Source organism: Pseudonocardia sp. GCM10023141 (genome assembly GCF_042653605.1).
Genome location: NZ_JBHSIR010000008.1, coordinates 1 through 112678, shown reverse-complemented (window position 1 = coordinate 112678; position 112678 = coordinate 1). Strand labels below are relative to the sequence as shown.

Genomic DNA, 112678 nt, shown 5'->3' with positions numbered 1-112678 from the left:
CTGGCTCGACCCGGCGGTCGCCCGCGACATCCTCCACGAGACGTCCGACCCCGTCGGCGCCTCGTCCTTCGCGCCCGCGTGACGGCTACTGCCCGACGGCACGGGCGGTCACCGGATGTCGGGACAGTGGGGGTTCTGCAGCGGATCTGGTCACGCCGACCTGTTCGTCAACGGCGCCTTCATCATGGACGGCGACGCCCCGCACATGATCCCCGGACGCGGGCCCGGACTGGCGCTTCGCCGTCCTGCCCGCGCCCGCGCTGACGGTCCTCGACAACTGGGACGCCGCCGCGTTGCGCGGCACCGGGAGCCACGACGTCGTCGCCTCGGCCGTCGCCGGGCCCGCCGAACACGTCATGTCGCCGCTGTTCGAGCCGGCCCGCCACGACGGCCCCCTGTGGCGCTTCCCCTTCTTCACACTCGTCGGAACCACGCTCGCCGGGTTCCCGCTCGGCGTCGCCCGCCGGGCACTCGACGAGCTCGCGCAGTTCGCTCGACGAGGATCCGGCCGTCGAGCCCCACCGCGATCGCCCACGACGGCGACCTGCAGGTCGCGCTCGCCCGCTCCGAGGGCGGCCTGCAGTCCGCGCGGTCCTTCGTGATCGACACACTCGGCGCGCTGTGGGACACCGCCCGGGCCGGCGACGTGCCCGGCGACGCGCAGCGGGTCCGCTTCCTGCTGGCCACCCAGCAGGCCATGCCGGCCGCGATCGAGGCCGTCGACACGGCGTACGGCTTCGGCGGCGCCGCTGCGCTGCACGCCGACCACCCGTTGCAGCGGTGCTTCCGCGACATCCACGCCGCGGCGCAACACATCTACTTCTCCCCGGCATCGGCCAAGCGCTACGCGATGTCTCGGCTGCGGATCGACCAGCCGGGCCACTGGTTCTGACCACCGGCAACACGAATGGAGCATCCGTGGCCGGGTGCGGCGCTACCGCACCGCGGCGCAGGAGCGGACCCCGAAGGCGAGCACGGCGATCTCGACGTCGACGAAACCCGTGGCCGCCAACCGTTCGCCCGGCGTCAGTGGGTCGACGGGCACCAGGATGTCGCCCGCGTGCAGGCGCCGCAGGCCAGGGCTGTCGAGGCTGTCGGTGCCCCGCAGCCGACCACCGGGTCGCAGCACGCGCGCGAACTCCGCGAACGCCCTGTCCTGCGCTGCCGCGTCGGGCAGGTGGTGCAGCACCATCATCGCCGGCACCGCGCTGAGCGCGTCGTCGCCATAGGGCAGCGCCGTCGGGTCGACGTCGGCTGCGTCGAGACGTCGAGCGCGATGTAGGCGCTGCGACGCACCGCCGGGATCCGCGGAGAGATCGGCGATGGAGCAGGTGGTGTAGATGGATCCATCGGCGACAACGGGGCCGGACGTGAACGTCCTGCCAGCGAGTGCGGGGTGGGCAGCGCGGGCGCTATCGACGCGTCCTTGGGGACCGCCACGGGCAGCGTCCCGCGGCCGAGCACGGTGGCAGCGTCCGGGCCGAAGCCCAGTGCGAGCACGCGTACCGGCGGGGCCGGGACGTCGGTCGGGCCGAACTTCCCCGTCACCTGCACCGGGAACCCGGCAGCCGCGCCGATCCCGTCCCCGTCCATCGAGTCAGGTGAGCCTAACTTGATGTCGTCGGCCTGCCGACGGCGTAGCGCTCCACCAACTCGCGCCCCAGGCGGGCCAGCTCGGCACGCACGGCCGCCGACCACGGGTCTCCCTCGTCCTCGACCTCCAGGAGCGCACCCCACCCGGCGAGGGGTTGCGCGATCATCAACGGGGTCGGTGCCGAGAGCCGCAGCCGCGCCCTCCCGTCAGCCTCCACGCCGTCGGGTACGCAGTGGCGGCCGTACTGACCCTGCAGGATCGGGGCCAGCCGCGCCTCGATCAGGACCGGCACCGTCACGCGCAGCTGACGCTGCTCGACCTCGTCGACCACCCGGTCCCACGCTGTCGGCAGCGCGAAGCCGGCCGGTCTCTCGGCGACGAGATCGGTGGTCTCGACCGTGACGATCCGGTCGACCCGGAACGTCCGCTGCCCGTTTCGCGTGCCCGCGAGCAGGTACCAGATCTCGTCCTTGTCGACGAGTCCGAGCGGGTCGACGAGCCGCTCGGACTGCTCGCGCCCTCGCCCGCCGTAGACCATCCGGACCTTGCGGCGCCGGACGACGGCCTCCTGCAGCGTCTCGATCAGCGCCGACCGTTCCCGACCCCGCCCACCCCAGCGCGTGGGATCGATCACGACGGCCGCCGCGGCCGCCTCGGCGTCGGCCCGGAACGTGTCGGGCAGCGCCCGCACGAGCTTGCGCAGCGCGGCCTTCGCCTCCGGGGCGACGGCTGCGGCGGGCCCGACCAGCAGGAACAGCGCCTGCGCCTCGGCCGCGGTGAGACCGCTGAGATCGGTGCGCGCACCCCCGAGCAGCGACCAGCCACCCCCGCGGCCCGGCTGCGGATACACGGGGATGCCGGCGGTCGAGAGCGCCTCGAGATCGCGCCGGGCCGTGGCCACCGACACCTCGAGCTCCTCGGCGAGCTCGGCCGCCGTGACGCGCCCCCCGCGCCTGCATCACGAGGAGGGTGGCCACCAGCCGGTCTGCACGCACGTCCCCATCCTCGACCCTGAAGTGCTCATGGTGTGAGCACTTCAGTGCACGGACCGCCACCTTCCTGCCATTCCGAGTCACCCCCGCGGCTCGGAGTTACTAGCGCTTGACGACGTAGCGGACGTGGGTGACCCGATCGTTGCCGCGGACAGAGACCGGCGTCAGATCGACGTGGTCGACGCCCTCGAACAGCCGCTCGCCACGCCCCAGCAGCACCGGGGTGATGTGCAGGCGGATCTCGTCGAGCAGGCCGGCCGCCACGAACTGGTTGACGGTGGCGGCGCCGCCCGCGATCGAGATGTCGGCGCCGCCGGCAGCGGCCCGCGCCTGCTCCAGCGCCTCCTCGATGCCACCGGTCACGAAGTGGAACGTGGTGCCACCCTCCATCACGACCGGCTTGCGCTCGTGGTGGGTCAGCACGAACACCGGGCCGTGGTAGGGCGGCTCGGGGCCCCACCAGCCGGTCCAGTCCAGGTCCCAGTCGCCTCGACCGGGACTGAACATGTTGCGCCCCATGATGAACGCGCCCGCGGCCACGATCTCCGCGATCTCGGCGGCGTTCTCCTCGGGCTCCTGGAACATCCACGCGTGCAGGCTGTCGCCGACGCCGTCGCCGAACGGGGCGTCGGCTCGCTGGTTGAGGCCGGCCGTGTAGCCGTCCACCGAGACCGCCATGTCGGTGAAGACCTTGCCCATCGTCGTCTCCTCTGGTCGTGGGGAGCGAACCGCTCCGCCTCGACCATGGGTCGGAGCGGGCGGGTTGCTCTCGACATCGGGGCCGAAGAACTCTTCGGCGCGCTGTTCACGCCGCGGTGGCGACCGCGGTCCGGGATGGGAACCCGTGCGCACGGGCCCCGACCACCACCGCGAGCGCCGGCACCAGCAGCCCCAGCACCGCCCACGGGAACGAGCCCGGTCCGAGCCCGTCCAGCAGCATCCCGCCGGTCACACCGCCGGCCGCCATGGCGGCGTTCCACAGCGTCACGAGCATCGCCTGGCCGGTGTCCCCGCCCACCGCGCCGACAGCCGTCTGCAGCAGCGTGGGGATCCCGCCGAAGCCGAGCCCCCACACCGCCACCGCGGCGACGACCAGCAACCTGTTGCCGTCGAGCGCGGCGAGCGCGGTGGCGGCCGCGGCGAACAGGACCGCACCGCCGATCATGAGCGGGCGCAGCAGGAGATCGATCCGGGCGCCCACGATGCCGATGCCCGCGACCGAGGCGATCCCGAGTACCAGCAGCACGAGATCGGTGGACGCACCCATCCCGAGCCGCTCGAGGAACGTGGCGATGTAGGTGTAGAGGATCGTGTTGGCGAGAACCACCGCGAACGTGACGACGAGCACCGGTGCGACACCGGGCCGCGCCGCGGTGCGCAGGACCGGGATCCGGCTCCCGCGCAGCGCGCCCGGCAGATCCGGGACGGCGGTGGCGATCCAGGCGAGCAGCACGATCGCGAGCACGCTGATCGCGGCGAACGTCACCTGCCAGCCGAGCACGGCACCGACGAACGTCCCCGCCGGAACGCCCAGCGCCAGCGCGAGCGGGATGCCCGCCATCACGATCGCGATCGCCCGCCCCCGCACCGGCCCGGGCGCCAGGCGCCGCGCGTAGCCCGCCAGCAGCGCCCACACCAGTCCCGCGGCCGTCCCGGCGACGAACCGGGCCACCAGCGTCGCGGGGAAGGAGACGGACACGGCCGTGACGGTGTTGGCGACGGCGAACCCCGCGACCCCGACCAGCAGCAACCTCCTGCGCCGCCACGTCGCCATGGCCGCCGAGAGCGGGATGGCCGCCACCGCGGTGCCGACGGCGTAGATCGTGACCAGCTGACCCGTTGCGGACTCGGTGATCTCGAGGTCGGCGCTCATGGCGGGGAGCACGCCCGCGGGCAGCGCCTCGGTCAACACGGTGATGAAGGCTGCGGTCGCCAGCGGGAGCAGCGCGCGCAGCGGTAGCCGGTTCGTCATGCCCGTATGCTCGAACCATCACATTGATGTGAAGGTCAAATCGTTGCGGGCGTGAGGTGGGGAACATGCGCATCGGCGAGCTCTCCGAACGTACCGGCACACCCCGGCGGCTGCTGCGCTACTACGAGGAGCAGAGCCTGATCGTCGCGAGCCGCAGCGCCAACGGCTACCGCGACTACGACGAGCGCTTCGTCGACCGCGTCCTGCAGTCCGCGGGCTGCTCGACGCCGGGCTGCCCACGCGGATCATCAAGCAGATCCTGCCGTGCCTCGACAAGCCCCGCACCATCCACTTCCGCGACGCGACCCCGGAGATGCTGGCCACGCTCGAACTCGAACGCGACCGCATGTCGGCCCGGGTGGAGTGCCTGACGCGCAACCGGGATGCGATCGCCGAGTACCTCGACGCGGTACGGGCCACCCGCGCGCCGTCGCCGTCCTGACCGGTCCGTGCGCTCGGAACCGTCGGTGCGCAGCCGTAGCTTCGGGGGCATGGACAGCAAGACGACGGAACTGCGGGAAGCGCACGACGTACTGGCCGAGTTCTACGCAGAACGCCTCGCCGGTGCGCTCGACGAGATGCCGGTCGATCGGGCGGTGCTGGGGCTGTTCCGGGAGTGGGTACTGGAAGCGGGCGGCCCGGGTGCCGCTGTCGGTGACATCGGGTGCGGCAGCGGCCGACTGGCGCCGTACCTCGCCGCCGCCGGGCTCGCACCGCACGGCGTCGATCTCTCCCCGGAGATGGTCCGCGTCGCGCGCCGCGACCATCCCGGCATCCCGTTCGACGTCGCCGACCTGCGCGAGCTGCCGTTCGACGATGCCAGCCTCAGCGGGGCGCTGTGCTGGTACTCGCTCATGTACCTCGCGCCGGCCGATCGTCGCAGCGCGTTCGGCGAGCTGGCCCGCGTCGTCGCGCCGGGCGGCTACCTCGCCACGGCCTTCAAGGCGGGCGACGACACGCTCCGACGGGGCGGGCGCACGCTCGATCTGGGCATCGAGTTCGACATCTACTGGTACTCGCCGGAGGAGATGGAGCGTCGATTCACCGAGGCCGGCTTCCGGGCCGTCTACTGGGCGGGGCGCCCGGCCGACCCCACCGAGCCGCAACCGCAGGCCTACCTCGTCGGGCGGCGGCTCTGATCCGATCCGGCCTGTCCGGAACGTGGCGCCCCGTACCCTTCCGGACATGCACTCGGTAGCGCTCGCGGTCACGCACGGCACGCCGCTGTTCGAGCTGGCCTCCGCGTGCGAGGTCTTCGGCTCCGACCGCGAGCTCGCCCAGCCGTGGTACAGCCTCACGATCTGCGGCAACGACTCCGCCGACGTCGGCGGCTGGCTGCGGGCCGACGTGCGCGGCGGCCTCGACGACATCGCCGCCGCCGACACCGTCATCGTCCCGGCCTGCCGCGACGTCGACGAACCGCTGCCGGCCGGGCTCGTCGACGCCGTGCGCGCGGCTCATGACGCCGGCGCCCGGGTGGCGTCGCTGTGCACCGGGGCGTTCGTCCTCGCGGCCGCCGGCCTGCTCGACGGCAGGCGTGCCACCACCCACTGGGCGCACGCCGACGTGCTGGCCGCGCGGTATCCGCTCGTGCAGGTGCAGCCGGACGTCCTCTACGTCGACGAGGGTCGTGTCCTCACCTCGGCAGGCAAGGCCGCTGCGATGGACCTGTGCCTGCACATCGTCCGGATCGATCACGGCGCGTCGGTGGCCAACGCCTTGGCCCGCAACCTGATCGTGCCGCCACATCGTCCCGGCGGGCAGGCCCAGTTCATCCCCGCGGCGGTCTCCCACGGCCGCGACCACGTGCTCGTCGGACTGATGTCCTGGGTGTCGGCGCGGCTGGACCAGAACCTGACCGTGCAGGACCTCGCCCGCCACGCGAACATGAGCTCCCGCAACCTGGCACGCCACTTCAACGCCGTCGCGGGCACCAGCCCGTTGCAGTGGCTGCTGACCCAGCGCGTCGGCCGGGCCCAGGAGCTCCTCGAGAACACCGACGTCAGCGTCGAGCAGATCGCCTCCCGCACCGGCATGGGCACCGCCACCACGTTGCGGCGCCACTTCCACCGGCTGCTCGACACGTCCCCCGACGCCTACCGCCGCACCTTCCGCGACAGCCGCCCAGCTGTCCAGCCGCCAGTCGCCCAGCCGTCCGCGAGGGTGGCGATCTGACCGCGGTAAGGTCATTGGGGTGATAGCTGGAGCGGTGGTGTGGCGCGCGTCGTCCGACTGACGGCCAAGCGTTCCCTCGCACCCTGAGCCGTCTTCGGACGGCTGCGCCCGCTTCGACTCACCCTTTCACGGCACACCCGGCCGGAGAGTGCACGAAGACTCCCAGCACGACACGTTGCTGACCTGGCGCGAACACGGCACCACCGGACATGCCCGCTGGCTCACCGCCGACGGACATCGGCCGCCCCAGCGCGTCGAGATCGCCGGTGACGATCTCTCCGCGGACGCGGCACTCCGATCGGCCGCCGCGGTCACCGGGCTGCTCTGGCGCGGCGACTTCCACCACGCACGCCAGCTCCTGGACGCCATGCACCGCCGCCTGCGGCCCGCAGCCGGGCGTCGGCACCTGTCTGCGGCGGGAGAGTTCCGCCGCATCCGGCAGGACCGGGCCCGCACGTCGCGGCTGCTGGGATCGCTCCTGGTCGAGGTCGGCGCCGGCTACGAGCTCGCGCGTCTCGGGTACGCCGACCGGGCGACGGTGCTGCAGCGCGACCTGTTCCCGCCGGGGCGCGGACCTGATCGTCTGCAACCCGCCGTGGATCCCGGCGAGCCTCAGGTCAGCGCTGGAAGCCGGGGTGTTCGACCGCGGGAGCGCCATGCTGACCCGGTTCGTCCGGGAGCTGCCCGACCACCTCACCGGCAACGGTGCGGCGTGGCTCGTGCTCTCCGATCTCCCGGAACGCCTCGGGCTGCGGGACACGGACATGGTGCCGCGACTCATCGCGGCCGCCGGCCTCACGGTGCGCAGCCACACCGCAGGCCCGGCCGCGACCGCGCGCAGGGGGCGCGCCCCGGATCCGCTCGCGCCCTACCGCAGCCAGGAGCGCATCCACCTCTGGACGCTCGGCCGCGGAGCGGGGAGCGCGGGTCAGCCGGTGGCGCCGGGCTGGACCGGGCCGACGTAGGTGCCGGGGTGCGTCGCCGCATCCTGACGGAGGACGGCGCCGCCGGGCCACGGGAGAACGGCCGAGTGCGTCTCGTCCGGTGGGGTGGCGAGGATCTGGGTCGGCGTCCAGCCCGGCCCGTCCGACGGGGGCAGCCAGCTGATCGTCGAGTGGGCCTTGTCGCCCGGGTTCAGCCGGACCGCCGCCACCGCGACGGAGCTGCGCGGCAGGGAGTAGGTGGGGCCTGCCGGGTCGTCCGGGCCCTTGAGGTCGATCCCGCTGAAGCCGGTCATGGTGCAGGGTGTCGACGCCGTGTTGGTCCAGACGATCAGGGTCTGGCGCTGGCCGGCAGCACCGGTCGTCTCCCCGACCGCCGGCCCGAGGTCGCTCAGCAGGCACTTGCGCGCCGCGTCCGACCGACCCGATCCCTCCGCGCCGGCCGGAGCGGCAGCCGAGGTGCTCGGCGGCGGGACGGGAGCGACGGGTGGGCTGCTCGGCGCCGGTCCGGAGCAGCTGCTGAGGACGAGGGCGGCCGCAAGGAGGCCGAGACCGGCGATGGGCTTGGCCGTGAAGATCACCATCCCAGGATGTCGGGCCCGGGCCCGCCGCGCACGCTCAGACCGGGTACGACAGCCTTTCGAGTGGCGCTATCGCCCGTCGCCGATCAGGTCGACGAGCCTCCTCGCTGCCACCGCCGCACCGTCGGTGCGGATGGTGGTGCTCACGTCGGCGGCCCGCGTCCGGGTGCCGTCGCGGAGCGCCGGTTCGAGCGCCGTGGACAGGGATGCGACGGTCGGGATCGGACCGTCGTGGTGGGCACCGATGCCCAGTTCGGCCACCCGCTGCGCCCAGTACGGCTGATCCACGATCTGCGGCACGATCACCTGCGGTGCCCCCGCCAGCGCGGCCGTCGTCGTCGTCCCAGCGCCGCCGTGGTGCACGACCGCCGCCACGCGTCGGAACAGCGCGCTGTGGTTCGCCTCGCCGACCGCGAAGCAGTCGTCCTCCTCGTCGATCAGCGACAGCCGCGCCCACCCCCCGGAGACCAGCACGCGGTGGCCCTGCGCGCGCACCGCCTCGACGGCCACCGCGGCCGTGTCGGGCGCGCCTGCCATCTGCATGCTGCCGAAGCCCACGTACACCGGGGGTTCGCCCGCGTCCAGGAACTCCACGAGGTCGGCGGGCAGGGCCCGATCGTCGGGCATGATCCACGCGCCGGTCTGCACGGGTTCCAGGCCCAGCAGATCCTCGGGCGGCCAGAGCACCGGGTCCACCGCAAGCCAGGGATGCGCGGTCAGGACGTGGTCGCGGACGTTGCCCACCGGCGGCATGCCCAGCGCGGCGCGGTGCGTGTTCAGCGGCTCGCGGTAGATCGCGTCGACCCGCTCACCGTCGATCCGCCACAGCACGCGGAAGTCGGTCTCGTCCGCGGGGAAGGGCCCACCCGGCCGCGGCCCCGGCCTGCGATGCAGTGACGGCATCCCCATCATGTGGAAGCCGGCGAGCACGTAGGGGATGTCGAGGTGCTCGGCCACCGAACGCATGCCCGCGGGCATCAGGCCCGTCGCCACCAGCGCGTCACAGTCCTGGGCAGCCTTCCCGACCACGTCGAAGTGCTGGCCGACCAGCGCGGCGGCCACATCCGCGGGCGACGGCTTCGAGGCCACCAGCTCACGCACCGCGAAACCCATGGGCACGAACGCCACGCCGGCCTCGGCCACCCGCTCCGCGAAGTCCGGTGGGGCGCACATCCGGACGTCGACTCCCTGCGCGCGCAACTCGAGCGCCAGCGCCAGCAGCGGCTCGACGTCCCCCCGAGACCCCCACGTCGACAACAGAACTCGCACTGCACCACTCCCCGGATCCCGGTTCCCGCATTCGGCCGCGAATTGTGCGGTACGAATGGGGGCTTGCGGCAAGTCCAGGAGTGGGTTATACGTTGAAGCGGGGGACGAGTGGCTCTCCCCCATTCCCGCCGCCTCCGAGACGGTCAGTCCGGGTACGAGCGGCCGTTCTCCAGGACCCGAGTGGTATTTCTATACCGAACGACGCTAGTGTTCCGGTATAGAAATACCGGAACCCCTGTACGTGAGGTACTCGTGATCGAACTCAAGACTCCTGCCGAGATCCAACGCATGCTCGTGACGGGGCGTTTCGTCGCAGAGGTGCTCACCGAGGTCGGCCGGGTCGCCGACGTCGGCGTCAACCTCCTGGACCTGGAGCACCATGCGCGCGGCATGATCAAGAGTCGTGGCGCGGAGTCGTGCTACTGGGACTACGCGCCGTCCTTCGGCAGGGGACCGTTCCGCAACGTCATCTGCCTCTCGGTCAATGACGCCGTGCTGCACGGCCTGCCCCACGACTACACGCTGCGCGACGGCGACGTGCTCAGCGCCGACCTCGCCGTCAGCATCGACGGCTGGGTGGCCGACTCGGCGCGCACGGTCGTCGTCGGCACGGCGGCCGAGGAGGACCTGCGGATCATCCGCGCCACCGAGGAAGCGCTGGCCGCAGCGATCGAGGTGGCACGCCCCGGCAACCGTCTGGGTGACATCTCCGCGGCGATCTGGTCGGTGGCCCGCGACCACGGCTATCCGGTCAACAACGAGTTCGGTGGCCACGGCATCGGCCGCACCATGCACGGCGAACCCCACGTCCCGAACAAGGGCCGGGCGGGGCGCGGGCTCGTGCTCCGGCCGGGGCTGACCCTCGCGCTCGAACCCTGGTTCGCCCGCACCACCGATGAGATCGTCTACGACCCCGACGGCTGGACCATCCGGTCGGCGGACGGCTCCCGAACGGCCCACTCCGAACACACGGTGGCCATCACCGAGGACGCGGCCCTGATCCTGACCCAGCGGGAACCGGCGGATCGGGCCGCGGCAACCCCCGAGCCGTAGGCGCTGACCCCTCCGGCCGCTCCGTTTCAGCCATCGGCGGTTGCCGTCAGCCATTCGCTGTAGAACAGGCCCAGCCCCAACATGGCGCACATCGCGGTGAGCAGCCAGAACCGGATGAGCACGGTCGTCTCGGCCCACCCGCCCATCTCGAAGTGGTGATGGAACGGCGCGATGCGGAACACCCGGCGGCGCGTGCTCCGGAACACCAGGATCTGGATCAGCGACGACAGCAGCACCGCCGCGAACAAGCCACCGATGACCAGCAACAACAGCTCGGTACGGGTGACGATGGACAGCCCCGCGACGAGCCCGCCCAGCGCGAGCGAGCCGGTGTCGCCCATGAAGATCCGGGCCGGGGGCGCGTTCCACCACAGGAACCCGATGCACGCACCCATCGCGACGGCGGCGACCAGCGCCACATCCAACGGGTCCCGCACCTGGTAGCAACCTGGCGAGTTGGCGAGCTCGCAGCCGTTGCGGAACTGCCAGAACCCGATGATCGTGTACGTGGCCAGCACCATCGCCGAACAGCCGACAGCCTGACCGTCGAGCCCGTCGGTGAGGTTCACCGCGTTCGACCAGCCGGCGATGATGATGTTGGCCAGCACCACGAAGCCGACCGCTCCCAGCGACACCACCGTGATGTCCCGAACGAACGACAGGTTCGCCGACGCCGGCGTGAGCAGGTCGCCTGCCGACACCTTGACCGCGACGACGCCGAAGGTGGAGGCCGCGACGGTCTGCCCGACCAGCTTGGAGGTCTTGTTCAGGCCGAGGTTGCGGGTGTTGCGCAGCTTGATGAAGTCGTCGAGGAACCCGACCAGCCCCAGCGCCGTGGTCAGGAACAGCACCAGCATCGCCGACAACGTCATCGCATCGCCGGTGATCAGGTGCGACAGCAGGTATCCGGCCCAGATCGCGATCAGGATCGCGATACCACCCATGACGGGCGTGCCGCGCTTCTTCTGATGGCCTGACGACAGCTCCTCGCGGATCTCCTGCCCGAGCCCCTGGCGGACGAAGAACCGGATCAGGTGCGGGGTGAGCAGGAGCGCCACCACCAGCGCGATGCCGACACCGATGAAGATGCCTCTCATCAGCCGACCACCCACAGTCCCCTGACCAGCACCAAGTCCCCCGACCTCAGCCCATCGGATGCTGCACCGGCTGACCCCGCCGATACCGAATCCGAAGCCGGAGCCTCCCACACGGGAACCCGGCGAGACCCCTCCCCCTCCCGACCTGCCGCATCCGGCCACGCCGTCGAGGGGCGAGCCGGTGGCGACGTCACAGATCCCTATCCTGCGGCGGTGGACTTCCAGCCGGTGCGGGACGCGTACTCCACCCCCGGGCCACGTCGCAGAGGTTCGACCGACGTCGCACGCGTTCCAGCGCGTGCGACGACTACCCAAGGTGTGCGTAGTCGCCTCCCACACGCGAAAGCGGCCCCTGTCCAGGTTCTCGCTGGTCAGGGGCCGCTCTCACGGGGTGTGGCAGGTAGAGGATTCGAACCTCTGTAGCTTTCGCGACGGATTTACAGTCCGCTCCCATTGGCCGCTCGGGCAACCTGCCGGGGTGCGCCGAAGCGCATGGACGAGGATACGACAGGGATGAACCGGGTCTCACAGGGGCCCGGTCGATCAGGAGGTACGCATGGCCGACCCGTCGTTCGACGTGGTGAGCAAGGTCGACCGGCAGGAGGTCGACAACGCCCTCAACCAGGCGGCGAAGGAGCTCTCGCAGCGCTTCGACTTCCGCGGGACGAACACCTCGATCGCCTGGGCCGGCGACGAGGCGATCACGATCGAGTCCGAGACCGAGGAGCGCGCGAAGGCGGCCGTCGACGTCTTCAAGGAGAAGCTGATCAAGCGCGACATCTCCATGAAGGCGTTCGAGGCCGGCGATCCGGCGATCTCGGGCAAGATCTACAAGATCAGCGGCAAGATCCTGCAGGGCATCGAGCAGGACAAGGCCAAGGAGATCAGCAAGGCCATCCGCGACGAGAAGTTCAAGGGTGTCCAGGCCCAGATCCAGGGTGACCAGCTGCGGGTCACCGGCAAGAAGAAGGACGACCTGCAGTCCGTGATCGCCCTGCTCAAGGGCCGGGACTTCGGGATCGCCTTGCAGTTCACCAACTACCGGTAGCGCACCCGGCGGTCGGGCACCACCCGGGCACGGCGGACGCACATGGCGCGTTCGCCGTGCGCCGGTCACGGGTTGCGCAGTGCTGCGGCGATGAAGCGGCGCAGGTGTTCGCGTTTGCCTGCGGTCGTGGTGGGCCCGGCGATGTTGTCGATCCTGGCGTCGAAGCTGCTCTGGGTGAGGGCGCCGACGGCGAAGAGGTAGGCCCAGGCGTGGAAGCCCTCCCGGCGGTCGGGGAGGATCTCCTGGAGCTTCGCCACGAACGTCCTCGCCATCGGGTCGAACAGCCCGGAGATGATCGAGCGCTCCTGGCTCGACGGGTCGGCCGCCTCCCGGAGCACCAGCCGAGCGAACCAGATGTCCTCGGGGTCGTCGTGGAGATCGAGGACGGGGTCGATGAAGGCGGACACCCATCGGTCCAGCGCATCGGACGCCCGCGGGTCGGTCACCTCACCAAGCCGCAGCAGCCGCGCCTCGTTGACGTACTGACGGGCTTCGAAGATTGACCGGTAGAGCCCCTCCTTGGTCGTGAAGTGGTACACGACCAGCGAGAGGCCCACGCCTGCTGCCTCGGCCACCTCACGCATGGTGGCACCGTCGAATCCCTTGCGCGCGAAGACGACCTCCGCCGCGGCCCGGACCTGGTCGGCCTTCCCGCCGGCAGGCCGCGTCCTACCCGATGTGGCCACCGGAACCGGTGTCGGCGGTGCGGGGTCCATGATCGGTCCCTCCCCGACGGACGCGGCCAGGTGAGCGTCTCGCCGGAAGCGTAACCGCTCAGCGGCCGGTGAGGCCGAGCCGGGCCGCGGTCTCCTCGACGCCCGCGATCCCGAGGTCCAGCGCACCGGCGAGGCCGACGGTGCGCTCCACGAGCGGCAGGCTTCCGGGGCTGAGCTCGCCCTTGCGCACGTACAGGGTGTCCTCGAGCCCGGCACGGGCGTTGCCGCCGAGCGCGAGCCCGATGGCGGTGAGCTCGAGGTTGCGGCGGCCGATGGCGATCACCTGCCACACGGCGTTCTCCGGCAGCCGCCGCACCATCGCCAGCAGGTTCTCCGGCGTGGCGGCCATCCCGCCTGCCACTCCCAGCACCAGGGAGAACTGCAGCGGCTCGGCGTCCAGCAGGCCCTCGTCGCGCAGGCGCAGGCAGGCGTCGAGATGGCCGGTGTCGTAGATCTCCAGTTCGGGCTTGACCCCGAGTTCGGCCATCCGTGCCGCCAGCCGGCGGACGTCGGCGGGCGGGTTGCGGAACTCGCCGGAGCCGAAGCTCATGCTGCACGGGTTGAGCGTCGCCATCCGCGGGCGGAGCTCGATGAGGGCCGCCCGCTCGGCGAAGGGGACGTCGAGCCCGACGCCGGTCGAGAGCTGGACGAGGATCGGGCAGCGCTCGGCGATGAGGTCCATCGTGCGGCGGCCGATGGCGAGGTCGGCGGTCGGTCGGTGCTGGTGGTCGCGCAGGTGGATGTGGGCCACCGCCGCCCCTGCCGCGTGGGCCTCGGCGACCGCGTCGGCGATCTCGACGGGCTGCGTGGGCAGGTGCGGGTTGTCGGCCTTCGACGCGATCGGGCCGGTCGGTGCGACCGTGATGACGACGCTCATGACTCCGGCACGATCGGCAGGAGGAGCAGGGCAGGCTGCTCGGGTGTGGACTCCAGTGTGGTCCGCCCGCCGAACGTCGCGACGGGCCGGTCGACCGCGTCGGTGTGCCACCAGCACCCGGAACCCGTCATCGGCCGCTGGTAGATCATCGGGTGCGGCTCGCCGAGCCCGTTGTCGTAGTCGCGGCCCAGTATCGTCAGCCCGAGCCGGTAGCCCGCGGGCGCGACGACACACGTCGGCCAGATCTCCACGTCGACGCGGTAGGGCGCGCCGGGCTCCAGCGGCTGCCGCACGTCGTGGGTGTGCCAGGGCTGGTAGGGGCTGCTGCGGGCCGGATCGAGCTTGCGGTGCGACGCGCGCAGCCAACCCTGCGACAGCGGCGCGCGCGGTTCCACAGCGGCAGTGAACAGCACCTCCGTGCCCGCCGGATCGAACAGCCTCAGCACGACGAACAGGTCGGCGTCGGTGGTCGACGACCGCAGTGTGAGGGTGGTGGCGGACGGTCCGGTGATCTCCGTCGGCTCGGAGAACGGCTCGGCCAGCAGGGTGACGCCCGCGCCGAGAGCGTCGAACTCGACCGCTGACGCCTCCGACGGCGGCTCGGTGACGAGTGCACGGCGCGCGAAGTCGAGGTGGAAGGCCGTCCAGCTCGTCCTGGCCAGCGGCCATTCCCGTTCGGCGCGCGTGCTGAACCCGCCCGAGACGTCGCGGACCTGCAACTGCACCGGCGGTTGCCGGTCCCAGCCGTTGTCGGCTCCGAGCAGGAAGTGGTCGAAGAACCGCTTCTGCAGGTCACGGCCGTATGCGGTGTAGAACTCGGTCCAGTGCTCCAGGCCGTGGACCTCGAGCCATTTCTGCGTCGAGCCGGCGTCGGTGAAACCGGTGAAGTTGCCGCGCGAGTGCAGGCCCTGGCCGCCCCAGTTGGCCGCCGACAGCACCGGCACCTCGATCGCGCCGAGGTCGGCGCGGCGCTGCGCGTAGAACTCGTCATCGAGCGGATGGGCCGCGATCGCGGCGCGCAGGTCGATCCGGTTCGCGGCGCGGGTCTCCTCGTCGAGCGTCTCGGCGCCTGCGATCGACTCGCCCGTGTTCGGGTTGGTCCGGCCCTTGTCGCCGAGCCCGTACTGGACGTTCATGACCTGGAACGGGTACCAGGTGGCCCAGAACTCGGAGACGATCCCGCCGTGATGGGTGGCGTCGCGGTACAGGTCCGCGGCGCCCTCGAACGGGCAGATGGCGGCGAGGTGCGGTGGCCGTCTCGCGGCCACCATCCACTGGTTCATGGCGTAGTAGGACACGCCGTTCAGGCCGATCCGGCCGTTGCTCCACGGCTGCGCGGCGGCCCACTCGATGGCTTCGTAGTAGTCGCGGGTCTCCCGCGGGGAGAACGGGTCGATCTGGCCGGGTGTCCAGCCCGAGCCCCGGGAGTCGATCCGGATGCACACGTAACCATGGGGGACCCAGCGCTCGGGGTCGACGACCTCCCACGCCTGGTACTTGTTCGTCGATCCGTCCACGACGTCGGCGTGCTCGGCGAGCTTCTGCCACTGCGCCGGGAACCCCTCGCCGAAGTGCAGCCCCTTGCCGTACGGGCCGTAGGTCATCAGTACCGGGTGCGGAGCGGAGTCGTCGGGACGGAAGATGTCGGCGCGCAGGACCGTGCCGTCGTCGACGGGGATCGGTGCGTTCCACTCGATCCGCATCCCGTCCGCGAGCTCGGTGCGGTGGTGTTCGTCAGGCATGGGGATCCTCGTCCGTGTCGATGATGGCGACGGCCCGGGTCCAGCCCGCGGACGCCGCATGGATCTTCACCGGGAAGCAGGAGATCGAGAACCCGGTGTCGGGCAGTGCGTCGAGGTTGGCGAGCTTCTCGAGGTGGCAGTAGCCGATGTCGCGGCCGACCCGGTGGCCTTCCCAGATGATCGACGGGTCGCGCTCCACGGCGTACCTGGCGGCGGTGTGGACGAAGGGCGCGTCCCAGCTCCAGGCATCGGTACCGCTCAGGCGCACGCCCTGTTCGAGCAGGTACAGCGTCGCGTCGCGGCCCATCCCGCATCCCGCCGAGACGTAGTCGGGTTCGCCGTAGCGAGCGCCGGCCGCGGTGTTGACCACGACGATCTCCAGCGGTGAGAGCTCGTGCCCGATCCGTGCCAGCTCGGCCCGCACATCGGCGCGCGTCGCCACGTAGCCGTCGGGGAGGTGCCGGAAGTCGAGCTTCACCGCCGGCTGCAGGCACCACTCCAGCGGGACCTCGTCGATGGTGATCGCGCGGGCGCCGCCGTCCATCGTCGAGGCGAAGTGGTAGGGGGCGTCGAGATGCGTGCCGTTGTGCGTCGTGACGGCGACGCGTTCGATCGCCCAGCCCTCGCCGTCGGGCAGGTCCGCCCGGACGGCGCCGGGGAAGAACGCCAGCACGTCCGCGACGGTCTGCTCGTGGGTGTAGTAGTCGATCCGCGGCAGGTGTCCGGGCGGGTCGGAGGCGATGCCCGCGCGCAGGGTCACCGAGATGTCCACGAGCCTTCTCATGAGTCACGACCTTTCGCCCGGGACGGGTCCGAGCGATTCGACTGTACGTACGTACAGGTTGAACTGCAACCCCGGATCCGCCACCACACCTTGTTCTGCACGAACACGTTCGTTACGATCGCGTTCATGCGAAGCCGTGCTGTCCCGCCCGTCAGCCGCCGCGACCGGCCTGCCAAACCGCCGCTGACGCGGGCCGGGATCGTGGCCGTCGCCGTTCGCGTGATGCACGAGGAAGGTCTCGAGCGGGCGACCATGCGGCGCATCGCCCAGGAGCTCGACACCGGTCCGGCCTCGCTCTACGTGTACGTCCAGAACGTGGCGGAGCTGCACGGGGCCGTGCTCGACGATCAGCTGGCAACGATCGACCTGCAGCCCGACATGGCACCGGCAGGGGCGCCCGATCGGCTCGTCGATCTGCTCACCGCCTTCACGATGGTGCTGCTGGCCCATCCGAGCCTGGCCCGGTCGTTGCTCACGCTGCGCCCGTCCGGGCCCAACTACCTGCGGCTGATCGACGCGCTGCTCGGGCTCCTGCTGGCGGGCGGCACACCGGTCCGGGAGGCGGCGTGGGGCGTCGACATCCTGCTCCAGCACGCGACCGCGGTCGCCGCCGAGCAGGGCACCCGCGCTCAGTCAGCCACGGCGGGGGCCGAGACCGACGAGCTCGCACGCGCGCTGGGCGAGGTGCCGGCCGACGAGCTCCCGCACATCGCGCGAACCGCGGACGAGCTGCTCTCCGGAACCGGGGCGGAACGCCTGCGATGGTCGTTCCGGGCGCTGATCTCGGGAATCGCGAGCACCCCGGCGCACCGCGCAGCCACCGACCGCTGAGGATCGATGTTCCCCGCGCGGAGCAGGCCGCGGCGCAGTCGGCCGCTCAGAGGAGCGGCGCCAGCAGCGCCCGCACCGCGGCAGGGCTCTCGACGTGGGCATTGTGCCCCAGCCCGGGCAGCTCCACGGGATCCGGGACGTGCGCGGCGAGCTGCTCGCGGGTGACCATCGGATCGTGCTCGCCGCGCGCCAACACCACCGCGACGTCCGCGGTCGCCACCAGTGCCGCGACCTGCGGTTCGCCGACGCCGAAGGCGCGCGGGTCGAGCGCGAGGCGCCAGCCGTCGCCGTCGCCGGTCACGCCCAGGTCGACGGTCTCCGGCTCGACCAGCCCAGCCAGCCCGGACACCCGCAGGTACCGCGCCACCGCCTCGTCGCGGGTGGCGAAGCGCGCCGGCGGGCGGGCGGCGAGACCGGCCGCGCGGGACAGCTCGTCGACGCTCCACCCGACCTTGATCCCGATGCCCACGACGGCCCGCACGCCCGGCACCGCGGCCAGGTGCAACCCGACGACGCCGCCGAACGAGTGGCCGACCACGACGGTGCCCGCGGGGTCCACCAGGTCGGCGACGGCCGCGGCCACCGCGGCGAACGTGTACGCGTCCAGCGCGGCCGACCCGCCGTGGCCCGGCAGGTCCGGGGCGACCCAGCGCCCGGGCAGCAACGCGGCCGCCCCCTGCCAGACGTCCGCGGTGGCGCCCAGCCCGTGCAGGAACAGCACCAGCGGCCCCTCACCCGCACCACCACCCGCACCACCACGCAGCACTCGCACTGCGTCAGTGTCCTGCACCGGAAATTGGGGGCGTGAGTCGGCGGATCCAGGTGGCTCCTCGCATCACCGATCCGCTCGACAACGGGGTGGCCGCGCCCCTGCGCAGCATCAACTACACCGTGAGCGGCACCACGATCAACATCGGCGTGCTGGGCGACCACAGCTTCACCGGTCTCGCGAAGTCCGGCAGCAACTGCTCCACCGCACGCCGCGACGGTCGCACCGCGGTGAAGTTCTGCCGCATGTGACGCGCGGAGTTCACGCGCTGACGGGCGCGTCCTTGCGGCGGCACGCTTGCGCGTACGCGACCGGGGTCATCCCGATGGCCCGGGTGAAGTCGCGGATGAAGTGGGACTGGTCGAAGTAGCCCAGCTCCGAAGCCACCTCCGCCCACGGCCGGTGCTGCTCCTCGGCGAGCACGGCGGCGGCCTCGTGCAGCCGGTAGCGGCGCAGCACCCACTTCGGGCTGACCCCGACGTAGCGGGCGAACAGCCGCTGCAACGTGCGGGGCGTGATGTCGAACCGGCGGGTGACGTCCTCGACCCGGCTGATGTCGCGGTCGTGCAGCAGCGCCGCCACGACCTGGCCGACGAGCTCGACCTGGGCGTCGTGCGGTGGCCACCGGGCCCGCAGGAACTCCTCGACGAGGCCGATGAGCTGCTCGACGTGCGGCGCGGCCGTCATCCGCACGGCCAGCGGGCCTGCCGGCGGCCCCCACAGCTGCTCGGCCGGCAGCACGGACCCGGTGATCGCGCTGAGCGGGGAGCCGAGGAACGGCAGGAAGCCGCCCGGGCGGAACTTGACGCCGAACACGCGCCCGGCGCCGCGGTAGACGTAGGTGAACCGGCCCTCGCCGACGCCGGAGATCGCGAGCCGGCCACCGTCGAGCACGAGGTTGACGCACGGGTGGGGCAGCAGCGTGACCGACGCCTCCCGGCCCGGTGGCTGATCCCACGACACCAGCCAGTGCCGCTCCACGAGCGCGGCGAGATCGGGCGCCGGTGGGTACCGGTCGAGGGTGAAGTCGATGTCGCGCACCCCGAGCAGGCCGTACTCGCTGGTGGTGGACACGGGGTGATCCGTCACGTCGCCAGTTTGCCCGGTGCCACCGACAGTGCGGACAGCCGATCGACCGACACCCCATGGCCACCCGCGCGGGCCGCCTCCAGCGCCGCCCCGGCGAGCTCCGCGCAGGACGGGGCCTCCCGGGCCGCAGCCAGCTCCACCGCCGCGAGCCGGGCCTCGTAGTGCCCCAGCGGTGGCCCCAGCGCCAGCGCGCGCTCGACCAGCGCGTCGACGCCCGCGAGGCGGCCGCCGGCGATCGCGACGAGCGCCGACCGCCCGGCCGCCCAGGACGCGAACAGCGAGAGCGACTCCCCCGAGACGTCCGCCGACGCCGCGAACGCCGCCGCGGCGCCGTCGAGGTCACCGGCGGTCTGCAGGGCGATACCCAGTGCGCGGTGTGCCGTGGCCGTCCAGCCGCGATGATCGACACCCCGCGCGATCGCGAGCGCCTCCCGGGCATCGGCGGCCGCCTCGTCGGTGCGACCCAGCCCCGACAGCGCCTCGGAGCGGTGCCACAGCGCGTAGGCCTGCCCCTCCGGTGCGTCGAGGTCCCTGGCCAGCCGCAGCGCCGCGGTCGTCTCGACGAGCCCGTCGGCCGGGCGACCCATGAACACCAGCCCGTGCCCGCGAGTGGAGCGGGGCGTCACCACGCGCAGCAGCTCACCCGAGTCGGTGAACAGCTCCGCAACGCTCCCGAAGACGGCGGCGCCCTCGGCGATCCGCCCGTCGAGGAACGTGGCCATCGCACGGGCGTCGAGAATCCGCGCGACACCCCGCGCGTCCCCCCGCTGCCGGTAGAGCTCCAGCGCGCGCTCGGCGCGCTCCTGCGCGCGCTCGGGCCGCTCGAGGTTCATGTCGAGGATCGCAGCGGTCTCGAGCGCGGCCGCCAGCGCCGCACCGTCGGTGCCCGCCTCGACGACGGCCAGCTCGGCCAGCTCCGCGGCCCGGCGCAGGTTGCGGGCCCCGGACGTGAGCATGGCCAGCCGGGAGAGCCGTCGCGAGCGTGTCGGGCCGGACGCCGTGGCGGCGAGCGCGGCGCGCAGGTCGGTGAGCGCGGCCGTCAGATCCCCGTGCACGGCGCCCGCCTCGGCACGCGCCGCGAGCAGGTCGGCCCGGACCGGCGGTCCGGGATCGAGCGCGAGCCCGGCCGTCGCCAGTGCCGCCACCTCGCGGGTGGCGTGATCGGCCAGCGCCCGCTCGGCGGCGCGCGCGTAGGCCAGCGCGGCTGCGGCGCCGTCGCCCGCCCCGCGATGGTGCCGGGCCACCTCGGCCGGATCGGCGTCGACGGCGGCCAGCGCGGCGGCGAGCAGCGCGTGCAGGCGCCCCCGTTCCGCGGCGCCGAGCCCTGCGGTGACGGTCTCGGCGACGAGGTCGTGCGCGGTCGCCCAGCCCTGTTCGCCCAGGCGCAGCAACCCGGCGGCGGCGAGCCCGGACAGCGCATCGAGCGTGGCGCGCCCGTCCAGCCCCGCAGCACCGGCCACCGTGCTCGCCGGCACCTCCCTGGCCAGCAGCGCGACGAGCGCGAGCACCTCGGCGCGCGCCCCGCTCTGGCGCTGCGCCCGGCGTTGCACGCCGCGGCGCTGTCCGGCACGACCGAGCTCGGCGGCGAGTGCGGCCGCGTCGGGTGTGCGCCGGGTCCATCCGCCCGCGGGGCCCGGGGCGACCGCCTCCCGGGCGGCGAGCTCACGCAGCAGCTCGGCGACGGCGAACGGCGTGCGGTCCGTGGCCCCCTGCACCACGACCACCAGCTCGGGGTCGCCGACGAGGCACCCGATCGCCCGGTCGTCGAGCGGCCCCAGCTCGATCTCCGCGGCAGGCGTACCCGCCCGGGCGTCCCGCAGCCCGGAGAGGGTGTCGGCAGGCAGCTCGTCCGGGCGGAACGCGAGCACGGCCGCCAGCCCCGGCAGCCGCGCCAGCGCCGAGCCCAGCAGCGCCACGCTGCTGGGGTCGGCCCACTGCAGGTCGTCGACCACGAGCAGCGCGCCCTCGCCCGCCGCCGACCGGAGCACCCGCAGCGCACCGGCGAGCAGCAGCGCGCGCCGGCTCTCCCCGTCGGCGGCGGCCGAGCCGTCCCCCAGCTCGGGCAGCAGGCCGGCGAGCACGTCGCGGATCCGGGCCGGCAGGTCGTCGGCGGCTGCGGCGTCGACGGCGAGGGCCTCCCGCAGCACCGACCGGGCCAGACCCCATGCCTCCGCCCGTTCCGGCAGGAAGGCCCGCGCGGCGATCACCGGCCGGCCCGCGACGCGGCCCAGCTCCGTGAGCAGCCGCGACTTCCCGGAACCGGCGGGCCCGGCGAGTGCCACCACCCCGCCTGCCTGCACCACGGCCCGCATCCGGGCCAGCTCGACGTCGCGGCCGACAAACGCCAGCTCACCGAAAGCAGGTGCGCGGGTCGGGACCGGCGCGGGCGCCGCGACCGTGGCGACGGCCGGGAGCGTCCCGGTCAGCAGCGCGTGCTGCAGGCGCCCGACGGCGGGTGACGGCTCGACGCCCAGCTCGCTGACCAGCGCGGTGCGCAGGTCGGCGATCCGGGCCAGCGCCGCGGCCGGATCGCCTGCCGCCGCCAGCGCGCTCGCGAGCACGTGGACCGCCGACTCGCGCAACGGTTCCGCGGCAACGGCCTCGGCTGCCCACGCGGTGGCCCGGCGCGCATCCCCGAGAGCCAACGCGGCGCGGGCACCGCGCTCGCAGGCCTCCACCCGGGCCCGGTGCAGGCGCTGCCGCTCGGCGCGGGCCCACTCCGCGTAGGTGTCCTCCGGCAGCGGCTCGCCCCACAGCGCGAGCGCCGCCGCGCAGGCGGTGACGACGGCGCCGTGGTCCTCCCCCGCCGCGCGGGCCGCCGCCAGCGCCGCACCGAACTCCGCGATGTCGACGGAGCACCGGCCCAGCGCGTAGCCGCCGGTACCGGTGACGATCAGCTCGGGATCCGCCAGCGCCCGGCGGGCGCGATTGACCAGCACCCCGAGGTTGCCGGCCGGGTCGGCCGGGAGCCGGTCGGGCCACAGCGCGTCGGCGAGCACCTCGTGGGGGACCAGTGCGGGGCTGTGCACGACGAGCAGCCGCAGCAGGGTGCGCACCTTGCGCCCGCCGAACGCCGCGGGCGGGACCTCCTCGCCGTCACGGCGGACCTGGAACCGCCCGAGCAGCTGCAGCTGGGTGCCCGGCACCCGCACATCGTGGCGCGCCGCCGCCGCACCGCAAGGCCCCTTGCCCCGATCGGCCCACGAACGCCGGATTTCCGCCATCGAACTGCAAGGTGGCGCTCCTACCGTCGCGCCCATCGCAATCCGACACCCCAGGAGGACGGCATGGGCATCTCCTACGAGCAGCAGGACTTCGCGGCACCGACCGAGACCCGCGAGTTCCCACACGGTCGCGTCGACCTGCTGCGCATCGGCGGCGCCGAGATCGGCAGGTTGACCCTCGAACCCGGCTGGCGCTGGTCGAACGACGTGCGTCCGATCGCGGGAACCGAGTGGTGCGAGGCACCGCACTTCCAGTACCACGCGGCCGGGACGCTGCGGGTACGCACGAGCGACGGACAGGAGTTCGACGCCACGCCGGGCCAGGTCACAGCCCTTCCCGCCGGGCACGACGCGTGGGTCGTCGGCGACGAGCCGGTGGTCATCGTCGACTGGTGGGGCGCCTCGAACTACGCGCGCGGATGAGCGGGGAAACCGGTATGCAGGTGACCGTGGACGTCCGAGAGATCTATGCCAGGAGTTCCGCCGGGTTCGCTGCCGCCGTGCACGCCGTCGGCGACCGCTGGACCGCACCCACCGTGCTGCCGGGCTGGGACGTGCGGGAGCTGGTGAACCACCTCGTCAACGAGCAGCGGTGGGCACCCGAGCTGTTCGCGGGTGCGACGGTCGAGGAGGTGGGTACCCGCTTCGACGGTGACCTGCTCGGCAGCGACCCGCTGGCGACCTTCGACGCGGCCGAGGCCACCGCGCTGGCCGCCGTCCGTGCGCCCGGAGCGGTGGAGGGCGTCGTGCACCTGTCGTTCGGTGATCGGCCGGGCTTCGAGTACACGATGCAGCTCTCCGCCGACCACCTCGTCCACACCTGGGACCTCGCCCGCGCGATCGGCGCCGACGAGACCCTCGACGCCGAGGTCGTGGCCGCGGTGCTCGACTGGTTCGGCGACACCGAGTCGCTCTACCGCGACATCGGGGTGATCGGGCCGCGCGTCGAGGTCCCGGCCGGGGCGAGCCGGCAGGACCAGCTGCTGGGGCGGTTCGGGAGGACGCCGTGAGCGCCGTCGAGGCCGTCGCCCGCTTCCAGAAGGCCTTCGACGCCCAGGACGTCGACGCGGTCATGGCGGCGATGACACCGGATTGCGTGTTCGACGACACCGCCCCGCCCGACGGGCGTCGCCACATCGGCGCCGCCGCGGTACGGAGGGCCTGGGAGGCGCTGTTCGCCGGCGCCCCCGACGGCGTGTTCAGCACCGAGGAGCTCTTCGCCGCCGGGGACCGCGTCGTGGCGCGCTGGCGCTACGACTGGGGCGCAGGACACGTGCGCGGGGTGGATCTCTTCACCGTGCGCGACGGGCTGGTCGCCGAGAAACAGGCCTACGTCAAGGGGTGACACCGGTCACAGTCGGGAGTTCACTCGGACGCATGACCGAGCAGCGCCCCTGGCTCGCCCTCTACGACGAGGGCACCCCGCCGTCGATCACACCGGAGCACCGCAGCGGGCTCGCCCTGTTCCGGGCGGCGGCCGCGGACCACCCCGACCGGCCCCTGATCCACTACTTCCACGCGACGCGGACGGTGGCCGACGTCGACGCCGACAGCGATGCGCTGGCCGCGGCGCTCGCCGGGCTCGGTGTCGGCACCGGCGACCGGGTGGCGCTGTACCTGCAGAACGTGCCGCAGTGGGTCGTCGGGCTGGTGGGGGTGTGGAAGGCCGGCGCGATCGTGGTGCCGGTCAACCCGATGCTGCGCGAGCGCGAGCTGCAGGTGATCCTGGCCGACTCCGGCGCGACCGTGCTGATCGCGCTGGAGTCGCTCGCGCCGGTCGCGCTCGCCGTGCAGGGGCAGACGGCGGTGCGCACGATCGTCACGACCTCGGAGCTGGAGTACCTCGGCGACGAGGTGCCGCCCCTGCTGGCCGCGTCGGTGCGCAAGCCCGGCCCCGTCGACCTGATCGCGCTCATCGACGCCCACCGCCGGTCGGGGCCGCCGTCGATCCCGGAACCCCAACCCGCCGACGTCGCGCTGCTGACCTACACGTCCGGCACCACCGGGCCGCCGAAGGGCGCCACCAACACGCACGGCAACATCGCGTTCAACGCGCAGACGATCCGCGACTGGGCCCGGCTCACACCCGCCGACGTCTGCCTCGGGGTGGCGCCGCTGTTCCACATCACCGGGCTCATCGCGCACATGGGCGTGGCGCTGCTGACCCCGCTGCCGCTGGTGCTGGGGTTCCGGTTCGACACCGGCACGGTCCTGGAACTCATCGAGCGCTGGCGCGCGACGTTCACCGTCGGGGCCACGCCGGTGTTCATCGCGCTGATGAACGACCCCGGCGCGGCCGACCGCGACCTGTCCAGCTTCACCACCCTCTACAGCGGCGGTGCGCCGGTCGCGCCCGCGGTCGTCGAGGCGTTCGAGAAGCAGTTCGGCGGCTACATCCACAACGCCTACGGGCTGACCGAGACCACCTCGCCGTCGCACCTCGGGCCGCTGGACAGGCGGGCGCCGGTCGATCCGGCGTCCGGGGCGCTGTCGGTGGGCGTGCCCGTGTTCGACACCGACGCGTGGATCGTCGGCGAGTCCGGCGAGCGGCTGCCGGCCCGTGAGATCGGCGAGATCGTCATCAGCGGCCCGCAGGTCGTACCGCGCTACTGGAACAAGCCGGAGGAGAGCGCGCACGCGCTGCCGGGCGGGGAGCTGCACACCGGCGACGTCGGGTTCATGGACGCCGAGGGCTGGTTCTACATCGTCGACCGGAAGAAGGACCAGATCAACGCGGGCGGCTACAAGATCTGGCCACGGGAGGTGGAGGACGTGCTCTACGAGCACGACGCCGTCCGCGAAGCCGCGGTGATCGGGGTGCCCGACGCCTACCGCGGGGAGACCGTGAAGGCGTTCGTGTCGCTGAAGCCGGGCCGGACCGTGGCGCCCGACGAGCTGATCGCCCACTGCCGGGAGCGGATGGCCGCCTACAAGTACCCCCGCATCGTCGAGGTGATCGACGAGCTGCCCAAGACCGTGAGCGGCAAGATCCTGCGCCGGGAACTGCGGGACCGCTGACGAGTCTTGACAACTTTTCTTGTCGGTGACACGGTCGCCGGGTGCACGAGCTCAGCGTCATCGACGATCCGGCCGCGGCCGGGGTCTCGCTCGACCCGGTGCGCGCCCGGATGCTCGCCGAGCTCGCCGTACCGGGATCGGCCACGACGCTCGCGGCGAAGATCGGGCTGCCCCGGCAGAAGGTGAACTACCACCTGCGGACGCTCGAGCAGCACGGTCTCGTCGAGCTGGTGGAGGAGCGGCGCAGGGGCAACATGACCGAGCGGGTCATGCAGGCCACCGCGGCCAGCTACGTGATCTCGCCTGCCGCGCTCGGCGCCGTCGCCCCCGACCCCGGACGCGCCCCGGACCGGCTCTCGGCCCGCTGGCTGATCGCCGTCGCCGCCCGGACCGTCCGCGACGTCGGCGAGCTCCTCGCCGGCGCGACCAAGGCCGGCAAGCAGCTGGCCACCTTCGCGATCGACGGCGAGGTCACCTTCGCCTCCGCTGCCGACCGGGCCGCCTTCGCCACCGAGCTCGCCGACGCGGTGACGGCGCTGGTCGGGAAGTACCACGCCGAGAGCGCATCGGGGGGACGTCCGCACCGGGTCGTCGTCGCGGTGCACCAGAGCATCCCCAGGGAGACGGCATGACCGACCGGCGGCTGGAGAAACGCGTCGAGCTCGACGCGACGCCCGAGCAGGTGTGGGAGGCGATCGCCACCGGGCCCGGGATCTCGGCATGGTTCGTGCCGCACGAGATCGCGGATGACGGCACCGTCACGCAGCGCTTCGGCGCCGGGTTCGACGCCACCGCGACGGTGACGGCGCGCGAGGAGGGCAGCCGGTTCGCCCTCGCGGCGGACAACCCGGACGGCATGCCCAGCCAGGCCTTCGAGTTCCTCGTCGAGGGCCGCGACGGCGGGGGTGCGGTGCTGCGGTTCGTGCAGAGCGGGTTCCTCGACGAGCCCGGCTGGGAAACCGAGTACAACAGCTTCGACACCGGCTGGGACCTGTTCTTCCACAACCTGCGGGCCTACCTCGAGCACTTCGCCGGGCAGCCGGTGCACAACGTCGTGACGGTGGCCTACACCCCCGCAGACCGGGCCACGGCGTGGCCCGTGCTGCACCGGGCGCTGGGGATCGACGGCCACCCCGCCGTCGGCACGGAGATCACGCTGACCCCCGACGGCATCGCGCCGATCACGGGAGTGGTCGACGCGGCCGGCGCCGAGTTCCTCGGGATCCGCTCGGAGCACGGGTTGCACCGCATCGGCGCGGAGGGCGACGCCGGGTGCGGGGTGAGCGCCTACCACTACTTCTACGGCGAGCCGGTGGACGTCGATGCACTCACGGCGGCGTGGCAGGGCTGGCTGGAGCGGCTGTTCCCGGTGGCGGTCTGACCCCGGTACGCGTTGCAGGAAAGCCACTTTCCTGCAACCTCGTTGCGGGAAAGTGGCTTTCCTGCAACGGGGCCGAGCGTCCGCCGACGCCTCAGCGCCGCGCCATCTCCTCCAACCGCCGGATGCGGTCCTCCATCGGCGGGTGGGTGGAGAACAGGCGCGCCATGTGCTCCCCGACCCGGAACGGGCTGGCGATCATCAGGTGGCTCTGGGAGACGAGCTGCGGGTCGGGGGGCAGCGGCGCGAGCTGCGTGCCCGACTGCAGCTTGCGCAGCGCCGAGGCGAGCGCGAGCGGGTCGTGCGTGAGCTCCGCACCGCTGGCATCGGCCTGGTACTCCCGCGACCTGCTCACCGCCATCTGCACGACGCCGGCGGCGATGGGCCCGAGCAGCGCGATGAGCAGCATGGCGATCGGGTTGGGCCGGTCGTCGCTGTCACCACCACCACCGAACAGGCCCGCGAACATCGCCATGTTGGCCAGGAACCCGATCATCGACGCCATCGCGCCCGCGACCGAGGAGATCAGGATGTCGCGGTTGTAGACGTGGGACAGCTCGTGGCCGATGACGGCCCGCAGCTCACGCTCGTCGAGCATCCCCAGCAGCCCGGTGGTGACGCACACCGCCGCGTGGCGCGGGCTGCGGCCGGTGGCGAACGCGTTGGGGGCGGAGGTGGGGCTGATGAACAGGCGCGGCATCGGCTGGCGGGCGGACTGCGAGAGCTCGCGGACGATCCGGTAGAGCCCCGGGTGCTCCGGCTCGGTGATGGGGCGGGCGTGCATGGCGCGCAGCGCGATCGTGTCGGAGCGGAAGTACGCGTAGCCGTTGAAGGCGAGCGCGATCACCAGCGCGATCACGAGCCCGTTCCGGCCGAACAGGGACCCGACGAGCAGTGCCAGCGCGCTCATCCCGCCCAGCAGCAGCGCCGTCCTCAGCCCGTTCACCTGCTTGTGCACCGCACATCCGTCCTTCCGGGGCCTCATCGCGACCCCGAGATGTGAACGAGCCACAACCGGGTGGTGTTCCGGCCGCCCGCGGATTCGACTTGCACGCCACACCAGGATGTCGGCATGACCACCGCATCGGACGACGTGCGCAGCGCGCTGGACGCCGACGGCTTCGTCGTGCTCGATGCGCTGCTCGACCCCGCCACGCTGGCGGGAGTCCGCGCGGCGGTCGACGCGGCACTCGCCCGGGACGGGGTCCGCGGTCCCAGCGGCACGCTGCACGTCGACGACCTGGCGGGCCCGGCCGTGGAGGCGCTGTGGAGCGCTCCGCGGCTGGTCGCCGCCGTGCGGCACGTCCTCGGTCCCGACGCCGAACGCCGGGCGATGGGGCTGCGGGCACCCAACCCGGGTTTCGGCGCCCAGGCGCTGCACGCCGACTTCGCCGGTCCGCCGCCGCCCGACGGGGCGCACGTGGCCGTCGCGATCGTCGCGCTCGTGGACATCACCGCCGACGGCGGCGCGACGCGGGTCGTGCCCGGCACCCACACCTGGAACCGCGTGGCCCCCGGCGACACCGTCGACCGGCCCTACCCCGGGGAGCGCCACGTCGCGCTCGCCGCGGGCTCCGCGGCGCTGCTCAACGGCCACCTGTGGCACTCGGGCACCCGCAACGGCAGCAGCCACCGCCGCGACGCCCTGCAGGTGACGTTCGGCCGCCCCGGCACGGCACAGGGACCGATGTGACGTGTGCGGGCTGCGGCACCGGCGACGGGCCGCTCGTCCCGTCGCCCGCGTGCGCCCAGCACGCGCTGACGGTGGCCGAGCGGGAGTTCTCCGACCAGGCGTACTTCGCGGTGCACCGGATCACCGTTGCCGCCTACGTGCTGCAGCATCCCGACGCGTCCAGCGACCACGCGGTGGCGGTGCACCTCGCCGCGCTGCCGGCCGAGGCCGACGGGCTCGGGCCGGATGCCGGCCGCAGGCGGCTGCGTTGGGCGGCGGAGCACCTGCGCGCGCACCCGCCGGGCCGGCTCGCCCGACCCGCGCGGCGCGGCACCCGCACGATCGCCGACGTGGTGGCGGCCCGCACCGCCGAGGAGCACTGCGCGACGGTCACGCGCTGGGCGGGCCAGGTCTGGACGGCCTGGCACGCCATCGCGCAGGACACGCTGCCGGCCGGCTGATCACCAGCCGCGCAGGTCCACCGGCCAGGTCTCGAGCACCTCGTCGCCGCGCACCACGTGCATGCGCTCGTGCATCGCGACGGTCGGGTCGATGTGCGCGGGCAGGATCCGGATCCGGTCGCCGACCGCCACCGGCTCCTCGGGCGCGAACACCGTGTGCTCGTCGGCGCAGTACCAGACCTGTGCACCGGGCACCGTCGGGTTGCCGTGGTCCATGCCCAGCCCCTTGAGCCCGACGTCGGCGACGGCCCAGCCGGGCTTGTCCCCTGCCGCAGCGGTCACCGAGATCACCGTGCTCAGCAGCGTCAGCGCCTGCCGGAACGGCACGCCCGCCGAGGTGTAGGCGGTGTCCATGAGCGCGTACGAACCGGCCTGCACCTCGTTGACCCACGTGTTGATCGCGTAGGTGCCGGTGCCGCCGCCGGACACGAGCTCGCCGCCGACGTCGCCGTGCGCCGCGAGCAGCAGCGCCATGCACTCCTCGGTGAGCTTGGCCCGCTCGGCGAGGTCCGGGACCAGCATGAGGTGGCCCTCGTAGCCCATCACGCCGCGGATCTGCATACCGGCGGCGCGGGCGCGGTCGGCGAGACGGCCGGCCTGGTCCGGTGCGACGCCGCACCGCGGCAGCCCGACGTTGACGTCGATCACGACCTCGCGCACGCCACCCGCGACGGCGGCCGCGAGCGTCGCCTCGGAGTCGACGGCCACCGTGATCCGCGACCCGGACTCGACCAGCGGGCCGAGGCGGCTCGCGTCGAGCACCTCGTTGGCCAGCAGCAGGTCGTCGAGCCCGGCGGCGGCCATGCCGACCACCTCGCGCACCGTGGCGCAGGTGAAACCGGTGTGCCCCGCGGCGGCCTGCCGCTTCGCGAGCTCCGTGGTCTTGTGCGCCTTGACGTGGGGCCGCATCCGTGGGCCGGGAAGCGCCGCTGCCATGTCGGCGATGTTGGCGTCGAGCGCGTCGGCGTCGACGAGCAGCGCCGGGGTGGTGAGGTCGTTGACGGTCATGGCCCGAGTACCCGCTCCAGGTAGGCGTTCGTGAACCGGCGTTCGGGGTCGAGCTTGTCCCGCAGCGCGACGAAGTTGTCGAACTCCGGGTAGCGCTCGCGCAGCGACGCCGCGGTCTGCGTGTGCAGCTTGCCCCAGTGCGGGCGACCACCCAGCCCCGACATGATCGCCTCGACGGCGCCGAAGTAGGCGTCGTGGGGCTGGCCGCGGTGCACATGGACGGCGATGTAGGCGCTGTCGCGGCCCGACGCCGTGGACAGCGGGATGTCGTCGGCTGCGGCGAACCGCACCTCCACCGGGAACATGACGCCCTGGGCGTGCCGGTCGACCGCCGCCCGCAACGCCGCGAGCGCCTCGTGGATCGCCGCCCGCGGGATCGCGTACTCCATCTCGACGAACCGCACCCGACGTGGGCTCACGAACACCCGGTACGAGCGGTCGACGTACTCCGACGCGGCGAACTGGGAGGCGACCAGCCGGTTCATCCGCGGCACGAGCGCGGGAACGACGTCACCGATCCGGCAGGCCAGCCCGAACACCCCGTTGGTGATGAGCTCCTCACCGACGAACTCGGCCATCCGCGTCCGCACGGGACCGGTCGCCTCGGTGCGGTTGTTGCTCTTGGCGGCGGCGATGTCGGTGTGCGGGAACCAGAAGAACTCGAAGTGCTCGTTCTCCGCCACATGCCGATCCAGGTCGGCGAGCACGCCGTCGAACGGCAGGCCCTCCTCCCTGGCGTGCAAACGGAACGCGGGTTCGGTCTGCAGCGTGACGCCGACCAGCACGCCGAGCGCGCCCAGTCCGACCCTGGCGGCCGCGAAGACGTCGGCGTTCTCGGTGGGAGAGCAGGTCAGGACCCGCCCGTCGGCCAGCACCATCTCGAGCCCGCGGACCTGGCCCGCGATGCCGGTCAGCCCGGCGCCGGTGCCGTGGGTGCCGGTGGAGATCGCCCCGGCGATGGTCTGGGCGTCGATGTCACCGAGGTTGGGCATCGACAGCCCACGCGCCCACAGCAGCGCGTTCAGCTCGCGCAGGCGCAACCCGGCCGGCACGGTGACGAGGTTGGTGGCCGGGTCGACGCGCAGGTGGGCCGGGTCACCCGGCACCACAACCGCAACGTCCTCCGGCACGCCGATCGCCGTGAACGAGTGCCCGGATCCCAGCGCCTTGACCTTCGACCCGTCGCGCTGGGCCGCGCTGACGGCAGCGACCACATCCTCGACGGTGCGCGCCACGACCGTGCGCTTCGGATCCGTCCGCTGGTTCCCGGCCCAGTTGTGCCAGGTCATCCTGATGCCTCCACAGATGTCTCGACGCCCGTGCCCGAGGTGCCGAGCCCGGCCGTCCCGTCCTTGAGCCGGCGCCGCAGCGCGACCACGTACCAGATTCCCGCCAGTGCCAGCCCGCCGAGCACGACGTAGTCGGCCGAGCGGAAGTTCTCCGGGATCGCCAGCGACGCCACCACCGCCAGGATCCACAGCAGCGCGAGCACCGCGATCGGGATGCCCGCCGCACCCAGCCGGAACCCGCCATCGCCCAGCGCCACGATCCGGGGGCGCCGGATCAGGTAGGCGACGACGGTCAGCAGGTAGACGAGGTAGGGCACGAGCGCCGTCGCCCCCACGAGCACGCCGAACGCGTCCCCGTCGGCGGCGCCGTAGCCCAGCAGCACCAGGCAGATCACGAGTGCGGTCACCAGCGCGGCGACCGGGGTGCCGGTGCCCCCGTTGACGCGCCGTAGCAGGCCGGAGAACGGGAGCATGCCGTCGCGGGCCATCGCGAAGATCAGCCGCGAACCGGCGGCCGCCCCGACCACGCAGAGCGCGAACATCGAGAACACCACGACCGCGAGGAACACCTTGGTGACCACCGGGCCGAGCCAGAACTCGGCGATGAACGCCAGCGGGACGGGCGAGGCCTGCGCGCCGGGCAGATCGGGGATCGCCAGTGTGAAACCGACCAGCGCGACCATCCCAAGCACCCCGGAGATCACGACCGACAGCAGCATCGCGCGCGGCACCGTGCGCCGCGCGTCGATCGCCTCCTCGCCGAGGTCGGCGGCCGCCTCGAACCCGACGAGCGTGAAGATGCCGATCAGCGCACCGCCGACGACCGCCTCCATCGGGCCCGCCTCGGTGGCCGTGGTGAACAGGAAGCCGTAGCCGTGGCCGCCACCGGGGACGTCGGCACCACCGCGCACCCACGCGAGGTAGACGACGACGCTGAGCACCACGGTGCCGATGATCTCGGCGAACACCGCGATGTTGTTGACCCGCGCGGCGAGCTGCACCCGCACGATGTTGATCAGGTACGCCAGCACGAGCGCCAGCGCCGCGATGAACACGAGCAGCCGGCCGTCGCCCGCGTCGAGACCGAGGACGGTGGCGGTGAGCGGAGCCAGGCCCAGCAGCATGATCCCGGGCTGCCCGACTGCGCCGTAGAGGATGCCGATGGCCCCGACGACGTAGCCGAACCGGGGCCCGATCAGGCGGGCGGCCCACTGGTAGGCGGCACCGGCGAGCGGGATGTGGCCGGCCAGTTCGGCCAGCACGAGCGCGACCAGGAACTGGCCCACCACCGCGACGGGCCAGAGCCACACCGCGGCCGGGCCCAGCTCGGTCAGGCCGTAGGCATAGTTGAGGAAGATCCCCGTGGTGATGGAGATGATCGAGAAGGCGACCGCGAACAGTGCGAACTTGCGCAGAACGCGTGGCAACTGGGATGCATAGCCGAACTCGGTGCCGGAATCGCTCATGCTCACTCCCGGGGGTCTCGGACCTCGCATGAGAGTGCGATCTGCGGCACACTATGTCAAGCGTCCTGGACGTGCGTCCCAGAAGGAGGAGGCGGAATGGCTCGCATTTCCGCTCTGGTCCGTCGCAAGCAGCTGGTCGACGCCGCGTTCCGCGTGATCCGCAACGAGGGGTTCCAGGCCGCCACCACCCGGCGTGTGTGCGCCGAGGCGGGCGCGTCGCTCGCGGCGTTCCACTACTGCTTCTCCTCCAAGGAGGAGATGCTCGTCGAGCTGACCGAGCAGACGGTGGCCGAGCTCGTCGGCGCGCAGGTCGACGCCGTGGAGATCCGCGGCACGGCGGCCGAGTCGCTGCAGGCGTCACTGCGGTTCTACTGGTCGACGGTCGAGGCCGAGCCGGGCCGCGAGGCCGTGCTGATGGCCCTCACCCAGCAGTCCCTCAACGATCCCGCACTCGCGGGCATCGCCGAGAAGCAGTACGAGGCCTACCGGCGGGTCGCGATGGAGACGCTCGTCCAGATCGCCGACGGCTGCAACGTCACCTGGACGCTGCCGATGGACCAGCTGGCCCGGATGATCATCGTCGTCACCGACGGGGTCACGCTCGGCTGGCTGGTGGACAAGGACGGTGAGGCCGCGGTGGCCGCACTCGACGCCTTCGCGCTCGGGCTGGCCGGGTACGCGGTGGCTAGGGATTGACCTCCCGCCTGCCGCGCAGCTCGCTCTTCGCCGCCTCGACCTCCGCGGTCCGACCGTGCCGGGCGAAGTGGTCGAGCGGGACCGTCAGGAACAGCGCCGTGGCCTGTGCGGCGATCGGTCCGTCCGGATCGTCGAGATGGGCGTCGCCGCTGACCCACAGCTTGCGACCGTCCCGGCCGTCGAGACGGCACATCAGGTGCAGCGTGGTGCCCACCGGGACCGGGCGCCGGAACTCGGTCTGCAGGCTCGCCGTGACGGCAGGCTCGCGGGTGAACACCTGCAGCGCACCCAGCGCTTCGTCGAAGGCAGCGGCGATCAGACCGCCGTGCGCGAGTCCGGGCGCGCCCTGGTGCCTCGGATCCACCTGGAACACGCCGTGGACCGAGACTCCCTCGCCGGTGGTGAAGCGCAGTCGCAGCCCACAAGCCAGCTCGCCACAGGCGAAGCAGCCCGAGTAGTGCATCGGCAGCGCGGTGCCCGGCGGCGGCGACTGCGGGTGCGGTGCGGGTGGCAACAGGTGGGACGGGGCGGCGAGACTCACCTTCGGACCGTAACCCGCGGTACGCACACCCGCCGCGCGGCGTGACCGGCGCTACGTCGCGGACACCTCCGGAATGCCAGGAGGGCGTCCCTCCAGACGTTCAGCGTCAGCAGGGCGTCCCTCCTGACGTTCGGCGTGACGTTAGGAAGGCCACCATGCTGTGCTGCGGACCCGGGCGGCCGGGCAAGATGCCGGCATGGCCGACACAGCTGTCCGCACCGAGATCACCGACCGCGTCGCCGTCCTCACGGTGTCCAATCCCGAGCGGCGCAACGCGATGAACATCGAGCTGTCCGCCAAGCTCGTCGATGCCGTGCGCGCCGCGGAGGGCGATCCCGGCGTCGGCGCGATCGTGATCACCGGCGAGGAGCCCGCGTTCTGCGCGGGTGGCGACCTCGCCGAGCTAGCCACGGCCGATCCCGCGACGCTGCGCACCGTCTACTCCGGCTTCCTGGCGGTCGCCGAGTCCCCGCTGCCCACGATCGCCGCCGTCAACGGGGCGGCCGTCGGGGCGGGCCTCAACCTGGCGCTGGCCTGCGACCTGCGCCTCGCCGGCCCGCGCGCGAAGTTCGACGCCCGGTTCCTGCAGCTCGGCCTGCACCCCGGCGGCGGCTACACCTGGATGGCGCAGCGCGTGCTCGGCGCCCAGGGCGCGGCGGCGATCACCCTGTTCGGCGAGGCCGTCGACGCCGCGGAGGCGCTCCGGATCGGCCTCGTCCACCGCGTCGCCGACGACGTCGTGGCCGCGGCCGTCGAGATGGCCGGGCGCGCCGCCGCCGCCCCGCGCGACCTCGTGATCACCACCAAGGCCACGCTGCGCCTGACCGCCGGCATGACGTCGCAGGCCGACGCGGTGGACGTCGAGGTGCGCGCGCAGGCCGAATCGGTGCGCTCCCCGGAGTTCCGGGAACGGCTCGCCGCGCTGCAGGCGCGCATCAGCCGTTCGGCGTAACGACGGCCCGCGCGGCCCCGACCGTACGGGTGGATTTCCGCGCAACCGAACGGCCCGTGTGACATCTACGGGGCGCGGGGGTAATTGTCCGGACCAAGAGCTAATCTCCATAGGCGACCCTCACCACCCCTCGACCCGAGGACCGACCCCGAATGACTTCTGACACCGCCGTCGACCACCCCACTGACCCGTCCTCGAACGGGCACGGCGGCGGCGGACGTGAAGTGCAAAAGCGTGATCGCGTGGTCATCCGGTTCGCGGGTGACTCGGGCGACGGCATGCAGCTCACCGGCGATCGATTCACCTCCGAGACCGCGGCGTTCGGCAACGACCTCTCGACGCTGCCCAACTTCCCCGCCGAGATCCGGGCGCCTGCCGGCACCCTGCCCGGCGTGTCGTCGTTCCAGCTGCACTTCGCCAACTACGACATCGTGACGCCGGGCGATCGCCCCGACGTGCTGGTGGCGATGAACCCGGCCGCGCTCAAGGCCAACATCGCCGATCTCCCGCGCGGCGGCATCCTCATCGTCAACACCGACGAGTTCAGCAAGCGCAACCTCACCAAGGTCGGCTACGACGCCAACCCGCTCGAGGACGGCACCCTCGAGGAGCAGTACCAGGTGCACCCGATCGCGATGGCCACGCTCACGCGCGGCGCGCTCGAGGAGACCGGGCTGTCGAAGAAGGATGCCGAACGCGCGAAGAACATGTTCGCGCTCGGGCTCCTGTCGTGGATGTACCACCGGCCCAGCGAAGGCACCGAGCGCTTCCTGCGGGAGAAGTTCGCACGCCGCCCCGATCTCGCCGAGGCCAACATCCTGGCGTTCCGCGCCGGCCACGCCTTCGGTGAGACCACGGAGTCGTTCGCGGTCACCTACGAGGTCGAGCCGGCCCCGCTGCCCACGGGCACCTACCGCCAGATCACCGGCAACACCGCACTCGCCTACGGTCTCGTGGCGGCCGGCCAGATCAGCGGCCTGCCGGTGTTCCTCGGCTCGTACCCGATCACCCCGGCGTCCGACATCCTCCACGAGCTGTCCAAGCACAAGGCCTTCAACGTCACCACGTTCCAGGCCGAGGACGAGATCTCCGGGGTCGGCGCGGCGCTGGGCGCATCGTTCGGCGGGGCGCTGGGTGTCACCACCACGTCCGGCCCCGGCGTCTCACTCAAGTCCGAGACGATCGGGCTCGCGGTGGCTCTGGAGCTCCCGCTGCTGGTCGTCGACGTGCAGCGCGGTGGCCCGTCCACCGGCCTGCCCACCAAGACCGAGCAGGCCGATCTGCTGCAGGCCATGTTCGGCCGCAACGGTGAGGCGCCGCTGCCGATCATCGCGCCGCGCAGCCCCGGCGACTGCTTCGCTGCGGCGGTCGAGGCCGCAGCGATCGCGGTCAAGTACCGCACGCCGGTGATGATCCTCTCCGACGGGTCACTGGCCAACGGTTCCGAGCCGTGGAAGGTGCCGGCCGTCGACACGCTCGGCACGATCGACCCCGATTTCGCCACCGAGGTGAACGCCCCCGACGGCTCCGGCGAGTACTGGCCGTACCTGCGCGACCACGACACGCTGGCCCGCCCGTGGGCGATCCCGGGCACCAAGGGGCTGGAGCACCGGATCGGCGGCCTGGAGAAGGCCGACGGTCGCGGCAGCATCTCCTACGACCCCGACAACCACGACCGCATGGTCCGGCTGCGAGCCGCCAAGATCGACGGCATCACGGTGCCCGACATCGAGGTCGACGACCCCGACGGCGATGCCGAGCTGCTCGTGCTCGGGTGGGGCTCCACCTACGGCCCGATCGTCGCCGGCGCCCGTCGCATCAGGGCGATGGGCCGCAGCGTCGCGCTCACGCACCTGCGCAACCTGCACCCGTTGCCGGCCAACCTCGGTGAGGTGCTCGCCCGGTACAAGACGGTGCTGGTGCCCGAGATGAACCTGGGCCAGCTGTCGCTGCTGCTGCGGGCCCGCTACCTCGTCGACGTCAAGAGCTACACGAAGGTCTCCGGCCTTCCGTTCAAGGCCGAAGAGCTGCAGGACCTGTTCCTGGACTACCTCAACGGGGTGCATGCACGATGACCGCACTTGACCTGGGACTGCCGACGATCGGTGGCGGCCTCGCCGGGGTCCCCACCACCGAGGACAAGCAGACCGCCAAGGACTTCACCTCCGACCAGGAGGTGCGCTGGTGCCCGGGCTGCGGCGACTACGCCGTGCTCGCCGCCGTGCGCCAGTTCCTGCCCACGCTCGGCATCAAGCGCGAGAACACCGTCTTCGTCTCGGGCATCGGCTGCTCGTCGCGGTTCCCGTACTACCTCAACACCTACGGCATGCACTCGATCCACGGGCGCGCGCCGACCATCGCCACCGGCCTCGCGGTGTCGCGACCTGACCTTTCAGTGTGGGTCGTCACGGGTGACGGCGACGCGCTCTCGATCGGTGGCAACCACCTGATCCACGCGCTGCGCCGCAACGTCAACCTCAAGATCCTGCTGTTCAACAACCGGATCTACGGGCTGACCAAGGGTCAGTACTCGCCCACATCGGAGGAGGGGAAGGTCACCAAGTCCACCCCCTTCGGCTCGGTCGACCACCCGTTCAACCCGATCTCGCTGGCGCTGGGCGCCGAGGCCACCTTCATCGGCCGCGCGCTCGACTCCGACCGCAAGGGCCTCACCGAGGTGCTCGGTGCCGCTGCCGCCCACCGCGGCAGCGCGCTCGTGGAGATCTTCCAGGACTGCCCGATCTTCAACGACGGTTCGTTCGACGTGCTCCGCAAGGGTGACGACGCCGCCACGCGCGTCATCCCGGTGCGCCATGGCGAGCCGATGCGCTTCGGACCCGATGGCTCCCACGCCGTGGTGCGCGACGGGTTCGGGCTGCGCGTCGCCAAGACCGACGAGATCGACGAGTCCGACATCGTCGTGCACGACGAGGCCGACCACAACCTCGCCTTCGCCCTGTCCCGGCTGTCGGACCAGGACCTCACCCACACCGTCACGGGCATCTTCCGCAACGTCGAACGCACCACCTACGACGACGCGGTCCGCGCCCAGGTCAACCACGAGCGGGAGACGCGCTCCCCCGACCTGCAGGCGCTGCTCAACGGCCGCGACACCTGGACCGTCGCCGGCTGATCCACCGCGTACACCCTCGAGCCTCCGGGCACATGTTCCGACATGTGCGCGGAGGCTCTTCGGTGTGCGCAGTCAGGTGTGAGCAGCCAGGTGTGCGCGGTCAGGCGCGGAAGCCGGCCGCCTCCGCGTCGTCGACCGAGCGGAACCAGAGGTCGGCCCGGGTGCGCGCGTAGTACGGGGACTCCGGCGTGAAGTAGCGCTTGGAGCCGAGGTGCGCCTTGACCTGGTGCGCCGCCGAGGGTGACGCGCCGTCGGCGCCCGGCATGACCGACGGCCCCGCAGCATCGGCGGCTGCCGCACCCGACGACCCGTTCAGCGTCGCGGCCACCACCGCGGCCGCCGCGGCGCCCACCCCGGCCGGCGGGAGCGTCGAATCGAGCGCCGCCAGTGCCGAGTCGGCAGGCTCCCGGCGAGCGTCGGCTGACGGCGCAGGGGGCTCGGGCGCAGGAGATTCGGGCGCAGGAGATTCGGGCGCAGGGGACTCCGGGGCTACCTGTTCCGGCAACGCGACGGTGGGACCGTCGACGGGTACCGGTTCGGATGCAGGGTCCGCCGGGACGGTCGCCACACCAGCGGTCGGCTGGGAGTCGGCGGGTTGGTCGGGCTTCGGCTCCACAGGGATCAGCTCGGCAGCGGATGGCTCGGCAGCGGATGGCTCGGTGGCGGGAGGCTCGGTGGCGGGCGGCTCGGTCCCGTCGCGGTCGACCGGCTCCGGCCCATCGGGCTCCGGCCCATCGGGCTCGACAGCCTCGGGCTCCACAGCGGCCGGCTCCACAGCGGCCGGCTCGGCCACCGCCGATGCCACCGGTTCGACCGTAACGGGACCGCTGTCCGCCGCTGCGGGCGGCTCGACGGCCGCGGGCCCATCGCCGTCACCCGGATCCGTCTCACTCGCAGCAGGCTCCACGGCGGCCGGCTCTTCGGCGGCCAGCTCCTCGGCGGCCGGCTCCTCGGCGGCCGGCTCCTCGGCGGCCGGCTCCTCGGGCGCCCTGCCGGCTGCCGCGGCCAGCAACGGGAGGTCGGAGTCCTCCGTCGTCTCGTCATCGGCCGGCGCCGGGCCGGTGGCGGCGATCGGGACGCTCCCAGCGTCCGGCTCGGGCGCCTCGGTCGCGGTGGGCTCCGGTCCCTTCCCCCGGCGCGCCACGACGATCAGCGCCCCGGCCACGACGACGAGAACAGCCAGCACCACCAGCACCCACACCGCACCCGACACGACCAGCCCCCTCGTCCCACCCCAACGCGTCAGCGGATGAAACCACGAATCAGGTCCGCGACGGCCGTTCGTCATCCCCCATGTCCACGGGACCACCCTGCGCGGGGATGTCGGGTCGCGTGACCCGCGCGACCCCGAGCAGGTCCAGCGCCCCCGTTGCCGTGACCCCGGGGCCCGCCTTCGGGGGCCCGCCGCCGCGCCCGTCGAGCGCGGCGAGCGCAGGGTCCACCGCCGGTGGCGGGTCCGACGGTTCCGGCCGATCGTTGCCGAGCGCCATCGCTGCCAGGTGCGCCGATTCCCAGTCGGACCCGGCCACCGGGTCCGGCGCCCACCGTGTCCCCGCGACGGTGCTGCGTGCCGCGCCGCGCTGCGGCATCACGAAGGCCAGCCAGGTCACGGTCGCACCGGCGAGGAAGGCGATCACACACAGGACCCACACCTGACCGAGCAGCCAGCCCATGAGCGTTCCTCCTACGTGACGGTGATCTCGACCCGGCGGCTGGCCGCCGGAGTGGCGAGCGGGCGGGTGTCGCCGTGGCCCGTTGCCGTGATGCGGGCGCGCTCCACGCCGGCGGCCTCGAGCGCGTCCGCGACCACCGTGGCGCGCTGCTCCGAGAGGCGTTGCGCCGTCTCCGCCGGTCCGGGAGTGTCGGCGACGAACCCGTCGACAGCAACGGGAGCCGCAGGCTCCGCCGCCAGAAGCCTGCCGACCGCGGCCGCGGCCGTCGCCGCGGAACCGGAGAGTTCCGCGCTGTCGGCCCCGAAGGTGATCGGATTCGCCGCCAGCACCGCCGCAACCCGGTCGACGAGCTGCTGTCGCGCCGCCGGGCTCAGCGCCGCCGGACCTCCGGGTGTGGTGGGCAGCGCCCCGGTGGGGGCCGTACCCATCGGGGCGGGTTCGGGCTGCTGCGCAGCCTCACCGATCCGGACGGCACGGACGCCGGGGAGGTCAGCGACGGCAGCAGCGGCCTCCTGCTCCATCCCGCGGGGCACCGCGTCGAGTCGCACGTCGCGGCCGGTCACCGCCACGGTGATCGACCCGAGACCGGCGCCTTCGAGCGCCGACGTGGCCCGCTCGCCGATGTCGGCCGACAGCTGCGGTCCCGGCCACAGCAGCGTCACCGCGGCCAGTGCCGCCGGGACGAGGATGAGCGCGGCGAACCACCACACCGTGGCACGGCGCTGGCCGGAGCCGGGCTCGACCACATGACCTCCACCCGTGTTCGTGTGGCTGCAGAGTGTGAAACTCTTCCATCCGCATCACAGATAGATAACGTAGCGGTAACGGATCGTGCAGACCTGCGCAAATATGCCAGTGACGCGGCTCACTACGGCCGGATCCGGTGCCGGGTGTTCTGATGGGCGGGTGCCACCGACGCCCCCGATCGACCGACGCGGCGTCGCGCTGGGCTTCGCTGCCCACTTCGCGTGGGGGTTGTTCCCGGCGTTCTGGCCGCTGCTCGACCCGGCTGCGCCGGTCGAGGTGCTCGCCCACCGGATCCTGTGGACGCTCGTGCTGATGGCGGCCGTCCTGACCGTCCGTCGCGGCTGGGGCGAGCTGCGGGCGCTGTCGCTGCGGGGCTGGGTCATCGTCGCCGCTGCGGCCGTGTGCATCGCCGTCAACTGGGGTGTGTTCATCTACGGCGTCTCGATCGACCACGTCGTCGAGGTGGCGCTCGGCTACTACATGAGCCCGCTGGTCAGCGTCCTGCTCGGCGTGGTGGTGCTGCGCGAACGCCCCCGGCCGGCGCAGTGGGTCGCACTCGTGATCGCCACCGCGGCCGTCGTCGTGATCGCCGTCGAGACCGGCGGCCCGCCATGGCTGGGCCTGGTGCTCGCCATGAGCTTCGGCATCTACGGACTGCTGAAGAAGACCGTGCCGCTGACGTCGGCCACCAGCCTCACCGCGGAGGGGATCGTCCTCGGGATCCCCGCGCTGGCGCTCGTCGTCGTGATGCAGGCGGTGGGTACCGGCACCCTGACCGGGCACGGCGCGTGGCACGTGGTGCTGCTGATGGCCGCGGGCCCGGTCACCGCGGTGCCCCTGCTGCTCTACGGGGCCGGGGCCCGCCGGATCCCGCTCGCGACGCTCGGCACGCTGGCGTACCTGACCCCCACCCTGCAGTTCCTGTGGGGCTGGCTCGTGGTCGGGGAGGCGATGCCCGCGGGCCGCTGGGTCGGGTTCGGACTGGTCTGGGTGGCACTGGCCGTGTTCACCGTCGACCTGGTCCGCTCCACCCGCGCCACACCCGTACCCGCCGTAGCGCCGCGGGTGGGCACCGGCTGACCCGACTCGCGGTGCACTTGAGCCCGACTCGCGGTGCAAGCCGTCCCGACTCGCGGTGCTGTTGAGCCCCACTCGCGGTGCGTTTCATCGCAACTCGCGGTGCGTTTCATCGCAACTCGCGGTGCGTTTCATCGCAACTCGCGGGCCCATCCATCGCAACTCGCGCGCAGGGCTGGCCCACACCACCGCGAGTTGCGACAGAACGGCCCGCGAGTTGCGACAGAACGGTCCGCGAGTTGCGACAGAACGGCCCGCGAGTTGGGGTGGAATGCTCGCGGATCGGTCAGCCGGTGCGGTCGATGACGAACGTTGTGAGCGAGGCCATCGCGTCCGACGCCGCGCAGGACGGGAGCTTGCCCAGCTCGGCGCGCGCGGCGGCGGCCTGGTCGGCCAGGACGTCGCGCGCCCTGGCCAGCCCGCTGCCGGCCCGCAGGAGGGTGAGGGCCTCGTCGATCTCGGCGTCGTCGGTGATCGGGCGGGCGAGCAGCGCGCGGAGGCGGTCGGCGTCGGGGCCGGTCTCCTGCAGCGCGTAGAGCATCGGCAGCGTCTGGACGCCCTCGCGCAGGTCGGTGCCGGGGGTCTTGCCCGAGCTGTCGGACGCCGAGGCGATGTCGATGACGTCGTCGGAGATCTGGAACGCCGTGCCGATGATGGCGCCGAACCGCTGCAGCGAGTCGACGTGCTCCTGCGGGCAACCGGCGAACATCCCGCCGTAGCGCCCGGAGGTGGCGATGAGCGACCCGGTCTTCTCCGCGACGACCGTGAGGTAGTGCTCGACGGGGTCCTCGCCGGCAGCGGGCCCCTTGGTCTCGCGCATCTGGCCCGTGACGAGCTCGGCGAACGTCTCGGCGATGATCCGCACCGCGTCCGGGCCCAGGTCGGCAACCAGGCGCGAGGCGTGGGCGAAGAGGAAGTCGCCGGTGAGGATCGCGACGGTGTTGTCCCAGCGCGCGTTGGCGCTCTCCGCACCCCGGCGCATGGTGGCCGAGTCCATGACGTCGTCGTGGTAGAGCGTGGCCAGGTGGATCAGCTCGACGACGGCCGCGGCGGTGATCACCTCGTCGGAGTCGGGCCGCGGTCCCATCTGCGCCCCGATCAGGGTGAACAGCGGGCGGAACCGCTTGCCACCCGCATCGATCAGGTGCAGCGACGTCTCCGTGACGAAGCGGTAGTCGCTGTGCACCTCGCGGTGCAGCAGCTCCTCGACGCGCACGAGGCCGGCCTCGGTGACCGCCGCCAGCGTCGCATCACCGAGATCGACGCCAGCGATCACGTTGCTGTTCACGCGTCCTCCTCGGTGCCGTTCGCCGGCGGCGGCACTGCCGCTTCCGTGTCTGCGCTCAGGTTCGCTGGCCGAATCACACCCACCAGACTACGAATCAGCTGACGAAGGTGCCTCCGGCGGCCCACCCCAATGCGAGTGTCGGCACGATCCCGAGCAGCAGGGTGATGAGGACGCCGAGCGTGATGGCCGCCGTGGTGAACGCTCCCGGCACCGTGACGGTGGGCCCGTCCGGGGCCGGCTCGCTGAAGTACATGAGCACGATCACGCGGATGTAGAAGAACGCGGCGACCGCGCTGGCGATCAACGCGATGACCACCAGCCCACCCATCCCGGCGCTCAGGCCAGCCGCGAAGACGGCGAACTTGGCGGTGAAACCGCTGGTCAGCGGGATGCCAGCGAGTGCGAGCAGCAGGAACGTCATGACCGCGGCCACCACCGGCGACCGCTTGGCCAGGCCGGCCCACTGCGAGAGGTGGGTGGCCTCCCCGTCGGCGTTGCGCACCAGGCTGATCACACCGAAGATCGCGAGCGTGGTGAAGCCGTAGGCCAGCAGGTAGAACAGCGTGCCCGAGACGCCCTGTGTGGTGACGGACATCGCACCGATGAGCAGGAAGCCCGCGTGGGCGACCGACGAGTACGCCACCATGCGCTTGACGTCGGTCTGGGTGAGACCGATCACAGCGCCGATCACCATCGAGACGATGGCGACGGCCCAGAGCACGCCCTGCCACTCCCACTGCGTGTCGCCGAAGGCCACGTAGAGGACCCTCAGGATCCCGCCGAAGGCCGCGACCTTGGTGCAGGCCGCCATGAATGCGGTGACCGGCGTGGGGGCGCCCTGGTAGACGTCAGGGGTCCAGGTGTGGAACGGGCCGACGGAGCCCTTGAACAGCAGCCCCACCACGAGCATCGCCAGCCCGCCCAGCCGCAACGCGTCCGACGACGAGGAGACGGTGGCGACCGCGGAGATGTCGGACAGGCGCACCGAACCCGCGGCGCCGTACAGCAGCGCGACGCCGTAGAGGAAGAACGCCGACGCGAACGCGCCGAGCAGGAAGTACTTGACCGCCGCCTCCTGCGAGAGCAGCCGGCGGCGCCGCGCCAGCCCGCACATCAGGTACAGCGGCAGGCTCAGCACCTCGAGCGCGATGAACATCGTCAGCAGGTCGTTGGCCGCGACGAACGTCATCATCCCGGCCAGTGCGAACAGCGTGAACGGGAAGACCTCGGTCTGCATGGTGGGCGCCTGGCCGACCATGCCGTAGGAGCGGTCCTCGGGGTCGTCCCCGATCGCGACCCCGCCGCCGGTGCCGCCACCGGCAACGGCGGCGCGCGCCGCCGACGAGGCGACGAAGGCGCCGCCCGGCTCGACGGACCGGTCGGCGATCAGCAGGATGCTGCCGAGCCCCAGCGCCAGCAGGGTGCCCCACAGGAACAGCGTGGGGCGGTCCACGGCCAGCGCGTCGGCCAGCGTGGTGATGCCGCTGGGGCTGCCACCGGCGTAGAGACCGAGCGCGAGCCCGGCCCCGGCGAGGGTGAGGATCGCGAGCGCCACCTGTGCCGGCCAGCGCTGGTGGCGCGGCAGGAACGCCTCCACCAGCACGGCGAGGCACGCACCGGTGAGCACGACGAGCAGCGGGGCGATGGCGCCGTAGTCGATCGGCGGCGCCTGCAGGGGCGCGGGCGCCTGCGCCAGGATGATCGTGATCACCGGGAAAGTCCTCCCACGGGCAGGTCCATGAGACCCACTTCTTTCAGGGTGGCACCCACCGACGGGGTGATGACGTCGAGCACCGGGCCGGGGAAGAACCCGATCACCAGGATCAGCACGATCAGCGGTGTGAGCACGGCGATCTCACGCTTGGAGAGATCCGGGAACCCGGAGCCGCCGCCCTTGTTCAGCGAGACGGACGGATCCAGCATCGTGCCGGGTCCACCGGCCCCGTCCAGCGCGGCGAGCACGGCCGAGCCACGCAGCGGCCCCTGCATCGTGCGCTGGTACACCCAGAGCACGTACAGCGCGGCGAAGATGATGCCGACCGTGGCGAGGATCGTGTAGACGGGCTCGCGCGGGTAGGAACCGACGAGCACCAGGAACTCGCTGATGAACGAGTTGGTGCCCGGCAGCGCCAGCGACGAGAGGCCCGCGACCAGGAACGTGCCGGCCAGCAGCGGCGCCACCTTGTGCACGCCGCCGTAGTCGCCCACCAGCCGCGAGCCGCCGCGGACGATCAGCAGGCCCACCACGATGAACAGCATCCCCGTGGAGATGCCGTGGTTGACCATGTAGAGCGTGGCGCCTGCGAAGGCCTGCGACGAGAAGGAGAAGATGCCCAGCGCGATGAAGCCGAAGTGGGCGATCGAGGTGTAGGCCACGAACCGCTTCATGTCGGTCTGCCCGACGGCCAGCAGCGCGCCGTAGAGGATGCCGATCACCGCGAGCGTCAGCACCAGCGGCGCGAGGCGCTGGCTGGCGAGGGGGAACAGCGGCAGGCAGTAGCGCAGGAAGCCGAACGTGCCGACCTTGTCGAGCACGCCGACCAGCAGCACGCCGGCCCCGACGGGGGCCTCGGCGGCCGAGTCGGGCAGCCAGGTGTGGAACGGCACGAGCGGCGCCTTGATCGCGAACGCGGCGAAGAAGCCGAGGAACAGCCAGATCTGCGTGGACTCCGGGACGCTCGCGGCCATCCGCTGCAGGTCGACCCAGGTGAACGTGCCCGCACCGAGCTTCTCGCCGCTGACGGCGAACAGCCCGATCACCGAGGCCAGCATGATCAACCCGCCGAGCAGCGAGTACAGGAAGAACTTCATCGCCGCGTACTGCCGGCGCGGGCCGCCGAAGCGCCCGATCATGAAGTACATCGGGATGAGCATGGCCTCGAAGAACACGTAGAACAGGAAGACGTCGGTGGCCGCGAAGACGCCGACGAGCAGGCCCTGCGCGGCCAGCAGGAGCGAGAAGAACCCGGAGACCGTGCGGCCCTCGGGGAGCTTCTCCTCCCACGAGAACGCCAGGACGATCGGCACCAGCACCGCGATCAGGGCGAGCATCACCAGCGCGATGCCGTCGATGCCCAGCGCGAAGTGCGTGCCGAACGCGGGGATCCACTCCACCGACAGCTCGAGCTGGAACCGCGCGCCACCGGCCGCGGCGGGCACCGAGTAGGAGAACCAGACGACCGCGGTGAGCACGAGCTCGACCAGCGCGAACCCGAGCGCGACGAACTTGGCCGTGCGCGGGTCACCCTTCAGCGGCGCCACCACCAGCGAGCCGACGAGCGGCAGCATCAGCAGGATCAGCAGGAGCACGCTTCCTCCGGTGTTCATGCGAACCGCACAGCGAGCAGCGCCGCGACGACGAGCACCGAGCCGCCGAGCATCGAGAGCGCGTAGGACCGGACGAACCCGGTCTGCAACCTTCTCAGCCGCCCGGAACTGCCGCCCAGCAGCGCCGCGGCGCCGTTGACGATGCCGTCGACGCCCCGGTTGTCGAGGAAGACGAGCGCGCGGGCGAGCCAGGTGCCGGGGCGGGCGATGAGCGCCTCGTTGACGGCGTTGGCGTACAGGTCGCGGCGGGCGGCCTGCACCGGGAACGACACGCGGGCCGGCCGCTCCACCGGGGTGGGCCTGCGCCCGACCACGAGGTAGGCGATCAGGACGCCCAGCGCGGAGCACGCGAGCACGATCCACGACGCCGCGTGACCGACCGCGCCGCCCTCGCGCTCCTGCAGCTCCCCCAGCGACGGGGTGAGCCAGCCGGCGAGGGCGTGCCCGTTGGTCAGCAGGAAGCCGGCGAAGAGCGAACCGAAGGCCAGCAGGATCATCGGCGCCGTCATCGACCACGGCGACTCGTGCGGGTGGTAGTCCTTGGCGGGCTCCCCGTTCAGCTCCGGGCTCTGGAGCTTCTCCCAGCGCCGCTCACCGAAGAACGTCATGATCATCAGGCGCGTCATGTAGAAGGCGGTGAGCCCGGCCGCGACCGTGGCCGCGATCCCGAACACCCAGCCCTGCCAGCCCGGGGCGGTGAAGGCCGCCTCGATGATGGCGTCCTTGGTGAAGAAGCCCGACAGACCCGGGAAGCCGATCAGTGCGAGGTAGCCCAGCCCGAAGGTGACGAACGTGATGGGCATCTTCCGCCACAGGCCGCCGTAGTGGCGCATGTCGACGTTGTCGTTCATCGCGTGCATGACCGAACCGGCCCCGAGGAACAGCCCGGCCTTGAAGAAGCCGTGTGCCAGCAGGTGGGCGATGCCCAGCGCGTAGCCCACCGGGCCGAGCCCGACGGCCAGGATCATGTAGCCGATCTGGCTGACCGTGGAGTACGCCAGCACCTTCTTGATGTCGTCGTAGGCGCAACCGATGATCGCGCCGATCAGCAGCGTGACGCCACCGACCAGCATGACGATCAGCCGGCCCGACTCGGACAGGTTGTAGATCGGGTTGCAGCGGGCGATGAGGTACACGCCCGCGGTGACCATCGTTGCCGCGTGGATCAGGGCCGAGACCGGGGTCGGGCCCTCCATCGCGTCGGGCAGCCAGGCCTGCAGCGGGAACTGGCCGGACTTGCCACAGGCACCGAGCAGCAGGAGCACGGTGATGGCCACCAGCGCTGCGGGCGGCACCTGACCGATGCGCTCGAAGACCTCGGTGTACTGCAGCGTGCCGAGCTGGGTCCAGAGGATGAAGATGGCCAGCGCGAGCCCCACGTCACCGACGCGGTTCATCAGGAACGCCTTCTTGGCGGCCGTGGCCGCGGACGGGCGGTCCTGGTAGAAGCCGATCAGCAGGTAGGACGCCAGACCGACGCCCTCCCAGCCGAGGTAGAGCATCACGAAGTTGTTGCCCAGCACCAGTATGAGCATCGCGGCGACGAACAGGTTGAGCTGCGCGAAGAACCGGCGACGGCTTGGGTCCCCAGGATTGTCACTGCTCATGTAGCCGACCGAGTAGATGTGGATCAGCGACCCGACACCGGTGATGAGCAGCACGAACGTCAGCGACAGCGGATCGAGCCGCAGTCCGAAGTCGACGTGCAGGTTGCCGACCGCGATCCAGTCGAACAACCTCAGCTCGACGGTACGACCGGCCGCGGCCTGCCCGATCGTCTGGAAGAAGATGACGAGTCCGAGCACGAAGGACGCGACGACGGTGAGCACGCCGAGCCAGTGGCCCCACCTGTTCGACCGCCGACCGGCGACGAACAACACCAGTGCGCCGAGCGCGGGCAGCACGAACAGCAGCCAGGCCAGGGAGGCGGCACCGGTGGCGTGACCGACCTCGGGGAGTTCGGTCACGAGGTCACCTCACGTGAGCTTGGGCTGAGCACGGGGAGCACTCCTTGATCCGTGTACGGGCGAGCCGTGTCCTGCATCGGACTCAGTACTTGAGCAGGTTCGCGTCGTCGACCGACGCGGTCCGGCGGGTGCGGAAGATCGACATGATGATGGCGAGGCCGACCACGACCTCGGCGGCGGCCACGACCATCACGAAGAAGGCCATCACCTGACCGTCGAGCGTGCCGTGCATGCGGGAGAACGTGACCAGCGTCAGGTTCACGGCGTTGAGCATCAGCTCGACGCACATGAACACGACGATGGCGTTGCGCCGCACCAGCACGCCGACCGCACCGATGGCGAACAGCAGCGCGGACAGCAGCAGGTAGTAGGTGGGGCTCATGAGGTGGTGTCCTCGGACTCGGGGCGACCGCCGGTGAGGGCGTGCGCATCCGGATGCGGCGCGTCGAACGGCTCCACCGGCGTGGCATCGATGATCGCCGAGATGGACTCCGGCGCGATCGACCCGTCGGGCAGCAGCGCGGGCACGGCCACCGAGTTGCCGGTGGCGAAGACACCCGGACCGGGCAGCGGCGAGATGCGGTCGTGCTCACCGCGCAGCCGGGCCTCGACCGTGGCGCGCTGGCCGCGCTTGGCGTGGCCCCGCGACTGCGCGAACGCCAGCACCATGGCCCCCAGCGCCGCCGTGATCAGCAGCGCCGAGGTGAGCTCGAACGCGAACAGGTACTTGGTGAAGATCAGCGCGCCGAGCCCCGGGACGTTGCCGCCGGAGCCCGCGTTGCCGGCGGCCAGCCCGGTGGACGGGGCCGAGGTCAGCGAGCTGCCGAGCGCGCCGACCAGCAGCACGGCGAACCCGATGCCGAGCAGCAGCCCGGTGAGCCGCTGGCCGCGCAGCACCTCGACCACGGAATCGGAGCTGTCGCGACCGACGAGCATCAGCACGAACAGGAACAGCATCATCACGGCGCCCGTGTAGACGATGATCTGCACGAAGCCGAGGAACGGCGCCTGCTGCACGATGTAGAGCACGGCGAGCGAGAGCATCGTGGCGGCGAGCAGCAGCGCGGAGTGCACCGCGTTGCGGGCCAGCACCATGCCCAGCGCGCCGGCCAGCGCGACCGGTCCGAGGATCCAGAAGACGATCGCCTCGCCGGTGCTGACCGTGTCGGTCGCTCCGGCGGGCGCCTGGGCCAGGACCATCAGCCCGGCCTGCGCGAGCCCGTTCACTTGACCTGCTCCCCCACCGGATCACCAGCGGCGCCCTGACGCGCGAGCGTGGGCCCCTGCACGTAGTAGTCCTGCTCGTTCTCGCCCAGCCGCATCGGGTGCGGCGGCTGCTCCATGCCCGCGAGCAGCGGCGCGAGCAGCTGCTCCTTCGTGTAGATCAGGTCCTGCCGGTTGTCGTCGGCCATCTCGTAGAAGTTGGTCATCGTCAACGAGCGGGTGGGGCAGGCCTCGATGCACAGGCCGCAGCCGATGCAGCGCAGGTAGTTGATCTGGTAGACCGCGCCGTAGCGCTCCCCGGGTGAGTAGCGCGCTTCCTCGGTGTTGTCGCCGCCCTCGACGAAGATCGCGTCGGCCGGGCAGGCCCAGGCGCACAGCTCGCAGCCGACGCACTTCTCCAGCCCGTCCGGGTGCCGGTTGAGCTGGTGGCGACCGTGGTAGCGAGGTGCGGCCGGCGGGAAGTTCTCCGGGTACTCCTCGGTGACGACCTTCTTGAACATCGTCGAGAAGGTGACACCGAAGCCCTTGAAGAACTCAAACATCGTGGTTCTCCCCTGCATTGCCGGATGGCGAGGTGGAGGCCCCGCTGAGTGCAGCCTCTGGCGGCGCGGAGGCGTCGACGGACCGGGTGCGCAGCTTGTGGCGGGCCGGAGCGGGCACCCGCAGGTCCAGCGGTGGCACCGGGTAGTCCGATGCCACCTCCACCGTCTGCTCGACCGGACCTCGCCGGTCGGGCACCAGGAAGGCGATCACCAGCAGCACGGCCAGGACGATGCCCACCAGGATCAGCACCGCGTTGAGGCTGTAGCCCGAGGTGCGCAGCGCGCGGATCGCGAAGACCGTGAGGATCCAGAGCAGGCTGATCGGGACCAGGAACTTCCAGCCCAGCCGCATGAACTGGTCGTAGCGCAGCCGGGGCAGCGTGCCGCGCAGCCAGATGAACAGGAACAGGAAGATCGACATCTTGATGATGAAGGCCAGGAACTGGAACCAGCCCGAGTTGAACCCGTCCCACAGGCTCGGCAGCCACGGGATCTGGCCGCCGCCGAGGAACAGCGTGGTGGCCATCGCCGAGACCGTGACCATGTTGACGTACTCGGCCAGGAAGAACAGCGCGAACTTCAGCGACGAGTACTCGGTGTGGAAGCCGCCGACGAGCTCCGACTCCGCCTCCGGCAGGTCGAACGGCGCGCGGTTGGTCTCACCGACCATGGAGATCACGAACACCACGAAGCTGGGCGCCAGCAGCATGAAGTACCAGCCGCTGGACTGCGAGCCGACGATGTCGGCGGTGGACAGCGAGCCCGCGTAGAGCACCACTCCGACGATCGAGAGGCCGAGCGCGATCTCGTAGGAGATCACCTGCGCGGCACTGCGGAGCGCGGCGAGCAGCGGGTAGGGCGAACCGGACGCCCAGCCGCCGAGCACGATCCCGTACACCCCGACCGAGGAGCAGGCCAGCACCACCAGTACGCCGACCGGGAGGTCGACGAGCTGCAGCACCGTGGGCTCCCCGAAGATCGTGACCTCGCCCCCGAAGGGGATCACCGAGAACGCCACGAAGGCCGGGATCGTGGAGATGACCGGGGCGATGAAGTACACCCGCTTGTCGGCCATCACCGGCATGATGTCTTCCTTGAACGCCAGCTTCAGGCCGTCGGCGAGGCTCTGCAGCCAGCCGCCGGGCCCGACCCGGTTGGGGCCGGGACGCTGCTGCATCCGGCCCACCACCTTGCGCTCGGCGTTGATCATGACGAGCGTCAGGACCACACCGATGGCGAAGAGCACCACGACCTTGAGCAGGATCATCCACAGCGGGTCGTCGGCCAGCAGCTGCTGCGTACGGGTCATCCCGTGCGGAGCCGGTGCGGGCACCGGAACCGGTGCCTGTGCCAGAAATCCCTGGGCGATGTTCACGCCGTCACCCCCACGAGGTCGCCGTGACCGGCGCCGAGCACGCTGCGGACGCGGGATTCACCGGAGTTGCCCGGTAGCCACACCACGCCGTCCGGCAGGTCTGCGAAGGCCACCGGCAGCGTGATCGCGCCACGCTCGGTGCGCACCGTGGCCGGTGCCCCCTCGGTGAGGCCGAGCCGCTCGGCGGTCTCGCGGTTGAGCCGCGCCACCGCGGGCCGGGCCGTGCCCGCGAGTGCGGGCTCGTCCACGGCGAGCGAGGCGTGGTCGATGAGCTGGCGCCAGGTGGCGAGCACGGCCTGGCCGAAGCCGGGCCGCAGCGGCTCGGACGCGGTGCCCGTCGGCGCGGCGGGCGCCGCACCGGTGCGGGCGCCGAGCCGGTTCAGCTCGCCCGCGGCCGCGGCCGGGGTCTGCGTGAACAGGTCGACGTCCATCTCGACGGCCAGCGTGTCGAGCACCCGGCAGTCGGGCAGGACACCGCTGGCGTCGAGTGCGGGCCCGAACGCGCGGCGGCGGCCCTCCCAGTTGAGGTAGCTGCCGGAGCGCTGGGCGTCCGGGGCGACGGGGAGGACGACGTCGGCGAGCTCGGTGACCGCCGAGGTGTGCATCTCGAGGCTCACGAGGAAGCCGACCTCGCGCAGCCCGGCCAGAGCGGCGGCCGGATCGGCCAGGTCGCCGGGGTCGAGCCCGCCGACGACGAGCGCGGCGAGATCGCCGATGGCGGCCGCCGCGAGGATCTCGTCGGTGTCGCGGCCGGGTGTGGCGGGCAGCGTGCCGGCCGCCAGGCCCCAGGCCGACTCGACCTCGGCGCGAGCCGCGGCGTCGGTGACCGGGCGGCCACCGGGCAGCAGGGTGGGCACGGCGCCCGCATCGAGAGCACCGCGGTCACCGGCCCGGCGGGGGACCCAGCCGATGGTGGCACCGGTGCGGGCACCGAGTGCCGAGACCGCGGAGTACAGGCCGGGGACCTCGGCGGCGCGCTCGCCGACGAGGATCACCCCACCACCGGTGAGGGCCTCGATCACGTGCGCGGGCAGGTCGGCCAGCACGGCCGCCTCCGCACCCGGGACCGCCGGGATCAGGTTGTTCTTCGCCGCGGGCGAGGCGGCACCGGTGGCGGGCGAGGTGCGTGCGACGGCCGGGGTCGTCCACTGGCCGAGGTGGAACACCTTCTGGCCGTGCTTGCGGGCGGCCTTGCGCAGGCGCAGGAAGACGACGGGCGCCTCCTCCTCCGGCTCCAGCGCGACGCAGAGCACGGCGGGCGCGGCTTCGAGCCGCGTGTAGGACAGCGTCTCCGGACCCTGGCCGACCACGTTCGCGGCGAGGAAGTCGAGCTCCTCGTTCGAGTGCGGCCGCGCCCGGAAGTCGACGTCGTTGGTGCCGGCGGCGACGCGGGCGAACTTGCCGTACGCGTAGGCGTCCTCGACGGTGAGCCGGCCACCGGCGAGCACCCCGATGCCGCCCGCGCGGGCCGCGTTGAGCCCTTCCGCGGCAACGGTCAGTGCTTCGGTCCACGACGTCTCGGTGAGCACGCCGTCGGCGCCGCGGACCAGCGGGCGCGTGATGCGACCCGTCGACGTGAGGTACCGGAACGCGAACCGGCTCTTGTCGTCGATCCACTCCTCGTTGACCTCGGGGTCGTTGCCCGAGAGCCGGCGCAGCACCGTGCCGCGGCGGGTGTCGATGCGCAGTGCTGCACCGCTGGAGGAGTGCTCGTCGACGCCCATGGTGGAGACGAGGTCGAACGGGCGGGAGCGGAAGCGGTAGGCCGCGCTGGTGAGGGCGCCGACCGGGCAGATCTGGATCGTGTTGCCCGAGAAGTAGCTCTGGAACGGCTTGTCGTCGGCCACCCCGATCTGCTGGTCGACCCCGCGCTCGAGCAGCTCGATGAACGGGTCGCCCGCGATCTCCTCGGAGAACCGGGTGCAGCGCTGGCACAGCACGCAGCGCTCGCGGTCCAGCAGCACCTGCGTGGAGATCGGCAGCGGCTTCGGGAAGGTGCGCTTGGTCTCGATGAACCGGCTGTCGGTGCGCCCGCTCGTCATCGCCTGGTTCTGCAGGGGGCACTCGCCGCCCTTGTCGCAGATCGGGCAGTCCAGCGGGTGGTTGATGAGCAGCAGCTCCATCACGCCGGCCTGCGCCTTCTCGGCGACGGCTGACGAGTGCTGCGTCTTGACGACCATGCCGTCGGCCACCGTCATGGTGCAACTGGCCTGCGGCTTGGGCATCGGCCTGCCGCCCATCTCGACCTCGACGAGACACTGGCGACAGGCACCGGCGGGATCGAGCAGCGGGTGGTCGCAGAACCGCGGCACGATGATCCCGAGCCGCTCGCAGGTGCGGATCAGCAGCTCGCCCTTGGGGGCGTCGACCTCGATGCCGTCGATGGTGAGGCGGACGTTGCCCTCGGGTACGGGCCGCGTCTCGCTCTTCTCCGGGGAGAGGGTCATGCGGTGGCTCCGGTCAGCTCGGCCAGCTGCTCCGGTTGCTGAACCGCCGGCTGCTCGGCGATCAGGTCGAGGAACTCCTGGCGGAAGTACTGGATGGCGCTGGTGATCGGGCTGGTGGCGCCGTCACCGAGTGCGCAGAACGCACGGCCGAGGATGTTGTCGCAGATGTCGAGCATCGTCTCGACGTCGGCCTCGGTTCCCTCGCCGTGCACCATGCGCTCGAGGATCTGGACCAGCCAGTAGGTGCCCTCGCGGCACGGGGTGCACTTGCCGCACGACTCGTGCTTGTAGAACTCGGTCCACTTCATCACCGCCCACGGCACGGAGACGGTCTCGTTGAAGACCTGGACCGCGGTGGTGCCCAGCATCGACCCGGCGGCCGCCGCACCCTCGAAGTCCAGCGGGACGTCGAGGTGCTCCGCGGTGAACATCGGGGTGGACGAGCCGCCCGGCGTCCAGAACTTGAGCGGGATGCCGTCCTTCATGCCGCCGGCGAGCTCGAGCAGCTGCCGCAGCGTGATGCCCAGCGGGGCCTCGTACTGGCCCGGCTTCTCGACGTGGCCCGACACCGAGTAGATCTTCGGGCCGGGGCTCTTCTCGGAGCCCATCGAGCGGAACCAGTCGCTGCCGCCCTGCACGATCGCGGGAACCGAGGCGATCGTCTCCACGTTGTTGACGACAGTGGGCGAGGCGTAGAGCCCCGACGTTGCCGGGAACGGAGGCTTGAGGCGAGGTTGACCGCGACGACCCTCGAGCGAGTCGAGCAGTGCCGTCTCCTCGCCGCAGATGTAGGCGCCGGCACCGGCGTGCACCACGATGTCGAGGTCGAAGCCCGAGTCGAGGATGTTCTTGCCGAGGTAGCCCTTGGCGTAGGCCTCGTCGACGGCGTTGCGGACCCGGCGGATGCAGTGCAGCGCCTCGCCGCGGATGTAGACCGCGCAGAAGTTGGAGCGGATCGCGTAGCTGGTGATGATGCAGCCTTCGACCAGCGAGTGCGGGTCGGCCATCATCGTGGGGATGTCCTTGCAGGTGCCCGGCTCGCCCTCGTCGGCGTTGATCACCAGGTACTTGGGCAGCGCGCCGGGACCGGTGGGGCCCTGCGGGATGAAGCCCCACTTCATCCCGGTGGGGAAGCCCGCACCGCCACGACCGCGCAGGCCGGAGTCCTTCACCAGCTGGATCAGCTGGTCGGGCGCGGCCGCGAGCGCGGTGCGCAGCGCCTGGTAGCCCTCGAGCTGCTCGTAGGTCTCGATCGACCACGAGCGGGGGCTCTGCCAGCGGCGGGTGAGCACCGGTGTGAGCGGATCGGTCGTCGGGGAGGTCATCGGCTCGCTCACTTCTTCTCCGGGAGTGCCGGCATGGCGGGCGGCGTGTCGGGCATCGGCGGGGCGACCCAGCCGCGCTCGGCGGCCAGCTGGGCACCGCGGACGGTCTCCGGCGCCGTCGACGGGCCCTCCACGCTGCGCTCCAGGTCGGGGAAGATCCCGGCCAGCTCCAGCTCCACGGTGCGCAGGTCGGTGAGCGGAGCCCCACGCGTCGGCGCCGGCTTCTCGCCGCGCTGCAGGGCCTCGACCAGGGTCTCGGCCGACTCCACGGTCTGGTTGTCGTAGTACTCGTAGTTGACCTGCAGCACCGGCGCGAGATCGCAGGCCGCGAGGCACTCCGCGTGCTCGAGCGTGATCGAACCGGTGGTGCCGGGCTCGCCGGCGGTCTCCTCGTGGCCGATGCCGAGCTTGGCCTCGAGCCGCTGGTAGATGTCGTCGCCACCCAGCGCCGCGCACAGCGTGTTGGTGCAGACGCTCACCAGGTGCTCGCCGCACGGCGTGCGCTTGTACATCGTGTAGAACGTGGCGACGGCGGACACCTCCGCCGTGGAGAGCTCCAGCGCGTCGGCGCAGTAGCGGATGCCGTCCTGGCTGACGAAGCCCTCCACGGACTGCACCAGGTGCAGCAGCGGCAGCAGCGCCGAGCGGCTCTGCGGGTACCTGGAGATGATCTCCTTCGTGCGCTGCCGCGTGACCTCGTCGAACGTGGGCGAGACGATCGGCTGGTCGGCCGGTCGGTCCCACACCACCTCCTCGGGCGTGACCGGTGCCGGGCTGTTGGTCTCCGGCGTGCCTTCCGGCAGGGTCATCTGTCCACTCCCCCCATGACCGGGTCGATCGATGCGACGGCCGCGATGACGTCGGCGACCATGCCGCCCTCGCTCATCGCCGGCATCGTCTGCAGGTTCACGAAGCTGGGCTCCCGCACGTGGACCCGCACCGGGCGGGTGCCGCCGTCGGAGACCAGGTGGAAGCCGAGCTCGCCGCGCGGCGACTCGATCGCCGTGTACACCTGGCCCGCCGGCACGTGGAAGCCCTCGGTGACCAGCTTGAAGTGGTGGATCAGCGACTCCATCGACTGGCCCATGATCTTGCGGACGTGCTCGAGCGTGTTGCCCATGCCGTCGGAGCCGATCGAGAGCTGTGCGGGCCAGGCGACCTTGCGGTCGGCGACCATCACCGGGCCCGGCTCCATCTTGGCCGCGGCCTGCTCGATGATCTTGAGCGACTCGTGCATCTCGGCGACGCGCAGCCGGTACCGGGCGTAGCAGTCGCCCTCGGTGGCGACGGGCACGTCGAAGTCGTACTCCTCGTAGCCGCAGTACGGCTCGACCTTGCGCAGATCCCACGGCAACCCGGCCGCGCGCAGGATCGGGCCGGTGGCACCGAGCGCGAGGCAGCCGTCGACGGGCAGGTAGCCGACGTTCTCGAGGCGCTGGCGCCAGATCGGCTGGCCGGTGAGCAGCTTGTCGTACTGGGGCAGCCGCTCGCGCATGAGCGCGACGAACTCGGTGACCCGCTCGAGCCAGCCGTCGGGCATGTCCTGCGCAAGGCCTCCGGGGCGGACGAACGCGTGGTTCATGCGCAGCCCGGTGAGGAACTCCAGCAGGTGCAGCACCTCCTCGCGCTCGCGGAACCCGGCCGTCATGCCGGTGAGCGCGCCCAGCTCCATGCCGCCGGTGGCCAGGCACACCAGGTGCGAACCGATCCGGTTGATCTCCATCAGCATGACGCGGGCGACCGTGGCCCGGCGCGGCGCCTCGATGCCCAGCAGCTTCTCGATGGCCAGGCAGTAGCCGACCTCGTTGAAGATCGGGGCGAGGTAGTCCATGCGCGTGACGAACGTGACGCCCTGGGTCCAGGTGCGGTACTCGAGGTTCTTCTCGATGCCGGTGTGCAGGTACCCGATGACCGAGCGCGCCTGCTCGACCGTCTCGCCCTCGAGCTCGAGCACCAGTCGCAGCACGCCGTGCGTGGACGGGTGCTGCGGGCCCATGTTGATGACGATGCGGTCGTCGTGCTCGGAGTCGATCAGGGTGTCCCAGTCGCCACCGGACACGTTGTAGATCGTGCCCTCGGTGGTGAGACGCTCCTCGGCGTAGGCCGCGTCCGGGGTGGTGCCGGTTGTCTCGGTCACGTGTACGACCGCCTCTGGTCCGGCGGAGGAATCTCCGCGCCCTTGTACTCGACCGGGATGCCGCCGAGGGGGTAGTCCTTGCGCTGGGGGTGGCCCTCCCAGTCGTCCGGCATGAGGATCCGGGTGAGCGCGGGGTGCCCGTCGAAGATCACGCCGAACATGTCCCACGTCTCGCGCTCGTGCCAGTCGGCCGTGGGGTAGACCTCCACGACGCTGGGCAGGTGCGGGTCGTCGATGTCGAGGGTGACCTCGAGCCGGATCCGCCGCCGGTAGGTCATCGACAGCAGGTGGTAGACCACGTGCAGGCGCTGCGGGACGCCCTCGCCGTAGTCGACGCCCGAGACGCCCGAGCACAGCTCGAACCGCAGCGCCGGTTCGTCGCGCAGCGCGCGGCACATCTCCAGGATGCTCTCGCGCCGCACGTAGAACGTGATCTCGTCGCGGTCGATGGTGATCTGCTGCACGGATCCGCGCGGGACGCCGCGCTCGGCCAGCACATCGGCGAACTCGTCGGCGAACTCGTCGAACCAGCCGCCGAAGGGGCGCTCGGCGGGCGCGGGCACGTGGCCGGGCAGGCGCAGCCCGCCGAAGCCGGACGTGTCGCCGGAGCCGGAGACCCCGAACATGCCGGAGCGCTCGCGCGAGGGCGCCACCGGTTGGCGGGTGCCGCCCTCGGTGACCGCCGCCTGCTCGACCTGACCCGACTCGGGGGTCTCGCCGCCCGCGGCGCTGTGGAGGGCGGCGTCGCCGCCACCGCGCTCTGCGGAGGACTGCGCGTCGCCGGTGGCCGGCTTGTCTTCGTCGCTCATCGCGTCACTTCTTCTTCGCGTACTTGACGGACGACGGGATCATCGGGGTCTTGTACCCGGACTCGGCCAGCGCCGCGGCCCGCTTGGCCCCCAGCGGCTCGTCCATGATCTTCGCGTGGATCTTGAGGATGGCGTCCATGAGCATCTCCGGGCGGGGCGGGCAGCCCGGGAGGTACATGTCGACGGGCACGACGTGGTCGACGCCCTGCACCACCGCGTAGTTGTTGAACATGCCGCCCGACGAGGCGCAGACGCCCATGGCGAGCACCCAGCGGGGCTCGGGCATCTGGTCGTAGATCTGGCGCAGCACCGGGGCCATCTTGTTGCTGACCCGGCCGGCGACGATCATGAGGTCGGCCTGGCGCGGCGATGCGCGGAAGACCTCCATGCCGAACCGGGCGAGGTCGTAGCGCGGCGCGCCGGTGGTCATCATCTCGATCGCGCAGCAGGCCAACCCGAAGGTGGCGGGCCACAGCGAGGACTTGCGGGTCCAGTTGACCAGCTTCTCGACGCTGGTCAGCAGTACGCCGTTGGGCAGATGTTCTTCGAGACCCATGTCAGTTCCAATCCAGCCCGCCGCGCCGCCACACGTACGCGTACGCGAAGCCGACGGTGACGATGAACAGCACGATCTCCACCAGCCCGAACACACCCAGCGCATCGGCGCTGACCGCGAACGGGTAGAGGAAGACCATCTCGATGTCGAACAGGATGAACAGCATCGCGGTGAGGTAGTAGGCGACCGGCATGCGGCCACCACCCACCACCGGCTGCGGCGACGGTTCGATGCCGCACTCGTAGGCGTCGAGCTTCGCCCGGTTGTAGCGGCGCGGGCCGACGTAGGGCGCGACGGTCACGGAGCCCAGCGCGAACGCACCGGCCAGCGCGAACAGCAGCACCAGCGGCAGATAAGGATCGAGCATCCGTGCATCCTCGTCGTCAGTGATCGATACCGTCTTGACCGAAACAGCCTGCTCGATCAGCGTCTGGCTTTCTGATCGATTCCGGCCGCGACACTAAGTCCGCTCGTGACGGCGGCCGGAGTCAGGCATGCCTAACTTCTCGGCGGAGGACCTGGTGGGGCCTCCGGGGAAGCGGAAGGACCGGCCCGGACGCCACTGCCATCGGCGTCGGGTCGCTCGCCACGAGTGGTGGATGCGGGCGCGACCATGTGGCTCCTTGTGAATAGATTCACGAAGTCACGTTGAGTCTAAGCCGACCGGTCCAGGACCGCGTCGCGCGGTGGGGTGGGCCGGCGGGTGAGGTCGATCCGACGGGCTACGGGCGGCGGGCCCGGTGCAGTGCCACGGCACCGTTGACGAGATCGCGCCAGGCCACATCGGTCCAGCCGGCCTGCTCGATGCGGGCGGCCAGCTCCGGCTGCGGGCTCCAGGCCCGGATCGACTCGCCCAGGTAGCTGTACGCGGCCGGGTTGCTCGAGACGCGCTCGGCGATCGCCGGCAGGATCCGCTCCAGCCCCAGGTAGTAGGCGGCGCGGAAGGGCGCGAGGTTGGGCCGGCTGAACTCGCAGATGACCAGCCGGCCGCCGGGCCGCGTCACGCGGGCGAGCTCGGCGAGCGCCATGTCGGTGTCGGAGACGTTGCGCAGCCCGAACGAGATCGTGACCGCGTCGAAGACGCCGTCGGCGAAGGGCAGGTGCAGCGCGTCGGCCGCGGCCTTGGGCACGTCGCGGTGGGCGCCGGCACGCAGCATGCCCAGCGAGAAGTCGGCGGCGACGCACCAGGCGCCGGAGCGGCCCAGCTCCACCGTGGAGACGGCGGTGCCGGCCGCGAGGTCGAGCACCCGCTCGCCGGGGCGCAGCGCCAGCGCCTCGCGGGTGAGCCGCCGCCAGCGCCGATCCTGCCCGGCGGTGAGCACGGTGTTGGTGACGTCGTAGCGCCGCGCGACACCGTCGAACATCGCGGCGACGTCGCGGGGGTCCTTGTCCAGGTCGGCGCGGGTCACGCCGTCAACCCTACGGGCGCGGCGATCAGCCCTCGTCCAGCGCCTCGTCGAGGCCCTGGAGGTACACCTGCCGGGTGCGCTCCGCGATCTCGTCCCATTCGGCCGCAGGCAGGCTCGACGGCCCGGCGCCGCCGAGGAACGCACCCATGCCGTGCAGGTTGATCCAGCGCTGGTCGTAGTCGTGCGGCGTCGCGCGGTCCCAGTCGATCACCCGCTCCACCGTGTCGCGCAGGAGACCCTGCTCGGCGAACGCGTACGGGTTGATCTCCGCGCCGTGCCGCACGCTCAGCAGGCCCACCGCTTCGGCCGCCGTCTCGTCCGCACAGCGGTTGGCGTCGAACCGGGCGCGCAGCTGGGCCGCGTAGAACCAGAACGCGCCCTCGGCGCGGCGGCCCCGCTCGAACAGCGTGGACCCGAGCTCGAACAGCACCGGCGGGATGCAGCGCTGCGGGGCGGCGAGCACGGCGGCGACGGCCTCGTCGACGCCTGCCGGGTCCTGCAGCCCGCGGATCAGGGCGATCTGGGCATCGAGGTCGACGGCGCCGAGCTCGCCGGCCGGGGTGACGACGATGCGGTGACCGAGTGGCTCATCCATGGGGACAGCCTGGACCAGGCCCGGCACCCGGCACATCCGCGCAACTACGGAGGGCTCCGGACGGGCCCTGCCACATCGCAGCATGGTGGCCATCCTGCGATCCAACGCTGGGATGGCCACCATGCTGCGGTCCCGGTCCCCGCCCCGGCCCGGCGGGCGTCAGCTCGGCCTTCTCAGCGTCAGTTCGGGCTCAACGTCGCCAGCATCGCCGTCACGGACTCGGGCCAGCCGAACCGCTCGGCGCGGCGCCGGGCCGCCGCCCGGCGCCGTCCCTCGTCGGCCGCCAGCAGTGTCTCGACGCCCGCCGCGAACGCCGCGGCGCTGTCCGCCGCGGCCGCACCGGAGCCCCCGACGATCTCCGGTAGCGCCGAGGACCTCGACACCACCACCGGCGTGCCGCTGGCCAGCGCCTCCAGCGCCGAGAGCCCGAACGTCTCGTGCGGGCCGGGTGCGATCGAGACGTCGGCCGCGGCCAGCAGCCGCGCCAGCCGCTGCCGCTCGGGGACGAAACCCAAGAACGTGACCGGCAGCCCGGCCGCCCGCCGCTGCAGAGCGGGACGCCGCGGTCCGTCGCCCGCCACCACCAGGTGCACGCGGTGCCCGGCCGCCCGCAGCGCCGCGACGGTGTCGATGCTGCGCTCGGGATGCTTCTCCGGGGACAGCCGCCCGCAGTGCACGAGCAGCACGTCGGCACCCACCGCCAGTTGCGAGCGCAGCTCGGCGTCCCGCTTGCCCGGCGAGAACGTCGCGAGGTCCACACCGAGTGGCACCTGTGCCACGTTCGGTGCGCCGATCCGGTCGAACTCCTCCCGAGCGAAGGAGGTGGTGCACACGACCGTGTCGTAGGCGGCCGCCATCCGGGTGTTGGCGGCGTCGGCCGCGCGCCGTGCCACCGGCTCCGGCAGCAGGAACTGGGTCAGCAGCCGGTCGAGGCGCTCGTGGGAGATCACGATGCTGGGCACGCCACGGCGGTGCGCCCAGGTGCCGAGGCCACGCAGCGTCAGCCGGTCCGACACCTCGATCGCGTCCGGGCGCAGCCGCTCGAGCACCCGCTGCACCCGCCACGGGTCGACCATCCGGTAGCCGCCGGTGCCGGGCAGTCGCGGCGCGGCGACGGTGATCCGTCGCAGGCCGGACGGGAGCAGCTCGTCGGCGCCGTCCCGACCCGGCACCACGAGCACCACCTCGTGGCCGCGCGCGGTGTACCCGGCACCGAGGTGGTGCAGCGCGGTGCGCAGCCCGCCGGAGCGGGGGCCGTAGAAGTTGGCGAGCGAGACGATCCGCACCGGGTCAGGCGGCCGGGGCGGCCGCCTGCGTGCCGATCACCTCGGCGTAGTGGGCGAGCAGCTCGTCGCACACCGTCGACCAGGTCCGCCGCAGCACCGACCGGCGCGCGGCCGCCCCGAACCGGGCCCGCAGCGGCCCGTCGGTCAGCGCGAGCACCGCCGCGCGCAGCTGCGCGTCGGCCGCGTCCGCCGCCGGGTCACCGGCGACCGTGCCGTCCGGTCGCGGCGGCACCAGGTACCCGGTGCAGCCCGGGAGCACCAGGTCGCGCGGGCCACCTGCGTCGGGAGCCACCACCGGCAACCCGGACGCCAGCGCCTCCTGCACGGCCTGGCAGAACGTCTCCGACGGGCCGGTGTGCACGAACACGTCGAGGGACGCGTAGATCCGGGCCAGCTCGTCGCCGCCACGGAAGCCGAGGAAGGCCGCATCCGGCAGTGCGGAGCGCAGCCGGTCCGCGCTGGGCCCGTCCCCCACCACCACCAGCCGGGTGCCCGGCAGCCCGGCCAGCGCCGCGAGCCGCTCCACCTGCTTCTCCGGTGCGAGCCTGCCCACGTAGCCGATGAGCAGCTCGCCCCGCGGCGCCAGCTCGGCGCGCAGTGCCGCGTCCCGCTTCGACGGGGTGAACCGGCTCGTGTCGACCCCGCGCGCCCACTGGTGCACCCGCGGGACGCCCCGCTCGCGCAGCGCCGCGGTCGCCCAGCTCGACGGCGCGAGCGTGCGGTCGGCCTGCCCGTGCAGGCGACAGGTCCACCGCCACGCCGCCCGCGCGGTCAGCCCCAGCCCGTAGGACGACGCGAAGCCGGCGACGTCGGTCTGGTAGATCGCGACGGTCGGGATCCCGAGCCGCCGCGCCGCCGCCAGCCCGCGGTACCCGACCACGAACGGCGCCGCGAGGTGCACGACATCGGGACGGAAGTCGCGCAGCGCCGTCAGTATCCGGCGGCTGGGCACTCCCACCGGCATCGACGACACCACCGGCAGGTCGACCGCCGGGATGCGGACGACCGGGGCGCCGCAGTAGTCGGTGGGCCCGTCGAGCCCCGGCGCGATCACGAGTACCTGGTGCCCGGCGGTCGTCAGATGTTCGACGACCCTGAGCACCGAGTTCGTGACGCCGTTGACCACGGGAAGGAAGCACTCGGAGACGATCGCGACTCGCACGCAAGGACGGTCCCCCAGCCGCCGTCCGACGGGCCGTCGCCCGCCTGACCGGGTGCCGAACATGCGGCCAACAGCGGGTGCCACGGCCCGGCGACCAGCACAGTTGGCCCGGTGATCCACCTCTCGTCATCTCGGGGTCGCACCCGCGACACCGGCCCCGTCGACCCTCGGGCCACATGACGGTCCAGCAGCATCCGAGCGCGCCCACCACTGCGCCCCCGGTGGAGCCCGGCCTGCTGTCTCGGGCGCTCGAGGTGGCCGGGCGGCTCGCGAACGACGCCGCCGAGGTCATCACCGCGACGGCAGGGCGCGACCACCAGGCCGGTGCCGCGCACAAGGCCAACCCGTTCGACTGGGTCACCGACACCGACCGGACGCTGGAACGGCACACCCGCCGGGTACTCGCCGCCGAGTTCCCCGGCATGCCGGTGGTGGGCGAGGAGTACGGGGCCGACGCAGGCGCGGACGTCGCGCCCTACCGCTGGGTCGTCGATCCCGTCGACGGCACGGCGAACTACGTGGCCGGCTTCCCGTGGTGCGCCTACAGCCTCGCGCTGGTGGACGCGTCCGGTCCGGTGGTCGGGGTGATCGCCGACCCGAGTCGCGCGCAGATCTACGCCGCCGCGCGCGGGCGCGGGGTGCGGGCGAACGGCGTCCCGGTGCGGGTCACGCCCCGCGGTCCGGCGGGCGGTCTGATCTGCAGCGAGCTCTCGACGGCGCGCGGGCCCGGCTTCACGCGCCACGCCACCGCGGCGCACACCGGGGTGCGCGTGCTCGGCTCGGCAGCGCTCGCGATCACCCAGGTCGCGCTGGGGCACGCGGTGGCGGCGGTGCTCGACAGCTATCGCGAGTGGGACGTCGCGGGTGCCGTGTGCCTGGCGACGGAGGCCGGTGCGCTCGTCGTCGACGGGGCCGGACGGCCCGACCCGCTGCCCGCCGACGTGCTGATCGTCGCAGTGCCGGGGTCGCTGGACGAGGTGCTGCGGTGGTGGCGGGCGGGTTAGGGTCGTTGCCATAGCTACGACACAGACCTCCTCGATCGCGGTACGTGCGACGCCGTGGCTCTTCGTGGTCATCTGGGCGTCGGGGTTCGTCGTCGCCAAGTACGCGGCGCCGTACGCGGAACCGTTGACGTTCCTGCTGGTCCGCTACGCCTGTGTCGTCGCGTTCATGCTGGTGCTCGCGCTGGCGGCACGGGCGGTGTGGCCGCGGGGACGCGCGCTGCTGCACCTCGCGGTCGCCGGCGTCGGCATCCAGGCCGGCTACCTCGGCGGGGTCTGGACGGCCGTGGCGCTGGGCATGCCCGCCGGTGTCACGGCGCTGGTGGTGAACCTGCAGCCGGTGCTGACGGCCGTGTTCGCCGCACTGATCGGCGAGCGGCTTGGCCGGCTGCAGACCGCGGGGCTGCTGCTCGGGTTCGCCGGGGTCGTGCTGGTGGTGTCGAGCAAGCTGACGACCCAGGGCATCACCGCCTTGACGCTCGGGCTGACCGCCATGTCGCTGCTGTCGATCACGCTGGGCACGCTCTACCAGAAGCACTTCTGCCCGCAGTTCGACCTGCGCACCGGTCAGGTCGTGCAGTTCAGCGCGTCGATCCTCGTGACGCTGCCGTTCGCGTTCGCGTTCGAGTCGTTCCGGTTCGAGTGGTCACCGCAGCTGGTCGGGGCGCTGGCCTGGTCGGTTCTGGTGCTCACCGGCGGCGGGATCTCGCTGCTGTTCGTGATGCTGCGCCGCGGCGCGGCCGCCCAGGTCACGAGCTACTTCTACCTGGTGCCGGGGATCACGGCGCTGATGGCGCTGGTGATGTTCGGGGAGACGCTGGGCCCGCTCGCGATCGCGGGGATGGTGGTGGCGGTGCTGGGCGTCGCGCTGGCGACGCGCAACTCCGGCGGGCGCGAGGAGCCTGGCAGCGCCTGAGGTGGCGGCCACCCGGGATCGGCCCGGCCGACCTCAGCCCAGGGCCGCTGACCGCCGGCGCCGCAGCCACAGGGCGAGCGGGCCGAGCACCACCCAGGTGCCGAGCACGCCGAGCCCGAGCGGCAGCACACCTTCGAGCGCGCTGCGCCCGGCCACCCGCACGATGTCGGGATCGGCTGCGTCGTACTCGACGGTGATGACCTGGCCCGGTTCGAGCCCGCGGGGGTAGAACACGCCGAGCTCCGGCACCCGCGTCTCTCCATCGGGAAGGGTGAACTGCACGAGCGTGCGGGCGAACGTGGATCCGTCCAGCACCTGTGCCGGCGCCTCGGCCCGGTTGCCCGAGATCGTGACGTCGTCGACGACCGCACCGGCCAGCGCGAACACCGCCAGGGCCGTGACCAGCACCGCGAGCCCGACGAGGATCTCCGGCAGCGTGCGCTTGATCGCGGCGGCAGGCGGGCGCACCAGCACCGCCAGCTCGTCGATGGCGCGGGTGCCGGTGCTCACAGCACGCCATCCTAGGGCTGCCCGCGACGGAGTGTGGCCAGCACCTCCCGGCCCGGGCGCGCACGACGCGCTCCGGACTTCTACCCTCGGAACGGTGACGATCGCCCCACTACCTACCGGGTTGGGCGTGCGAACCAGGCTCGTCGACGACCCGGGCCGGCTGATGGACCTGCTGCCGGATGACCGCAACCCGCTCTGCTGGGTGCGCGGCGACGACGGCATCGTCGGCTGGGGCGAGGTGGCCCGCTTCACCGCCATCGGCCCCGAACGCTTCGCCGAGGCCGACCGATGGTGGCAGGGCTTCGTCGATCGGCTCGACGTGCGAGGCGCCGACGGCACCGCCGGTACCGGTCCCGTCGCGTTCGCGAGCTTCACCTTCGCCGACGACTCCCCCGGGTCGGTCCTCGTCGTCCCGCGGGTGCTCGTCGGTCGCCGCGACGGTCAGGCGTGGGTCACCGAGTTCACCCGTGGTGAGGCCGCCACCGCCCTGCACGCCGTCACCCCGGTCCGGCCCAGCGGCACCCTGCGCTACGCCGACGGCCACCTGCCCGTCGATCGCTACCGCAGCGCCGTCGCGGAGGCCGTGCGCCGCATGCGGGCAGGCGAGCTGGACAAGGCGGCGCTGGCCCATGATCTGCTCGCCGTCGGCGAGACCCCGCTCGACGGGCGTTTCCTGCTCGCGGGACTCGCCCGGCGCTACCCCACCTGCTGGTCCTACGCCGTCGACGGGCTGGTCGGTGCCACGCCCGAGCTGCTGATCCGGCGCACCGACGGAGCCGTCGAGGCGCGCGTGCTCGCCGGCACCATCTGGCCGGGTGAGGGGGGCAGCAGCGACGACGCGAGCCTCGCCCGCCAGCTGCTCGGCTCCACGAAGGACCGCCACGAGCACACGCTCGCCGTCGACTCCCTCTCCGATGCGCTGCGCCCGCTCTGCGAGCAGCTGCACGTGCCGGCGGTGCCGTCGGTGATCGCGCTGCACAACGTGTCGCACCTGTCCAGCGACGTGCACGGCACGCTGCCCACCACCGAGCCGGCCTCCCTGCTGCAGCTCGCGGCGGCCGTCCACCCCACCGCCGCGGTCGGCGGCACGCCGCGCAAGGCCGCCGTCGCGCTGATCGCCGAGCTCGAGGGGATGGACCGCGGGCGCTACGCCGGTCCGGTCGGCTGGGTCGACGCCGACGGTGACGGTGAGCTGGGTGTCGCGTTGCGGTGCGCGCAGCTCGAGGGCACGGTGGCGCGGCTGTTCGCGGGCTGCGGCGTGGTGGCCGACTCCGATCCCGACACCGAGGTCCGCGAGGCCGCCGCCAAGCTCGTCGCCGTCCGCGATGCGCTGGAGGAGGGCGAGAGCTGACGCCCGCCCGACGTCGCCCCGACGAGCGCGTCCCCGATCGCGGTGCGGGTGTAGCGCACGTCACGACCGTAGCGGTGTGAGGTGAGCAGGCCACCGGCGCGCAGCGCGCGCAGGTGCTGGTTCACCGCCGAGGTCGTGACGCCCGTGCGCCGGGCCAGCTGCGTCGACGACACCGGCTCGTCGAGACCGGTCAGCAACGCGGCCCGGACGCGACCGAGCACCCCGGCCAGTGCGCCCGACGGCCGCGGCAACGGGTGCTCCCACAGCGTCGCGACGCCGCGCGCGGCGTAGAGGAGCAGCGGCGGAGCATCCGGCTCGGTAGGGACCGCGGTCCCGCGGATGAACAGGCTCGGCACCAGCGTCAGCGCTGCTCCACAGGTCTCGACCCGGCGCGGTGCCGCGCCGTCGATGCGCACGCTGATGACGGGACTGTCGAAGCCGACCCGATCGGAGATCTCCGCGAGCATCGCCCCGATGCCCGACTGGGTCATGACGCGCCCGCGGTGCATCACGTCGGCATCGAGCAAGGCGCGGACGCGGTCCCAGTCGGCGGCGAACGCGTGGGTCCAGTAGCCCTCCAGCGCGTCGGCGATGCGCGCGAGCAGGCCGTCGGGTGGGCCACCGAGCTCGCGGGGCGGGTCGGTGTGGATGGCAGCGATGTCGCGCCGCACGGTCTCGGGAGGTGTGCGGCGCAACGCGGCCAGCTCGTCCTCGATCCGGGCGGTGGACGTCGCGGGCCGCGGGCTGAGGAAGTCCGGCGTCCAGCCGCGGGCGTTGGTCAGCGCCAGCAGCATCGACACGTCCAGCCGGTCGTACACGGCGAGGACCCGCTGCACCCAGGGCTGGTGGTGCGGCTGGCGCTGCGGGGCGCGCAGCACCCGCAGGCTCAACGTCAGCTCGTTGAGCGGTGACACCGCGAAGCGGACCTGGCTGAGATCGGGTTCGCTCAGCACGAATTCGATCATGTAGCACAACGCTACATCAATGCCGGCTCGCTGCGGAGTGACCGACCGTGGGTCGTCCATCCGGACCGACAACGGGAGCGCCATGATCACCACCGCCGAGCCACTCTCCCTCAGCGACCTGCAGCTGGTCGTGCGGATGGCACAGGCGGCCGGCACACTGGCTGCACGGTCCTTCGAGCACGCCGAGGCCGAGGTCCACCACAAGGCCGACGGCAGCCCGGTGACCCCCACCGACCTGGCGATCGAGGACCTGCTGCGGCGGCGGATCGCCCGCCACTTCCCCGGCGACGCGGTGCGGGGCGAGGAGCGTCCGCCCACCGCCGGAACCTCGGGGCGACGCTGGGTGCTCGACCCGATCGGTGGCACCGCGGACTTCGTCGGACGGGTCCCGCTGTTCTCGATCGACCTGGCGATGGAGGACGTCGACGGCCCCGCGATCGCCGTGTCCAACCTCCCGATGAGCCGCACGGTGCTCGCCGGCGGCCGGGGACTGGGCACGTGGATCCTGCGCGGGGACGGCGTCGGATGGGCGGCGACGACGCGGGCCCGCGTCGACGACCGCAGCGAGATCCTCGGCGCCACCGTCTGCGCCCACAACATCGACGGCTGGTCGCCGGAGCTGCTGAGCACGCTGCACGGCCGGTGCCGGCTGCGCGACGGCGTCCAGTCCGTGCTCCGGTTGGTCACCGGGCGGGCGAGTGCCGTCGTGGTCGCCGGTGGCGCCATGGCCTACGAGGACCTGGCCTGCCTGCCCGTGCTCGTGCAGGAGGCGGGCGGTCGGGTCACCGATCTGTCCGGGACGGACGTCCTGCACGGCGACGGCAGCGTGCTGGCCACCAACGGCCTGCTGCACGAGGCCTTCCTCGACCTGGTGCGCGACCTGCCGAGAGGCCGGTGATCGATGCGCCGCCGCCGCTCAGGCCCCGACGGCGACGGTCGAGTCCCGCTTCGCGGGCGGCAGGTCGAGCACCACGCGGCAACCCTTGCCCGAGACCACCGTGATCGTGCCGCCGTGGCGCTCCACGAGCTCCGCGGTGATCGGCAGGCCCATCCCGGGGAGCGTCCCACCCACATCGCGGCGCAGCAGCGCGGCGGTCGGGTACTGCGGCAACCCCGGACCGTCGTCGGCCACCTCGATGCGCACCCGCCGGTCACCGGGCCGCGCGCGCAGCCACACCCGGGCGCCGGGTGCGTGCTGAGCGCAGTTGACCAGGAGGTTCGTGACGGCCTGGGCCAGCAGCCCGGCGTCGAGGGCCACCTGCGGATCCCCGTCCACCTCGACCCACACGTCCGCCCCGCCGGCGCGGTGCACGAGCGCGAGGTCGCGCAGCACCCGGCCGACGTCGGCGGGCCCGGACAGCGGACGCGTGCCGTCGAGGATCCCGCGCAGTCGCTCGAGCTCGGTGCCGGCGGCGAGCAGCAGCCTGCGGGCGTCGACGGACGCGTCGTCGCCGGTCAGGGCCCTCGTGGCGCCGGTGAGTCCGGCGACCAGGTTGCGCAGCTCGTGATCGCGCTCGGCCACGCCTGCCATCGCGGCCTCCGCCGCGACGAGCCTGCCGCGGGCGATGCCGAGCCGGCGCGCCCTGCGCACGACGCCCAGCGCATGGTCGAGACCGGCCAGCAGCAGCATCACGATCGCGGCGAGCTCGATGGCAGCGGCCGGCACCGACAGGTGCGTCCCGGCCCCGGCGTCGACGATGCGCACCGCGTTGGCCACGCCGAGCGTGACGAACGCCAGCCCGGCGCGGCGCAGCAGCGGGCGGGCGGTGACGGACCCGGCGAGCAGCAGCAGCAGGCCCGCCGCGCCCACCCCGGACCAGGCGACGAGGTCGGTGCCTGCCACGAGACCCGCCGGTGGCACCTGCCCCGGAGCGAACAACCCGGACAGGGTGACTGCCGCGGCGCCGAGCACCACCAGCACCAGCACCCCGACGGCCGCCCGCGGGTCGCCTGCCCGGCGAACCGCCAGTACGAGCAGGCCGACGACGGCCAGGATGGTGACGCTGCCGGCCAGGCTGCCGAGCCCGCCCACCGACTCGGCGCCGAAGGCCCGCAACATGAGCGTGACGACGGTGTGGACGCCGACGGCGGCCCCGATCCAGCGCGCCCGGTGGTTGGCGTCGACCGCTCCGGCCAGCCCGAGCAGCACCGCTGCGGCGACACCCGCGGCGAACACGACGATGCTGAGCGCCCGCATCTGCGCCTCGCGGCCCTGCAGGAGGGTGACGACACCCCAGGCCATACCGATCAGGACGACCTGCGCCGCGACGTCCGTCGCAGGACCGCGCAGGACGCCCCAGTACAGGGCCGGACACAGACGCCCGTCGGGACTGCTGGTCACTGCCACCCCTCGAACTGCGGAGGCGACCGGCACAACGCTGATCCGGTCGGGTGCTGGGGAGCTCCACTTCCGTGTCGACCCGGCGGCACGGGGTGTTACCGAGAACCCCCGAAGAGTTGATCTAGTAGTCCGACGGACTACTAATATCACGACCGATGACTGCCGAACCCGATGTCGCGTCGCTGCTCACCGCCTACGACGCCCAGCTCAGGGCGCAGCCCCGCGCCGATGAGACCGAGTGGGACGGGCCGCTGCGCCGCTCGGCAGGCGCCGGCGGCGGCTTCGTCGGCTACCGGGACCTCGGCGGCCTGGACGGGCCCGAGCTGGACGAGCTGATCGCCCGCCAGGTGCTGTTCTTCGCCGAGCGCGGCCTGCGGTTCGAGTGGAAGCACCACAGCCACGACCTGCCCACCGACCTGCCGCTGCGGCTGCTGGCCGCCGGGTTCGTACCGGAGGACCGCGAGACCGTGCTGATCGGCGGGGCCGCCGGGCTCGCCGACGCCGACCCGCCACTCGCCCCGCAGGTCTCGCTGCGCCGGACGAGCGATCCCGCGGACTTCGCCCGGATCGAGGCACTCAACACGGCGGTGTGGGGTGGGGACATGAGCTGGCTCGCCGGCATGCTCGCGGCGGAGTCGGCGGCGGAGGGTTTCGAGGTCTGGGTCGCCGAGGTCGACGGCGAGCTCGCCAGCGCCGCGTGGCTGCGGCCCCGCCCGGGCACCGACTTCGCCGGGCTGTGGGGTGGCAGCACGCTCGAGGCGTTCCGCGGTCGCGGCATCTACCGGGCGCTGGTGGCGGTGCGAGCGGCCGCGGCCGTGCGGGACGGCTACCGGTACCTGCAGGTGGACGCGTCGGAGGACAGCCGTCCGATCCTGCAGCGGCGCGGGTTCGTGGCCATCACCCACACCACGCCCTACATCTGGACGCCGCCGGCGTAACGACGCCCGCCCGCTCAGATCTCCGAGACCGCCGCAGCCACGGCCGCCCGCAGCGCGGCGTGCCCGGCCCGCAGCGTGGCGCGATCGGCCTGCACCTCCACGATCCGCACCCCCGGAGCCGGGTGCAGCGCCGCGGCGAGCCCGTCGACATCGGTGCGCGTGTGCGCCACACCGGTGGCCGCCGCGAGTGCCGCGAGGTCGACGCCGTGCGGGGTGCCGAACACCCGCTCGAACGCGGTGGCGTGCACCGGGTCGCCGGGTTCGAGCAGGCCGAAGATGCCGCCGCCGTTGTCGTTGAGCACCACGATCGTCAGGTCCGGGCGCGGTTCTGCCGGCCCGGCGACCAGGCCCGTCATGTCGTGCAGCAGTGTCAGGTCGCCGAGCAGCGCGTAGGCGGGCCCGTTGTGGGCGAGCGCCGCGCCCGTCGCCGTGGAGACCGTGCCGTCGATGCCGGCGACACCGCGGTTGGCCAGCACGGTCAGACCGGCGCGCGGCGCGGCCGCCAGCGACACGTCACGCACCGGGTTGGACGAGCCGAGCACGAGCTGGGCACCGTCGGGCAGCTCCGCCACCAGCGCCCTGGCGAGCCGCAGCCCGACCGGCCCCGCGTTGTCGAGCTCGTGGTCGAGCGCCTTCACCGCCGCGGCATCGGCGTCCTGCCAGCGTCGCAGCCACGCGGGGTCCGGGTTCAGCGGCGGCAGCGTGCCGACGCCGCGCACCGTGCCTGCCACGTCGGTCCATGCCCGGCCGTACGTGTCGTGCAGGGCGTACACCGCGACGTCCGGATCGGCGAGCAGGCGCTGGACGGAGCGGTGCAGGGTCGGCCGGCCGGCGAGCACCACCTGCGCCGGCTTCGGCGCGGCGACGTCGAGCAGCCACGGACCGGCCCGCAACGCGCTCGGCCAGGCGGCGGAGGCGGGTTCGGCGATCACCGGGATCGGCACGTCGCGCAGCTCTGGCGCGCCGGGGCCGGCGATGACCAGCGTGTCGGCACTCCGATCGAGCGGCAACGGTCCGGACGTGCGCTGCACCGCCTCGACGTCCGTCCACGGCCGCCCGTCGGCGCGTCCGGCGGGCGGTGTCCCGGTGCCGTCCGGCACGAGCGGCTCGACGAAGGGCAGGTTGAGATGCACGGGCCCGGGCTGCCCGCCGAGCACGCCCGTGGCCGCCGCCACGGCCCGGTCGACCGTCGAGCGCCAGCGCCCGTTGGCTGCGGCGCCGCCCCCGACGGCGCCGTTGAGGGCCAATCGGACGGTGCACCCGAAGATGCCCTGCTGCTGGATCGTCTGGTTGGCGCCGGTGCCGACGAGCTCCGGCGGCCGGTCGGCCGTCAACGCGAGCAGCGGCACGCCGGCGTGCGACGCCTCGAGCACCGCCGGATGCAGGTTGGCCACCGCCGTACCGGACGTGGTGCAGACCGGCACCGGACGGCCGGAGCGCAGCGCGAGCCCGAGCGCGAGGAAGGCCGCGGTGCGCTCGTCGATCCGCACGTGCAGGCGCAGCAACCCGGCCGCGTCGGCCGCCTGCAGGGCGAACGAGAGCGGCGCGTTGCGCGATCCGGGGCACAGCACGGCCTCGGTGACGCCGAGACGCACGAGTTCGTCGACGACCACCTGAGCCTGCATCGTCGACGCGTTCACCTTGGAAGGGTAGAAGGCGTGGGGTCGTGCTCGTCGCGTGAGGACCACCTTCGCGCCGGCCTCACCTCTCTGACCTGCACATCTTCTGTAGCCGCGCGACGGGGCTCACATCGCGAGCAGCTCGAACGAGGTGGCGAGGGTGGCGCCGGGATACCGCGTCGCGACCGTCTCCGCCATGCCGCGCAGGAACTGCGCGGGATCGGCCATCGGGTTGTCACCCAGCGCGGTGAGGTAGGCGCGGTGGGCGGCGAGCGAGGCGACGCCCCGCTCGAACACGGCTCCGATGTCCACCCCGTGGGTGCTGCGCGGCGACGAGTCCACGGCGACCCACCGCACGCCCGACCACGCCGGCCCGGACTCGGGGAACAGCCACCGGTTGGCCGCGTCGCGCACGGCGTCGATCGCGGCGCGCCCGGTGGCGGTGTGGTCGGCCGTGTTGAGTCCGCCGCCCGACCAGGTGTCGTGGTGGTTGCCGACGATCACCAGCTCCGGCCGGTGCCGCCGGATCGCGGCGGCGATGTCGCGCCGCAGCGCAACACCGTAGGAGACGAGCCCGTCGGGGTGGCCGAGGAACTCCACGACGTCGACCCCGACCTCCGCGGCGGCCGCCCGCTGCTCGGCCTCCCGCAGCGGGCCGCACTCGGCGGGCGGCAGCGTGTCGATCCCGGCCTCACCGCTGGTGGCGAGCACGTAGCCGACCCACTTGCCCTGCCCCGTCCAGCGGGCGACGGCGGCCGCGGCGCCGTACTCCAGGTCGTCGGGGTGGGCGACGACGGTGAGGGCGCGCTGCCAGTCCTCCGGCATCGGTGTGAGCGGTTCGGTCATGGGGGCGATCCTGCCGTCCGGGTCGCGCCGGACTGCAGCATGGTGGCCATCCAAGCGTCAGATCGCAGGATGGCCACCATGCTGCGATCCCGGGCAGGCTCCGCGCGCACTGCTCAGCGCGGCCGCGCCGCCGTTCGGTCCCGCCGGTAGACCTGCCCGAGCACCCGCAGCCCCAGTATCGCGGAGATCATCAGGAGCAGGTAGCCGATCAGCTGGTTGACCGACATCGCCTCGCTGATCCGCGGCCCGCCGTCCGACACGAGCAGCAGCGCCGCCATGACGCCGGTGGTCGCGGCGATCGCCGTGGCCAGCAGGACCTTGAGGACGTTGCCCGTCCAGGTCGGGGCCGCCGGGGTGGCCACCTGCACCGTGAACGTGCCGTTGTCCAGCGCCGTGACGATCCGGTCGACGCGCCGCGGCAGCCGCCGGATGAGCGGCAGCAGCCCGGCGAGCTCGTCGGTGACCGTCTTGCGCAGCGCCGCCGGCTCGAGCCGGGCCGACACCTGCCGGGCGGCGAAGTCGCGGGCGCCTGCGATCAGGTCGAAGGCCGGGTCGAGCCGGGTCAGCGTGCCCTCGATCGTGCCGAGGGCCCGCAGCACCGCGGCGAGCTCGGGCGGGGTCGTCAACCCGTGCTGCGCGACGAGCCCGAACAGGTCGCCGATCACGGCGGAGTCCAGCGGCAGCCCGGGCCCGACGTTGCGGACGAGGAACCGGCCCATCGCGCGCTGCAGCGCCCGCTCGTCGAGGTCAGCGGGCGCCTCCACCACCTCGAGCAGCGCGTCGACCACGGCGGCCGGGTCGTCGCGGTCCAGCGCGAGCAGCAGCTGCTGCAGGCTCCCCCGCAGCGCGCCGTCGAGCCGCCCCACCGAGCCCAGATCGAGCATCCCGACCCGCAGCGGGTCGCTCGACAGCAGCAGGATGTTGCCGGGATGCGGGTCGGCGTGGAAGACGCCGTCGACGAGGATCTGGCCGAGCAGCGCGTCGAGCAGCTCGCGAGCCAGGGCCGCCCGGTCCGTGCCGGCCGCTGCGGTGTCCACCGGGACTCCGCGGAAGCGCTCCATCACGAGCACCCGACGCGTCGCGAGGCCCGCCGCCAGCTTCGGCATCCGCACGACGGTGTCGGCTCCGCGCCGCTGCGCAGCCGTGGCGATCGCGGTGATGTTGCGGGCCTCGGTGCGGAAGTCGAGCTCCTCCAGCAGCGACGCCGCGAAACCCTCGGCCAGTGCGACGACACCGAGCGAGCGTCCCCACTGCGTGGAGCGCTCCAGCCGGCGCGCGATCCGCCCGACGATGTCGAGGTCGCTCGCCACCACCGCCGCGATGCGCGGCCGTTGCACCTTGATCACGACCTCGCGCCCGTCGTGCAGCCGGGCGGTGTGCACCTGCGCGATCGACGCGGCCGCGAGCGGCTCCGCGTCGATGGAGGCGAACACCTCGCCGGCGTCTCGGCCCAGCTCGGAGCCGATCGTGTCGAGCACCGCCGCCCACGGCACCGGGCTGGCGCCGGCCTGCAGCGCGGAGAGCTCCTCGATGAACTCGACGGGCAGCAGGTCGGCGCGCGTCGACAGGATCTGGCCGAGCTTGACGAAGGACACCCCTGCGTCGTCGAGCGCGGCGGCCATGGACCGTGCGAGGCGCCTGCGCCCGTCGCTGGTCGACAGGTCCGGGCGCTGCCGGGTGAACACGTACACGCCCAGTCCGTGGCGCATCAGGATCCGGGTGATGCGCAGGTAGCGCAGCGATCGCCGGAACCACGCCGGGGTGGCCCGCACGATCCGGATCGGCCCCGGCAACGTTCCGCTCGGGACGATCGCCTCGGCCGTGACCAGCACGATCATGGCCAGCACCACGCTCATCAGCGTTCCGATGAGGACGTAGAAGAACGCCGGGAAGTCGGCGCCCGTCAGCACCGCCGCCGGGGTGATCGCGATGATCAGCGCGCCGGTCAGGGACATCGCGAGCACCGCGGTGAGCAGCCTGCGCACCAGCGAGAAGTCCATGCCCAGCGGCCTGCTGATGAGGATGCTGAACAACCACACCGCCGCTATCGCGGTGAGCGGGGCGATGACGATGTCCACGAAGTGAATCTTGTCCTGCTCCGGGGCCGCGCACCTCCGGGACCACCCCGAGGTGGGGTAACCCCTACCCGGAGTCGGGGGCGGGGTGAGCCGGACCTACGGCACCGGCCCGTCGACGGTGCGCACCGTCGACCGCGTGGACGTCGAGTTCCCGCGCGGCACCTGGACCGCGGTGATGGGACCGTCCGGATCGGGCAAGTCCACGCTGCTGCACTGCGCCGCCGGGCTGGGGCGGGTGGACTCCGGGACGGTGCTCATCGGCGACACCGACATCACCGCAGCGAGCGACGCGGCGCTCACCCAGCTGCGCCGGGACCGGATCGGCTTCGTGTTCCAGAGCTTCAACCTGATCGCCTCGCTCACCGCGGAGCAGAACGTGGCGCTGCCGCTGCGGCTGGCCGGCCGCAGGCCGCAGCGCTCGCAGGTGTGCGACGCGCTCGCCGCCGTCGGGCTGGCCGACCGCGCGCTGCACCGTCCGCGCGAGCTGTCCGGCGGGCAGCAGCAGCGCGTGGCGATCGCCAGGGCGATGGTGACGCGACCGGAGGTCCGCTTCGCCGACGAGCCGACGGGCGCGCTGGACTCGACCTCGGCGCGGGCCGTGCTCGGGCTGCTGCGCACGATGGTGGCCGCCGGGCAGACGATCGTCATGGTCACCCATGACCCGGCCACTGCCGCCCGCGCGGGCGGTGGTGTTCCTGCGCGACGGCCGCATCGTCGACCGGCTCATCGGCGCGGACGCCCGCGCCGTCGCCGACCGCCTCGTCGCGCTTGAGGGCTGAGCGGTGCTGCGGCTGTCCTGGTCCACGTTCACCGAGCGGTGGACCCCGTTCATCGGCGCCGCACTGACGGTGTGCCTCGGGGTCGCGCTCGTGCAGTCGAGCCTGCTGATCCTCGTCTCCGCGGCGACGCTGTCGGCATCTGCCGGACTGACCGCGACCGCTGCTGCGGCGTACGAGGAGCACGGCACGCTCGCCGTCACGGTCTCCGCCCTCACCCTCGGCGTCTCGACGTTCCTCGCGGCCTTCATCGTCGGTTCGACGTTCGCGTTCACGTGGCCCAGCGGCGCCGCGACCTCGCGCTGCTGCGCTTCACCGGCGGCAGCTCGGGGCAGCTGCACCGGCTGCTCGTCGGCGAGGCGGCGCTGCTCGGCGCCATCGGCACGGCCGCCGGCGTCCCGCTCGGGCTGCCGGTGATGGCCTTCCAGACCTGGCTGCTCACCTCCCTCGGCATCGCGCCGGAGGGCGTCGTCTCGCAGTGGCGCGGCCGGATCCTCGGGGTGTCGGTCGGTGTCGGGATCGGTGTCGCGCCGGCCGGTGTGCTGGTGGCCGCCCGCCGCGCCGCACGCGTCCGTCCGCTGGAGGCACTGCGCGACACCGGCGAGTCGGCGAAGGTCATGACGCTGAGCCGCTGGATCGCCGGGGCGGTGTTCGCCGCGGGCGCCGTCGCGCAACAGGACCGCGGGTGATCTCGTGGTCGACGCGAGCGGGCCGGTGGGCCCGCGGATCGCCGCCGTACCCGGCGTCGCGGCAGCCAGTACCGAGACGACGGTGCCGATCACGGTGACCTCGGCAGCAAGCACGAGCAGCGGTCCGGCCAGGCGCTGGTCGTCGACCCGGCCGCCTACGGCCGCGCGCACCCGGGCGCGGCACCGCTGGCGGCGATCGGCGGGCGCGCCGTCGCCGCGGTGTCCGACGAGCACGGTGGATCGACCGGTGACACGGTCGGGCTCAGCGTCGCCGGGGTCGAACTCGGTGCGGTCGAGGTCGTCACCGAGGTCGCCGAGGGCACCGGCGGCCACGTCGACCAACTGCTCCCGGCCGGGCTGATGTCCCCGTCGCTGCTGGTGGGCGCCCCGTCCCGGACGTTCGTGGCTGGCGCTGGCGCCCGGTGCCGACGCCACGGCCGTGACCGCCGCGCTGGCGACGATCGGCACGGTGTCCACCCTCGAGGACTGGATCGCCCGCTCCGCGGTGGCCAACGACGCGACCAGCACGAGCATCTTCCTGGTGATCTCGGGCCTCGGCGGGCCGTACGCGCTGATCGGCGTCATCAACGCCGTGATGATCGGCGCCGCCTCCCGACGCCAGGAGTTCGCCGCGAGTCGTGGGCGGTGGCGTTGGTGGTGAGCGGGCTCACGAGCGTGATCACGACGTGGTCGGGCACCCGCCGCAGCCCGGTGTCACTGCTGGGGACGGCCGAGTGAGGAATCCCCGACCAGCCGCACCACGCGTTCGGCAGCGGGCGCGTGGCGGTAGCCGCGGCGCCGCGATGGGTCGAACGACAGGCTCCACGGCGCGATCGCGCGGGACTTGACCAGCAGCGCGGCGGTGCCGTCCGCCGCGGCGGGGATGCGGTGGAACTCGGTGAACAGCAACGCTCCGGCGTCACCGGTGCAGTAGGTGCCGCGGTGCTTCAGCCCGGCCTGGTCGATCAGGCCGGTGCGGGCGTTGATCGCAACATCGAACCGCTCGTGCTCGTACGAGCCGCTCAGCACGGTGCTGCTGAGGTGGTAGCGGTGGTTGTGCACGGACTCCGCGTAGCCCCGCAGCCAGTCGCGCTGGGGCCGGTAGGTGTGCAGCCAGAACGAGAACGGCTCGTCCGGGACGTCACGCAGGCACCGCGCGACGTGGGTGGCGGCCGCCATGGGCGGCGCGGCACCCGGCGGCAGGTCGGCGAGGTGGCGGCGCACGGCGTGGCAGGGGTCGGTCGCGCTCGCCCAGCATCGGAACGCCGCGTCGAACGCCGACCAGCGGAGCACCGGATCGGCGTCGAGCCCGTTCAGTTGCACGGCGAGGTCCGCGAGCGCGGGATCCGTCGGCACGGTGATCAGCTCCTGAACGTGTCCGACACCCGGCAGCGCATGGAGTGTCCGATCGACTGCAATCGGTCACTGTATCCGCGAGCACCGATCCGGCACATCGGGTGACCAGGTGATGGAGCGACTACCCTCAGTGCCGGGCCGGGGCACGCCCTAGAATCGGCGATCGTTATGAGCGCCACTGTGCAGGCCACCGATCTCGCCGCAGGCCACGGCTCCCGTGTCCTGTTCTCCGGACTCGACCTCGTCATCGCCCCCGGCGACGTCGTCGGGCTCGTCGGCGCCAACGGCGCGGGCAAGTCGACGCTGCTGCGGATGCTCGCGCGCGAGCTCGATCCCGAGGAGGGTGCGCTCGCCGTCAGCCCGCCGTCGGCCACGATCGGGCACCTCCCGCAGGAGCCCGACCGGCGCGAGGGCGAGACGGTCGGCGCGTTCCTCGCCCGGCGCACCGGGGTCACCGCCGCGCAGGAGGCGATGGACGCCGCCGCGGAGGCGCTCGGCGACGGTGCTCCGGGCGCCGACGACACCTACGCCGCCGCGCTGGACCGCTGGCTGGCGCTGGGCGGCGCCGACCTGGACGAGCGCTCCGGCGAGGTGGCCGCGAGCGTCGGGTTGGCCGTCGACATGCAGACGCCGATGACCGCGCTGTCGGGCGGCCAGGCGGCCCGCGCCGGGCTCGCCGCGCTGCTGCTGTCGCGCTACGACGTGCTGCTGCTCGACGAGCCCACCAACGACCTCGACCTCGACGGACTGGAGCGGTTGGAGCGGTTCGTGCAGGGCCTGCGGGGTGGGCGGGGAGCCAGCACTGTGATCGTCAGCCATGACCGGGAGTTCCTGGCCCGCACCGTCACCCGGGTCGTCGAGCTCGACCTCGCCCAGCAGCAGGTGGGTGTCTACGACGGCGGCTACGACAGCTACCTCGCCGAGCGCGACGTGGCGCGGCGCCACGCCCGCGAGGCCTACGAGGAGTACGACGACAAGCTCGGCGGGCTCAAGGACCGCGCCCAGATGCAGCGCAACTGGATGGCGCAGGGCGTGCGCAACGCCCGTCGCAAGAGCCCCGACAACGACAAGATCGGCCGCAACAAGCGCGCGGAGACCAGCGAGAAGCAGGCCGCGAAGGCCCGGCAGACGGCGAAGATGATCGAGCGGCTCGACGTCGTCGAGGAGCCGCGCAAGGAGTGGGAGCTGCGGATGACGATCGCCGCGGCCCCGCGCTCCGGCGCGATCGTCGCGTCGATGTCGGGGGCGGTGGTCCACCGCGGCTCGTTCGTACTCGGGCCGATCGACGCCCAGGTCGACTGGGCCGACCGCATCACGATCACCGGCGCCAACGGCTCCGGCAAGACCACGCTGCTCGGGGCGCTGCTGGGCCGCATCCCCGTCGACGAGGGCTCGGCCGGGCTGGGTTCGGGGGTGCGCGTGGGCGAGATCGACCAGGCCCGCGGGCTGTTCCTCGGGTCGGCGTCGCTGGCCCGCTCGTTCGGGGAGGCCGTACCGGACTGGGCCGAGTCCGACGTCCGTACGTTGCTCGCGAAGTTCGGGCTGACCGGTGACCACGCACCCCGCCCGGCCGCGTCGCTCTCGCCGGGGGAGCGGACCCGGGCCGCACTGGCGCTGCTGCAGGCCCGCGAGGTGAACCTGCTGGTGCTCGACGAGCCCACCAACCACCTCGACCTGCCCGCGATCGAGCAGCTGGAGAGCGCGCTGGACAGCTTCGGCGGAACCGTGCTGCTGGTCACCCACGACCGCCGGATGCTCGACACGGTGCGCACCACCCGGCGCTGGAACGTGGCGGACGGGAAGCTCACGCAGTCCTGATCCCGGCCCCGGACAGATCGCCGTCCCGGATTGCAGGAAAAGTCCGTCATGGCCTGCGGCCGCCATGAAAGGTGAGAACCGGGACGTCGGCTGCGGATGGGGAGTGTGCTCCGCGCTACGGCGCCCTCGCCGGGCCGGCAGATCAACTGGAGGGGGTTGTGCCCTCCCGGGGTACGCGAGCCGCACGCCACGGTCCTGTCGATGACGCTGCGGTGCGGCTCGCGCGGATCATGCTCGCCGAGGAGCACAGGAGGGCCCCGGCGTGGGGCGCTGCGGTGCGGGTGGGGTGATCAACGCCCACTGGTTCGGTGTTGACCATGACCCAGTGGGCGTTGATCTTCGTGCCGGTGGTCGAGGGCTTTCCTGCAAGTCGTTCGGGTGGTGGTCGGATCAGGTCTGCAGCGTCTGCGCCTCGATGGCGAAGCGCAGCTCCTCCTGCCCGTCGGCGCCGGGCACCTTCTGGACGTCGAGGACCTTGTCGTCGAGCACCTGGGCCGCGGCGGGCTCCAGGAACACGGTGACGCCGTCGCCGCTGAGCACGACGTCGTCGGACGCCGGTTGTCCGGCGAGGGAGAGCTCGAGGCCCTGGTTCGGATCGGGGGCGGCAATGCGGAGACCGCCACCATCGGGCAGCTCCGCATCGGAGGTGAGCGACTTGATGGCTTCGGCCGCAACATCGGTGATTGCCAACATGAGCGGTGACGCTAGGTGCTCTGGACCCATCCCGCAGCGTGGGGCGGACGCCGCTGGTCGGTCAGCCGAAGGTGTCCGGATCCGGGCCCAGCCGGACCCCGGCGTCGAGGCCGCCCAACAGTGCCATGTCCGCGGGAGCCAGTTCGAAGTCGAACACCGCGATGTTCTCGGCGATCCGGTCGGGGGTCACCGACTTCGGGAAGACGATGTTGCCGAGCTGGATGTGCCAGCGCAGCACCACCTGGGCGGGGGTGCGACCGACCTTCGCGGCGAGGTCGGTGACGCGCTCGTCGCGCAGCAGGTCGCCACCCTGCGCGAGCGGGCTCCACGCCTCGGTCGCGATGCCGTGCTCCTGGTGGTATCCCCGCAGGTCGGCCTGCGCGAGGCGGGGGTGCAGCTCGATCTGGTTCACCGCGGGGACGGTGCCCGTCTCGGCCGCCAGCCGCTCCAGGTGCGGGATCTGGAAGTTGGACACGCCGATCGCCCGGGCCTTGCCCTCCGCGGCGATCTTCTCGAACGCCTGCCACGTCTCCACGTAGCGGTCCTGCGCCGGCTGTGGCCAGTGGATCAGGAACAGGTCGACGTGGTCGAGGCCGAGCCGCTCCAGGCTCCCGTCGAGCGCGCGCCGGGCCGCGTCGCGGCCGTGCTCGGCGTTGTCGAGCTTCGTGGTGACGAACACCTCGTCACGCGCCAGCCCGGAGTCCGTGATCGCCTGCCCGACCGCGGCCTCGTTGCCGTAGCCCTGCGCGGTGTCGATGTGGCGGTACCCCGCGTCGAAGGCCGCCCGCACCGCCGCCGAGGTGTCCGCGACCGGGATCTGGAAGACGCCGAACCCGAACTGCGGGATCGCGCTGCCGTTGTTCAGCTGGATGCTCGGGACGTCAGTCATACCCTCCGGCTACCCGATACGGCCCGTTCTCACTCCTCCCAGACGGCCTGGACCTGCGCCAACGCCGCTTTGGCCTGCGCGCGACCGGCCCGCGCAGCGGCGGCCCGGCGGGCCGGATCGAGCACGTTGCGGCCGATCGCGGTCACCGCGGCGGCATCGGGTGTGACCACGGCGACACGCCCCCGCAACCGGCGGGCCTGCGCGGCGACGGCGGTGCCGCCACCCATGCCGCGGGCGATCGGGGCCAGCACGACCACGCGGTCGCAGTCCCGTGCGAGATCGACGTTGGCGGGCGAGCGCACCCCGCCGTCGATGTAGCGGTGGGCACCGATCGTGACCGGCGGCCAGACTCCGGGAACGGCGCAGCTCGCGGCGACGGCCGACACCAGCGGCACGTCGGACGTGCGGTCGAACACGGTGAACGCGCCGGTCCGCGCGTCGACGGCGGTGATGCGCAGCGCGCGGTCGGGCCATTCGTGCTTCGGGAGCCGGGCCCCGATCACGGCGATGCGGTCGGACTCCGGCGTGCTGGCAGTGCGCGCCGCCATGCGCCCGATCCGGGCGCGGATCCTCTGCGGGGACGGCGGGCCGATCATGGCCAGCCCGAGCCGCAGCATCGTCGCGGGGCCTATCGAGGCCGCGATCTCGCCGGTGGGCGGGGCCAGCTGCGCCTGGTAGCGCTCCTCGACGTCGACGCCGGTGGCGATCTGTGCGCCCACGACCGAGCCGGCGGACGTGCCGACCACGACGTCGGCGCCGGTGAGATCGACGCCCAGCTCGGCGAGCCCGGCGATGACCCCCAGTTCCCAGGCGATCCCGGTGATGCCGCCGCCGCCCAGCACGAGCGCTCGCTCCGTCATGCCGTCGATCCTGTCAGGCGGCGACGCATGCGGCCTCCAGCGGCACGACCGACGACGCCGGTGCCGTGTGGAGGGCCCACACACCCAGCACGACGACGGCCGCGACGTCGGTGAGCGCCATGCCCCGCTCCACGAGTCCCAGCGGCAGGAGCTGCCACCACGAGACGTCCAGCGACGGAGCGATCGCGACGACCACGAGTATCACCGCGAACCAGGCCAGCGCGAGGATGCCCAGACCACCCGTCCAGGAGGCGAACCGTCGCGAGCCGGGACGCCTGCGGCCACGCCGCGCGATCAGGATCGCCGCCACCGGCAGCGCGAGGAACGCGACGACGCTCGCGTAGCGGTGGATGGAGCCGCTCAGGCTCGGTCCGACCGACCAGTTCGTCTTCTCGAACGCGACGACGGCCAGCAGCCCGAGCACCCACGCACCGGTCAGCACGGTGGCGACCGACGCCGGTCGCAGCACGTCGGCCCTGATCAGCGCGACCAGCACCAGCGCCGAACCCACCGCGAGCCCGACGACCCCGACGTCGAAGAGCCAGCCGTAGGGGCCCAGCGCGTACTGGCTGATCGTCAGCCGGACCGGGTCGACCTGGCCGGCCGCGACGACGTGCAGCGCCCCGATCAGGGCGATGGCGACCGCGGCGCCGGCGACACCGGACGCGGCCAGCGCGCGGGTTCGCGCAGCAGCGACAACGGACTCGGTGGGGGCAGGCACGGTGAACTCCCGGAGCGCGACGATGGTTGATCTCTCAACGGCGAATGCGCTCCGGACGTTCCCGGTGTTCGGTTTGCCCGGTGCGTCGTGAGCCGGTCAGGCTCTCGGTCGCAACTGCAGAGCCAGCGCCGCCAGCTGCGCGAGGTGCGCGGGCTCGCGGGTACCGGCCTGGCGCAGCTGGGTGCGACAGCTGAAGCCGTCGGCGAGCACCGCGACGTCCGGCGCGGCGGCCCGGACGGCCGGCAGCAGCACGCGCTCCGCGCAGGCCATCGACACCTCGTAGTGGCCCTTCTCGAAGCCGAAGTTGCCGGCGAGCCCGCAGCATCCGGAGTCGAGGACCTCGGCGTCGATGCCGAGCGCGGCCATCACGGTGCGGTCGTCGTCGGTGCCCAGCTCCGCGTGCTGGTGGCAGTGCACCTGCACCAGCGCCTGCTGCCGCGGCCCCGTGGCGCGCTCGCGCAGCTCGTCGGCGTGCTCGGCGAGCACCTCGGCGAACGTCCGGACGCCGGTGGCCAGCCGTGCCGCCAGCGGCTCGTCGGGCAGCAGCTCGGTGCCGTCGGCCCGCAGCGCGGCGGTGCAGGAGGGCTCCAGCCCGATCACCGGGATGCCGGCGGCCAGCCACGGCTCGATGGTGCGCAGGCTGCGGCGCAGCACGCGGCGGGCGGCGTCGACCTGGCCGGTGGACGTCCAGGTCAGCCCGCAGCAGACGTCGCGGGGCGGCAGCTCGACGGTGTAGCCGAGCGCCTCCAGCACCCGCACGGCGTCCTCGGCGATCGCGGGGTCGAAGCGGTTGGTGAAGGTGTCGGGCCAGAGCAGGACGCGCCGCTCCCGAGGTTGCAGGAAGGCCACCTTCCCGCCAGATCCTTGCGGCAAGGTGGCCTTCCTGCCACGCGTGAACGCCCGCCGCGCGATCGGCGGGATCGCCCGCTCCGGCGTGATGCCACCGGCGCGCTTGGCAAGGGTCCCGAGCGGGCCCCGGGCCATCCGGTTGACCAACCCGATGACCGGGGCCGGCAGCCGGCCCGTCAGTCGCATCCAGCGCGGCAGCGCCCCCATCGCGTAGTGCGAGGCCGGGCGCACCTTGCCCTTGTAGCGCTGCGCGAGGAACTCCGTCTTGTACGACGCCATGTCGACGCCGACCGGGCAGTCGCGCTTGCAGCCCTTGCACGACAGGCACAGGTCCAGCGCCTCGGCAACCTCCGGCGACTGCCAGCCGTCCTTGATCACCTGGCCGTTGGCCATCTCGAACAGCAGCCGCGCACGGCCCCGTGTCGAGTGCATCTCCTCGCCGGTGGCCCGGAAGCTCGGGCACATGACGCCGCCGGTCTCGGTGACGCACTTGCCCACGCCCAGGCAGCGGCGCGTGGCGCGGTTGAACGAGCCGCGGTCGTGCGCGAACGCGAGCTGGGGCTTGTCGCGCAGCGTCGGCAGCCCGACGAACACGCGCAGGTCCTCGTCCATCTTCGCGGGCCGCACGACGCGGTCGGGGTTCATCCGGTCGTCGGGATCCCAGATGCCCTTGAACTCCTCGAAGGCCTTGATGATCTGCGGCGGGTACATGCGCGGCAGCAGCTCCGCGCGCGCCTGGCCGTCGCCGTGCTCACCCGAGAGCGACCCGCCGTGCGCCACGGCCAGGTCGGCCGCGTCCTCCATGAAGCTGCGGAAGTCGGCGATACCGGGACGGGTGAGCAGGTCGAAGTCGATCCGGACGTGCAGGCAGCCGTCGCCGAAGTGGCCGTAGTAGGCACCCCGCCGGTGGTGTCGGGCCAGCAGCGCGTCGAACTCGCGCAGGTAGGCGCCGAACCGCTCCGGCGGCACCGCGGCGTCCTCCCAGCCGGGCCACGCCTCCCCCCCGTCGGGTGAGCGGGTGACGATGCCGGCGCCGTCCTCGCGGATGCGCCACAGCGCGCGCATCTGCGCCGGATCGCCGACGACGATCGTGGAGGTGGTGTAGGGCTTCATGGCCACGACGACGGCCTGGGCCGCGGCCTCGGCCTCCCCGCGCGTGGCGCCACCGGTCTCGACGTAGAGCCAGCCCGCGCCCGGGGGCAGCGCCCGCGACGCGGTCTCGTCGGGCTGCGCGGCGCGCAGTGCCGCGATCAGCCCGGCGTCCATGCCCTCGATCGTGAGCGGTCCCAGCTCGCGCACCACCGTGACGTGGTCGGCAGCGAGGTACGCGTCGGGGAAGCCGAGCACGGCCAGCGCCCTCGCCGGCGGCGACTCGACGAGCCGCACCGTGGCCTCGAGCAGCGTGGCGCACGTGCCCTCGGTGCCCACCAGCGCCTTGGCCAGGTCGAACCCGTTCTCCGGGAGCAGCTGGTCGAGGTTGTAGCCCGACACCCGCCGCGTCAGGTCGGGGAACGAGCTGCGGACCTCGTCGGCGAGCCGCTCGCCCAGCGCGGCCAGCGCGGTGGGGATCCGGCCCGTGGTCGGACCGCCCCGGCCGAGCGTGAGCCGCTCGCCGCGGTAGGTCAGCACGTCGAGCCCGTGGACGTTGTCGACCGTCTTGCCCCACGCCACCGAGTGCGAGCCGCACGCGTTGTTGCCGATCATCCCGCCGAGCGTGCACCGGTTGTGCGTGGACGGGTCGGGGCCGAACGTCAGCCCGTGCGGGCGCGCGGCATCGCGCAGCTTGTCGAGCACGAGCCCGGGCTGCACCCGCGCGGTGCGGGCCTCCGGGTCGAGCTCGACGATCCCGCTCAGGTGCTTGGTGAAGTCCAGCACCACCGCGGTGTTGACCGCTTGCCCCGCGATCGACGTGCCGGCGCCGCGGGGCAGCACCGGCACGTCGTGCGTGGAGCACACCGACACCGCCGCCTCGACGTCGTCGGTGTCGAGCGGTGCGATGACACCGATCGGCACGCGCCGGTAGTTCGACGCGTCGGCGGAGTACATCGCCTGCGTCGCGGTGTCGAAACGGACCTGCCCACGTACCGCCTTGACGAGGTCGGCGTGGAGGTCGTGATGGGGGCCGTCGGTTACCAGTTCTCGACCGATCTCGTCAGGATGCCGGCGATGTCGTCCTCCGTCGGCGTCTTCGGGCAGGTGGCGAGCAGCCGCTGCTGCTTCATCGTGCCAGGCACCAGATCGGGGACGTCCGCCTCGGTGTACCCGACGCCCCCGATGCCGTTGGGGATGCCGATGTCACGCATCAGCGAGATCAGCACCGACGGCAGCTGCTCGGCGGGGTCGCTGGTCTTCGCGGCGTCCGGATCCATCATCTGAGCGGCGCGCAGGTGCCGCTCCGGTGCGCTCTCGAAGGAGAACCGGAACGCCTCGGGCGCCGTCAGCGACACCGACTGGCCGTGGGGCACCATCGGCTCGTCCTGCGGGTAGCCCGCGGGCCGGTAGTCCTTGACCATGCCGGCGATCGGGTAGGCGTTGGCGTGCGGGATGTGCACCCCGGAGTTGCCGAAGCCCATGCCGGCGAAGGTGGCGGCCATCATCATGTTCGAGCGCGCCTCGAGGTCGTTGGCGCCGTCGTGCACGGCCGTGCGGAACGACTGCGCGAGCAGCCCCATCGCCTTCTCGCACCACAGGTCCGACACCGGGTTGGAGCCGCAGTAGGTGACGCGCTCCTCGGGCTTCTTGCGGTCGAACGTGGTGTAGTACCGCGCGGTGTAGCTCTCGACGGCATGGCAGACGATGTCCATCCCGGACGCCGCGGTGACCTCCGGTGCCAGCGTCATCGTCAGCAGCGGGTCGATCACGGCGAGCGTCGGGCGCAGCCGCCAGTGGCTGATGCCGGTCTTGACCTTCATCGACAGGATGTCCAGCACGCACATCGCGGTGGACTCCGACCCGGTGCCTGCGGTGGTCGGGACCGCGATGAGCGGCTTGAGCTGGCCCGGCGGGACCTTGGCGTTGCCGATCGGCTTGTTGATGTAGTCCATCAGCTCGCCGGGGTGGCTGGTCAGCAGGTTGATGGCCTTGGCGGTGTCGATGGCGGACCCGCCGCCGACAGCGACGAAGCCGTCCCACGGACCCTGCGCCCGTGCGTACTCGGTGGCCTTGTTCATCGAGTCGTCGGTGGGCTCGACGTGCACGCCGTCGAAGATCTGCGACTCGATGTCGTAGCGGCGCAGGTTGTCGGCGATCCGCTGCGGCGCACCGAGTGCGCTGATCCCGGGGTCGGTGACGATGAGCACCCGCTTCACGCCGTAGCCCGACATCTCGAAGCCGATCTCGTCGGAGGCGCCCGCACCGAACTTGAGTGGTGGCGCCCCCCAGGTGAAGATCGTCTCTTCGGTCAGTTCGATGTCGGCCATCGTGGTCCCTTCGCCGATGAGGGGAGCGTTCCTTTCCGCGACCGTGGCATGTGGCATGCCACTCGTCAATCCGGGGTCGGTCCCTCGCCCTGCCCACCGGGCGAGGTCCAGCCCATGTCGAGGTCGACTCCCACCGCCTCGGCCCCGGCCTCCTGGCGGATCAGGAGCTCCGCGGTGTGGAGCAGATGTGCCCGCATGGCGGCTGCCGCGCCCTCGGCGTCGCCCGCCTCGACGAGGATGAGCACGGCCGCGTGCTCGGCCACGATCGCGTCGAGCGAGCGCGACGATCCCGCCGTCGAGACGCCACTGCGCAGCACCATGTCGCGCAGCCCGTCGACGTACTCGGCAAGGCGCCCGTTGCCCGACGCCGCGATCAGCAGCCGGTGGAAGCGCCGGTCGTGCTCCCACAGCCGGTACTCGTCGTCGGCGGCCGCGGCCCGCTCCATGCCCTGGAGCTGTTTGCGCAGCTCCCGGCGTCCTGCGGCGTCGAGCAGGGCGACGGCGCGCCGCGTGGCAGGCACCTCCAGCAGCAGCCGCAGCGTGAAGACCTCCTCGAGGTCGTGCACCGAGGTCTGCAGGACGCGCACGCCCCGGTTGCGCTCGAAGCGCACCATCCCCTGCTGCGCCAGCTTGATCAGCGCCTCCCGGACCGGCGTGCGCGAGACCCCGAGCTGGGTGGCGAGGCTCTGCACCGAGTGCAGCGTGCCGGGCGCCAGCTCACCGGTGATGACGGCAGCGCGCAGGGCGCCGAGCACCTGCACGTTGACCGTCTCGGCCTGCTGGAGGAGTCGCACCCCTGGATTACTACCAGCCCGGCGATGTGAGCGAACGCACTACGGACTCGGCCTTCCCGTACATCGCCCGCACGGTGCGGCCGTCCTCGAACTCCCCGATGGCCGTCATCTCCCAGATGCTGCCGGCGCGGCGCAGCACGCTCATGACCACGCCGGTGCGGGGCGCGGACTCGGTGAGGTCGAACCGCACCAGCTCCGCGTTGGAGTCGAGGTCGATGAGCCGGCAGTACGCGTTGCGCACCGCGGTGAACTTGTGACCCCGGTAGGAGTTGACCACGAACACCACCGCGGCCGCGTGCGGCGGGAGCCGCTCCAGGTCCACCCGGATCAGCTCGTCGTCACCGGATCCAGCTCCGGTCAGGTTGTCGCCGGAGTGCTCGATGGCACCGTTGCAGGCCGACAGGTCGCCGTACCAGACCGCGTCGATCTTGGCGCCGCGATCGTCGATCAGGATCGCCGATGCGTCGAGGTCGATGTTGCCGCCGCGCGCTGCGGCGTCCCAGCCCAGCGCCATCGCCACGCGCCGCAGCGGCGGGGCACCCTGCTTGACGAGCGAGACGGTCTGCCGCTTGGCCAGCGAGACCTTGCCCTTGTCCAGGGTGATCTTGCCGGTGGCCGGCGGTGGTCCGGCCGCGACGGGCCTCGCGACGGGCGGCACCGGTGGCAGCCCCGCGGGCACACCGGGCGGCGGTCCCTGGGGAACCGGCGGTGCGGCAGGCGGAAGGGGCGGGGGTGGCGGGGGTTCCTCCTCCGCGACGGAGATGCCGTAGTCGGCGGCGATGCCGCCCAGCCCGTTGGCGTAGCCCTGCCCGACGGCACGGACCTTCCACTGCGCCCCGCGCCGGTAGATCTCGACGCACAGCAGCGCGGTCTCGGCGCCGAGCCCGTCGGGCTCGAAGACGGCCACCGGCTGCCCGGCGACGGCGACGTCCATCCGCAGGCCGCCGAGCGCTCCGAACGTGGCGGGGCCGCGCCCGTCGAGGCTCGCGGTGACGACGACCTGCTCGATCACCTCCTCGACGGAGCCGGGGTCGACGTCGACGCCGTCGGGCCGGTAGCGCACGCCCGGGGCCTCCGGCTGGTTGTAGAACACGAAGTCGGCGTCGCCGCGCACCTTCCCGCCGGCGGTGACGAGCAGCGCGGAGATGTCGACGGGCGCGGCCGCGGTGACGCGGACCGCCACGGGGCCTGCCGGAAGTGGGGCATTTGCCCCCTTGGGGAGGTTCTGCACAGCACCGATCCTGCCAGCGCTGCCGCCGGCATGGGAGCGCGCGCGCGTTTGCGTCAGGTTGCCGGGTGCGCGGCGGCGCCGACCGGGAGCCGCGCGGCCGCGAGCAGGCCGCACCCGACACCGACGCCGACCATGGCGAGCCCGCCGACGGGCCAGTAGATGTGGCCGTGCAGGAACGGCACGGCCGCGCCGATCAGCAGGACGGTGCCGGGGACGGCACGGGTGCCGTCGCGACCGACCGCCAGCACGCCGACGAGCACCGTGGCGGCGAGGAACGCGTACACGCCGACCTCGGCGAGCTCGTTGCCCAGCTCGATGAGGTTCAGCGCGATCTGGCTGCCGCCGCGCTGGGTCTCGACGGCGATCCCGGCGCCGATCCCGGCCAGCGTGTCGAGACCGGTGTAGAAGGCGGCGAACAGGTAGGCGGCGAGGCGGGCCGCCCAGGCCAGCGGGCCGCGGTCGTTCCGCACGAGCGTCCAGATCGCCACCGCGAGCAGGGGGAAGATCGGCAGCAGCAGCACGTGCAGCTGCCACCAGCGGGTGGCGGTGGCCGGCGTCAGGTCCACCGGGTGCAACAGGCCGATCACGGCCAGCGCGAGCCCCGGGAGCGCCACCGCGACCACCGGGACCCAGCGCTTCATGGGTGAAGCCTGGCAGCCTGGGCGGTATGGCGCGATTCGAGTACCGGGTGATCCAGGTCCGCGAGAGCCTCATCGGGGGCAAGCTGTCGGCCGACAAGCTGGAGAAGCTGCTCAACGACGAGGCGAGCAAGGGGTGGCAGGTCAAGGCCATCACCAGCACGGAGGTGAAGGGCCGCGTCGGGCCCGGCGGGGTGGACGGGCTGCTGGTGACGTTGGAGCGGCCGGTGGGGTGAGGTGCCGCGCGCCGTCCGGGACTGCAGGAAGGTGGCCATCCAAGCGTTCAACCGCATGATGGTGGCCATGCTGCGATCCGGGAGGTACCACCGGCTGATCTAGGGTGAGCCGGTGTCCGACCAGGTATCCGAGATCTTCGATCCCACCGCATGGCGTGAGGTGCCCGGCTTCGACTTCGCCGACATCACCTACCACCGTGCGGTCGACTCCGGCACGGTCCGGATCGCGTTCGACCGGCCCGAGGTGCGCAACGCGTTCCGCCCGGGCACGGTCGACGAGCTCTACCGCGCGCTGGACCACGCCCGCCAGTCCTCCGACGTCGGGTGCGTCCTGCTCACCGGCAACGGCCCGTCGCCGCGTGACGGCGGCTGGGCGTTCTGCTCGGGCGGTGACCAGCGCATCCGCGGCCGCACCGGCTACCAGTACGCGTCCGGCGACACCGCGGAGACCGTGGACCCGGCCCGGTCGGGGCGGCTGCACATCCTGGAGTGCCAGCGGCTGATCCGGTTCATGCCCAAGGTCGTCATCGCCGTGGTGCCCGGCTGGGCCGCGGGCGGCGGCCACTCGCTGCACGCCGTCGCCGACCTGACGCTGGCCAGCGCCGAGCACGCGCGGTTCAAGCAGACCGACGCCGACGTGGGCAGCTTCGACGGTGGCTACGGCTCGGCGTACCTGGCCAAGCAGGTGGGTCAGAAGTTCGCCCGCGAGATCTTCTTCCTCGGTCGCACCTACACCGCGGAGCAGATGCACCAGATGGGTGCGGTCAACGAGGTCGTCCCCCATGCCGACCTGGAGAAGGTCGCGCTGGAGTGGGCGAAGGAGATCAACGGCAAGTCCCCCACCGCGCAGCGGATGCTCAAGTACGCGTTCAACCTCACCGACGACGGCCTGATGGGCCAGCAGCTGTTCGCAGGCGAGGCCACCCGGCTGGCCTACATGACCGACGAGGCCGTCGAGGGGCGCGACGCATTCCTCGAGAAGCGCGAGCCGGACTGGTCGCCCTACCCGTGGCACTACTGAACGACCGCGCCGACCCCGCAGCCACCGCGCCGACGTCCCGACATCGGCGCGGTGGCCACAACGTTGGCGCGGTGGGGCCGTGAGGGTCGTTGCGCTCGACGGGTCGCCCGCCGCCGTCGGCGTGCTGGTGGACGCGCTGCGCGAGGCGCTCGACGGTGGCCCGGCCGTGCTGCCGATCGCCCCCGGTGCCGCAGCGCCTGCGACCGTGCCGGAGGCACCGACCGGCACCGCGGTGGCCATCGCGACGTCCGGTTCGACGGGCGAGCCGAAGCTGGTGGCGCTGTCGGCCGCGGCACTGCGCGCGTCGGCCACGGCCACCGCCACCCGGTTGGGCGGGCCCGCTCGCTGGCTGTTGGCGCTGCCCGCCGAGCACGTCGCGGGGGTGCAGGTGATCATCCGCGCGCTGCTGGCCGGGGCCGAACCGGTGGTGCAGGACCTGCGCGCCGGCTTCCGCACCGTCGACTTCACCACGGCCACGGAGGGGCTGGGCTCCGAACTCCGTCACACCAGCCTCGTCCCCACGCAGCTCGGACGCATCCTCGACGAGGGCGGCCGCGCGGTCGAGGCGCTGCGCGGCTACGCGGCAGTACTCGTCGGCGGCGCCGCGCTCCCCCCGGCGCTGCACGACCGCGCCACCGCTGCCGGCGTCCGGGTCGTCACCACCTACGGCATGAGCGAGACCGCGGGCGGGTGCGTCTACGACGGCGTCCCGCTCGACGGCGTCACCGTCGACCTCGACGCCGACGGCCGGATCCGGCTCGGCGGCCCCACCGTGGCCACGGGGTATCTCGGACAGCCCGCCGAGACCAGCGCCGCGTTCGTCGACGGCCGGTTCGTCACCGGCGACCTCGGCCGGTGGCGCGACGGTCGACTCGAGGTGCTCGGCCGCGCCGACGACGTGATCATCACCGGTGGCGAGAAGGTGGCCCCGGCGGCCGTCGAGCGCGTGCTCGCGGCACAGCCCGACGTCGAGGCGGTGTGCGTGGTGGGGCTGCCCGACCCGGAGTGGGGACAGATCGTCGCCGCCGCCGTGGTCCGGGGCAGCACCACGGATGCGGACTGGATCGAACCTCTCCGCACGGCCGTGCGGGCCGAGCTCGGCCGCGCCGCCGTGCCGCGACGCTGGCAGGCGATCGCGGCACTCCCCGTCCGCGGGATCGGCAAGCCGGATCGGGCGGCGGTGATGCGCCTCGTGAGCAAGCCGGACGGCGATCGCCACCACATCGGGTGACGCGTTGCTACACCCCTTGGTGGCGCTCACTCTCCGTTGATTGACCACTACAGATTCATCCGGTCTGCTGCGCCCCAGACGGCACTCCCGTCACACACGTCACATTCAGTTCGGCTTGGGGAGACGCAGCATGCGGACGAAACTGCGCACCGCGGCACTGCTCGCGATCGCAGGCGCCGTCATGGCCGCCACCGTCGGTCCGGCCGCTGCCGCCGAGGTTCCGGCCGCCGCGCCCGCGGCGTCCTGGCAACCGGATCTGACCAGCGGTGAGGCCGCCGGCGTCGACGCCTCCGGCGGCACGGCACGGCTCGACACGGCGCACGCCTTCCAGGCTCCGGCCGAGGACTCCGGGGGCGCCGAGGGCGGCCCCGCGGTGCCCACCGGCCTGCTGACGCTGGCTCCGCACCGGATCGCCACGGCCACCGACCGGGTCGCCACCACCGTGCTCGCCGACCTCCCGGCCGGCTCCACCGCCACCGTGGACGTGCGCGGGATGCGCGGCAACGGCGGCTGGTCGGAGTGGATCCCGGCAACGCAGACGGCGGCGGGCACCGTCGCGGAGCTGCCGGAACCGGCCTCCGACGTGCAGGGCAGGCTCGTGCTCACCGGCGGGACCGCCGGCGCGGCCGCCGCGCCCACGGTCCGTTCCGTGACGCTCACGGCACTGGCACCGGACCAGACCGAGGGCAAGCGCGCCACCGAGGACGCGCCTGCCAACTTCCGCGTCTTCGCGACGCGGGAGGGCCTCGTCGGGGGCACCACGGCGAACGGGCACGTGATCGCCGACCGCGACCTGTTCGTCGCGCTGCCGTCGAGGAGGGCGCTCTCCCCGCGGGACAAGAGCGACTACTCGGTCAAGGTGTGCGCGCCGAGCGGGCGGTGCGCGTTCGCACCGGTGTGGGACGTCGGGCCGTGGAACACCCGCGACGACTACTGGAACCCGGCCCCGCAGCGCCAGGAGTGGACCGACCTCGCGCAGGGTCTGCCCCAGGCCCAGGCCGCGTTCACGAACAACTACAACGGCGGCAAGGACCAGTACGACCGCAAGGTGGTCAACCCCGCCGGCATCGATCTCGGCGACGGCATGTTCTGGGACGCGCTGGGCCTCACCAACAACTCGTGGGTCACGGTGGACTACCTGTGGACCGGGTCGGTGCGCCTGTCCAAGGTGGTCGCCGACAACACGGTGTCGGTGCGCTCGGCCCCGGACCCCCAGGCGAAGGTGGTGGGGGTGGCCGCCAGCCGGGCCGCGGTGCCCGTCGAGTGCTCGCCCGCGGCGACCGCGACGGTCGCGGCGGGATCATGGTTGCGGATCGGGACCGGTCAGTTCATCGAGGCCGACACGGTCGACCACCAGGCCCCGGTGCCGGCCTGCGCAACCGGGCCCGGTCCGGCCGCGCCGTAGGGGCCCGCATACGGTTGGATCCGTGGCCACAGTCGCGGAATGGGTGCAAGGCGCCCGGCCCCGTACCCTCCCGACAGCGATCTCCCCGGTGCTGATCGGCACCGGTGCCGCCATCGGCGGCGGTGTCATCTCCCCCGGCCGGGCGGTGCTCGCCCTGATCGTCGCGATCGCGCTGGTCGTCGGCGTCAACTTCGCCAACGACTACTCCGACGGCATCCGCGGCACCGACGACGTGCGGGTCGGCCCGATGCGGCTGGTCGGCTCGAAGGTCGCGACGCCGAAGACGGTGCGCGGCGCGGCGCTCGCCTGCTTCTCCGTCGCCGGGCTGGCCGGACTGACGCTCGTGTCGCTGAGCCGGCAGTGGTGGCTCATCGCCGTCGGCGTGGTCTGCGTGCTGGGCGCCTGGTTCTACACCGGCGGCAAGCGCCCGTACGGCTACGCCGGGCTCGGCGAGGTCGCGGTCTTCCTCTTCTTCGGGCCGGTGGCCGTGCTCGGCACCGCGATCACCCAGAGCGGCCTGCCCGGTGCTCCGGCGGTGGTGAGCGCAATCGGCTGCGGCCTGCTCACGAGCGCCGTACTGGTGGCCAACAACCTGCGTGACATCCCCACCGATACCGACGTGGGCAAGCGCACCCTCGCCGTGGTGCTCGGCGACCGCGACACCCGGCGGCTCTACGCGGCGCTCGTGCTGCTGCCGTTCCTGCTCTCGGCCGGTGGCGCCGTGCGCAGCTGGCCGATGCTGTTCGGCCTGCTTGCGCTGCCGCTGGGGATCGCGCTGGCCCGGCAGGTACTGGGCGGAGCCGACGGCCGTTCGCTCATCCGGGTGCTGGGTCAGACCGGGCTGCTGCTGCTGATCTGGTCAACCACCACTGCTGTCGGGCTGGCGCTTGGCTTCCTCGGCTGAACCGGCCGCCCCCTCGACGTCCTCGCCACGCAGCCGCGCCCGCAGCGCCTCGCGCTCGGCGGAGCGGCGCTGCCCGGCCACCGCGAGCGCGGTGTCGAGCCGGGCCCGCAGCCCGCGGAACAGCACCATCGACAGCGGCAGGGCGACGATGAAGGCCACGAGCAGTGAGATGAGGAACGGGACACCCGCCAGCATCATCACAGCTGTGACAACGGCGACGAGACCGAGCCGCGCCAGCACGTAGAGCGCGATGGTGAGCGGCACCCCCGGTGCCGTCGAGGACGTGGGCGTTGTCATGCCACGAGCCTACGACCAGGGCGATCCGTCCTTCGAGGGCCGCCCGACCACCCCTTCATGCAGGGTGTCCGGTTCGTCCTTTAAGAGCCCTTTACCTCCGGACAACCGTTCGAGTACCTGGGGTCCGAGGTGTCACGATGGCCCGGTAACAGCAGCGATGCGGAGGTCCCACCGATGACCGTCACGACACAGACGAACGGCAGCGAACGCCTGCTCACCCCGGGCGAGGTTGCCGCCCTGTTCCGCGTCGACCCCAAGACCGTGACCCGTTGGGCATCGGCCGGAAGGATCGGCTCCATTCGAACTCCCGGCGGCCACCGAAGGTTCCGCGAGTCCGAGGTCCGCGGGATGCTCGCCGATCTCACCAGCGAGGCCACGCTGCCACCGGCACGCTGACCCGCAGCGCCGGGAGGGTTACAGATCTCTGACTTCACCCCTGTGAAGCGTCCGCTCCGCTAATCTCGGTTGCGGAGGTGGTCGGAGATGTTGTTCCTCATCGCGTTCGTCGGCGCTGCGGTCATCGCTCTCGTGCTGTGGAAGGCGATGAACACCGTGCGCGGAGAGATCCCGCAGGAGCCTGTTCGTCGGTCTCCGACGGGTGTCACGCGCACGCGGGTGAGCGGCCCGGACGACGATCCTGATTTCCTGCGCCAGCTCGACGAGCGGGTGCGCAAGCCGGAGGACCCGCCGGCGAGCTGAACATCACGAGCAGCGGATCTCCCCGAGCAGCAGTCGCGCGCTTCGCAGACTCCGGGTGCCGTGCCGAGAGGCATGAGGCACCCGCGGTCCGCGAAGCGCGTTTCTGTGTCTGAGCTCGGTGGCGGTCCGACCTCAGGTGGTGTGGGCACCCTCGAACGCGTCGGCCACCGACGCCGCCAGCTCCAGCAATGCCATGCGCGTGCCCGGCTCCAACCGGTCCAGGTCGACCTCGGCGCCCTCCTCGAGGTGCGCGTCGAACGGGATCTTCACGACGGTGCGGCAGCGGGCCGCGAAGTGCTCGGCCACGCGGTCCAGGTCCACGCCGCCCGCGGACCGGTGCACGCAGTTGATGACCGCCACCGAGTTGCTCACCAGATCGCCGTGCCCGTGGGCGTCGAGCCAGTCCATCGTGGCCGACGCGCTGCGCGCACCGTCGATCGAGCCCGACGACACGATGATCAGCTGGTCGGCCACGCCCAGCACGCCGTACATCGCCGAGTGCATCAGTCCGGTGCCGCAGTCGGTGAGCACGATGTTGTAGAAGTGCTCGAGCAGGTTGACGGTGCGCCGGTAGTCGTCCTCGCTGAACGCCTCCGACACGGCCGGGTCCTGCTCGCTGGCCAGCACCTCGAGCCGCGACGGGCCCTGTGAGGTGTAGGCCCGCACGTCGGTGTAGCGGCGCACCCGCTGGGCGTCGCGCAGCAGGTGGCGCACGGTGGCGCTGGTCTCGAGCGGGATCTTCTGGCTCAGCGTGCCGCGGTCCGGGTTGGCGTCGACGGCCACCACGCGGTCGCCGCGCAGCGACGAGAACGTGGCACCGAGCGTGGCCGTGACCGTGGTCTTGCCGACGCCGCCCTTCAGGCTCAGCATCGCGATCTTGTAGCAGCCCAGCAGCGGCTGGTTGACGCGAGCGGTGAGCTCACGGCGACGGATGTCGAGCGGGCTCTCCCCCGGGTTGAACATGCGCCCGGTCATCAGGTACACCGCTCGGCGCCAACCCGACTGCGGCGGCCGCTTCGTGGGCCGCAGCAACCGGGCCGACGACAGGTCGGTGCCGGGCCGGTCCGAGCCGCTGCGGGCGCGCTGGGCCTCCTGCGCCGCGACGGCTCCCGGCTCGGTCCACCGGCCCGTCCCGCGCGGCGGGGTGCGGGCGGCCTCCGGGACCGGCGTGACCCGTTCCGGGGCCGGGAACGGTTGGCTGGGCGGGCCGGCCGAGGGCACCCGCGGAGTGGGCAGCGGCGGCGTGAGCGGCGGCGAGGCGGCCGGCGGTGGGCCCGGGAGCGGCGGGGCGGGCTCCGCCGCCTCCGGCTCCGGATGCGGCATGCGGATCGGCCCCACCGGGCCGGTGGTGAACGGGTCGATCGGGCCGCGCCACTCCGACGGCGGGGTGTGCAGCCCCGGCTCGGCTTCGTCGTAGGGCTCGTCGGCGAGAGCCTCCGGCTCGGGCTCCGGAACGGGCGCAGGTTCGACCGGTGCGACGTAGGGGCGCGAGGCGCGCGCAGGCACGGCACCCCACCGTTCACGGACGTAGCGCCCGACGGAACCGTCCGGGTAGTCCGGATCGTCGTCGGACTCACGCTGGGTCATCGATACATCCCGCCGAACCCGCAACACTGACCGCTCAACCGTCTCACGGACGCCGACGGTAGTCGCGCCGCTGCTCTGGGTCGAGGCGCGGACGGGTGTTGCCCGAACCTCGGATGGTGCGTCAGCCGAGCCCGGCGTAGGAGTGCAGGCCGGCGACCACCATGTTGATGAAGAACAAGTTGAAGATCATTGTGGCGAACCCGGCGACGTTGATCCAGGCGGCGCGCTCGGCACGCCACCCGGCCGTGGCCCGCGCGTGCAGGTAGCCCGCGTAGATCACCCAGGCGATGAAGGCGACCGTCTCCTTCGGGTCCCAGCCCCAGAACCGGCCCCATGCAGCCTCGGCCCAGATCGCGCCGCAGATCACCGCGAACGTGTAGAGCGGGAGCCCGATGATCGTGGTGCGGTAGGCCACCCGGTCGAGCCGGTCGGCCGTCGGGAGCTTCGCCGTGAACTGCGGGAACAGGCTCGAGCGACGCAGCAGGAACAGCACGCTCGCCACGCCGGGCACCAGCAGCAGCCCGCACGAGATGCTGATGGCCGTGACGTGGATCACGAGCCAGTAGGACTGCAGTGCCGGCATCACGGGCGCCGCGCGCGTGTAGAGGACGGTGCCGCCGAGGAACATCAGGATCAGCACCGGCAGGAGCACGAACATGCCGACGGGGCGCGCCGAGGGTGCCTTGCGCAGCACCAGCAGCCAGGTCACCACGGCGGCCAGGGTGATGGCCGCGGTGAACTCGTACATGTTGCCCAGCGGCCAGCGGCCAGCGGTGATGCCGCGCAGGACGATCGAGGTCAGGTGCAGCACGACGCCGAGGATGACGAGCGCCACACCCATCCGGCCCAGTCGATCGGTGCGGGAGCGCCCGGCGGGGACCTCGGCCGGAACATCGGCCTGCTCCACCTCGGGACCGCCCGCGCCGACGAGCACGGCCTTCGGCGTGCGCGTGGACGAGTACTCGAGCGCGTGCAGCACCATCGCCAGCAGGTACACGCCGGCAGCGGCCATGAACAAGCGATCGCTGTAGAGCGCCAGATCGGTGAGCATCAGCCGTCCTTCTCCTCTGCGGTGCCGGCCGGGATGCCGAGCAGGTCCACACACATGCGGTCGAACTCCTCGCCGTAGCCCGCGCGATCGGTGCGCGCGAGGCCACCGATCTCCACGACGGTACGTTCGACGCCATCGGCGCCGGTCAGCGGGGTGAGGCGGGCCCAGAACCGGCGCCTGCGCACCGCCAGCGACACGGCGAGGCCGACCAGCATCAGCACGGCGAACACGAGCACGCCCGTCTCGCCCGGATCGTGGCTGACCTGCAGGGCGACCCACTGCCGCACGTCGTCGAAGTGCACGACCGTGCCGTCGTCGAGCGTGACGGACTGGCCGGGCACCAGGTTGGCCCGCGCCACCCGCACCAGCGCGCCGGAGTCGATCTTGCTCTGGTCCACCTGGAAGATCGACTGGCCGCGGCCGTCGTCGAGGCCGAGATCGCCACGCAGCACGTCGATGGCAACCTCGGGGTCGCGCAGGGCGGGATACACCGACGTCACGACCTGGCCCCCGGAACTGGTCGGGGCGAGCAGGCCGGTGATCGCGAGCCCGCTGGCGCGGCGCTGGGCCTCGTCCGTGACGCCGGGGCGGGCGAACTTCGTGGCGCCTTCCGACAGGTAGGTGGTGGTGTCGACCGGCCGCCACTGGATCTCGCCGGTGCGCTGCTGGCCGTCGGGGAAGGTGACGGTGAAGCGCGGGGCGTAGCCGTGGTTGAGCAGGTAGACGCGGCTGCCGTCGGTGCGCAGCGGGTTGTTGACCGCGAGCGGGAACGGCCGCCACTCCGTGCTGCCCGCGGCCAGGTCGGCACCGGTCTGGTAGCCGAGGCTGGCCCGGTAGCTGACGGCCTGGCCGTTGGGCAGGAACTCCGCGTCGAAGTCGTCGACGCGGATGCAGAACGGGTCGAGGTCGGTGCCGTCGACGCGCAGGCCGGCGCGGAACGAGTCGTAGCCGAGGATGCCGGTGTTGCAGAACTGGCCGCCGTCGGCCAGCACGATCACTTGACCCTCGTAGCCGAACAGCTTGCCGACCGCGAAGCCGATGAGCAGGCCGATGAGGCTGAGGTGGAACACCAGGTTGCCGGCCTCGCGCAGGTGGCCCTTCTCCGCGGAGACGGCCAGCCCGGCCCCCTCGGCGACCTCCTCGCGGCGCCAGCCCTTCAACCGGGTGCGCACGGCGGCGGCCGCGTCATCGAGACCCACCTCGAGCGTGGCGGTGCCGTGGTGGGGCAGCCGGGCGAGGTTGCGCGGGGTGGCCACGGGCTTCGCGCGCAGCCCGCGCGCGTGCTCGATGGCCCTGGGCAGCACGCAGCCGACGAGCGACACCATGAGCAGCAGGTAGACCGCCGCGAACCACGGCGCGGCGAAGACGTCGAAGAAGCCCAGCTTGTCGAGCACCGGGGCGAGCGCCGGGTAGTCGGTGAAGTACTGGTCCACCAACGACTGGTTCAGCGAGCGCTGCGGCAGCAGCGCGCCCGGCAGCGCGCCGAGCGCGAGCAGGAACAGCAGGATCAGAGCCGTGCGCATCGACGTGAGGCCGCGCCAGCCGTTGCGCAGCACGGCGAGGGGGTGCCGGCGCCGCGGCGGCTCGGGGGCCTCGGCCGGTCGCGTGGGCGTGTCGGTGGGGGTAGCCATCGGCTAGAGCACCGGGACGAAGCTGGCGACGGCCGTCTGCAGCTTGGCCAGTATCCCGCCCCACAACCCGCTGACCAGCAGCAGGCCCACCGCCACCAGCAGCACGCCCCCGCCGATCTGGATGGCGCGCGTGTGGCGGCGCAGCCAGCCCAGCGCCCGCACCGCGCGCGAGGCGCCCAGCGCGATGAGGACGAACGGCAGCCCGAGGCCCGCGCAGTAGGCGAGGGTGAGGACGACGCCACGCAGGGAGCCACCACCGGTGCCCGCGGCCACGGCGACGACACCCGCGAGCGTCGGGCCGATGCACGGCACCCAGCCGAGCCCGAACACGGCACCCAGCAGCGGCGCGCCCCAGACCCCGGCCCGGGGCACCCAGTGCACGCGCTTCTCGTTCTGCAGCACCGGGATGAGCCCGACGAACGCCAGGCCCATCGCGATCATCACGACGCCGCCGACGCGCTGCAGCACGGCCTCGTTGTCGACCAGTGCGTCCGACAGCCAGACGACGCCGACGAGGATCGCCCCGAACACCACGGTGAACCCGGCGACGAACAGCCCGGCCGCCCCGGCCACCCGCCACCGGCCCGACCGCTGCACCTCCGCCTGCGCGACCGTGGCGGGCGGGGCGTCGGCACCGACGAGACCGGCCAGGTAGGCGAGGTATCCCGGGACCAGCGGCACCACGCACGGCGAGGCGAAGCTGACCGCACCCGCGAGCACGGCAACGGCCGCTGCGAGCAGCAGCGGGCCCGAGACCGCGAGGGTGGTCGAAGGATCCATCACTCGGAAGGGTAGGCCCGTCCTCCGACCAGCCGCGAACCGGGTTCTACGACGTGTAGTGGATCGAGCCGGGACCGGCTGTTCCCCGCGTTGCAGGAAGCGCGGGGACGGGTCGTGGGCAGCCGTTGCGGACGCGGGCCCCCGCGTTGCAGGAAAGTCCGTCATGGCCTTCGGCCGCCATGAAAGAGGAGAACCGGGACGTCGGTTGCGGATGGGAGTGTGCTCCGCTCTACAGCGCCCTCGCCGGGCCGGCAGATCAACTGGAGGGGGGTTGTGCCCTCCCGGGGCGCGCGAGCCGCACGCCACGGCCCTGTCGATGACGCTGCGGTGCGGCTCGCGCGGATCATGCTCGCCGAGGCGCACGGCAGGGGCCCGGCGTGGGGCGCTGCGGTGCGGGTGGGGTGATCAACGCCCACTGGTTCGGTGTTGACCATGACCCAGTGGGCGTTGATCTTCGTGCCGGGTGGTCGAGCGCGCACTGGCTCATGATCGAACCGGAACCGGTGGGCGTTGATCACTCGCCCGGCGCGGCGGGCTCTCGCAACGGGGCCGGCGCGGGGGCATCGGATGCGCTTCCCGGTAGGTCCCGCTGGTAGGCCGCCTTCGGATGGGGATTGTCCTGACAGCCACTTTCCTGCAACGTCATTGCGGGAAAGTGGCTTTCCAGCAAAGATCAACACGCCGGGGCGATCACTCCGCCGCCAGCCGCTGGATCAGCGGGATCAGCTCGGGCACCCGGACCTGCAGGAGGTCGATGTAGGCCACCCGGTGGTGCTTGTCGAGCACGATCGTGAGCGGCACGACGTTGCGCGGCAGCCCGCCGAGGCTCGACAGCGTGCGGCCCGGGTTGTCGAAGATCGAGTCGTAGGTCAGTGCGCGGTCGCGGACGAAGTCGGTGGCGGCCTGCCGGTCGTCACGCACGTTGATGCCCAGCACCGCGGCCCCGAGCGGCGCCGTCTGCTGCTGCACGAACTCCAGGTCCGGGGCCTCGGTGCGGCACGGTCCACACCACGATCCCCAGATGTTGATCACGACGACCTTGCCGGGGTAGCTGTCGAGCCCGACCGTCTGCCCGTCGTGGAGCAGGCTCGGCCCGCTCAGGCCGCGCACCTCGCCGCGGGCCGAGGGCGGGTCGAACGTGAGCTCGGTCTTGCCACCGGGTGCGACGAACTGGAAGTCGCCACCGGTGGCCACGGCGTCCTTGCTGGTGGAGCAGCCGGCGAGCAGCACGAGCAGCGCCACCGCGACGGCGACGGCGCGTCTCATGCGCCGGTCTGCGTCGGAGCGCTGGACCCTGCGGGCTCGGTGTAGCGCACCTGCGTGAGCTCCTCCCCGCTGAACACCAGCGAGGTGAGTGAGGCCAGCGCGCACTGCCGCTTGCGGGGGTCGTGCCACAGCCGCTGGCCCGTGACGAACCGGCGCAGCGTCCAGATCGGCAGCTGGTGCGACACGCACAGCACCTCGTGGCCGGTGCCCAGCGCCCGCGCCCGGTGGACGGCCGCGAGCATCCGGTGTGCGATCTGCAGGTACGGCTCGCCCCACGAGGGGGTGAACGGATCCCGCAGCAGCGGCCAGTTGCGCGGGCTGCGCAGCGCACCGTCGCCGACGGCCACCTTCTTGCCCTCGAACTTGTTGTCGGCCTCGATCAGCCCGTCGTCGGAGCCGATGGTGAGCCCGTGCGCGGCGGCGATCGGGCCCGCCGTCTCCTGCGCGCGCTGCAGCGGAGAGGCCACGACGGCGACGATGTCGGCGTCGGTCAGCACCTTCGCGACGATCTCGGCCTGGTGTCGGCCGTTGTCGGAGAGCCGGAACCCGGGGATCCGCCCGTAGAGGATCTTGTCGGGATTGAAGACCTCGCCGTGGCGCAGCAGGTGCACGATCGTCTGCTCCGGCTCGCTCACGGCGCCACCGCCGCCGCGGCCGCACGGGCGGCGGCCGGCAGCGCGGCCTCGATGACCTGCCACGCCTCGTCGTCCAGCGCGGCGGAGACGAACCACGCCTCGTACGCGCTCGGCGGCGGGTAGACGCCGCGGTCGAGCAGCGCGTGGAAGAACGCCGGGAACCGCCAGGTGGCCGCTGCCTGAGCGCCCGCGTAGTCGTGCACCTCGTCGGCGGTGAAGAACACCGACAGCATGTTGGCCGCGTACTGCACGCGGTGCGGCACGCCCGCCGCCGTCAGCGCGGCGCCGATGAGCCCGCCCAGCCGCACGGCGTTGGCGTCGAGCGCCGCGTAGACGGCGTCGTCGGCGGCCCGCAGCGTGGCGAGGCCCGCCGCCACGGCCACGGGGTTTCCCGAGAGCGTGCCTGCCTGGTAGACGGGCCCGGCCGGGGCGAGGTGCGCCATGTACTCGGCCGGACCCCCGAACGCCGCCGCCGGCAGCCCGCCCGACATGACCTTGCCGAACGTGTAGAGGTCGCCCGCCACGCCGTCGATGCCGAACCAGCCCGACGGCGACACGCGGAACCCGGTCATCACCTCGTCGACCACCAGCAGTGCGCCGTGGGCGTGGCAGACCTCGCGCAGTGCCGCGTTGAAGCCCGGCAGGGGCGCAATGGCGCCCATGTTGCCCGCTGCGGCCTCCGTGATCACGCAGGCGACCTCGGTGCCCCTGGCGGCGAACACGGCGCGCACGGCCTCGATGTCGTTGTAGGGCACGACCACCGTGTCGGCCGCCTGCGCGCCCGTGACACCCGGGCTGGTGGGCAGGCCGAGCGTGGCGACACCGGAGCCGGCCTGGGCCAGCAGCGCGTCGACGTGGCCGTGGTAGCAACCGGCGAACTTGATGATCACCTTGCGGCCGGTGATGCCGCGCGCGAGCCGGATGGCACTCATCGTGGCCTCGGTGCCGGAGTTGACCAGGCGCACCTGCTCGACCGGACCGACCCGGCCGATGATCGCCTCGGCGAGCTCGATCTCCGCCGCCGTCGGGGCGCCGAACGACAGCCCCGAACCGGCCGCCGTGCGCACGGCCTCGACGACCGCCGGATGCGCGTGACCCAGGATCATCGGGCCCCACGAGCAGATCAGGTCGACATAGGAGTTGCCGTCGGCATCGGTCAGCCAGGGGCCCGCCGCCGACGCGATGAACCGCGGCGTGCCACCCACGGAGGTGAACGCCCGCACCGGCGAGTTCACCCCACCGGGGATGGCCGCCGACGCGCGGGCGAACAGATTGCTGGACGCCGCGGTGCCGCGGCCGGTCACGAGCGAGGAAGGCGCACTACCCACGCCAGCAGTCTTACAGCCGCCGCGGCGGCCGGCTCAGGCGGTGCGCCGCTTGCCGGCGAAGTAGCGGTTGGCGTCGCCCAGGAAGAACGTGACCGTGCCCCCGATGCAGAGCACCGCGAGCCCCAGCACGATGAGCAGGCTGCTGCCGTCGCCGCCCAGCTGCGTGACCAACGAGAAGACCAGCAACAGCGCGAAGATCACGCTCATGATCGTGAGGAGGATCCGCGCCCAGCCGCGGCCCAGGAACGCGAGCACCGCGAAGACGACGTAGAGCACGCCGATCACCGCGATCACGCCCGCGACCCAGCGCAGCACGCTGACGAACGTCTGGGCCGTGATCCCCGCCTGCGCGACCTGCGGGTTGTTGATGATCTGCGTCGAGATGTTGTCGACGTTGAGCGGCGCGACCGCGAAGAGGATGCCGAACGCGAGGAACGGCAGCGCGCTGATCACGATCATCACCAGCCCGACCACCATGATCGGGGGCCGCTTCGGTCCGGTGTCCCGGCCGGCGGCGCCCGCTTGGTACGGCGTGCCGTACGGGTTGTAGGCGAGCCCCGGCTGACGCTGGTTGGCCCCGTAGGGCGACTGGCCCCCGTAGGGGCCCTGCTGGCCGCCGTAGGGGGGCTGCTGACCGTAACCGGGCTGCTGGCCCTGGCCCGGCTGACCGTAGGGCCCGGGCGGGGAGTACCCGCCCGGGCCGTACGCGCCCTGCTGTGGCCCCTGCGCCTGCCGGCCGTCGCCGTGCGGGTCGTGCGGTGTCGTCACGGGCGCCACCGTATTTCCCAGCCGGGTGGCTGTCTACGCAGGTACATCGACTGGATTGCCGAACTCCGGGTACTACTGGGCCTTGATGACGATCGTGTTGCTCCACTTGTCGTGCAGCGCCCGGCGCAGCGGCACGTCGGTGATGACGAAGATGCCGTCGACGATGCTGAACACCGCGATGAGCAGCCACACGAGCGCGCCGAGGAACGGCACGAACGCGAGCAGGCCGGCGACCGCGAAGACGCCGGGGTAGATCGCGGCGCGCTTCATCAGGGTGGCCGAGTCCGGACGGCTGCCGTTGGCCGCGACCAGGCGCGTCTTCATGACGATCTTGCCGAGCGTCTGGCCGTTGCGCGAGTGCATGAAGTAGTCGTAGCCGGCGTAGAGGATGCCGCCCACCAGCGTCGGGATCACGGCCAGCAGCGTGATGTTGAACGACGTGTAGCTGGTGAAGAAGATGGCCGTGGCGATCGCGGCGAGGATGGCCTGGACGATCCCGAACAGGATCCCGTCGATGATGCGGGCGACGAGCCGCTCCCACCACTCCGGGATCGGGCCGGGAGCACCCGGCGGGACCGGGAGCGGTGCCGCGCCGTAGCCCTGCTGCTGGGGCGGGCCGTAGCCCTGGGGGGGCCCGTAGCCCTGGGGCGGCTGACCGTAGCCCTGCTGCTGCGGGGGCGGGCCGTAGCCGGGTGGAGGCTGCTGCGCGTAGCCGGGCGGGGGGCCGTATCCGGGGGGAGGCTGCTGTGCGTATCCGGGCGGCGGTCCGCCCTGTTGCGGCGGAGGCCCGTATCCGGGCGCGGGCGGCTGCCCGGGCTGACCCTGCCACTGCGGGTCCGAAGGCGACGTCATGTGGCGAAAGGTATGGCCACCCGCGATGCATGTCCAGCTTGATCGCGCAACCGTGACTTTCGTCAATGGACCTCATTGGGGCCAAATGGACCTCAAACGAGGCGTTCGGCCGCCTCGGTGGCCCAGTACGTGAGCACGATGTCGGCGCCGGCGCGGCGGATCGACGTCAGCGTCTCGACGATCGCGCGATCGCGGTCGATCCAGCCGTTGGCGGCGGCGGCCTCGACCATCGCGTACTCGCCGGAGACCTGGTAGGCCGCGACCGGCACGTCCGCGCTCTCCGCGACGGCCCGCAGCACGTCGAGGTAGGCCATCGCGGGCTTGACCATGACCATGTCCGCGCCCTCGTCGAGGTCGAGCGCCAGCTCGCGCAGCGACTCCCGGACGTTGGCCGGATCCTGCTGGTAGGTCTTGCGATCGCCCTTGAGCTGCGAGTCGACGGCCTCGCGGAACGGGCCGTAGAACGCCGACGCGTACTTGGCGGTGTAGGCGAGGATGCCGGTGTCGGTGTGGCCCGCGGCGTCGAGCGCGTCGCGGATGACGCGGACCTGGCCGTCCATCATGCCGCTCGGGCCGAGCAGGTGGGCCCCGGCCGCGGCCTGGGCCACCGCCATCTCGGCGTAGACGGCGAGCGTGGCGTCGTTGTCGACCGAACCGTCGGCAGCGAGCACGCCGCAGTGGCCGTGGTCGGTGAACTCGTCGAGGCACGTGTCGGCCATGAGCACCGCCGCGTCCCCGATCTCGGCGCGGACGTCACGCAGCGCGGCGTTGAGCACGCCGTCGGGATCCACCCCTGCCGACCCGTTCGCGTCGCGCACCGCCGGCACGCCGAACAGCATCAGCCCGCCCACCCCCGCCTGCACCGCCTCCACGGCCGCCTTGCGCAGCGAGTCGCGCGTGTGCTGGACGACGCCGGGCATCGAGGCGATCGGGATCGCCTCGGCGGCGCCCTCCTTGACGAACATCGGCAGCACCAGGTGCCGGGGCCGCAGATCGGTCTCCGCGACGAGGCGTCGCAGTGCCGGGGTGGAGCGCAGCCGCCGGGGCCGCTGGGTGGGGAAGGCCATGGGTTCAGGGTAGGCCCGGGAGTGCTGCCCAGATCGCAGCATGGTGGCCATCCACACGTTGGATCGCAGGATGGCCACCATGCTGCGATGGGGGTGGCCGGCGGCGGGAGTGAATCGGGTGCTGCGGTGCCTCAGCGGCGTCGGGCCTTCGCCTTCCGCGGCGGCGGCAGTGCGCCTTCCGCACGCAGCCGGGCCGCGTGTGCCGCCAGCGCGTCAACGAGTGCCGGCACGCGGGACTCCTCGGGCTGGACGTCGACGCGCAGGCCGAACTCGCGGGCGGTCTCGGCCGTCTGCGGGCCGATGCACGCGACGATCGTGCGGGCGTGGGGCTTGCCCGCGATCCCGACGAGGTTGCGCACGGTGCTGGAGCTGGTGAAGCACACCGCGTCGAACCCGCCGGTCTTGATCGCCTCGCGGATCGGCGCGGGCGGCGGGGCGGCCCGGACGGTGCGGTAGGCGGTGACGTCGTCGATCTCCCAGCCGCGATCGCGGAGGCCGGCGGCGAGCGTCTCGGTGGCGATGTCGGCCCGCGGGAGCAGGACGCGGTCCACCGGGTCGAGCACGTCGTCGTAGGGCGGGAAGATCGAGAGCAGGCCCTCCGACGAGGTCTCGGCGGGCTCGGTCTCGTCGGGCACGATCTCGGGGTTGATCCCGAAGGCCCGCACCTTCTCGGCCGTGGCCGCACCGACGCAGGCGATCTTGACGCCGGAGAACGCGCGGGCGTCGAGGCCGAACTCGGCGAACTTCTCCCACACCGCACGCACCGCGTTGGTGGAGGTGAACACGACCCACTGGTAGCGGCCGTCGACGAGCCCCTTGACGGCGCGCTCCATCTGCGTGGGCGAGCGGGGCGGCTCCACCGCGATGGTGGGCACCTCCTCCGCCGTGGCGCCGTGCACCGCGAGGCGGTCGCTCATGGCGCCCGCCTGGTCCTTGGTGCGGGGCACCAGCACGCGCCAGCCGTACAGCGCGCGCGACTCCCACCAGGACAGCTCGGCGCGCAGGCCGACCTCGGCGCCGACGGCCAGCACCAGCGGGCCGTCGAGGTCGGAGCCCTCGGCGGCGAGCGTGGCCAGCGTGGCCTGCACCGTGCGCTGCGTGGTGGTGGTCCCGCTGGACGTGACGGCGACCGGCGTCTGCGCCGCCATGCCGTGCTCGGTGAGCGAGGAGGCCACCTCGGAGAGGTGCGACGCGGTGGCGTGCAGCACGAGGCTGCCCGGTGCCGCGGCCAGCCGCGCCCAGTCGACACCGGCGCGGACGTCGGCCTCGATGTGGGCCGAGCCGAGCGGTACGCCGGAGTAGGCGGGGACGGCCGTGCCGGCGGGCACTCCCGGGATCACGTCGAAGGCGACGCCTGCGGCGGCCACGGCGATGGCCTCCTTGACGACGGAGTCGACCGTGAAGGGATCGCCGCTGACCAGCCGCGTGACCATGCGGCCGCTCTCGGCCTCCGCGATCAGGTCCTTGGCGACGTCATCGGGCTGGCCGACGGCCGGACGCACCTCGGCACCGTCGGCGACGAGCGCCAGGATGGTGTCGGGCACGTCGGCGTCGGTGATCACCAGCGGTGCGTTGGTGAGCGCGGTGCTCGCGCGCACGGTCAGCAGGCCCGGGTCGCCCGGGCCGCAGCCCACGAAAGCGACACGTCCCGGCGACGATGCGCGCGGCGTGGAAGGAACACGGTTCATCTGTTGGAACTCCCGATCCAGCGGTTCTCGTGGGGTGCCGGGCCGTCCAGCAGCGTCGTGCCCCCCATGTCGAGCAGCTCAGCGGCCAGGGCCGCTCCGAGCTTCTCGGCCTCGTCCATGTCTCCTGTCGCCGACGCGCGCAGGAGCGCACCGTCGGTCGTGCCGAGCACCGCACGCAGTGAGACGCGATCGACCACGCGTCCCTCGTCGTCGATGTCGGACACCACATCGGCAAGCGCCCCTATCGGTGCGCTGCAGCCTGCTTCGAGCGCGGCGAGCACGGCCCGTTCGGCCGTGACGGCTGCCCTCGTGAACTCGTCGTCGAGCACCTCGGCCAGCAGGCGCACGAGCTCGAGGTCCTCCGCCCTGCACTCGATCGCCAGCGCGCCCTGAGCGGGCGCCGGCAGCATCTGCAGCGGGTCCAGCAGCTCGGTGGCCTCACCGATCCGGCCGAGCCTGCGCAGCCCGGCGGCCGCGACGACCACGGCGTCGAGCTCCCCCGAGGCCACCTTGCCGACACGCGTGTCGACGTTGCCGCGGATCGGCACGATCTCCAGCCCGAGGCCGAGCGCGTCGAGCTGAGCGCGTCGCCGCGCCGATCCCGTGCCCACGCGGGCCCCGGCCGGCAGCTCGCCGAGCACCTTGCCGTCGCGGGCGACCAGCGCGTCGCGGGGGTCCTCCCGCGTCGGCACCGCCGCCAGCCGCAGCCGCGGGTCGGGCGCCGTGGGCAGGTCCTTGTAGGAGTGCACCGCGATGTCGACCTCGCCGCGGGCGAGCGCCTCGCGCAGCTTCGCGACGAAGACGCCGACGCCCAGCTCCGCGACGGGGACGCTCGAGCGATCGCCCGCGGTGCTGACCTCGACGAGCTCGGTGGGATGGCCGGCGGCGCGCAGCCGTTCGGCGATGGTGCCGCTCTGCGCGACGGCGAGCGCGCTCGGGCGGGTGCCGACGCGAAGGACCTGCGTCATCCCAGGCTCCCCTCGTGACCCGTGTGGGGCCAGTCGTCCAGCGCCAGGTTCTCCGGGATCAGCGACTCCAACCCGGTGGTGTCGCCGGCGCGGGTCTCCAGCGTGCCGAGCACGTCGCCGCTGCGCTGCAGCGCGACCGCGGCGGGTGTCTGCGGGTCGAGCTCGAACAGCTTGCGCAGTGCCGCGGCGTAGCTGTCGCCGTCCGGCCCCTCGGCGAGGCGCTTGACCTGCACGGTGGGGGTGTGGAGCAGCTTGTCGACGACCCGGCGCACGGTGCGGCTGAACTCGTCGCGCACATGACCGTCGAGCTCGGGGAGCTTCGAGTTCAGGCGCAGCAGCTCGGCGTCGATCACCTCGGAGGCGCGCCTGCGCAGCGCCGTGACCGTGGGCGTGACCTCGGCCGAGCGCTGCGCGGCGAGGTAGGCCTGCGCCTCGTCGGCGACGAGGCCCTGCGCGGCGGCGACGGCGGCGCCGCGCTCGCCGGTGGAGAGCCTGCGCTGCAGGCCGACGAGGTCGATGACGGTGACGCCGGGCAGCGCGGCAACGGCGGGGTCGACGTCGCGGGGCAGGCCCAGGTCGACGACGGCGAGCGGCCGGCCGTTGCGCGCGGCCACGGCGGCTGCGACGGCGGCCTGTTCGACGACGATCCCGACCGCGCCGGTGCAGGCGACCAGCACGTCGGCGGTGGCCAGCTCGTGCTCGAGCGTCTCGAGCAACGCGGCGCGGGCGGGCGTGCCGTGGCCCGCCGTGGTGTCGGCGAGGCGCTCCGCGCGCTCCGGGGTGCGGTTGAGCACGACGATCTCGGCCGCGCCGGCACGGCGCAGGTGAGCGGCGGCGAGGCCGCCCATCGCACCGGCACCGACGATCACGGCGCGGCGCCCGGCGAGATCACCGCCGAGGACCTCGGCCGCGTCGGCGAGCGCCTCCGACACGACGGAGGCACCGGCGGCATCGATACCGGTGCGGGCGTGCACCCGCTTGCCGACGCGCAGCGCGTGCTGGGCGAGCTCGTGCACGACCCGGCCGGCGGAGCCGGCCTCCTCGGCCGTGGCGTACGCGGTGCGCAGCTGGCCGAGGATCTGGGCCTCGCCGACCACCATCGAGTCCAGCCCGGAGGCGACGGCGAACAGGTGCTGCACCGCGGAGCCCGCGTAGTGCACGTAGACGTGCTCGGTGAGCTCGTGCATCGGCATCCCGGCGTGGCGGCCCAGCACCGCGGAGACGTCGGCGAGACCGCCGTGGAACGCCTCGACCACCGCGTAGATCTCGATGCGGTTGCAGGTGGACAGCAGCACCGCCTCGGAGACGTGCGCCGCCTTGAGCAGCTCGTCGAGCAGCTTGGGTACGTCGTCGGCCGAGACCGCGGCGCGTTCGAGCACCTCGACCGGCGCGCTGCGGTGCGAGAGCCCCACTACGAGAACTGTCATCGGATCTGCCCTCCGGACCCGTTCACGGATCCGATCACGGTGCCGTTCACAGCCCCGTTCGCGGGACTGCCGGCAGCGGCATGCCCGTTGAGCGGCGCTGCAGCAGGATCGATCCCGGAGTCGAGATCGTCCTCGAGCTGGCGACGGGCCACGTGGAACGCGAGTATCTGCAGCTCCACGGCCAGGTCCACCTTGCGGACCTCGACCTGGTCGGGCACCTGCAGCACGACCGGGGCGAAGTTGAGGATGCACTGCACGCCGGCGTCGACGAGCAGATCGCACACCGCCTGCGCGGCGGGCCCGGGCGTGGCGACCATCCCGATCGTGATGCCGCGCTCTGCGCAGATCTGCGGGATCGTCCGGACGTGCTCGACGAGGATGCCGTTGATGTGGATGCCGACGAGGTCGGGGTCGACATCGAACAGCGCTGTGACGGGGAACCCACGCCCGCCGAACCCGCCGTAGCCCGCCAGCGCGTGCCCGAGGTTGCCCACCCCCACCAGTGCGACGGCCTGGCGGTGGTTGAGCCCCAGCGCGCGCTCGAGCTGGTGCAGCAGCGCGGAGATCTCGTAGCCGACACCGCGGATGCCGTAGGACCCGATGTAGGAGAGGTCCTTGCGGAGCTTGGCCGGGTTGACCCCGGACGCTGCGGCGAGCTCGTCGCTGGAGACCGTGTCGGCGCCCTGTTCGGCGAGCTCTCCGAGCATCCGCAGGTAGACGGCGAGCCGGGCGACGCTGGCCTCGGGGATGGACCGTGGCCTCGCGGCGGTCGTACCCTCGGAGGGTGCCTGCGGCGGCACGCTCACGGTTGCTCCTCGCTGACGCTCGAACTCGGGGTGGCCGTGTGCCCACGATCCCGGTGGCCGGGCTGGTCGTGGAGATGACCCCCGGCCGGATGACCCCCGGGATCGGGCGTTGACGGCGACTGAGTTACACGGTAGTCGCTTGTGAACACACGCACAAAGTTGCGATCTTGAACGCGATCGTGCTCGCACGCAGCGTCCGCGATCGGATACCGGTGGTCGCCGACGGGCTGCCGCTCGTCGCAGGAACACCCCTCTGACATGCCGAAGGGGCGGCCCCGGAGTGCGGGACCGCCCCTGTGGATCACGCGTTTCCGCGCTTGTGCCGCTCGGCGAAGTGGATCTCCAGCCAAGATCAGCTCTTCGGCATGAGGACCTTGTCGATGACGAAGACGGTGGCGTTGGAGGTGGGGATGTTGCCG

110 protein-coding genes, 1 tRNA gene and 3 pseudogenes (1 of these 114 cut by a window edge) are annotated in these 112678 nt (G+C 72.5%); 39 read left to right on the top strand and 75 right to left on the bottom strand.

Translation table 11 applies throughout. The annotated features are described in order from the left end of the window. Together ACFPFQ_RS04030 and ACFPFQ_RS04025 are read left to right on the top strand one after the other, a co-directional pair. Positions 1-82: the 3' portion of an acyl-CoA dehydrogenase family protein gene (locus tag ACFPFQ_RS04030; RefSeq protein WP_379614862.1), read on the top strand. It extends 365 nt beyond the left edge of the window; only the last 82 of its 447 coding nucleotides appear in the window; the start codon falls outside the window, past its left edge; it ends in the stop codon at positions 80-82. Positions 83-115: 33 nt separating this feature from the next. Further along, a complete protein-coding gene (locus ACFPFQ_RS04025; protein ID WP_379614860.1) occupies positions 116-892 on the top strand; it encodes a hypothetical protein in 777 nt (258 codons plus the stop codon). A 42-nt stretch (positions 893-934) separates the two neighbouring features. Here ACFPFQ_RS04025 and ACFPFQ_RS04020 read toward each other — a convergent pair whose 3' ends face one another. The 5 genes and pseudogenes from ACFPFQ_RS04020 to ACFPFQ_RS04000 all read right to left on the bottom strand — a co-directional run bounded on the left by ACFPFQ_RS04020 (position 935) and on the right by ACFPFQ_RS04000 (position 4558). Continuing rightward, the gene (locus ACFPFQ_RS04020; protein WP_379615177.1) at positions 935-1234 is read right to left on the bottom strand and encodes a class I SAM-dependent methyltransferase; all 300 of its coding nucleotides are present in this window, start codon (positions 1232-1234) and stop codon (positions 935-937) included. Continuing rightward, positions 1192-1593 carry a hypothetical protein gene (locus ACFPFQ_RS04015; protein ID WP_379614858.1) on the bottom strand — a complete coding sequence of 134 codons (402 nt, stop codon included), beginning with the start codon at positions 1591-1593 and terminating at the stop codon, positions 1192-1194. Before ACFPFQ_RS04015 ends, ACFPFQ_RS04020 begins: the two co-directional genes overlap by 43 nt. 14 nt (positions 1594-1607) lie before the next feature. Beyond that, positions 1608-2589, bottom strand: a pseudogene (locus tag ACFPFQ_RS04010) (helix-turn-helix transcriptional regulator). 99 nt (positions 2590-2688) lie between these two features. Then, entirely contained in the window at positions 2689-3285 is a 597-nt protein-coding gene (locus tag ACFPFQ_RS04005; protein WP_379614856.1) for a dihydrofolate reductase family protein, read from the bottom strand. Positions 3286-3391: 106 nt separating this feature from the next. Next, the gene (locus ACFPFQ_RS04000; RefSeq protein WP_379614854.1) at positions 3392-4558 is read right to left on the bottom strand and encodes an MFS transporter; all 1167 of its coding nucleotides are present in this window, start codon (positions 4556-4558) and stop codon (positions 3392-3394) included. Positions 4559-4623: 65 nt separating this feature from the next. Here ACFPFQ_RS04000 and ACFPFQ_RS03995 point away from each other — a divergent pair. From ACFPFQ_RS03995 to ACFPFQ_RS03985, 3 genes and pseudogenes are all read left to right on the top strand, one after another. Continuing rightward, positions 4624-5000 (top strand): annotated as a pseudogene (locus tag ACFPFQ_RS03995) (MerR family transcriptional regulator). Positions 5001-5049: 49 nt separating this feature from the next. Beyond that, positions 5050-5697, top strand: a complete 648-nt coding sequence (locus tag ACFPFQ_RS03990) for a class I SAM-dependent methyltransferase (RefSeq protein WP_379614852.1) — start codon at positions 5050-5052, stop codon at positions 5695-5697. Positions 5698-5743: 46 nt separating this feature from the next. Beyond that, on the top strand, positions 5744-6733 hold the full coding sequence (locus ACFPFQ_RS03985; RefSeq protein WP_379614850.1) for a helix-turn-helix domain-containing protein: 990 nt from the start codon (positions 5744-5746) through the stop codon (positions 6731-6733). Between the two features lie 118 nt (positions 6734-6851). On the opposite strand, the gene ACFPFQ_RS03980 is transcribed toward ACFPFQ_RS03985, so the two are convergent. Continuing rightward, positions 6852-7391, bottom strand: a complete 540-nt coding sequence (locus tag ACFPFQ_RS03980; protein WP_379614848.1) for a hypothetical protein — start codon at positions 7389-7391, stop codon at positions 6852-6854. Between ACFPFQ_RS03980 and ACFPFQ_RS03975 the strand changes: the two genes are divergently transcribed. Continuing rightward, the gene (locus ACFPFQ_RS03975) at positions 7390-7698 is read left to right on the top strand and encodes a hypothetical protein (protein WP_379614846.1); all 309 of its coding nucleotides are present in this window, start codon (positions 7390-7392) and stop codon (positions 7696-7698) included. The genes ACFPFQ_RS03980 and ACFPFQ_RS03975 overlap by 2 nt on opposite strands. On the opposite strand, the gene ACFPFQ_RS03970 is transcribed toward ACFPFQ_RS03975, so the two are convergent. Together ACFPFQ_RS03970 and ACFPFQ_RS03965 are read right to left on the bottom strand one after the other, a co-directional pair. Next, positions 7662-8255, bottom strand: a complete 594-nt coding sequence (locus ACFPFQ_RS03970) for a DUF4232 domain-containing protein (RefSeq protein ID WP_379614844.1) — start codon at positions 8253-8255, stop codon at positions 7662-7664. The two genes, ACFPFQ_RS03975 and ACFPFQ_RS03970, sit on opposite strands and share 37 nt — an antisense overlap. Before the next feature lie 69 nt (positions 8256-8324). Then, on the bottom strand, positions 8325-9524 hold the full coding sequence (locus tag ACFPFQ_RS03965) for a glycosyltransferase (RefSeq protein ID WP_379614842.1): 1200 nt from the start codon (positions 9522-9524) through the stop codon (positions 8325-8327). 252 nt (positions 9525-9776) lie between these two features. Between ACFPFQ_RS03965 and map the strand changes: the two genes are divergently transcribed. Continuing rightward, positions 9777-10577, top strand: coding sequence for a type I methionyl aminopeptidase (gene map, locus ACFPFQ_RS03960; RefSeq protein WP_379614840.1), 801 nt, complete (start codon positions 9777-9779; stop codon positions 10575-10577). A 26-nt stretch (positions 10578-10603) separates the two neighbouring features. Here the strand turns inward: map and mraY are convergent, their stop codons facing one another. Beyond that, positions 10604-11674 carry a phospho-N-acetylmuramoyl-pentapeptide-transferase gene (gene mraY / locus ACFPFQ_RS03955; protein WP_379614838.1) on the bottom strand — a complete coding sequence of 357 codons (1071 nt, stop codon included), beginning with the start codon at positions 11672-11674 and terminating at the stop codon, positions 10604-10606. Between the two features lie 394 nt (positions 11675-12068). Continuing rightward, positions 12069-12149: transfer RNA gene (locus ACFPFQ_RS03950), tRNA-Tyr, on the bottom strand. 81 nt (positions 12150-12230) lie between these two features. Here ACFPFQ_RS03950 and ACFPFQ_RS03945 point away from each other — a divergent pair. Further along, positions 12231-12722 carry a YajQ family cyclic di-GMP-binding protein gene (locus ACFPFQ_RS03945; RefSeq protein ID WP_379614836.1) on the top strand — a complete coding sequence of 164 codons (492 nt, stop codon included), beginning with the start codon at positions 12231-12233 and terminating at the stop codon, positions 12720-12722. 65 nt (positions 12723-12787) lie between these two features. On the opposite strand, the gene ACFPFQ_RS03940 is transcribed toward ACFPFQ_RS03945, so the two are convergent. Genes ACFPFQ_RS03940 through ACFPFQ_RS03925 form a run of 4 tightly spaced genes read right to left on the bottom strand, consistent with a single transcriptional unit; the run spans position 12788 to position 16841 of the window. Next, a complete protein-coding gene (locus tag ACFPFQ_RS03940; protein WP_379614834.1) occupies positions 12788-13438 on the bottom strand; it encodes a TetR/AcrR family transcriptional regulator in 651 nt (216 codons plus the stop codon). A gap of 58 nt (positions 13439-13496) precedes the next feature. Then, positions 13497-14315 carry a 3-keto-5-aminohexanoate cleavage protein gene (locus tag ACFPFQ_RS03935; RefSeq protein ID WP_379614832.1) on the bottom strand — a complete coding sequence of 273 codons (819 nt, stop codon included), beginning with the start codon at positions 14313-14315 and terminating at the stop codon, positions 13497-13499. After that, positions 14312-16057, bottom strand: a complete 1746-nt coding sequence (locus ACFPFQ_RS03930) for a CocE/NonD family hydrolase (protein ID WP_379614830.1) — start codon at positions 16055-16057, stop codon at positions 14312-14314. The genes ACFPFQ_RS03935 and ACFPFQ_RS03930 overlap by 4 nt, the downstream gene beginning before the upstream one ends. Further along, on the bottom strand, positions 16050-16841 hold the full coding sequence (locus tag ACFPFQ_RS03925; RefSeq protein ID WP_379614828.1) for a cyclase family protein: 792 nt from the start codon (positions 16839-16841) through the stop codon (positions 16050-16052). The genes ACFPFQ_RS03930 and ACFPFQ_RS03925 overlap by 8 nt, the downstream gene beginning before the upstream one ends. 126 nt (positions 16842-16967) lie before the next feature. On the opposite strand from ACFPFQ_RS03925, the gene ACFPFQ_RS03920 reads away from it, so the two are divergent. After that, complete coding sequence (locus ACFPFQ_RS03920) at positions 16968-17672, top strand: TetR/AcrR family transcriptional regulator (protein WP_379614826.1); 705 nt, start codon at positions 16968-16970, stop codon at positions 17670-17672. 46 nt (positions 17673-17718) lie between these two features. On the opposite strand, the gene ACFPFQ_RS03915 is transcribed toward ACFPFQ_RS03920, so the two are convergent. Then, positions 17719-18444: an alpha/beta fold hydrolase gene (locus ACFPFQ_RS03915; RefSeq protein ID WP_379614824.1), complete on the bottom strand. Its 726-nt coding sequence runs from the start codon at positions 18442-18444 to the stop codon at positions 17719-17721. 32 nt (positions 18445-18476) lie between these two features. On the opposite strand from ACFPFQ_RS03915, the gene ACFPFQ_RS03910 reads away from it, so the two are divergent. After that, positions 18477-18692, top strand: a complete 216-nt coding sequence (locus ACFPFQ_RS03910) for a hypothetical protein (protein ID WP_379614822.1) — start codon at positions 18477-18479, stop codon at positions 18690-18692. Between the two features lie 10 nt (positions 18693-18702). Here the strand turns inward: ACFPFQ_RS03910 and ACFPFQ_RS03905 are convergent, their stop codons facing one another. Further along, complete coding sequence (locus tag ACFPFQ_RS03905; protein ID WP_379614820.1) at positions 18703-19530, bottom strand: DUF6597 domain-containing transcriptional factor; 828 nt, start codon at positions 19528-19530, stop codon at positions 18703-18705. After that, entirely contained in the window at positions 19527-22676 is a 3150-nt protein-coding gene (locus tag ACFPFQ_RS03900; RefSeq protein WP_379614818.1) for a BTAD domain-containing putative transcriptional regulator, read from the bottom strand. Before ACFPFQ_RS03900 ends, ACFPFQ_RS03905 begins: the two co-directional genes overlap by 4 nt. A 141-nt stretch (positions 22677-22817) precedes the next feature. Between ACFPFQ_RS03900 and ACFPFQ_RS03895 the strand changes: the two genes are divergently transcribed. From ACFPFQ_RS03895 to ACFPFQ_RS03870, 6 genes are read left to right on the top strand one after another with little or no spacing between them, the layout of a single operon-like run. Next, the gene (locus tag ACFPFQ_RS03895) at positions 22818-23177 is read left to right on the top strand and encodes a cupin domain-containing protein (RefSeq protein WP_379614816.1); all 360 of its coding nucleotides are present in this window, start codon (positions 22818-22820) and stop codon (positions 23175-23177) included. Positions 23178-23191: 14 nt separating this feature from the next. Then, the gene (locus ACFPFQ_RS03890) at positions 23192-23764 is read left to right on the top strand and encodes a TIGR03086 family metal-binding protein (protein WP_379614814.1); all 573 of its coding nucleotides are present in this window, start codon (positions 23192-23194) and stop codon (positions 23762-23764) included. Then, complete coding sequence (locus ACFPFQ_RS03885) at positions 23761-24099, top strand: nuclear transport factor 2 family protein (RefSeq protein WP_379614812.1); 339 nt, start codon at positions 23761-23763, stop codon at positions 24097-24099. Before ACFPFQ_RS03890 ends, ACFPFQ_RS03885 begins: the two co-directional genes overlap by 4 nt. A gap of 32 nt (positions 24100-24131) precedes the next feature. Continuing rightward, a complete protein-coding gene (locus tag ACFPFQ_RS03880; RefSeq protein ID WP_379614810.1) occupies positions 24132-25772 on the top strand; it encodes a class I adenylate-forming enzyme family protein in 1641 nt (546 codons plus the stop codon). 41 nt (positions 25773-25813) lie between these two features. Further along, positions 25814-26404, top strand: coding sequence for an ArsR/SmtB family transcription factor (locus ACFPFQ_RS03875; protein WP_379614808.1), 591 nt, complete (start codon positions 25814-25816; stop codon positions 26402-26404). Continuing rightward, complete coding sequence (locus ACFPFQ_RS03870; protein ID WP_379614806.1) at positions 26401-27153, top strand: SRPBCC family protein; 753 nt, start codon at positions 26401-26403, stop codon at positions 27151-27153. Before ACFPFQ_RS03875 ends, ACFPFQ_RS03870 begins: the two co-directional genes overlap by 4 nt. Before the next feature lie 91 nt (positions 27154-27244). Here ACFPFQ_RS03870 and htpX read toward each other — a convergent pair whose 3' ends face one another. Next, positions 27245-28108 (bottom strand): zinc metalloprotease HtpX, encoded by an 864-nt coding sequence (gene htpX, locus ACFPFQ_RS03865; protein ID WP_379614804.1) that lies wholly within the window; start codon positions 28106-28108, stop codon positions 27245-27247. 114 nt (positions 28109-28222) lie between these two features. Here htpX and ACFPFQ_RS03860 point away from each other — a divergent pair, with 114 nt between their 5' ends. After that, positions 28223-28843, top strand: coding sequence for a phytanoyl-CoA dioxygenase family protein (locus ACFPFQ_RS03860; protein WP_379614802.1), 621 nt, complete (start codon positions 28223-28225; stop codon positions 28841-28843). Then, positions 28840-29283, top strand: a complete 444-nt coding sequence (locus ACFPFQ_RS03855) for a DUF5946 family protein (RefSeq protein ID WP_379614800.1) — start codon at positions 28840-28842, stop codon at positions 29281-29283. The genes ACFPFQ_RS03860 and ACFPFQ_RS03855 overlap by 4 nt, the downstream gene beginning before the upstream one ends. Here ACFPFQ_RS03855 and ACFPFQ_RS03850 read toward each other — a convergent pair whose 3' ends face one another. The 3 genes from ACFPFQ_RS03850 to ACFPFQ_RS03840 are packed head-to-tail and all read right to left on the bottom strand — an operon-like array spanning position 29284 to position 33046. Then, positions 29284-30291 (bottom strand): alanine racemase, encoded by a 1008-nt coding sequence (locus ACFPFQ_RS03850; protein ID WP_379614798.1) that lies wholly within the window; start codon positions 30289-30291, stop codon positions 29284-29286. Next, complete coding sequence (locus ACFPFQ_RS03845) at positions 30288-31580, bottom strand: D-arabinono-1,4-lactone oxidase (RefSeq protein WP_379614796.1); 1293 nt, start codon at positions 31578-31580, stop codon at positions 30288-30290. Before ACFPFQ_RS03845 ends, ACFPFQ_RS03850 begins: the two co-directional genes overlap by 4 nt. Further along, on the bottom strand, positions 31577-33046 hold the full coding sequence (locus tag ACFPFQ_RS03840; RefSeq protein ID WP_379614794.1) for an APC family permease: 1470 nt from the start codon (positions 33044-33046) through the stop codon (positions 31577-31579). Before ACFPFQ_RS03840 ends, ACFPFQ_RS03845 begins: the two co-directional genes overlap by 4 nt. 96 nt (positions 33047-33142) lie before the next feature. Here ACFPFQ_RS03840 and ACFPFQ_RS03835 point away from each other — a divergent pair, with 96 nt between their 5' ends. Further along, on the top strand, positions 33143-33742 hold the full coding sequence (locus tag ACFPFQ_RS03835; RefSeq protein WP_379614793.1) for a TetR/AcrR family transcriptional regulator: 600 nt from the start codon (positions 33143-33145) through the stop codon (positions 33740-33742). On the opposite strand, the gene ACFPFQ_RS03830 is transcribed toward ACFPFQ_RS03835, so the two are convergent. Beyond that, positions 33732-34283 carry a PaaI family thioesterase gene (locus ACFPFQ_RS03830; protein ID WP_379614791.1) on the bottom strand — a complete coding sequence of 184 codons (552 nt, stop codon included), beginning with the start codon at positions 34281-34283 and terminating at the stop codon, positions 33732-33734. The genes ACFPFQ_RS03835 and ACFPFQ_RS03830 overlap by 11 nt on opposite strands. 196 nt (positions 34284-34479) lie before the next feature. Between ACFPFQ_RS03830 and ACFPFQ_RS03825 the strand changes: the two genes are divergently transcribed. From ACFPFQ_RS03825 to ACFPFQ_RS03815, 3 genes are all read left to right on the top strand, one after another. After that, positions 34480-35235 carry an enoyl-CoA hydratase gene (locus tag ACFPFQ_RS03825; protein WP_379614789.1) on the top strand — a complete coding sequence of 252 codons (756 nt, stop codon included), beginning with the start codon at positions 34480-34482 and terminating at the stop codon, positions 35233-35235. 152 nt (positions 35236-35387) lie between these two features. Next, positions 35388-37310, top strand: coding sequence for a 2-oxoacid:acceptor oxidoreductase subunit alpha (locus ACFPFQ_RS03820; protein WP_379614787.1), 1923 nt, complete (start codon positions 35388-35390; stop codon positions 37308-37310). After that, positions 37307-38368, top strand: a complete 1062-nt coding sequence (locus tag ACFPFQ_RS03815) for a 2-oxoacid:ferredoxin oxidoreductase subunit beta (protein ID WP_379614786.1) — start codon at positions 37307-37309, stop codon at positions 38366-38368. Before ACFPFQ_RS03820 ends, ACFPFQ_RS03815 begins: the two co-directional genes overlap by 4 nt. A 100-nt stretch (positions 38369-38468) precedes the next feature. Here ACFPFQ_RS03815 and ACFPFQ_RS03810 read toward each other — a convergent pair whose 3' ends face one another. The 3 genes from ACFPFQ_RS03810 to ACFPFQ_RS03800 are packed head-to-tail and all read right to left on the bottom strand — an operon-like array spanning position 38469 to position 40787. Next, positions 38469-39581: a hypothetical protein gene (locus tag ACFPFQ_RS03810; protein ID WP_379614784.1), complete on the bottom strand. Its 1113-nt coding sequence runs from the start codon at positions 39579-39581 to the stop codon at positions 38469-38471. A gap of 49 nt (positions 39582-39630) precedes the next feature. After that, positions 39631-40041 (bottom strand): hypothetical protein, encoded by a 411-nt coding sequence (locus ACFPFQ_RS03805; protein WP_379614782.1) that lies wholly within the window; start codon positions 40039-40041, stop codon positions 39631-39633. 11 nt (positions 40042-40052) lie between these two features. Beyond that, positions 40053-40787 carry an OmpA family protein gene (locus ACFPFQ_RS03800; RefSeq protein ID WP_379614780.1) on the bottom strand — a complete coding sequence of 245 codons (735 nt, stop codon included), beginning with the start codon at positions 40785-40787 and terminating at the stop codon, positions 40053-40055. A gap of 160 nt (positions 40788-40947) precedes the next feature. Here ACFPFQ_RS03800 and rarD point away from each other — a divergent pair, with 160 nt between their 5' ends. Further along, positions 40948-41868 carry an EamA family transporter RarD gene (gene rarD, locus ACFPFQ_RS03795; RefSeq protein WP_379614778.1) on the top strand — a complete coding sequence of 307 codons (921 nt, stop codon included), beginning with the start codon at positions 40948-40950 and terminating at the stop codon, positions 41866-41868. 283 nt (positions 41869-42151) lie between these two features. Here the strand turns inward: rarD and ACFPFQ_RS03790 are convergent, their stop codons facing one another. From ACFPFQ_RS03790 to ACFPFQ_RS03700, 19 genes are all read right to left on the bottom strand, one after another. Continuing rightward, on the bottom strand, positions 42152-43153 hold the full coding sequence (locus ACFPFQ_RS03790; RefSeq protein ID WP_379614776.1) for a polyprenyl synthetase family protein: 1002 nt from the start codon (positions 43151-43153) through the stop codon (positions 42152-42154). A gap of 94 nt (positions 43154-43247) precedes the next feature. Then, entirely contained in the window at positions 43248-44864 is a 1617-nt protein-coding gene (gene nuoN, locus ACFPFQ_RS03785) for an NADH-quinone oxidoreductase subunit NuoN (protein WP_379614774.1), read from the bottom strand. After that, positions 44861-46480, bottom strand: a complete 1620-nt coding sequence (locus tag ACFPFQ_RS03780; protein WP_379614772.1) for an NADH-quinone oxidoreductase subunit M — start codon at positions 46478-46480, stop codon at positions 44861-44863. The genes nuoN and ACFPFQ_RS03780 overlap by 4 nt, the downstream gene beginning before the upstream one ends. Beyond that, positions 46477-48447: an NADH-quinone oxidoreductase subunit L gene (nuoL, locus tag ACFPFQ_RS03775; RefSeq protein WP_379614770.1), complete on the bottom strand. Its 1971-nt coding sequence runs from the start codon at positions 48445-48447 to the stop codon at positions 46477-46479. The genes ACFPFQ_RS03780 and nuoL overlap by 4 nt, the downstream gene beginning before the upstream one ends. A gap of 82 nt (positions 48448-48529) precedes the next feature. After that, complete coding sequence (gene nuoK / locus ACFPFQ_RS03770) at positions 48530-48829, bottom strand: NADH-quinone oxidoreductase subunit NuoK (protein ID WP_379614768.1); 300 nt, start codon at positions 48827-48829, stop codon at positions 48530-48532. Next, on the bottom strand, positions 48826-49647 hold the full coding sequence (locus ACFPFQ_RS03765; RefSeq protein WP_379615175.1) for an NADH-quinone oxidoreductase subunit J: 822 nt from the start codon (positions 49645-49647) through the stop codon (positions 48826-48828). Before ACFPFQ_RS03765 ends, nuoK begins: the two co-directional genes overlap by 4 nt. A gap of 23 nt (positions 49648-49670) precedes the next feature. After that, entirely contained in the window at positions 49671-50213 is a 543-nt protein-coding gene (gene nuoI, locus ACFPFQ_RS03760; RefSeq protein WP_379614766.1) for an NADH-quinone oxidoreductase subunit NuoI, read from the bottom strand. Next, entirely contained in the window at positions 50206-51522 is a 1317-nt protein-coding gene (nuoH, locus tag ACFPFQ_RS03755) for an NADH-quinone oxidoreductase subunit NuoH (protein ID WP_379615173.1), read from the bottom strand. Before nuoH ends, nuoI begins: the two co-directional genes overlap by 8 nt. Before the next feature lie 62 nt (positions 51523-51584). After that, positions 51585-54035 (bottom strand): NADH-quinone oxidoreductase subunit G, encoded by a 2451-nt coding sequence (locus ACFPFQ_RS03750; RefSeq protein WP_379614764.1) that lies wholly within the window; start codon positions 54033-54035, stop codon positions 51585-51587. Beyond that, entirely contained in the window at positions 54032-55360 is a 1329-nt protein-coding gene (nuoF, locus tag ACFPFQ_RS03745) for an NADH-quinone oxidoreductase subunit NuoF (RefSeq protein WP_379614762.1), read from the bottom strand. Before nuoF ends, ACFPFQ_RS03750 begins: the two co-directional genes overlap by 4 nt. Before the next feature lie 8 nt (positions 55361-55368). Beyond that, the gene (gene nuoE / locus ACFPFQ_RS03740; protein ID WP_379614760.1) at positions 55369-56169 is read right to left on the bottom strand and encodes an NADH-quinone oxidoreductase subunit NuoE; all 801 of its coding nucleotides are present in this window, start codon (positions 56167-56169) and stop codon (positions 55369-55371) included. Then, entirely contained in the window at positions 56166-57497 is a 1332-nt protein-coding gene (locus ACFPFQ_RS03735) for an NADH-quinone oxidoreductase subunit D (protein WP_379614758.1), read from the bottom strand. The genes nuoE and ACFPFQ_RS03735 overlap by 4 nt, the downstream gene beginning before the upstream one ends. After that, complete coding sequence (locus ACFPFQ_RS03730; RefSeq protein WP_379614756.1) at positions 57494-58306, bottom strand: NADH-quinone oxidoreductase subunit C; 813 nt, start codon at positions 58304-58306, stop codon at positions 57494-57496. The genes ACFPFQ_RS03735 and ACFPFQ_RS03730 overlap by 4 nt, the downstream gene beginning before the upstream one ends. A 4-nt stretch (positions 58307-58310) precedes the next feature. Beyond that, a complete protein-coding gene (locus ACFPFQ_RS03725) occupies positions 58311-58862 on the bottom strand; it encodes a NuoB/complex I 20 kDa subunit family protein (RefSeq protein WP_379614754.1) in 552 nt (183 codons plus the stop codon). 1 nt (position 58863) lies between these two features. Further along, positions 58864-59229: an NADH-quinone oxidoreductase subunit A gene (locus ACFPFQ_RS03720; protein WP_379614752.1), complete on the bottom strand. Its 366-nt coding sequence runs from the start codon at positions 59227-59229 to the stop codon at positions 58864-58866. A gap of 355 nt (positions 59230-59584) precedes the next feature. Then, a complete protein-coding gene (locus ACFPFQ_RS03715; protein WP_379614750.1) occupies positions 59585-60271 on the bottom strand; it encodes a demethylmenaquinone methyltransferase in 687 nt (228 codons plus the stop codon). Positions 60272-60296: 25 nt separating this feature from the next. Next, complete coding sequence (locus ACFPFQ_RS03710) at positions 60297-60866, bottom strand: hypothetical protein (protein WP_379614748.1); 570 nt, start codon at positions 60864-60866, stop codon at positions 60297-60299. A 179-nt stretch (positions 60867-61045) separates the two neighbouring features. Next, positions 61046-62152, bottom strand: a complete 1107-nt coding sequence (locus tag ACFPFQ_RS03705) for a glycosyltransferase (protein ID WP_379614746.1) — start codon at positions 62150-62152, stop codon at positions 61046-61048. Between the two features lie 4 nt (positions 62153-62156). Then, positions 62157-63314, bottom strand: coding sequence for a glycosyltransferase family 4 protein (locus ACFPFQ_RS03700; protein WP_379614743.1), 1158 nt, complete (start codon positions 63312-63314; stop codon positions 62157-62159). A 176-nt stretch (positions 63315-63490) separates the two neighbouring features. Here ACFPFQ_RS03700 and ACFPFQ_RS03695 point away from each other — a divergent pair, with 176 nt between their 5' ends. Beyond that, positions 63491-64318, top strand: coding sequence for an inositol monophosphatase family protein (locus ACFPFQ_RS03695; protein WP_379614741.1), 828 nt, complete (start codon positions 63491-63493; stop codon positions 64316-64318). Between the two features lie 64 nt (positions 64319-64382). Further along, entirely contained in the window at positions 64383-65231 is an 849-nt protein-coding gene (locus tag ACFPFQ_RS03690) for a DMT family transporter (protein WP_379614739.1), read from the top strand. 33 nt (positions 65232-65264) lie between these two features. Here ACFPFQ_RS03690 and ACFPFQ_RS03685 read toward each other — a convergent pair whose 3' ends face one another. Further along, positions 65265-65741 carry a DUF3592 domain-containing protein gene (locus ACFPFQ_RS03685; protein ID WP_379614737.1) on the bottom strand — a complete coding sequence of 159 codons (477 nt, stop codon included), beginning with the start codon at positions 65739-65741 and terminating at the stop codon, positions 65265-65267. A gap of 94 nt (positions 65742-65835) precedes the next feature. Here ACFPFQ_RS03685 and ACFPFQ_RS03680 point away from each other — a divergent pair, with 94 nt between their 5' ends. Continuing rightward, on the top strand, positions 65836-67092 hold the full coding sequence (locus ACFPFQ_RS03680) for an isochorismate synthase (protein WP_379614735.1): 1257 nt from the start codon (positions 65836-65838) through the stop codon (positions 67090-67092). An 89-nt stretch (positions 67093-67181) separates the two neighbouring features. On the opposite strand, the pseudogene ACFPFQ_RS03675 reads toward ACFPFQ_RS03680, so the two are convergent. After that, positions 67182-67886 (bottom strand): annotated as a pseudogene (locus ACFPFQ_RS03675) (DUF5937 family protein); the annotation flags it as partial. A gap of 253 nt (positions 67887-68139) precedes the next feature. On the opposite strand from ACFPFQ_RS03675, the gene ACFPFQ_RS03670 reads away from it, so the two are divergent. Beyond that, entirely contained in the window at positions 68140-68955 is an 816-nt protein-coding gene (locus ACFPFQ_RS03670) for an inositol monophosphatase family protein (RefSeq protein WP_379614733.1), read from the top strand. Between the two features lie 18 nt (positions 68956-68973). Here the strand turns inward: ACFPFQ_RS03670 and ACFPFQ_RS03665 are convergent, their stop codons facing one another. Further along, positions 68974-70398, bottom strand: a complete 1425-nt coding sequence (locus tag ACFPFQ_RS03665) for a sensor histidine kinase (protein ID WP_379614731.1) — start codon at positions 70396-70398, stop codon at positions 68974-68976. 155 nt (positions 70399-70553) lie between these two features. On the opposite strand from ACFPFQ_RS03665, the gene ACFPFQ_RS03660 reads away from it, so the two are divergent. Further along, the gene (locus tag ACFPFQ_RS03660) at positions 70554-71336 is read left to right on the top strand and encodes a GNAT family N-acetyltransferase (protein WP_379614729.1); all 783 of its coding nucleotides are present in this window, start codon (positions 70554-70556) and stop codon (positions 71334-71336) included. 14 nt (positions 71337-71350) lie between these two features. On the opposite strand, the gene menD is transcribed toward ACFPFQ_RS03660, so the two are convergent. The 3 genes from menD to ACFPFQ_RS03645 all read right to left on the bottom strand — a co-directional run bounded on the left by menD (position 71351) and on the right by ACFPFQ_RS03645 (position 75879). Next, complete coding sequence (gene menD / locus ACFPFQ_RS03655; protein WP_379614727.1) at positions 71351-72976, bottom strand: 2-succinyl-5-enolpyruvyl-6-hydroxy-3-cyclohexene-1-carboxylic-acid synthase; 1626 nt, start codon at positions 72974-72976, stop codon at positions 71351-71353. A gap of 105 nt (positions 72977-73081) precedes the next feature. Then, positions 73082-73801, bottom strand: a complete 720-nt coding sequence (locus ACFPFQ_RS03650; protein ID WP_379614725.1) for a PIG-L deacetylase family protein — start codon at positions 73799-73801, stop codon at positions 73082-73084. A gap of 113 nt (positions 73802-73914) precedes the next feature. Beyond that, a complete protein-coding gene (locus ACFPFQ_RS03645; RefSeq protein ID WP_379614723.1) occupies positions 73915-75879 on the bottom strand; it encodes an ABC1 kinase family protein in 1965 nt (654 codons plus the stop codon). 85 nt (positions 75880-75964) lie between these two features. Between ACFPFQ_RS03645 and ACFPFQ_RS03640 the strand changes: the two genes are divergently transcribed. The 3 genes from ACFPFQ_RS03640 to ACFPFQ_RS03630 all read left to right on the top strand — a co-directional run bounded on the left by ACFPFQ_RS03640 (position 75965) and on the right by ACFPFQ_RS03630 (position 78005). Beyond that, the gene (locus ACFPFQ_RS03640) at positions 75965-76651 is read left to right on the top strand and encodes an ABC transporter ATP-binding protein (RefSeq protein WP_379614721.1); all 687 of its coding nucleotides are present in this window, start codon (positions 75965-75967) and stop codon (positions 76649-76651) included. Between the two features lie 279 nt (positions 76652-76930). Further along, positions 76931-77344: an FtsX-like permease family protein gene (locus ACFPFQ_RS03635; RefSeq protein WP_379614720.1), complete on the top strand. Its 414-nt coding sequence runs from the start codon at positions 76931-76933 to the stop codon at positions 77342-77344. Between the two features lie 439 nt (positions 77345-77783). Further along, positions 77784-78005: a hypothetical protein gene (locus tag ACFPFQ_RS03630; protein WP_379614719.1), complete on the top strand. Its 222-nt coding sequence runs from the start codon at positions 77784-77786 to the stop codon at positions 78003-78005. 53 nt (positions 78006-78058) lie between these two features. On the opposite strand, the gene ACFPFQ_RS03625 is transcribed toward ACFPFQ_RS03630, so the two are convergent. Beyond that, positions 78059-78700, bottom strand: a complete 642-nt coding sequence (locus ACFPFQ_RS03625; RefSeq protein WP_379614718.1) for a hypothetical protein — start codon at positions 78698-78700, stop codon at positions 78059-78061. A 168-nt stretch (positions 78701-78868) separates the two neighbouring features. On the opposite strand from ACFPFQ_RS03625, the gene ACFPFQ_RS03620 reads away from it, so the two are divergent. Next, positions 78869-80518 carry an ABC-F family ATP-binding cassette domain-containing protein gene (locus tag ACFPFQ_RS03620; RefSeq protein WP_379614717.1) on the top strand — a complete coding sequence of 550 codons (1650 nt, stop codon included), beginning with the start codon at positions 78869-78871 and terminating at the stop codon, positions 80516-80518. A 390-nt stretch (positions 80519-80908) separates the two neighbouring features. Here the strand turns inward: ACFPFQ_RS03620 and ACFPFQ_RS03615 are convergent, their stop codons facing one another. The 9 genes from ACFPFQ_RS03615 to ACFPFQ_RS03575 form a co-directional block, all read right to left on the bottom strand. Next, the gene (locus ACFPFQ_RS03615) at positions 80909-81211 is read right to left on the bottom strand and encodes an adhesin (RefSeq protein WP_379614715.1); all 303 of its coding nucleotides are present in this window, start codon (positions 81209-81211) and stop codon (positions 80909-80911) included. Between the two features lie 61 nt (positions 81212-81272). Next, the gene (locus ACFPFQ_RS03610) at positions 81273-82100 is read right to left on the bottom strand and encodes an aldo/keto reductase (RefSeq protein ID WP_379614713.1); all 828 of its coding nucleotides are present in this window, start codon (positions 82098-82100) and stop codon (positions 81273-81275) included. Between the two features lie 29 nt (positions 82101-82129). After that, positions 82130-82960, bottom strand: a complete 831-nt coding sequence (locus tag ACFPFQ_RS03605) for a patatin-like phospholipase family protein (RefSeq protein ID WP_379614712.1) — start codon at positions 82958-82960, stop codon at positions 82130-82132. Positions 82961-82973: 13 nt separating this feature from the next. Continuing rightward, a complete protein-coding gene (locus tag ACFPFQ_RS03600; RefSeq protein ID WP_379614710.1) occupies positions 82974-83681 on the bottom strand; it encodes a DUF998 domain-containing protein in 708 nt (235 codons plus the stop codon). A 96-nt stretch (positions 83682-83777) separates the two neighbouring features. Further along, complete coding sequence (locus tag ACFPFQ_RS03595; RefSeq protein ID WP_379614708.1) at positions 83778-86576, bottom strand: FAD-binding and (Fe-S)-binding domain-containing protein; 2799 nt, start codon at positions 86574-86576, stop codon at positions 83778-83780. Between the two features lie 83 nt (positions 86577-86659). Beyond that, positions 86660-87949 carry a hydroxyacid-oxoacid transhydrogenase gene (locus tag ACFPFQ_RS03590; protein ID WP_379614706.1) on the bottom strand — a complete coding sequence of 430 codons (1290 nt, stop codon included), beginning with the start codon at positions 87947-87949 and terminating at the stop codon, positions 86660-86662. Positions 87950-88014: 65 nt separating this feature from the next. After that, positions 88015-88743, bottom strand: coding sequence for a GntR family transcriptional regulator (locus ACFPFQ_RS03585; protein WP_379614704.1), 729 nt, complete (start codon positions 88741-88743; stop codon positions 88015-88017). Positions 88744-88753: 10 nt separating this feature from the next. Further along, positions 88754-89926 (bottom strand): TerD family protein, encoded by a 1173-nt coding sequence (locus ACFPFQ_RS03580; RefSeq protein WP_379614702.1) that lies wholly within the window; start codon positions 89924-89926, stop codon positions 88754-88756. Between the two features lie 101 nt (positions 89927-90027). Beyond that, positions 90028-90615: a hypothetical protein gene (locus tag ACFPFQ_RS03575; protein ID WP_379614700.1), complete on the bottom strand. Its 588-nt coding sequence runs from the start codon at positions 90613-90615 to the stop codon at positions 90028-90030. A gap of 26 nt (positions 90616-90641) precedes the next feature. Between ACFPFQ_RS03575 and ACFPFQ_RS03570 the strand changes: the two genes are divergently transcribed. From ACFPFQ_RS03570 to ACFPFQ_RS03550, 5 genes are all read left to right on the top strand, one after another. After that, the gene (locus ACFPFQ_RS03570) at positions 90642-90848 is read left to right on the top strand and encodes a DUF4177 domain-containing protein (RefSeq protein ID WP_379614698.1); all 207 of its coding nucleotides are present in this window, start codon (positions 90642-90644) and stop codon (positions 90846-90848) included. 112 nt (positions 90849-90960) lie between these two features. Next, entirely contained in the window at positions 90961-91869 is a 909-nt protein-coding gene (locus ACFPFQ_RS03565; protein ID WP_379614696.1) for a 1,4-dihydroxy-2-naphthoyl-CoA synthase, read from the top strand. A 79-nt stretch (positions 91870-91948) separates the two neighbouring features. Further along, positions 91949-93100: an o-succinylbenzoate--CoA ligase gene (gene menE / locus ACFPFQ_RS03560; RefSeq protein WP_379614694.1), complete on the top strand. Its 1152-nt coding sequence runs from the start codon at positions 91949-91951 to the stop codon at positions 93098-93100. 130 nt (positions 93101-93230) lie between these two features. Beyond that, positions 93231-94505 carry a hypothetical protein gene (locus ACFPFQ_RS03555; RefSeq protein WP_379614692.1) on the top strand — a complete coding sequence of 425 codons (1275 nt, stop codon included), beginning with the start codon at positions 93231-93233 and terminating at the stop codon, positions 94503-94505. 22 nt (positions 94506-94527) lie between these two features. Then, positions 94528-95409: a 1,4-dihydroxy-2-naphthoate polyprenyltransferase gene (locus ACFPFQ_RS03550; RefSeq protein ID WP_379614690.1), complete on the top strand. Its 882-nt coding sequence runs from the start codon at positions 94528-94530 to the stop codon at positions 95407-95409. Here the strand turns inward: ACFPFQ_RS03550 and ACFPFQ_RS03545 are convergent. After that, the gene (locus tag ACFPFQ_RS03545; protein ID WP_379614688.1) at positions 95365-95706 is read right to left on the bottom strand and encodes a DUF4229 domain-containing protein; all 342 of its coding nucleotides are present in this window, start codon (positions 95704-95706) and stop codon (positions 95365-95367) included. The two genes, ACFPFQ_RS03550 and ACFPFQ_RS03545, sit on opposite strands and share 45 nt — an antisense overlap. 174 nt (positions 95707-95880) lie before the next feature. On the opposite strand from ACFPFQ_RS03545, the gene ACFPFQ_RS03540 reads away from it, so the two are divergent. Both ACFPFQ_RS03540 and ACFPFQ_RS03535 read left to right on the top strand, forming a co-directional pair. After that, complete coding sequence (locus tag ACFPFQ_RS03540; RefSeq protein WP_379614686.1) at positions 95881-96102, top strand: BldC family transcriptional regulator; 222 nt, start codon at positions 95881-95883, stop codon at positions 96100-96102. An 87-nt stretch (positions 96103-96189) separates the two neighbouring features. Further along, positions 96190-96405 (top strand): hypothetical protein, encoded by a 216-nt coding sequence (locus tag ACFPFQ_RS03535; RefSeq protein WP_379614684.1) that lies wholly within the window; start codon positions 96190-96192, stop codon positions 96403-96405. A gap of 132 nt (positions 96406-96537) precedes the next feature. Here the strand turns inward: ACFPFQ_RS03535 and ACFPFQ_RS03530 are convergent, their stop codons facing one another. The 14 genes from ACFPFQ_RS03530 to ACFPFQ_RS03465 form a co-directional block, all read right to left on the bottom strand. Then, positions 96538-97992 carry a MinD/ParA family ATP-binding protein gene (locus ACFPFQ_RS03530; RefSeq protein ID WP_379614682.1) on the bottom strand — a complete coding sequence of 485 codons (1455 nt, stop codon included), beginning with the start codon at positions 97990-97992 and terminating at the stop codon, positions 96538-96540. A gap of 121 nt (positions 97993-98113) precedes the next feature. Further along, positions 98114-99043, bottom strand: coding sequence for a c-type cytochrome biogenesis protein CcsB (ccsB, locus tag ACFPFQ_RS03525; protein ID WP_379614680.1), 930 nt, complete (start codon positions 99041-99043; stop codon positions 98114-98116). Then, positions 99043-100674 carry a cytochrome c biogenesis protein ResB gene (gene resB / locus ACFPFQ_RS03520; RefSeq protein WP_379614678.1) on the bottom strand — a complete coding sequence of 544 codons (1632 nt, stop codon included), beginning with the start codon at positions 100672-100674 and terminating at the stop codon, positions 99043-99045. Before resB ends, ccsB begins: the two co-directional genes overlap by 1 nt. A 3-nt stretch (positions 100675-100677) precedes the next feature. Continuing rightward, the gene (locus ACFPFQ_RS03515) at positions 100678-101454 is read right to left on the bottom strand and encodes a cytochrome c biogenesis CcdA family protein (protein ID WP_379614676.1); all 777 of its coding nucleotides are present in this window, start codon (positions 101452-101454) and stop codon (positions 100678-100680) included. A 690-nt stretch (positions 101455-102144) separates the two neighbouring features. Beyond that, positions 102145-102720 (bottom strand): TlpA disulfide reductase family protein, encoded by a 576-nt coding sequence (locus tag ACFPFQ_RS03510; RefSeq protein ID WP_379614674.1) that lies wholly within the window; start codon positions 102718-102720, stop codon positions 102145-102147. Beyond that, on the bottom strand, positions 102717-103355 hold the full coding sequence (locus tag ACFPFQ_RS03505) for a histidine phosphatase family protein (RefSeq protein ID WP_379614672.1): 639 nt from the start codon (positions 103353-103355) through the stop codon (positions 102717-102719). Before ACFPFQ_RS03505 ends, ACFPFQ_RS03510 begins: the two co-directional genes overlap by 4 nt. Continuing rightward, positions 103352-104683 (bottom strand): glutamate-1-semialdehyde 2,1-aminomutase, encoded by a 1332-nt coding sequence (gene hemL / locus ACFPFQ_RS03500; protein WP_379614670.1) that lies wholly within the window; start codon positions 104681-104683, stop codon positions 103352-103354. The genes ACFPFQ_RS03505 and hemL overlap by 4 nt, the downstream gene beginning before the upstream one ends. 33 nt (positions 104684-104716) lie before the next feature. Next, the gene (locus ACFPFQ_RS03495; RefSeq protein WP_379614668.1) at positions 104717-105451 is read right to left on the bottom strand and encodes a hypothetical protein; all 735 of its coding nucleotides are present in this window, start codon (positions 105449-105451) and stop codon (positions 104717-104719) included. A gap of 72 nt (positions 105452-105523) precedes the next feature. Beyond that, positions 105524-106303: an RDD family protein gene (locus ACFPFQ_RS03490; RefSeq protein WP_379614666.1), complete on the bottom strand. Its 780-nt coding sequence runs from the start codon at positions 106301-106303 to the stop codon at positions 105524-105526. Between the two features lie 92 nt (positions 106304-106395). Then, positions 106396-107370, bottom strand: coding sequence for a porphobilinogen synthase (gene hemB / locus ACFPFQ_RS03485; protein WP_379614664.1), 975 nt, complete (start codon positions 107368-107370; stop codon positions 106396-106398). 131 nt (positions 107371-107501) lie between these two features. Next, positions 107502-109058, bottom strand: coding sequence for a uroporphyrinogen-III synthase (locus ACFPFQ_RS03480; RefSeq protein ID WP_379614662.1), 1557 nt, complete (start codon positions 109056-109058; stop codon positions 107502-107504). Further along, positions 109055-110026, bottom strand: coding sequence for a hydroxymethylbilane synthase (gene hemC / locus ACFPFQ_RS03475; protein ID WP_379614660.1), 972 nt, complete (start codon positions 110024-110026; stop codon positions 109055-109057). Before hemC ends, ACFPFQ_RS03480 begins: the two co-directional genes overlap by 4 nt. Further along, positions 110023-111453, bottom strand: coding sequence for a glutamyl-tRNA reductase (locus tag ACFPFQ_RS03470; RefSeq protein WP_379614658.1), 1431 nt, complete (start codon positions 111451-111453; stop codon positions 110023-110025). The genes hemC and ACFPFQ_RS03470 overlap by 4 nt, the downstream gene beginning before the upstream one ends. After that, a complete protein-coding gene (locus ACFPFQ_RS03465; protein ID WP_379614656.1) occupies positions 111450-112259 on the bottom strand; it encodes a redox-sensing transcriptional repressor Rex in 810 nt (269 codons plus the stop codon). Before ACFPFQ_RS03465 ends, ACFPFQ_RS03470 begins: the two co-directional genes overlap by 4 nt. Between the last annotated feature and the right edge of the window lie 419 nt (positions 112260-112678).

What these genes read in the sequence shown, in the direction of transcription:
- ACFPFQ_RS04025 (WP_379614860.1), top strand. Translation starts at nt 116, where the DNA reads ATGTCGGGACAGTGGGGGTTCTGCAGCGGATCTGGTCACGCCGACCTG.
- ACFPFQ_RS04015 (WP_379614858.1), bottom strand. Translation starts at nt 1,593, where the DNA reads ATGGACGGGGACGGGATCGGCGCGGCTGCCGGGTTCCCGGTGCAGGTG.
- ACFPFQ_RS04005 (WP_379614856.1), bottom strand. Translation starts at nt 3,285, where the DNA reads ATGGGCAAGGTCTTCACCGACATGGCGGTCTCGGTGGACGGCTACACG.
- ACFPFQ_RS04000 (WP_379614854.1), bottom strand. Translation starts at nt 4,558, where the DNA reads ATGACGAACCGGCTACCGCTGCGCGCGCTGCTCCCGCTGGCGACCGCA.
- ACFPFQ_RS03990 (WP_379614852.1), top strand. Translation starts at nt 5,050, where the DNA reads ATGGACAGCAAGACGACGGAACTGCGGGAAGCGCACGACGTACTGGCC.
- ACFPFQ_RS03985 (WP_379614850.1), top strand. Translation starts at nt 5,744, where the DNA reads ATGCACTCGGTAGCGCTCGCGGTCACGCACGGCACGCCGCTGTTCGAG.
- ACFPFQ_RS03975 (WP_379614846.1), top strand. Translation starts at nt 7,390, where the DNA reads ATGCTGACCCGGTTCGTCCGGGAGCTGCCCGACCACCTCACCGGCAAC.
- ACFPFQ_RS03980 (WP_379614848.1), bottom strand. Translation starts at nt 7,391, where the DNA reads ATGGCGCTCCCGCGGTCGAACACCCCGGCTTCCAGCGCTGACCTGAGG.
- mraY (WP_379614838.1), bottom strand. Translation starts at nt 11,674, where the DNA reads ATGAGAGGCATCTTCATCGGTGTCGGCATCGCGCTGGTGGTGGCGCTC.
- ACFPFQ_RS03945 (WP_379614836.1), top strand. Translation starts at nt 12,231, where the DNA reads ATGGCCGACCCGTCGTTCGACGTGGTGAGCAAGGTCGACCGGCAGGAG.
- ACFPFQ_RS03940 (WP_379614834.1), bottom strand. Translation starts at nt 13,438, where the DNA reads ATGGACCCCGCACCGCCGACACCGGTTCCGGTGGCCACATCGGGTAGG.
- ACFPFQ_RS03935 (WP_379614832.1), bottom strand. Translation starts at nt 14,315, where the DNA reads ATGAGCGTCGTCATCACGGTCGCACCGACCGGCCCGATCGCGTCGAAG.
- ACFPFQ_RS03930 (WP_379614830.1), bottom strand. Translation starts at nt 16,057, where the DNA reads ATGCCTGACGAACACCACCGCACCGAGCTCGCGGACGGGATGCGGATC.
- ACFPFQ_RS03925 (WP_379614828.1), bottom strand. Translation starts at nt 16,841, where the DNA reads ATGAGAAGGCTCGTGGACATCTCGGTGACCCTGCGCGCGGGCATCGCC.
- ACFPFQ_RS03920 (WP_379614826.1), top strand. Translation starts at nt 16,968, where the DNA reads ATGCGAAGCCGTGCTGTCCCGCCCGTCAGCCGCCGCGACCGGCCTGCC.
- ACFPFQ_RS03895 (WP_379614816.1), top strand. Translation starts at nt 22,818, where the DNA reads ATGGGCATCTCCTACGAGCAGCAGGACTTCGCGGCACCGACCGAGACC.
- ACFPFQ_RS03890 (WP_379614814.1), top strand. Translation starts at nt 23,192, where the DNA reads ATGCAGGTGACCGTGGACGTCCGAGAGATCTATGCCAGGAGTTCCGCC.
- ACFPFQ_RS03880 (WP_379614810.1), top strand. Translation starts at nt 24,132, where the DNA reads ATGACCGAGCAGCGCCCCTGGCTCGCCCTCTACGACGAGGGCACCCCG.
- ACFPFQ_RS03870 (WP_379614806.1), top strand. Translation starts at nt 26,401, where the DNA reads ATGACCGACCGGCGGCTGGAGAAACGCGTCGAGCTCGACGCGACGCCC.
- ACFPFQ_RS03860 (WP_379614802.1), top strand. Translation starts at nt 28,223, where the DNA reads ATGACCACCGCATCGGACGACGTGCGCAGCGCGCTGGACGCCGACGGC.
- ACFPFQ_RS03850 (WP_379614798.1), bottom strand. Translation starts at nt 30,291, where the DNA reads ATGACCGTCAACGACCTCACCACCCCGGCGCTGCTCGTCGACGCCGAC.
- ACFPFQ_RS03845 (WP_379614796.1), bottom strand. Translation starts at nt 31,580, where the DNA reads ATGACCTGGCACAACTGGGCCGGGAACCAGCGGACGGATCCGAAGCGC.
- ACFPFQ_RS03840 (WP_379614794.1), bottom strand. Translation starts at nt 33,046, where the DNA reads ATGAGCGATTCCGGCACCGAGTTCGGCTATGCATCCCAGTTGCCACGC.
- ACFPFQ_RS03835 (WP_379614793.1), top strand. Translation starts at nt 33,143, where the DNA reads ATGGCTCGCATTTCCGCTCTGGTCCGTCGCAAGCAGCTGGTCGACGCC.
- ACFPFQ_RS03825 (WP_379614789.1), top strand. Translation starts at nt 34,480, where the DNA reads ATGGCCGACACAGCTGTCCGCACCGAGATCACCGACCGCGTCGCCGTC.
- ACFPFQ_RS03820 (WP_379614787.1), top strand. Translation starts at nt 35,388, where the DNA reads ATGACTTCTGACACCGCCGTCGACCACCCCACTGACCCGTCCTCGAAC.
- ACFPFQ_RS03815 (WP_379614786.1), top strand. Translation starts at nt 37,307, where the DNA reads ATGACCGCACTTGACCTGGGACTGCCGACGATCGGTGGCGGCCTCGCC.
- ACFPFQ_RS03805 (WP_379614782.1), bottom strand. Translation starts at nt 40,041, where the DNA reads ATGGGCTGGCTGCTCGGTCAGGTGTGGGTCCTGTGTGTGATCGCCTTC.
- ACFPFQ_RS03780 (WP_379614772.1), bottom strand. Translation starts at nt 46,480, where the DNA reads ATGAACACCGGAGGAAGCGTGCTCCTGCTGATCCTGCTGATGCTGCCG.
- nuoK (WP_379614768.1), bottom strand. Translation starts at nt 48,829, where the DNA reads ATGAGCCCCACCTACTACCTGCTGCTGTCCGCGCTGCTGTTCGCCATC.
- ACFPFQ_RS03765 (WP_379615175.1), bottom strand. Translation starts at nt 49,647, where the DNA reads ATGGTCCTGGCCCAGGCGCCCGCCGGAGCGACCGACACGGTCAGCACC.
- nuoI (WP_379614766.1), bottom strand. Translation starts at nt 50,213, where the DNA reads ATGTTTGAGTTCTTCAAGGGCTTCGGTGTCACCTTCTCGACGATGTTC.
- nuoH (WP_379615173.1), bottom strand. Translation starts at nt 51,522, where the DNA reads ATGACCCGTACGCAGCAGCTGCTGGCCGACGACCCGCTGTGGATGATC.
- ACFPFQ_RS03750 (WP_379614764.1), bottom strand. Translation starts at nt 54,035, where the DNA reads ATGACCCTCTCCCCGGAGAAGAGCGAGACGCGGCCCGTACCCGAGGGC.
- nuoF (WP_379614762.1), bottom strand. Translation starts at nt 55,360, where the DNA reads ATGACCTCCCCGACGACCGATCCGCTCACACCGGTGCTCACCCGCCGC.
- nuoE (WP_379614760.1), bottom strand. Translation starts at nt 56,169, where the DNA reads ATGACCCTGCCGGAAGGCACGCCGGAGACCAACAGCCCGGCACCGGTC.
- ACFPFQ_RS03730 (WP_379614756.1), bottom strand. Translation starts at nt 58,306, where the DNA reads ATGAGCGACGAAGACAAGCCGGCCACCGGCGACGCGCAGTCCTCCGCA.
- ACFPFQ_RS03725 (WP_379614754.1), bottom strand. Translation starts at nt 58,862, where the DNA reads ATGGGTCTCGAAGAACATCTGCCCAACGGCGTACTGCTGACCAGCGTC.
- ACFPFQ_RS03720 (WP_379614752.1), bottom strand. Translation starts at nt 59,229, where the DNA reads ATGCTCGATCCTTATCTGCCGCTGGTGCTGCTGTTCGCGCTGGCCGGT.
- ACFPFQ_RS03710 (WP_379614748.1), bottom strand. Translation starts at nt 60,866, where the DNA reads ATGGATGAGCCACTCGGTCACCGCATCGTCGTCACCCCGGCCGGCGAG.
- ACFPFQ_RS03695 (WP_379614741.1), top strand. Translation starts at nt 63,491, where the DNA reads ATGACGGTCCAGCAGCATCCGAGCGCGCCCACCACTGCGCCCCCGGTG.
- ACFPFQ_RS03670 (WP_379614733.1), top strand. Translation starts at nt 68,140, where the DNA reads ATGATCACCACCGCCGAGCCACTCTCCCTCAGCGACCTGCAGCTGGTC.
- ACFPFQ_RS03660 (WP_379614729.1), top strand. Translation starts at nt 70,554, where the DNA reads ATGACTGCCGAACCCGATGTCGCGTCGCTGCTCACCGCCTACGACGCC.
- ACFPFQ_RS03650 (WP_379614725.1), bottom strand. Translation starts at nt 73,801, where the DNA reads ATGACCGAACCGCTCACACCGATGCCGGAGGACTGGCAGCGCGCCCTC.
- ACFPFQ_RS03620 (WP_379614717.1), top strand. Translation starts at nt 78,869, where the DNA reads ATGAGCGCCACTGTGCAGGCCACCGATCTCGCCGCAGGCCACGGCTCC.
- ACFPFQ_RS03615 (WP_379614715.1), bottom strand. Translation starts at nt 81,211, where the DNA reads ATGTTGGCAATCACCGATGTTGCGGCCGAAGCCATCAAGTCGCTCACC.
- ACFPFQ_RS03610 (WP_379614713.1), bottom strand. Translation starts at nt 82,100, where the DNA reads ATGACTGACGTCCCGAGCATCCAGCTGAACAACGGCAGCGCGATCCCG.
- ACFPFQ_RS03605 (WP_379614712.1), bottom strand. Translation starts at nt 82,960, where the DNA reads ATGACGGAGCGAGCGCTCGTGCTGGGCGGCGGCGGCATCACCGGGATC.
- ACFPFQ_RS03595 (WP_379614708.1), bottom strand. Translation starts at nt 86,576, where the DNA reads ATGTACTCCGCCGACGCGTCGAACTACCGGCGCGTGCCGATCGGTGTC.
- ACFPFQ_RS03590 (WP_379614706.1), bottom strand. Translation starts at nt 87,949, where the DNA reads ATGGCCGACATCGAACTGACCGAAGAGACGATCTTCACCTGGGGGGCG.
- ACFPFQ_RS03575 (WP_379614700.1), bottom strand. Translation starts at nt 90,615, where the DNA reads ATGAAGCGCTGGGTCCCGGTGGTCGCGGTGGCGCTCCCGGGGCTCGCG.
- ACFPFQ_RS03570 (WP_379614698.1), top strand. Translation starts at nt 90,642, where the DNA reads ATGGCGCGATTCGAGTACCGGGTGATCCAGGTCCGCGAGAGCCTCATC.
- ACFPFQ_RS03555 (WP_379614692.1), top strand. Translation starts at nt 93,231, where the DNA reads ATGCGGACGAAACTGCGCACCGCGGCACTGCTCGCGATCGCAGGCGCC.
- ACFPFQ_RS03545 (WP_379614688.1), bottom strand. Translation starts at nt 95,706, where the DNA reads ATGACAACGCCCACGTCCTCGACGGCACCGGGGGTGCCGCTCACCATC.
- ACFPFQ_RS03540 (WP_379614686.1), top strand. Translation starts at nt 95,881, where the DNA reads ATGACCGTCACGACACAGACGAACGGCAGCGAACGCCTGCTCACCCCG.
- ACFPFQ_RS03535 (WP_379614684.1), top strand. Translation starts at nt 96,190, where the DNA reads ATGTTGTTCCTCATCGCGTTCGTCGGCGCTGCGGTCATCGCTCTCGTG.
- ACFPFQ_RS03530 (WP_379614682.1), bottom strand. Translation starts at nt 97,992, where the DNA reads ATGACCCAGCGTGAGTCCGACGACGATCCGGACTACCCGGACGGTTCC.
- ccsB (WP_379614680.1), bottom strand. Translation starts at nt 99,043, where the DNA reads ATGCTCACCGATCTGGCGCTCTACAGCGATCGCTTGTTCATGGCCGCT.
- resB (WP_379614678.1), bottom strand. Translation starts at nt 100,674, where the DNA reads ATGGCTACCCCCACCGACACGCCCACGCGACCGGCCGAGGCCCCCGAG.
- ACFPFQ_RS03515 (WP_379614676.1), bottom strand. Translation starts at nt 101,454, where the DNA reads ATGGATCCTTCGACCACCCTCGCGGTCTCGGGCCCGCTGCTGCTCGCA.
- ACFPFQ_RS03510 (WP_379614674.1), bottom strand. Translation starts at nt 102,720, where the DNA reads ATGAGACGCGCCGTCGCCGTCGCGGTGGCGCTGCTCGTGCTGCTCGCC.
- ACFPFQ_RS03490 (WP_379614666.1), bottom strand. Translation starts at nt 106,303, where the DNA reads ATGACGTCGCCTTCGGACCCGCAGTGGCAGGGTCAGCCCGGGCAGCCG.
- hemB (WP_379614664.1), bottom strand. Translation starts at nt 107,370, where the DNA reads ATGGCCTTCCCCACCCAGCGGCCCCGGCGGCTGCGCTCCACCCCGGCA.
- ACFPFQ_RS03480 (WP_379614662.1), bottom strand. Translation starts at nt 109,058, where the DNA reads ATGAACCGTGTTCCTTCCACGCCGCGCGCATCGTCGCCGGGACGTGTC.
- hemC (WP_379614660.1), bottom strand. Translation starts at nt 110,026, where the DNA reads ATGACGCAGGTCCTTCGCGTCGGCACCCGCCCGAGCGCGCTCGCCGTC.
- ACFPFQ_RS03470 (WP_379614658.1), bottom strand. Translation starts at nt 111,453, where the DNA reads ATGACAGTTCTCGTAGTGGGGCTCTCGCACCGCAGCGCGCCGGTCGAG.